At 70.9% G+C, this 82,358-nt stretch carries 82 protein-coding genes; 35 read left to right on the top strand and 47 right to left on the bottom strand.

All coding sequences use genetic code 11. The annotated features are described in order from the left end of the window. From DEJ05_RS10810 to DEJ05_RS10800, 3 genes are all read left to right on the top strand, one after another. A partial coding sequence (locus DEJ05_RS10810) for a class F sortase (protein ID WP_146245078.1) occupies positions 1–475 on the top strand: 475 nt, incomplete at its 5' end. Between the two features lie 68 nt (positions 476–543). After that, positions 544–1,089: an RNA polymerase sigma factor gene (locus DEJ05_RS10805; RefSeq protein WP_071244624.1), complete on the top strand. Its 546-nt coding sequence runs from the start codon at positions 544–546 to the stop codon at positions 1,087–1,089. Beyond that, the gene (locus DEJ05_RS10800) at positions 1,086–1,883 is read left to right on the top strand and encodes an anti-sigma factor domain-containing protein (protein ID WP_111103746.1); all 798 of its coding nucleotides are present in this window, start codon (positions 1,086–1,088) and stop codon (positions 1,881–1,883) included. Before DEJ05_RS10805 ends, DEJ05_RS10800 begins: the two co-directional genes overlap by 4 nt. 602 nt (positions 1,884–2,485) lie before the next feature. Here the strand turns inward: DEJ05_RS10800 and DEJ05_RS10795 are convergent. The 3 genes from DEJ05_RS10795 to DEJ05_RS10785 form a co-directional block, all read right to left on the bottom strand. Continuing rightward, positions 2,486–3,313 (bottom strand): oxidoreductase, encoded by an 828-nt coding sequence (locus DEJ05_RS10795; RefSeq protein WP_111110407.1) that lies wholly within the window; start codon positions 3,311–3,313, stop codon positions 2,486–2,488. Between the two features lie 62 nt (positions 3,314–3,375). Then, entirely contained in the window at positions 3,376–3,933 is a 558-nt protein-coding gene (locus DEJ05_RS10790) for a CGNR zinc finger domain-containing protein (protein WP_111110406.1), read from the bottom strand. Continuing rightward, a complete protein-coding gene (locus DEJ05_RS10785) occupies positions 3,933–4,781 on the bottom strand; it encodes an MBL fold metallo-hydrolase (protein WP_111110405.1) in 849 nt (282 codons plus the stop codon). The genes DEJ05_RS10790 and DEJ05_RS10785 overlap by 1 nt, the downstream gene beginning before the upstream one ends. Before the next feature lie 289 nt (positions 4,782–5,070). Here DEJ05_RS10785 and DEJ05_RS10780 point away from each other — a divergent pair, with 289 nt between their 5' ends. Next, a complete protein-coding gene (locus DEJ05_RS10780; RefSeq protein WP_258376134.1) occupies positions 5,071–5,598 on the top strand; it encodes a thioesterase family protein in 528 nt (175 codons plus the stop codon). 45 nt (positions 5,599–5,643) lie between these two features. Here DEJ05_RS10780 and DEJ05_RS10775 read toward each other — a convergent pair whose 3' ends face one another. After that, positions 5,644–6,036, bottom strand: a complete 393-nt coding sequence (locus tag DEJ05_RS10775; RefSeq protein ID WP_111110403.1) for a helix-turn-helix domain-containing protein — start codon at positions 6,034–6,036, stop codon at positions 5,644–5,646. Between the two features lie 91 nt (positions 6,037–6,127). Between DEJ05_RS10775 and DEJ05_RS10770 the strand changes: the two genes are divergently transcribed. After that, a complete protein-coding gene (locus DEJ05_RS10770; protein ID WP_111030032.1) occupies positions 6,128–6,988 on the top strand; it encodes an SDR family oxidoreductase in 861 nt (286 codons plus the stop codon). Between the two features lie 44 nt (positions 6,989–7,032). Further along, positions 7,033–7,986, top strand: a complete 954-nt coding sequence (locus DEJ05_RS10765; protein ID WP_111110402.1) for a nuclear transport factor 2 family protein — start codon at positions 7,033–7,035, stop codon at positions 7,984–7,986. 270 nt (positions 7,987–8,256) lie between these two features. Here DEJ05_RS10765 and DEJ05_RS10760 read toward each other — a convergent pair whose 3' ends face one another. Next, positions 8,257–8,877: a response regulator transcription factor gene (locus DEJ05_RS10760; RefSeq protein WP_111088054.1), complete on the bottom strand. Its 621-nt coding sequence runs from the start codon at positions 8,875–8,877 to the stop codon at positions 8,257–8,259. Beyond that, on the bottom strand, positions 8,874–10,052 hold the full coding sequence (locus tag DEJ05_RS10755) for a sensor histidine kinase (RefSeq protein ID WP_111110401.1): 1,179 nt from the start codon (positions 10,050–10,052) through the stop codon (positions 8,874–8,876). The genes DEJ05_RS10760 and DEJ05_RS10755 overlap by 4 nt, the downstream gene beginning before the upstream one ends. Positions 10,053–10,203: 151 nt before the next feature. Between DEJ05_RS10755 and DEJ05_RS10750 the strand changes: the two genes are divergently transcribed. From DEJ05_RS10750 to DEJ05_RS10725, 6 genes are all read left to right on the top strand, one after another. Continuing rightward, positions 10,204–11,289, top strand: coding sequence for an ABC transporter permease (locus DEJ05_RS10750; RefSeq protein ID WP_111110400.1), 1,086 nt, complete (start codon positions 10,204–10,206; stop codon positions 11,287–11,289). After that, the gene (locus DEJ05_RS10745) at positions 11,286–11,960 is read left to right on the top strand and encodes an ABC transporter ATP-binding protein (protein ID WP_111110399.1); all 675 of its coding nucleotides are present in this window, start codon (positions 11,286–11,288) and stop codon (positions 11,958–11,960) included. The genes DEJ05_RS10750 and DEJ05_RS10745 overlap by 4 nt, the downstream gene beginning before the upstream one ends. 108 nt (positions 11,961–12,068) lie before the next feature. Beyond that, positions 12,069–13,637 (top strand): UDP-N-acetylglucosamine 1-carboxyvinyltransferase, encoded by a 1,569-nt coding sequence (locus tag DEJ05_RS10740; RefSeq protein WP_171907747.1) that lies wholly within the window; start codon positions 12,069–12,071, stop codon positions 13,635–13,637. Positions 13,638–13,851: 214 nt separating this feature from the next. Next, positions 13,852–14,985, top strand: coding sequence for a DUF475 domain-containing protein (locus DEJ05_RS10735; protein ID WP_111110398.1), 1,134 nt, complete (start codon positions 13,852–13,854; stop codon positions 14,983–14,985). Between the two features lie 157 nt (positions 14,986–15,142). Further along, complete coding sequence (locus tag DEJ05_RS10730) at positions 15,143–16,744, top strand: Na+/H+ antiporter (protein WP_111110412.1); 1,602 nt, start codon at positions 15,143–15,145, stop codon at positions 16,742–16,744. 265 nt (positions 16,745–17,009) lie between these two features. Further along, positions 17,010–17,876 (top strand): pentapeptide repeat-containing protein, encoded by an 867-nt coding sequence (locus tag DEJ05_RS10725; RefSeq protein ID WP_111110397.1) that lies wholly within the window; start codon positions 17,010–17,012, stop codon positions 17,874–17,876. Between the two features lie 17 nt (positions 17,877–17,893). Here the strand turns inward: DEJ05_RS10725 and DEJ05_RS10720 are convergent, their stop codons facing one another. Beyond that, the gene (locus DEJ05_RS10720; RefSeq protein ID WP_111110396.1) at positions 17,894–18,841 is read right to left on the bottom strand and encodes a GlxA family transcriptional regulator; all 948 of its coding nucleotides are present in this window, start codon (positions 18,839–18,841) and stop codon (positions 17,894–17,896) included. Positions 18,842–18,956: 115 nt separating this feature from the next. On the opposite strand from DEJ05_RS10720, the gene DEJ05_RS10715 reads away from it, so the two are divergent. The 3 genes from DEJ05_RS10715 (at position 18,957) to DEJ05_RS10705 (ending at position 20,248) form a co-directional block, all read left to right on the top strand. Beyond that, positions 18,957–19,592, top strand: coding sequence for an isochorismatase family protein (locus DEJ05_RS10715; protein WP_111110395.1), 636 nt, complete (start codon positions 18,957–18,959; stop codon positions 19,590–19,592). Between the two features lie 89 nt (positions 19,593–19,681). Further along, a complete protein-coding gene (locus DEJ05_RS10710; RefSeq protein ID WP_017887460.1) occupies positions 19,682–19,837 on the top strand; it encodes a hypothetical protein in 156 nt (51 codons plus the stop codon). A gap of 120 nt (positions 19,838–19,957) precedes the next feature. Continuing rightward, positions 19,958–20,248, top strand: coding sequence for a helix-turn-helix transcriptional regulator (locus DEJ05_RS10705; protein ID WP_111030022.1), 291 nt, complete (start codon positions 19,958–19,960; stop codon positions 20,246–20,248). A gap of 25 nt (positions 20,249–20,273) precedes the next feature. Here DEJ05_RS10705 and DEJ05_RS10700 read toward each other — a convergent pair whose 3' ends face one another. The 20 genes from DEJ05_RS10700 to DEJ05_RS10610 all read right to left on the bottom strand — a co-directional run bounded on the left by DEJ05_RS10700 (position 20,274) and on the right by DEJ05_RS10610 (position 36,368). Further along, a complete protein-coding gene (locus DEJ05_RS10700; RefSeq protein ID WP_111110394.1) occupies positions 20,274–20,963 on the bottom strand; it encodes a cation diffusion facilitator family transporter in 690 nt (229 codons plus the stop codon). After that, positions 20,945–21,271 (bottom strand): helix-turn-helix transcriptional regulator, encoded by a 327-nt coding sequence (locus DEJ05_RS10695; RefSeq protein ID WP_111110393.1) that lies wholly within the window; start codon positions 21,269–21,271, stop codon positions 20,945–20,947. Before DEJ05_RS10695 ends, DEJ05_RS10700 begins: the two co-directional genes overlap by 19 nt. Positions 21,272–21,349: 78 nt before the next feature. Beyond that, positions 21,350–21,523: a hypothetical protein gene (locus DEJ05_RS18105; RefSeq protein WP_163343662.1), complete on the bottom strand. Its 174-nt coding sequence runs from the start codon at positions 21,521–21,523 to the stop codon at positions 21,350–21,352. Positions 21,524–21,708: 185 nt separating this feature from the next. Next, entirely contained in the window at positions 21,709–22,884 is a 1,176-nt protein-coding gene (locus DEJ05_RS10690) for a flagellar hook protein FlgE (RefSeq protein ID WP_110863826.1), read from the bottom strand. An 80-nt stretch (positions 22,885–22,964) separates the two neighbouring features. Then, positions 22,965–23,408, bottom strand: a complete 444-nt coding sequence (locus DEJ05_RS10685) for a flagellar hook assembly protein FlgD (RefSeq protein WP_071403921.1) — start codon at positions 23,406–23,408, stop codon at positions 22,965–22,967. 25 nt (positions 23,409–23,433) lie between these two features. Continuing rightward, on the bottom strand, positions 23,434–24,834 hold the full coding sequence (locus DEJ05_RS18395) for a flagellar hook-length control protein FliK (protein WP_111110392.1): 1,401 nt from the start codon (positions 24,832–24,834) through the stop codon (positions 23,434–23,436). After that, on the bottom strand, positions 24,831–25,568 hold the full coding sequence (locus DEJ05_RS10675) for a C40 family peptidase (protein WP_111110391.1): 738 nt from the start codon (positions 25,566–25,568) through the stop codon (positions 24,831–24,833). The genes DEJ05_RS18395 and DEJ05_RS10675 overlap by 4 nt, the downstream gene beginning before the upstream one ends. Then, positions 25,565–25,996 (bottom strand): flagellar FliJ family protein, encoded by a 432-nt coding sequence (locus tag DEJ05_RS10670; protein WP_071403924.1) that lies wholly within the window; start codon positions 25,994–25,996, stop codon positions 25,565–25,567. Before DEJ05_RS10670 ends, DEJ05_RS10675 begins: the two co-directional genes overlap by 4 nt. Next, positions 25,996–27,339, bottom strand: a complete 1,344-nt coding sequence (locus tag DEJ05_RS10665; RefSeq protein WP_111110390.1) for a FliI/YscN family ATPase — start codon at positions 27,337–27,339, stop codon at positions 25,996–25,998. The genes DEJ05_RS10670 and DEJ05_RS10665 overlap by 1 nt, the downstream gene beginning before the upstream one ends. Next, the gene (locus DEJ05_RS10660; RefSeq protein WP_111110389.1) at positions 27,336–28,010 is read right to left on the bottom strand and encodes a hypothetical protein; all 675 of its coding nucleotides are present in this window, start codon (positions 28,008–28,010) and stop codon (positions 27,336–27,338) included. Before DEJ05_RS10660 ends, DEJ05_RS10665 begins: the two co-directional genes overlap by 4 nt. Continuing rightward, entirely contained in the window at positions 28,003–29,043 is a 1,041-nt protein-coding gene (fliG, locus tag DEJ05_RS10655; RefSeq protein ID WP_071244891.1) for a flagellar motor switch protein FliG, read from the bottom strand. Before fliG ends, DEJ05_RS10660 begins: the two co-directional genes overlap by 8 nt. 8 nt (positions 29,044–29,051) lie before the next feature. Beyond that, positions 29,052–30,722: a flagellar basal-body MS-ring/collar protein FliF gene (fliF, locus tag DEJ05_RS10650; RefSeq protein ID WP_111110388.1), complete on the bottom strand. Its 1,671-nt coding sequence runs from the start codon at positions 30,720–30,722 to the stop codon at positions 29,052–29,054. Next, on the bottom strand, positions 30,722–31,063 hold the full coding sequence (fliE, locus tag DEJ05_RS10645; protein WP_027465513.1) for a flagellar hook-basal body complex protein FliE: 342 nt from the start codon (positions 31,061–31,063) through the stop codon (positions 30,722–30,724). Before fliE ends, fliF begins: the two co-directional genes overlap by 1 nt. Next, positions 31,063–31,458: a flagellar basal body rod protein FlgC gene (locus DEJ05_RS10640; RefSeq protein WP_017886136.1), complete on the bottom strand. Its 396-nt coding sequence runs from the start codon at positions 31,456–31,458 to the stop codon at positions 31,063–31,065. Before DEJ05_RS10640 ends, fliE begins: the two co-directional genes overlap by 1 nt. Beyond that, on the bottom strand, positions 31,455–31,799 hold the full coding sequence (locus DEJ05_RS10635; protein ID WP_017886135.1) for a flagellar basal body protein: 345 nt from the start codon (positions 31,797–31,799) through the stop codon (positions 31,455–31,457). Before DEJ05_RS10635 ends, DEJ05_RS10640 begins: the two co-directional genes overlap by 4 nt. Positions 31,800–32,301: 502 nt before the next feature. After that, positions 32,302–32,628: a hypothetical protein gene (locus DEJ05_RS10630; protein ID WP_111110387.1), complete on the bottom strand. Its 327-nt coding sequence runs from the start codon at positions 32,626–32,628 to the stop codon at positions 32,302–32,304. Next, positions 32,618–33,091, bottom strand: a complete 474-nt coding sequence (fliS, locus tag DEJ05_RS10625; protein WP_111039524.1) for a flagellar export chaperone FliS — start codon at positions 33,089–33,091, stop codon at positions 32,618–32,620. The genes DEJ05_RS10630 and fliS overlap by 11 nt, the downstream gene beginning before the upstream one ends. 11 nt (positions 33,092–33,102) lie before the next feature. After that, positions 33,103–34,491 carry a flagellar filament capping protein FliD gene (gene fliD / locus DEJ05_RS10620; protein ID WP_258376133.1) on the bottom strand — a complete coding sequence of 463 codons (1,389 nt, stop codon included), beginning with the start codon at positions 34,489–34,491 and terminating at the stop codon, positions 33,103–33,105. A gap of 103 nt (positions 34,492–34,594) precedes the next feature. Then, positions 34,595–35,434, bottom strand: coding sequence for a flagellin (locus tag DEJ05_RS10615; protein WP_071403929.1), 840 nt, complete (start codon positions 35,432–35,434; stop codon positions 34,595–34,597). 118 nt (positions 35,435–35,552) lie between these two features. Further along, positions 35,553–36,368 carry a sigma-70 family RNA polymerase sigma factor gene (locus DEJ05_RS10610; protein ID WP_111088081.1) on the bottom strand — a complete coding sequence of 272 codons (816 nt, stop codon included), beginning with the start codon at positions 36,366–36,368 and terminating at the stop codon, positions 35,553–35,555. A gap of 443 nt (positions 36,369–36,811) precedes the next feature. Between DEJ05_RS10610 and DEJ05_RS10605 the strand changes: the two genes are divergently transcribed. From DEJ05_RS10605 to DEJ05_RS10585, 5 genes are all read left to right on the top strand, one after another. Further along, positions 36,812–37,297, top strand: a complete 486-nt coding sequence (locus DEJ05_RS10605) for a flagellar protein FlgN (RefSeq protein WP_071403931.1) — start codon at positions 36,812–36,814, stop codon at positions 37,295–37,297. 4 nt (positions 37,298–37,301) lie between these two features. After that, on the top strand, positions 37,302–38,723 hold the full coding sequence (gene flgK, locus DEJ05_RS10600) for a flagellar hook-associated protein FlgK (RefSeq protein WP_111110386.1): 1,422 nt from the start codon (positions 37,302–37,304) through the stop codon (positions 38,721–38,723). A 2-nt stretch (positions 38,724–38,725) separates the two neighbouring features. Then, positions 38,726–39,607, top strand: a complete 882-nt coding sequence (locus DEJ05_RS10595) for a flagellin (protein ID WP_111110385.1) — start codon at positions 38,726–38,728, stop codon at positions 39,605–39,607. Beyond that, positions 39,604–39,972, top strand: a complete 369-nt coding sequence (gene fliW / locus DEJ05_RS10590; protein ID WP_027465503.1) for a flagellar assembly protein FliW — start codon at positions 39,604–39,606, stop codon at positions 39,970–39,972. Before DEJ05_RS10595 ends, fliW begins: the two co-directional genes overlap by 4 nt. Before the next feature lie 255 nt (positions 39,973–40,227). Further along, complete coding sequence (locus tag DEJ05_RS10585) at positions 40,228–41,190, top strand: hypothetical protein (RefSeq protein WP_111110384.1); 963 nt, start codon at positions 40,228–40,230, stop codon at positions 41,188–41,190. Positions 41,191–41,207: 17 nt separating this feature from the next. On the opposite strand, the gene DEJ05_RS10580 is transcribed toward DEJ05_RS10585, so the two are convergent. Then, complete coding sequence (locus tag DEJ05_RS10580; RefSeq protein ID WP_111110383.1) at positions 41,208–41,855, bottom strand: hypothetical protein; 648 nt, start codon at positions 41,853–41,855, stop codon at positions 41,208–41,210. 38 nt (positions 41,856–41,893) lie between these two features. Here DEJ05_RS10580 and DEJ05_RS10575 point away from each other — a divergent pair, with 38 nt between their 5' ends. Then, the gene (locus tag DEJ05_RS10575) at positions 41,894–42,766 is read left to right on the top strand and encodes a hypothetical protein (RefSeq protein ID WP_181440704.1); all 873 of its coding nucleotides are present in this window, start codon (positions 41,894–41,896) and stop codon (positions 42,764–42,766) included. Positions 42,767–42,866: 100 nt separating this feature from the next. Here the strand turns inward: DEJ05_RS10575 and DEJ05_RS10570 are convergent, their stop codons facing one another. Together DEJ05_RS10570 and DEJ05_RS10565 are read right to left on the bottom strand one after the other, a co-directional pair. Continuing rightward, on the bottom strand, positions 42,867–43,835 hold the full coding sequence (locus DEJ05_RS10570) for a beta-ketoacyl-ACP synthase III (protein ID WP_111110382.1): 969 nt from the start codon (positions 43,833–43,835) through the stop codon (positions 42,867–42,869). Between the two features lie 67 nt (positions 43,836–43,902). Beyond that, positions 43,903–44,310, bottom strand: a complete 408-nt coding sequence (locus DEJ05_RS10565) for a ChaB family protein (protein ID WP_111110381.1) — start codon at positions 44,308–44,310, stop codon at positions 43,903–43,905. A gap of 99 nt (positions 44,311–44,409) precedes the next feature. Between DEJ05_RS10565 and DEJ05_RS10560 the strand changes: the two genes are divergently transcribed. Continuing rightward, positions 44,410–45,381, top strand: a complete 972-nt coding sequence (locus DEJ05_RS10560) for an aldo/keto reductase (RefSeq protein ID WP_071403939.1) — start codon at positions 44,410–44,412, stop codon at positions 45,379–45,381. A 163-nt stretch (positions 45,382–45,544) separates the two neighbouring features. Here DEJ05_RS10560 and DEJ05_RS10555 read toward each other — a convergent pair whose 3' ends face one another. After that, the gene (locus DEJ05_RS10555) at positions 45,545–46,819 is read right to left on the bottom strand and encodes an ammonium transporter (RefSeq protein WP_111030006.1); all 1,275 of its coding nucleotides are present in this window, start codon (positions 46,817–46,819) and stop codon (positions 45,545–45,547) included. A 210-nt stretch (positions 46,820–47,029) separates the two neighbouring features. After that, entirely contained in the window at positions 47,030–48,052 is a 1,023-nt protein-coding gene (zapE, locus tag DEJ05_RS10550) for a cell division protein ZapE (RefSeq protein WP_111030005.1), read from the bottom strand. Positions 48,053–48,223: 171 nt separating this feature from the next. Between zapE and DEJ05_RS10545 the strand changes: the two genes are divergently transcribed. Both DEJ05_RS10545 and DEJ05_RS10540 read left to right on the top strand, forming a co-directional pair. Next, the gene (locus DEJ05_RS10545; RefSeq protein ID WP_111057222.1) at positions 48,224–49,135 is read left to right on the top strand and encodes a sulfurtransferase; all 912 of its coding nucleotides are present in this window, start codon (positions 48,224–48,226) and stop codon (positions 49,133–49,135) included. Then, positions 49,132–49,590, top strand: a complete 459-nt coding sequence (locus tag DEJ05_RS10540) for a SufE family protein (protein WP_111110380.1) — start codon at positions 49,132–49,134, stop codon at positions 49,588–49,590. The genes DEJ05_RS10545 and DEJ05_RS10540 overlap by 4 nt, the downstream gene beginning before the upstream one ends. Before the next feature lie 72 nt (positions 49,591–49,662). On the opposite strand, the gene DEJ05_RS10535 is transcribed toward DEJ05_RS10540, so the two are convergent. After that, complete coding sequence (locus DEJ05_RS10535) at positions 49,663–50,886, bottom strand: alpha/beta fold hydrolase (protein ID WP_181433183.1); 1,224 nt, start codon at positions 50,884–50,886, stop codon at positions 49,663–49,665. Positions 50,887–50,909: 23 nt separating this feature from the next. Between DEJ05_RS10535 and DEJ05_RS10530 the strand changes: the two genes are divergently transcribed. The 4 genes from DEJ05_RS10530 to DEJ05_RS10515 all read left to right on the top strand — a co-directional run bounded on the left by DEJ05_RS10530 (position 50,910) and on the right by DEJ05_RS10515 (position 56,321). Next, positions 50,910–51,491 carry a DUF3000 domain-containing protein gene (locus tag DEJ05_RS10530; protein ID WP_017886108.1) on the top strand — a complete coding sequence of 194 codons (582 nt, stop codon included), beginning with the start codon at positions 50,910–50,912 and terminating at the stop codon, positions 51,489–51,491. Next, positions 51,488–52,834 carry a ribonuclease D gene (locus DEJ05_RS10525; RefSeq protein ID WP_375334590.1) on the top strand — a complete coding sequence of 449 codons (1,347 nt, stop codon included), beginning with the start codon at positions 51,488–51,490 and terminating at the stop codon, positions 52,832–52,834. The genes DEJ05_RS10530 and DEJ05_RS10525 overlap by 4 nt, the downstream gene beginning before the upstream one ends. A 128-nt stretch (positions 52,835–52,962) precedes the next feature. Next, a complete protein-coding gene (locus tag DEJ05_RS10520) occupies positions 52,963–54,180 on the top strand; it encodes a thiolase family protein (RefSeq protein ID WP_111030148.1) in 1,218 nt (405 codons plus the stop codon). Between the two features lie 2 nt (positions 54,181–54,182). After that, positions 54,183–56,321, top strand: a complete 2,139-nt coding sequence (locus tag DEJ05_RS10515) for a 3-hydroxyacyl-CoA dehydrogenase NAD-binding domain-containing protein (RefSeq protein ID WP_111110379.1) — start codon at positions 54,183–54,185, stop codon at positions 56,319–56,321. A gap of 116 nt (positions 56,322–56,437) precedes the next feature. Here the strand turns inward: DEJ05_RS10515 and dxs are convergent, their stop codons facing one another. From dxs to dut, 5 genes are all read right to left on the bottom strand, one after another. Then, a complete protein-coding gene (gene dxs / locus DEJ05_RS10510; protein WP_111110378.1) occupies positions 56,438–58,375 on the bottom strand; it encodes a 1-deoxy-D-xylulose-5-phosphate synthase in 1,938 nt (645 codons plus the stop codon). A 150-nt stretch (positions 58,376–58,525) separates the two neighbouring features. Then, complete coding sequence (gene acnA, locus DEJ05_RS10505) at positions 58,526–61,342, bottom strand: aconitate hydratase AcnA (protein WP_111110377.1); 2,817 nt, start codon at positions 61,340–61,342, stop codon at positions 58,526–58,528. Positions 61,343–61,470: 128 nt separating this feature from the next. Then, positions 61,471–62,250, bottom strand: coding sequence for a DUF3159 domain-containing protein (locus DEJ05_RS10500; protein ID WP_111110376.1), 780 nt, complete (start codon positions 62,248–62,250; stop codon positions 61,471–61,473). Positions 62,251–62,282: 32 nt separating this feature from the next. Then, positions 62,283–63,005 (bottom strand): DUF3710 domain-containing protein, encoded by a 723-nt coding sequence (locus tag DEJ05_RS10495; RefSeq protein ID WP_258376132.1) that lies wholly within the window; start codon positions 63,003–63,005, stop codon positions 62,283–62,285. Beyond that, complete coding sequence (gene dut / locus DEJ05_RS10490; protein ID WP_071403948.1) at positions 63,002–63,493, bottom strand: dUTP diphosphatase; 492 nt, start codon at positions 63,491–63,493, stop codon at positions 63,002–63,004. The genes DEJ05_RS10495 and dut overlap by 4 nt, the downstream gene beginning before the upstream one ends. A 63-nt stretch (positions 63,494–63,556) precedes the next feature. Between dut and DEJ05_RS10485 the strand changes: the two genes are divergently transcribed. After that, positions 63,557–63,988, top strand: a complete 432-nt coding sequence (locus tag DEJ05_RS10485) for a DUF3093 domain-containing protein (protein WP_110859581.1) — start codon at positions 63,557–63,559, stop codon at positions 63,986–63,988. 128 nt (positions 63,989–64,116) lie between these two features. Here DEJ05_RS10485 and DEJ05_RS10480 read toward each other — a convergent pair whose 3' ends face one another. Next, on the bottom strand, positions 64,117–64,416 hold the full coding sequence (locus DEJ05_RS10480) for a DUF4193 domain-containing protein (RefSeq protein ID WP_017886098.1): 300 nt from the start codon (positions 64,414–64,416) through the stop codon (positions 64,117–64,119). A gap of 298 nt (positions 64,417–64,714) precedes the next feature. Between DEJ05_RS10480 and sepH the strand changes: the two genes are divergently transcribed. Next, positions 64,715–65,743: a septation protein SepH gene (sepH, locus tag DEJ05_RS10475; protein WP_181440703.1), complete on the top strand. Its 1,029-nt coding sequence runs from the start codon at positions 64,715–64,717 to the stop codon at positions 65,741–65,743. Positions 65,744–65,777: 34 nt separating this feature from the next. On the opposite strand, the gene DEJ05_RS10470 is transcribed toward sepH, so the two are convergent. Next, complete coding sequence (locus DEJ05_RS10470) at positions 65,778–66,944, bottom strand: alkaline phosphatase family protein (protein ID WP_181440702.1); 1,167 nt, start codon at positions 66,942–66,944, stop codon at positions 65,778–65,780. 43 nt (positions 66,945–66,987) lie between these two features. Between DEJ05_RS10470 and DEJ05_RS10465 the strand changes: the two genes are divergently transcribed. Beyond that, positions 66,988–69,474, top strand: coding sequence for a DNA topoisomerase (ATP-hydrolyzing) subunit A (locus DEJ05_RS10465; protein WP_111110374.1), 2,487 nt, complete (start codon positions 66,988–66,990; stop codon positions 69,472–69,474). Positions 69,475–69,718: 244 nt separating this feature from the next. Here the strand turns inward: DEJ05_RS10465 and DEJ05_RS10460 are convergent, their stop codons facing one another. Then, positions 69,719–71,845, bottom strand: coding sequence for a type IIA DNA topoisomerase subunit B (locus tag DEJ05_RS10460; RefSeq protein ID WP_071244557.1), 2,127 nt, complete (start codon positions 71,843–71,845; stop codon positions 69,719–69,721). A gap of 167 nt (positions 71,846–72,012) precedes the next feature. Here DEJ05_RS10460 and DEJ05_RS10455 point away from each other — a divergent pair, with 167 nt between their 5' ends. Further along, positions 72,013–72,237: a hypothetical protein gene (locus DEJ05_RS10455; RefSeq protein ID WP_017886093.1), complete on the top strand. Its 225-nt coding sequence runs from the start codon at positions 72,013–72,015 to the stop codon at positions 72,235–72,237. A 71-nt stretch (positions 72,238–72,308) separates the two neighbouring features. Here the strand turns inward: DEJ05_RS10455 and DEJ05_RS10450 are convergent, their stop codons facing one another. From DEJ05_RS10450 to DEJ05_RS10425, 6 genes are all read right to left on the bottom strand, one after another. Next, positions 72,309–72,767, bottom strand: coding sequence for a peptidoglycan-binding protein (locus DEJ05_RS10450; RefSeq protein WP_111046153.1), 459 nt, complete (start codon positions 72,765–72,767; stop codon positions 72,309–72,311). Between the two features lie 128 nt (positions 72,768–72,895). Beyond that, positions 72,896–73,669 (bottom strand): type 1 glutamine amidotransferase, encoded by a 774-nt coding sequence (locus tag DEJ05_RS10445; RefSeq protein WP_111110373.1) that lies wholly within the window; start codon positions 73,667–73,669, stop codon positions 72,896–72,898. Next, the gene (locus tag DEJ05_RS10440) at positions 73,666–74,925 is read right to left on the bottom strand and encodes a MurT ligase domain-containing protein (protein WP_017886091.1); all 1,260 of its coding nucleotides are present in this window, start codon (positions 74,923–74,925) and stop codon (positions 73,666–73,668) included. Before DEJ05_RS10440 ends, DEJ05_RS10445 begins: the two co-directional genes overlap by 4 nt. Positions 74,926–74,931: 6 nt before the next feature. Next, positions 74,932–76,191: an RNA polymerase sigma factor gene (locus tag DEJ05_RS10435; RefSeq protein WP_027465462.1), complete on the bottom strand. Its 1,260-nt coding sequence runs from the start codon at positions 76,189–76,191 to the stop codon at positions 74,932–74,934. 193 nt (positions 76,192–76,384) lie between these two features. Further along, positions 76,385–77,704: a nitrate/nitrite transporter gene (locus DEJ05_RS10430; RefSeq protein WP_071403956.1), complete on the bottom strand. Its 1,320-nt coding sequence runs from the start codon at positions 77,702–77,704 to the stop codon at positions 76,385–76,387. A gap of 157 nt (positions 77,705–77,861) precedes the next feature. Further along, complete coding sequence (locus DEJ05_RS10425) at positions 77,862–78,791, bottom strand: proteasome assembly chaperone family protein (RefSeq protein ID WP_027465460.1); 930 nt, start codon at positions 78,789–78,791, stop codon at positions 77,862–77,864. A gap of 76 nt (positions 78,792–78,867) precedes the next feature. Here DEJ05_RS10425 and DEJ05_RS10420 point away from each other — a divergent pair, with 76 nt between their 5' ends. From DEJ05_RS10420 to DEJ05_RS10410, 3 genes are all read left to right on the top strand, one after another. After that, positions 78,868–80,358 (top strand): leucyl aminopeptidase, encoded by a 1,491-nt coding sequence (locus DEJ05_RS10420; protein WP_111110372.1) that lies wholly within the window; start codon positions 78,868–78,870, stop codon positions 80,356–80,358. A gap of 153 nt (positions 80,359–80,511) precedes the next feature. After that, on the top strand, positions 80,512–81,885 hold the full coding sequence (gene lpdA / locus DEJ05_RS10415; RefSeq protein WP_111046157.1) for a dihydrolipoyl dehydrogenase: 1,374 nt from the start codon (positions 80,512–80,514) through the stop codon (positions 81,883–81,885). Positions 81,886–81,955: 70 nt separating this feature from the next. Next, on the top strand, positions 81,956–82,358 hold a 403-nt coding region (locus tag DEJ05_RS10410; protein WP_309146949.1), incomplete at its 3' end, for a biotin/lipoyl-containing protein.

Here is an 82,358-nt window from a genome sequence, read left to right as displayed (position 1 = left end):
GGCCGCCACGATCCCCCCGGTCCGGGACGCCCCCGCCCCCACCACCATCACGGTCGACCACGCCGGCATCCGCGCGCCGATCCGCCCCGAGGGGGTCGACGAGGACGGCGCCATGGCGCTCCCGCCCGACCCGGCCACCGCGGGTTGGTACCGGTTCGGTGCCGCACCGTCGTCCACCGAGGGCACCGTCGTCATCGCGGCCCACGTCGACGCGGTCGGCTACGGCATCGGCCCGTTCTCCCGGCTCGGCGACGCCCCGACCGGCACCCGGGTCACCCTGACCGACGCGGACGGTGCCGAGACCGCGTGGCGCATCGACTCCGTCAGCATGCTCGAGAAGCAGGGACTCCCCTGGGGCGAGGTGTTCCGTGACGACGGACCACGACGGCTCGTCCTGGTGACCTGCGGCGGGACGTTCGACGCAGCCACCGGACACTACGAGAGCAACCTCGTCGTCACCGCGGTCCCGGCCTGACCGTGGCGACGATCCGCCCCCTACGATCGGATCGTGGTCGACGACGACCGCGCCAGCGACAGGAAGACGTGACGACCATCCTCCCGGACGACAGCGAGCTCTCGGACGCGTTCCGCGCCGGGGGCGAGCACGCCCTGCGAGCCGTCTACGAACGGTGGTCGTCGCTCGTGTACTCGCTGGCCCTGCGCGCCCTGGCCGACCCGGCCGCCGCGGAGGACGTCACGCAGCAGGTCTTCGTGAAGGCCTGGCAGCGCAGCACGAGCTACGACCCCGGCCGCGCCCCGCTCGGCGCGTGGCTGGTCGGCATCACCCGGAACTGCATCGCCGACGCGCAGAACGAGCGCCGACGGCACGCCAGCGCCGCCGACCCGGACGTGGTCGAGGAGACCACCCCGGCGCCGGAACCGGCCTTCGACCTGGCCGAACGCGCCCTGGTCGCCGGCGAGCTCGAGCGGCTCGACGAGGTCCCACGGCGCGTGATGCGACTGGCGTTCTACGACGACCTCAGCCATCGTGAGATCGCCGAACGGCTCGAACTGCCGCTGGGCACCGTCAAGAGCCACATCCACCGAAGTCTGGCTCGGCTCCGAACACGTCTGGAGGTGATCGAATGAAGCACGTCGACGACGAGACGCTGGCGATGCTCGCGGTCTCCGACCAGGTCGCCGCGGACGACGTCGCCGAGCACCTGGCGTCCTGTGACCGGTGCCGCGACGAGGTGGCCGCGCTGCAGCGGGTCGCCGCGGTGACCCGGGCGTCCGAGGACGTCACGCTGGCCGCGCCCCCGGAGCACGTGTGGGACCGGATCGCGGCCGAGATCGCCCGGACGCCGCAGCAGAGTGCGGCGCCGGCGACCGACCCCGGACGAGCGGCCGAACGCGCATCCGTCGCCACGCCGTCCGACGCGCAGCACCTCGCCGTGGCCCGCCGACCCCGATCCCGTCCGCGTCGTCGCCGTGTCCTGGCGCTGGTGATCGCCGGCGTCGGCGTGCTCGCCGTCGTCCTCGGCATCGGTGTGGCGTCGGGGGTCGTCCCCGGACTCCCCCGCGGCGACACCGAGACCGTCCTGGCGAACACCGAGCTCGCAGCGCTGCCCGGTTGGTCGGGGACGACCGGCCGCGCCGAACTCGAACGTGACCAGGACGGCCGGGTGACCCTGCTCGTCGACCTGCACGGAGAGCGCGGTCGCTCCGGCACCGGTCCGCTGCGCGAGGTCTGGATGATGCGGTCGGACCTCGGCGGACTGGTGAGCGTCGGCTACCTCGACGGCGACCAGGGCCGCTTCACGGTGCCCGACGGCGTCGACACCGCGGAGTTCCCGGTCGTGGACGTCTCGGCCGAGGCCGACGACGGTGATCCGGCGCACTCCGGTGACTCGATCGTCCGGGGCACCCTGACCGATCCCTGAGCAGTGCGGGGCACTGGTGTCCGCGAGCGGGACAACGGTGCGCGCGGCCACGCGGAATCGTACGAGTGGGACTGCTCAACAGACGGCGTTGATTGGTGCCCCGCCTGTCGTGCAGCGCAGGCAGCACTCGACTCCTAGACCGCCGGCTCGGTCAATCGTGCCGTCGCTCGTCCTGCACCAGCCCGATCAGCGCGAGGGTACGCTGCAGCGCAGCCTCGGCTCAGAACCCGCCCGCGGAGTGATCGAGGAGGTCCTGGATGGGGACAGCGCACTCCTCTGGCCCCGGCGGATCGAGCCGGGACTAGGGAGAAAGGGAGAAACACCTCCCCGGCTCGACCCGTACCTGCGTGCCGACGACGTGTCGATAGGCGATCTGCTAGCGCATGTGCTGTCGGCGCCTCAGAGTGCACGTACCGCGGTGCCGGCAGCGGAAAGCCCGTCCGCGATCACCCTGCCGACCCGCCCCGTCGCGCCGGCGATGGCAACGAGTCCCGGTCCTGATGCTTCGGTCATGTCGATGTCTGCCTTCTCTTGGTGACTGCGGCTCGGGCGGGCGCTTCGCGCTCCTTGACGACCGGGATGAGCGGTGGTCGTGGTGCGGCTCAGCCGTTGGCTCGGACGGAGAACTCCTTCCAGGACTCCCACTCCGCCAGTCGGGCGGCGTAGACCTGGGGGACGACAACGGTCGGTGCGGCGCCGAAGAAGACGCGGAGCGGCGGGGTCGGGTTGTCGACGAGCTCCAACATGGCTGCGCCGACGGCCTCGGGCTTGCCCAGCCACTCGACCGGTCGGTTCCTTTCGGCCGCCTCGGCTGCGCGGTGAGCTTCCTCGTACGCCGAGTTCGGGGTGGCGTTGACAGCGCTCGATCCTGCCCAGTCGGTGCCGTACTGCCCCGGTTCGACCAGGGTGACGTTGATCCCGAACGGGGCTACTTCCTGGGCGAGGGCGTCCGAGAGGCCCTCGAGTGCCCACTTGGAGGCGTTGTACCCGCCGAGGCCGGGGAACGCGATGACCCCGCCGATGGTGGAGATCTGCACGATGTGGCCGCTTCCCTGAGCGCGCAGGACGGGCAGCGCCGCCTGCGTGACGTTGAACGCGCCGAAGAAGTTGACGTCGAACTGCTGGCGGAGTTCGGTTTCGCTGAGTTCCTCGACCATCCCGAACAGGCCGTACCCGGCGTTGTTCACGACGACGTCGAGCGTGCCGAAGCGTTCGGCCGCCGCGTCGACCGCCGCGTGGACGGCGGCGGCGTCGGTGACGTCGAGTGCGATGGCGAAGAGGCGGTCGCCGTGGGTGGCGGCGAGGTCGTTGAGTGCGGCGAGGTCCCGAGCGGTCGCTGCGACGCGGTCGCCGCGTTCGAGGGCGGCAACCGTGAACTGCCGGCCGAAGCCGCGGCCGGCGCCAGTGATGAACCAGGTCTTGGAGGTCATGCGTTTGTTCCGATCTGCTGTGTCTGCGGAGTTGTGTTGCGGGGTGTCAAGTTGGAGCGGACTCAACTGGTTGACGAGTTCGTGTCGGTTCGGCTGATGGCCCTGTCTCGGTGTGCACGGACGCGGGCCGCGTTGCCGCAGCGGGCCGACGAGTGCCACTTGCCGGCCCCGTTCTTGGACTGATCGAAGAACGCGACCTGGCAGTCCGGGTTCGCGCACAACTTGAGCCGCGAGAGTGCACCCGTGGCGCGCCCTTCGAGCAGCGCGACTGCGACTTTCGCCTCGATGAAGTCACCGCCGTCGTGCGGCACGGTGATGCCGTTGTCGTCGAGGCGCAGGCGGAGGGCGAGATCCACTGGCTGATGGTGTTCCGCGGGCCCGTCACCGAGCAGTCGCCTGAGGGCTGTCCGTAGGCGACGCAGGCGTTCGAGGGAGTCAACGTCGACGCCGGCCCCGGTGCCGGTGCCGATCGACGCCAGCCAGGTCGTCGCGCTGTCGGTGGATCCCAGGAGGTCAGCCCCGGGGCCGACGCTGACGGTGTTGACGAGGTCCTGCAGGAGCGCGAGGTCACCCGGTGCGGGGTTCGCCTCGTACCGGGTCGTCGCGGTGCCCTCGAGCATCAAGCCGCTCCCCCCAGGAGGGTGAGACCACCGAACCAGACAGGGCTGAGATTGAGGTGGTGAGGGTAGCGGGTGGTCATCTCCTGCAGGAACCGCTCCGGGGTGACACCGTCATCGAGCAGCGCCATGACGTCGCGCAGGTACATCCGGGTTTCGGCGATGGTTTCGGGGCTGTCCGCCAGTGCCCGGTTCTTGTGGCCTGCCACGACGTGATGGGCTCCGAGTGCTTCGATGACGTCGAGCGCTGCGAGCCAGTGCTCGAAGCCGCCACCAGGCCCCTCCAGGAGGTACTGGTGCACCCCGTTGTAGACGCTGTCGCCAGCGACGACGAGGTGCAAGTCCGGGACGTGGAGCACTGTGGTGCCGTCGGTGTCGGTGTGTCCGACCTCGATGGGGAGCAGCCGATGACCTTCGAGGTCGAACCCGTCGGGGCCAACCTCTTCCGCGATGACAGGTGCCTCCGGGATCAGCCCCGGGAAGATCTGGTCCCACAGCTGTTCGCGGCCCGTTGTCGCCTCCTGGTGCATCATCGCGATCGTCTGCTTCGTCGCGACCACCGTCGCCGACGGGAACCGCTCCACCAGGGCGTGCCCACCGAACCAATGGTCACCGTGGCCGTGGGTTGCGTAGATGGACGTCAGTGTCTTGCCGGACGCTTCGACCCAATCACCGACCGCCTTGATCTGCTCGTGGGTGAACGGTGCGTCAACGAGCACCGCGTGCTCCGCCCCGGAGATCAGGACCGTGCTGCCTGGGTTCCACACCAGAGGGCGGCCGTCAGGCAGCCGTGCGTCACCAGCCCACTCCGGTCCGTCGGTCACGAGAACGTCGTAGCTCAATTCACTCATGCGACTCACTGTAACGTACAAAACGGTTTTGCTCGTTACAGAACCTCAAGGAGTTCAATGCTGCCGTTCGGCTCGGCTCGGCACGCACCCGCCCGCGCACCCCCATCGGTCAGGCTGATCGCGGGGCTGCCACAACAGGCCTCACTCACTGAGCATGCCCTCATCGAGCAGGACCCACTTTTCGACATACGGTCGTATGGCGTGATGCGACCGCAGGACCGCGGTCATGCGACCGCGGGCGCTTCGGAACCGAGCGCCGTCAAGACACGACTCGCCGGCGAGGAGCCCCGTGAACCTGTACTTCCGACTTCTTCTGGTGCTTTTCGGACAGCGCTTCCGACGAGGCTTCGACATCCACGGAACCGACAACGCAATCTTCCGTGTGACGGTCGGTGACATCGATGTGTACGGCCACATGAACAACGGCCGCTACCTCACGATCATGGATCTCGGAAGACTGCGGTGGCTTCGACGCACCGGGATCTTCGATCGGACCCGAGCCGAAGGCTGGGCAGCGGTCGTGGCGCAGCAAACGGTGACCTACCGGAGGCCCCTCCGAGTCGGCCAGCGCTTCGAACTCCGCACGAGGTACCTCGGTTCCGACGATCACGGCAGCTACACCGAGCAGATCTTCGTTCGACGCGGAAACCTGCACGCGCACGCCGTCGTGCGGACGAAGTTCTTGACGCGACACGACGGCCCCGTCGTGACCGACGATCTCCGCGCTCTCCTCGACGGGGACGATCTCGTTGTGCCCGGCTGGGTCGCTGACTGGTCCGCTTCCGCTCGCAGCGCCGCGGCCGATTCGCCGTCGTGAGCCCGGCGGCCGCGTGACACAGATCCCGCTCAGGACCGCGGGGTGTCAGTCGCCGGAAGGCCGATCGACGATGGCGTCGGCGTGATCGACTATCCAGTCCATGAGGGGAACGAGTCGAGCTGCCAGTTCGCTACCGCTGTCGGTGAGCGAGTAGTCCACTCGAGGCGGGATCGTGGGCTGCGCGACCCGGTTCACGATCCCGTCGTGTTCCAGTGTCCGCAGGGTCGAGGCGAGCATCTTCTCGCTGATCCCCTCGATGGTGCGTCGAAGTTCCCCCCAGCGCATGCTGCCCGGCTCGAGCGCGAGGAGCACGAGGACACCCCACCGACTCGTGACGTGGGTGAGCACAACTCGCGTAGGACACGCCGCTGGGAAGCGCGCGAACGCATCCGGATTCTGCACGGGCGGTGCAAGGGCCTCCACGATTCCGACATCCATGTAAGTACCTTACAAAAAGGTGCGTACCTCCGTACAGGAGAGTTTCCTGCGATGCTGCGATCACCCGCTGAAGATCGCAGAAGGAGACCTCGTGTCCATCATCGTCACCGCCGCTTCCGGCCAGCTCGGCCGCCTCGTCGTCGAAGCTCTCATCGAACGCGGGGCCGACCCCGAGTCGGTCATCGCGACCTCACGCAACATCACTCGCCTCGCAGACCTCGCGACACTGGGCGTCCGGACCGCCGTGCTCGACTACACCCGTCCGAGCACGATCGCTGACGTCATCGGTGCCGGCGACGTCGTCGTCCTGATCTCGAGCGATGCCGTCGGGCAGCGCGTCGCCCAGCACACTGCGGTGATCGACGCCTCCGCAGCGGCCGGCGCCAGCAGGATCATCTACACGAGCGTCCTGGACGCTGGTCGCTCGGAGTTGATCCTCGCTCCCGAGCACAAGGCCACGGAGGAGGCCATCGCCGCATCCGGCGTCCCCGCCACCATCCTCCGCAACGGTTGGTACACCGAGAACTACGCGACCACGCTCGACATCGCACGGCAGTCGGGTGTGATCACGGCGAGTGTCGGAGACGGCCGCGTCGCCAGCGCCAGCCGACGCGACTTCGCTGAAGCAGCCGCGGTCGTCGCGCTCGATGACGAGACCGCCGGGCGTGTGTTCGAACTCTCCGGCGATTACGCATGGACCCATGCCGAGCTCGCCGATGCCCTCACCGACGTGATCGGTTCACCGGTGCACTACCAGGCCCTCAGCACGGACGAACACGCTGTCTCCCTCCGGGGAGCGGGGCTCGACGAGGGCACAGTCGCGTTCTTGGTGGCCCTCGACGCGGGCATCCGCGACGGTCTCCTCGCCCACACCAGCGGGGAGCTCAAGGCTCTCATCGGCCGACCGACCACCCCGCTCGCCGAGGGCCTCGCAGCCATCGCGGCGCAGTGACCCGCATCCAGTCCCGTCAACCACACACGAGCAGGAGCACAACCATGACCAACGACCTGATCACGCGCACACGAAGCAGCCGCATCGCCCGCGGCGCGGCGGCCGTCGCCGGAGCCGCCCTCCTCACCGGTCTCGTCGTGTCCACGCCGGCAGCGGCCGCTCCCGCAACCCAACCGAAGCCGACCGTGACGGTCGCCGGGAACCGGCAGAACACCAACACGGAACACCGCAACGCCTGCATCGTCCGGACGCTCATCACCCGGACCTTCACCGATCCTGACAGCAGATCCTCCCGGCAGGTCGCGGCACGGTTCGTGTCCCCGAGCGCAGTCACGCACGGCGCAGCAACCACTGCCGGACCGAAGGGTGTCCTTGCCCAGTTCTCGGCGGACCGTACCCGCATCCCTGGTGCTCGAGCAGTGATCAAGCGCACCGCAGCAGACGGCAACCTCGTCGCCGTGCACTGGCAGATCGCACCAGACCCGCGCAACGAACGACGCGGTGATGCCGCCGTCGACCTGTTCCGCCTCCAGCACGGACGGATCGTCGAGCACTGGTCGCTCGAGCAGCCCATCCCGACGGGCACCCCCGCAAGCGGGAACACGAACACCATGTTCAGCGACCTGTACCGGCCGGCACGTCCGACCACCGCGCCGTCGGAACGTCAGGAAGAACGCAACCGCGTCCTCGCGGTGTCGGCGTACAACACACTCTTCCGAGACCACGATGCGTCCGTCCTCGACCGCGCCTTCGACCCCGCGTACTTGCAGCACAACACCGTCGCTCCGAACGGGACAGCAGCCCTCAAGCAACTGTTCGGGAGCGGCGCCCAGTTCCCGGCGCAGCAGTCCGTCATCTCGCTCTCCGACGGTGACATCGTCTGGACCTTCTCCCGCGCGGTCGGGGCGAAGCCCGGCGACCCGCTCCTCGCTGCCGACCTGTTCCGCGTCGACGCCGGCCTCATCCGAGAGCACTGGGATGTCGTCCCCACCAGCTGACCACCGCCCGGGAGGCAGAACCTGCCACCGCGACGAGTTGTCTATGACGACTGCAACCAGTCGGCAAGACGGGGTCTCATCAGCCGATCGCCTACCGGGACAGCGGAGCTAAGGGTGATTCGCTGAGTGCCGTGACGGCCCCCGAAGTGATCCTCGTTCACGGCTTCTACCACCAGCCGCAGCACATGCAGCCACTCCGGGCAGCTCTCGAAGAGCAGGGCGCGATCGTGCACATTCCTCGCCTGCACCGAGGGTCTCTCATCAGCTCCGTCAGCGCAGGATGCCGAGCGCCCGGGCCTCGGACACCGCGGCGGTCCGGGAGCCGACGCCGAGCTTGGAGAACACGTGGACCAGGTGTGACTTCACGGTGGCATCGGTGATGTGCAGGCGTGCCGCAACATCGACGTTCGAGGCACCCTCGGCGACGAGCCGGAGGACCTCGATCTCACGAGCGGACAGGCTGACCCGTGGCGCACGCATCCGCGCCATCAGGCGGCTCGCGACCGCCGGCGCGAGGGCGCTTTCACCGGCGGCTGCGGCGCGCACCGCGGCGAGCAGTTCGTCGGGCGGCGTGTCCTTGAGCAGGTACCCGCTGGCCCCCGCTTCGACAGCGCCCAGGATGTCGCCGTCGCTGTCGTAGTTGGTGAGAACGAGGACGTACGGCGCGGCGTCGGTCGACCGGATCTGCCGGGTGGCGTCGGCACCGGTGCGGTCCTGCCCGAACTGCAGGTCCATCAGCACGAGGTCGGGGTCCAGGGACGCTACGAGCGCTGCGGCTTCGTCGGGTGTCGCGGCCTCCCCGACGACGTCGATGTCGACGGCCCCGTCGAGGAGTGCGCGCAGGCCGGCGCGGACGACGGGGTGGTCATCCGCGATGACGAGTCGGATCACGGGCGACTGACCTCCACTGTGGCGGTGATGGTCGTGCCGTTCCCGGGTGCGCTGTCGATGGTGAGACGGCCACCCAGCTGGTCGACACGTTCACCCATCGCGCGGAGCCCGAACGCGTCGGACGTGCCGGAGCCGGTGCCGACACGGTCGGGGTCGAAGCCGGAGCCGTCGTCCTGCACCCGCAGGGACGCGTGCGTCGCGCTGACGTCGAGGGCGATGTCGACGGTCGTGGCGCCGGCGTGTTGGGCGACGTTCGCGAGGGCCCCCTGGGCGATGCGCAGCAGAGCGGTCTGCACGTCCATCGTCAACTCCGACGCTTCGGCTGCGGCGGTCACGGTGATGCCGAGTCCCTCCCGGTGCCACTGGTCACTGAGGCGGCGTAGTGCCGCGGGGAGTCCGGCGTCGAGGGACGGCGGTGCGAGCTCCCGGATGAACCGCCGGGTATCGGCGAGGCCGTCGGCCGCGGTGGCGCGTGCGAGGCGGATGTGCTCGATGCCCGGCCGGTCGCGGTCGGCTGCTTCGGCGGCGTGGAGGAGCATCTGGATGCTCGAGAGGTCCTGCGCGACGGTGTCGTGGATCTCGCGCGCCAGGCGGGCGCGTTCGGTGAGGACCCCCTGCTGCCGTTCGGTCGCGGCGAGTCGGTCGCGGGTGGCGAGGAGTTCCGCCAGCAGCGCCTCCCGCTCGACGGACTCGCGGGCGAGCGCCCGGTAGCCGAGGCCGATGAGCAACGCGACCCCGGCACCGACGAGGGGCCCGATCACCCCGCCCACGGTGAAGCCGCCGTGCAGGCCCAGGGCGACGACCGCGATCAGGGTCGCTGCGACCACGGCGGCCGGCCCGACGATCCGGGGCAGGACGTGCAGGTAGAGGAAGAACAACGGGAACACCAGGTACGCCGCTTCCGGCACCAGGACGAGCAACGCCACCCACACGACGGTCAAGGCGGTGATCCAGGCCGCTCCCACCACGGCTCGGCGTGCCTCCGGCGCGGCGGCGACACCGGCGCCGAGCAGGTACAGGGCGGCGAACCCGACCACCAGGGCGATCGCCGCCCACATGGTCGGGTCACGGACGACGAGGACCCGGACGACGACGAGTGCCACGAGCGCGGCGAACAGCACGTGCAGTCCGGTGCGGAGCCCGACGAACACGGGCGTGAGGGTGCTGTGTGCCATGTCCGTTGCAGCGTACGGCGGCCACGACCCACCGGACATCAACCAGAAGTCGGACGACAGCAGTCAACCTCCCGGCGATGGCACCGGGACCCGCGACGGCGAGGCTCGTCTGGACGGCAGGGAGCGTCCCCGCCGTCGGGAAGGAACCATCGTGTTCGTCGCTTGGCGCGACCTCCGATCCGCCCGTGGCAGGTTCGTGCTCATCGGGTCCGTCGTGTCGTTGATCACCCTCCTGGTCGGCTTCCTCGCTGGCCTGACCGGCGGCCTCGCCGCGCAGAACGTGTCCGCGGTCCTCGGCCTCCCCGGGAACCGGCTCGTCCTGCAGGAGTCCTCGACCGGGCAACCATCGTTCTCGCAGTCGACGATCGACGCGGCGACGGTGTCCGCGTGGCGGGAGTCCTCCGGCGTCGAGCACGTCACGCCGATCGGGATCGCACAGGGGCGCGCCGCCGTGCACGCCGAAGCCGCACCAGCGGTCGCCGTCGCCCTGTTCGGCGTCCCACGGGGTGCCCCCACATCGACGGTCACCGACCTGGCTCCGAGGTCCGACGACACGGTGGGCCTGTCCGCCGGCGCAGCGAAGGACCTCGACGTCGCCGTCGGGGACGCCGTCACGATCACCGGGACGACCTACCGGGTCGCCACCGTCGGCGGAGACGCCTGGTACAGCCACACCCCCGTCGTCGCGCTCTCCCCGACGGCGTGGGCGTCGACCGACCGGCGCCTCGGCGGGGACGGCGAAGCGACCGTGCTCGCCGTCTCCGGTTCGCCGGACTGGGGCAGCACGGCGGACCGCACGCGCACCGTCGCCGTGTCGCCGCTCGCCAGCCTCACCGCGCTCGAGACGTTCAAGTCGGAGGTCGGGTCCCTCGGACTCATGATCGTGATGCTCTTCGGAGTCTCCGCGCTCGTCGTCGGGGCGTTCTTCACCGTGTGGACGCTGCAGCGTGCCGACGACATCGCCGTCCTGAAGGCCCTCGGCGCCTCCGACGCGTCGCTCGTCCTCGATGCCCTCGGCCAGGCACTCGTCGTCCTGGCCGCGGGCGTCGGGGTCGGGATCGGTCTCGTGGCGGTCCTGGGGGCGCTCGCGAACGGTGTCCTGCCGTTCCTGCTCAGCCCGCTCACCACCCTGCTGCCGGCCGCCGTGATGGTCGTCCTCGGCCTCGCCGGTGCCGCCGTCGCACTCCGCACCGTCACCAGGGCCGACCCCCTCACCGCACTCGGGAGCAACCGATGATCACCCTCGACGACGTCACCCTCACCTTCCCCGACGGCGACTCCCGCATCACGGCGGTGGACCGCGTGTCCCTGACCGCTCCGAGCGGGGTCGTCACGGGCATCACCGGGCCCTCCGGCTCCGGGAAGTCCTCACTGCTCGCGGTCGCGGCGACCCTGATCCGCCCGGACTCCGGGCACGTGTGGATCAACGACGTCGACGCAGCGACCCTGAGCCGGAACGAGGCGACGACGCTCCGCCGCGGACAGATCGGCATCGTGTTCCAGCAGTCGAACCTCATCGAGTCGCTCACCGCTCGGGAGCAGCTGCTCGTCATGGCGGAGCTCGGCGGCGGCCACCGTGACCGGACCGCGGTGCGCACCCGTGCCGATGCGCTGCTGGCAGCGGTCGGTCTCGCCGAGCACCGCGGCAAGCGACCCGCGCAGCTCTCCGGCGGCCAGCGGCAACGGGTCGCCATCGCCCGCGCCCTGGTGAACACCCCGTCCGTCCTGCTCGTCGACGAACCCACCAGCGCGCTCGACCAGGAGCGAGGCGCCGAGATCATGGCGCTGATCGCGCGCCTCACGCACGAGCAGGGCACGGCGACGATGCTCGTCACGCACGATCTCGTCCACCGCGACGCGCTCGACCGCCTGGTCACCGTCGTCGACGGCCGCCTGACCGATGCCTGAGCGTTCGTCCCCCGAAATTCCCAACTGTGACGTATTCGAGACCTCAGGACACGCAACGGGTGTCGATCTTCCACTGGTTTATCTCATGAGCGTGTTAGCGTGGCGCGCATGACCGACACCACCACCGTCGTCTCGCCGGCATCTCCGGCGACCGCAGCACCCCTCCGTGAGGTCGGCGCCCTGATCCGGGGCGCCCGCAAGGGCCGCAGCATGACGCAGGCCCAGCTCGCCGAACGCGTCGGCACCAGCCAGAGCGCCATCAACCGCATCGAGCAGGGCGGGCAGAACCTGTCCCTCGAGATGCTCACCCGCATCAGCGACGCCCTCGACCAGCAGATCGTCTCGATCGGCGGCGCCCCGCAGCGCGCCCACCTGCGCGTGCAGGGCGGCCGGAAGCTCAGCGGCTCCATCGCGGTGAACTCGAGCAAGAACGCCGCCGTGGCACTGCTCTGCGCCTCGCTGCTCAACCGCGGCGTGACCCGGCTGCACAAGGTCGCCCGGATCGTCGAGGTCGACCGCATCATCGACGTGCTCCGCAGCCTCGGCGCGAGCGTCACCTGGTCGGAGGACGGCGAGACCCTCGAGATCGTCGCCCCCGACGACCTGCACCTCGACGCGATCGACGCCGACGCCGCCCGCCGCACCCGCAGCGTGCTCATGTTCCTCGGCCCGCTCAGCGGCCGGTACGAGTCCTTCCGCCTGCCCTACGCCGGCGGCTGCGACCTCGGCACCCGCACGGTCGAGCCGCACCTGATCGCGCTCCGTCCGTTCGGCGTGGACGTCGAGGCGACCTCCGGTTGGTACGAGGTCGACGTCGCGAACCAGGCCGTCCCCACCAAGTCGGTCGTGCTCACCGAGCGCGGCGACACCGTGACCGAGAACGCGATCCTGGCCGCCGCGGCCCGCGACGGCGAGACCGTCATCCGGAACGCCAGCCCCAACTACATGGTGCAGGACCTCTGCTTCTTCCTCGAGCTGCTCGGGGTGCAGATCGAGGGCATCGGCACCACCACGCTCCGCATCACCGGCAAGAGCAAGATCGACGAGGTCGTGGACTACTGGCCGAGCGAGGACCCGGTCGAGGCGATGAGCCTGCTGACCGCGGGCATCGTCACCGCGTCGACCCTCACCGTGACCCGTGCACCGATCGAGTTCCTCGAGATCGAGCTCGCGACCCTGGCCGAGATGGGCCTGCGCTTCGACGTCACCGAGGAGTACGCCGCCGCCAACGGCCGCACCCGCCTCGTCGACATCACGGTGTACCCGTCCGAGTTGCACGCGCCGATCGACAAGATCCACGCGATGCCGTTCCCCGGCCTGAACATCGACAACCTGCCGTTCTTCGTCGTCATCGCGGCCATGGCCGAGGGCACCACGCTCGTGCACGACTGGGTCTACGAGGGCCGGGCGATCCACCTGCTCGACCTCACCCGCCTGGGCGCGAGCGTCACCCTGCGTGACCCGCACCGCCTCGACGTGACCGGTCCGACGCACTTCTCCGGTGCCGAGATCAGCTGCCCGCCGGCGCTGCGGCCCGCCGTGGTGATCCTGCTGGCGATGCTCGCGGCGAAGGGCGAGAGCGTCCTGCGCAACGTCGGCATCATCGCCCGTGGCTACGAGCAGCTGCAGGAGCGCCTCAACTCGCTCGGCGCGTCCATCGAGACGTTCCACGACTGACGCTGAACCCCCGCAAGACACCGGTGTTCGCCGGTTGAACACGCGCAGACCGCGGTTCAGCACGCGAACACCGGTGTTTTGCGTTTCCCCCTGACGGCCCGTCCCCGCAAGTGGGGACGGGCCGTCACCCGTCTGACGGGGTCCCCACGGGCCTCCAGGCCGATGCCCAGGAGCGCTCCATGCGCCGCCCAGCCCGACCGTGCTGGATGGGCAGATGGCCACGAGATCACTCCTGACCGTCCCCCTGCTCATCACCGTCGCGGCCGCCGCGGCGGCCTGGCTGGTGCTCGGCCCCGCCGCAGCGCTCGCCTTCGTCGCCCTCGCGTTCCTCGAGATCGCGATGGCCGCGGACTCGTCCGTGCCGATGGCCGGCATCGCCGGCCGGCTGCACTCCCCCGCCCGGCGGCTGTTCCTGTCGCTCGGGATCGTCGCGGGCGTACTCGCGATGCGCCTGCTCCTGCCGCCGGCCGCCGTCGCGGTCGGTGACGCGACCGATCCGGCCAGCTCGGTGGAGGAAGCCGTCTTCGCGCCCGGTTCGTTCTCCGCGCACCTGGCCGAGGTGCGTCCGGCCCTCGCCGCCTTCGGCGCCGCGTTCATTTGGCAGGTCTTCGCCGAGTACCTGTTCAACACCGACCGCGCGTCCCGCAGGTCGTGGTTGGGCAGCCTGGAGGCGCGACTCGCCTCCGTCGCGCGACCGCGCGTCTGGTCGCTGGTCACCGCTGCGACGGGGGTCGTCGTGACCTCCGTGCTCGTCGGGTCGCGTTCCGGCTGGGCCGCCGGTGCGCTGTTGCCGGTCGCGCTCGGTGGCGTGGCCGGCATCGCCGCGTACCTCGTGTCGAAGCGGACCGCGGCGTGGGCGCTGCGCAGCGGCCCCGGCGGCGGCGGGTCGGACACGGCGTCGATCGGGGTCGGCCGCGGAGCCTGGCGCATCCACCTGTACGCGTCGACGGTCGTGTTCGAGCGGGGGCTCGTCGTGTTCATGCTGTTCGAGATCCTCGACGGCGTGTACAGCCTGTCGGGGTCTGGGCCGCTCGGGTCGGACGGGCTCGGGGCGCTGGAGCAGGCCGCGGTCGCCATCGGGGCGATCGGGGTGGGCGCGGTGTTCCTGGCCCGCCTGACCTCGCGGGTCGACCAGGCTGCTGGGCTGAAGCGGCTTCGGTACCTGAAGGCCGGGGCGGCGTACGTCCTCGGGGTGCTGTCGGTGCTGCTGTGGGCGAGTCTGCTCGTGCCGATCCCGGGCGTCGTCGTGGGGTGGTTCGGGACCGTCGTGATCGGGTCGGCGCTGGTGAGCTCCCTGCCGTGGCGTGCGTGGTGGCGGCGGGTGGTGCGGCGGCCGCGGGCGGTGTGAGCGGCGGGTCGTGACGCGTCGTGCGGTGTGGTGCGGCGCGTCGTTCGGCTGTGCGCGGCGCGTCGTCCGGCTGTGTGCGGCGCGTCGTCCGGCTGTTCTGGAAGGATCCACCGTGGATCGGCGTTGACTGGCGGGTCGGACGACGATCGGAGTGCACGTGCTGGGACCGGAACTGGTGGTCGTGCTCGGCCTTGCCATCGCACTGACGGCGGCCGTGGCCGACCGGATCCGGATCGCACCACCCGTGCTGCTCCTGGTCTTCGGCGCGCTGCTCGGGCTCGTGCCGGAGTTCGCGGACGTCGAGCTCCCCGCCGAGGCCGTGCTGCTGCTGTTCCTGCCGGCGCTGCTCTACTGGGAGAGCCTGACGACGTCGCTCCGCGAGATCCGGAAGAACCTGCGCGGCATCGTCCTGATGGGAACCCTGCTCGTCGTGGTGACCGCCGGTGCCGTCGCCGTCCTGCTGCACCTGCTCGGGATGCCGTGGGGGCCGGCCTGGGTGCTCGGCGCCGCGGTCGCCCCGACCGACGCGACGGCGGTCGGCGTGCTCACGAAGATGCTGCCCCGGCGGAACGTCACCGTGCTCCGCGCCGAGAGCCTGGTGAACGACGGCACCACCCTCGTCGTCTACGGCATCGCGGTGGCCGTCACCGTCGGGACGCAGGAACTCACGTTCTGGGGCGTGTCCGGCATGCTCGTCCTGTCGTACATCGGCGGGGTCGCCGCCGGGCTCGCCGCCGCCTGGATCGGGACGATGTTGCTGCGGCGCGTCGACACCGTCGTGCTCGAGAACCTCGTCACCCTGCTCGTGCCCTTCGCAGCCTTCCTGGCCGCCGAGGCCATCGGTGCCTCCGGCGTGCTCGCCGTCGTGGCGGCCGGCATCGTCGTCAGCCAGGTCGGCCCCAAGCTCGACCGTGCCGAGACCCGCCAGCAGGTGCGCGCGTTCTGGTCGTTCCTGACCTTCCTGCTCAACGGCGCGCTGTTCGTCCTGGTCGGCATCGAGGCGATGGTCGCCGCACGTGCACTCGACCCCGCCGACCTGCTGCGCGGGACCGGCATCGTCTTCGCGGTCGCGGTGCTGCTCGTCATCGTGCGGTTCGCGTTCCTGAACGCCGCGGGCGGGACCATCTGGCTCGTCACCCGACGCACCGGCGGAGAACCCCGCGAGGGCCACCGCGACCGGCTCGTCAGCGGGTTCGCCGGGTTCCGGGGCGCGGTGTCGCTCGCCATGGCCGTCGCCGTGCCGCGCACCCTCGAGTCCGGCGGTGACTTCCCCGAGCGGGACCTCATCGTCTTCGTCACTGCCGGCGTGGTCATCGTCACGATCGTCGGGCAGGCCCTCGTGCTGCCGGCCGTCCTGCGCCGCGCCGCGCTCCCCGAGGACGAGTCCGTCAGCGAGGAACGTCGCTACGCCGAACGCACCGCCATCGAGGAGGCGCTCGATGCACTCCCCCGTCTCGCACGGTCGACCGGAGCCGATCGTGCCACCGTCGATCGCCTGCGGAAGGAGTACGAGGCGCACCTCGACGTGATCGAGGCCCGCGAAGGGGACGACGACGACCACCCCGCGCTGCAGCGGCACGACAACGCGGTCGCCCTCGAGCTCGCACTCGTCCAGCACAAGGCGAACACCCTGTTGCGCCTGCGGGACGCCGACGAGATCGACGACCTGGTGCTGCGTCAGGTGCGCGCCGGGTACGACGCGGAAGAGGCGCGGCTGGACGGCATCGAATCGGTGGCGTCACCGCCCACGTCGTCGTAGGGCGGCCCCGGGCACACCTGGTCGAATCGGGCGTACCCGGTCGGTCGTTCCGATCAGGTATGCCCGTTCCGCGTTCCCATCGCACCGGGAACGCTAGCCTGGCCGCAGTGATCCTCCGTCTCTCTCGGTGACCCACCGGTCACCCAGCACCACCGGTTCGCCCCGCCGACGCGCGGGGGTGGTCTCGTGCGCCCGGACGGGGAACTCCACCAGGAGTTCCCCCGCACCCGGCACACCATCCAGACCACCAGAGGAAGACCACTCCATGACGACCACCGACCGGTCCGCCCTGCGCGCGGACTGCGGCAACTGCTTCGCGCTCTGCTGCACCGCCTTCGGGTTCCAGCGCTCCGCCGACTTCCCGATCGACAAACCCGCCGGCACCCCCTGCGGCAACCTCGCTGACGACTTCTCCTGCACCATCCACCAGGCGCTGCGGCCGCGCGGGTTCCGGGGCTGCACCGTCTTCGACTGCTCCGGTGCTGGCCAGTACGTGTCCCAGACCCTCTACGACGGGGTCAGTTGGCGTGACCACCCGGACTCCCGCGCGGAGATGTTCCGGGTGTTCCCGATCGTCCGCAGGTTGCACGAGATGCTCTGGCACCTCGCCGAGGCACAGGACCGTGCGGTGACCCCGGACTCAGCAGACGACGCTGCCCTGCTCGCGCAGGAGATCCACCGCAGCCTCGACGCCGGTCGGCCGACGCTCCTCGCGCTGGACGTCGAGCCGCTGCACGCTCGAGTACGCGACGTCCTGATCGAGGTGAGCGCCGAGGTCCGAGGCCGGTACAACGCCGGTGCGGACGACGCTCCGGACGGCCTGTTGCGACCGGGGGCGGACCTCGCCGGGCGCGACCTCCGCGCACGGTCGCTGCGCGGGGCCGACCTGCGGGGAGCCACGCTGATCGCGGCAGATCTGCGCGGTGTCGACCTGTCCGGTGTCGACCTTCTCGGCGCGGACCTCCGGGATGCGCGGGTCGACGGAGCCGACCTGTCCACAGCGGTGTTCCTCACACAGGCGCAGGTGAACGCGGCGCGCGGAGACGGCACCACGGCGCTGCCCCGTGGTGTCGATCGACCGACACACTGGCCGTCCCCGGCCGCCCCGGTTTCTCCCGCGGCGCCGCGCTGAGACCGCGGATCGGCCGGTCAGGGCCTCGCGTCGAACCGTCGGCGGTAGCTCGAGGGTGTGCTGCCGAACGCCACGGCGAAGTTCTGCCGCAGCGTGACCGGGTTGCCGAACCCGCACGCTGCGGCGATCCGATCGACGGGCAGGTCGGTGGTCTCGAGCAGCCGACGAGCCTCGTCCAGACGGCGACTCCGTACCCAGGCCGCCGGGGTGGTGCCGGTCGACGCCTTGAAGGCCCGGACGAAGCTGCGGCGGCTCATGTGGGCCGCCGCAGCGAGTCGGTCGACGCTGAGCTCCTCGTCCAGGTGCTCCACCGCCCAGGCCGATGCCGTCGCCACCGGGTCGTCGCCCCGATGCTGCACGACCGGCCGCTCGATGTACTGGGCCTGCCCGCCTTCGCGGTGCGGCGCGACGACCAGGCTCCGCGCGACCCGGTTCGCTGCCTCGGCACCGAGCCGCGTCCGCACGACGTGCAGGCACGCGTCCAGCCCGGACGCCGTGCCCGCCGAGGTCAGCACGTCACCGTGGTCGACGTAGAGCACGTCGGCGTCCACGGTGACGTCGGGGTGTGCGGCGGCGAGCCGGTCGACCTCGCGCCAGTGCGTGACGGCGCTGCGTCCCGCGAGGAGCCCGGCACCGGCGACCGCGATCGACCCGAGGCACAGACCGACCACGACCGATCCCCGCGCGTGCGCGTCGACGACCGCCCGTTCCGTCGGTGCCGGCAGTCGGGTGCCGTCGTCGGTCCAGGACGGCACCACGACCAGGTCGGCGTGCGCCGTGGCGTCGAGCCCCTGCACGGGACCGAGCGTCAGCCCCTCGGCGGTCCGGACCGAACCGTGCCGGTCGGAGAAGACGACGGTCTCCCAGTCGGCGAGCCCGAGCCGGGTGACCTCGTCGAACACCATCTGTGGGACCGACAGGTGGAACATCGTGATGCCGTCGAAGGCGTAGATGGCGATCCGCACGCGGGACTCCTCCGGTTTGGCCTGGATCCATCGTACCGACGCACGCGTGCCAATCGCACCGAGCGCATCGACGGACGAGGATCGTCGAGTACGCCCACCAACCCAAGGAGCTCTCGTGTCCGATCCCCAGCGCGCCCTCGTCCTCGTCGACATCCAGCTGGAGTACTTCAGCGGTCCACTCGAGGTCCGGTTCCCGCCCGTCCGCGACGCGCTCGCGCAGATCACGACCGCGATCGACGCCGCGACCGCTGCCGGCACGCCGATCGTCGTCGTCCAGCACACCGCCGGTGACGCTGCGCCGGTGTTCAACCCGACGACGGAGGCGTTCGCCCTGCACCCCGAGATCGAGCGACGACGGACACCCGAGTGGCATCAGGTCACGAAGCAGTTCAGCTCCGTCTTCGCCCACACGGACCTGCTCGCCTGGCTGCAGGAGCGGTCGATCGACACGGTCACCCTGGTCGGCTTCATGACGAACAACTGCATCATCGCCTCGGCAGCCGAGGCGGAGGCACTCGGCGTCTCGGTCGAGGTGCTGTCCGACGCGACCGGCGCGATCAACATCGTCAACGCCGGCGGGGCCGTGTCCGCCGAGACGGTGCACCGCACGCTGATGGCGTTGTTGCAGTCGAACCTCGCCGCGGTCGCACCGACCGCGGAGTGGACGTCGGCACTCACCGCCGGAGTCGCGATCCCCGGGGACGCGCTGCCGACGTCGGCCGTCGCGGGAACCCAGCGGTTCCCGGGCTGACATCCGTTCTCATCTATAAATGTATTGCTACTTCTGCATACGTGATCTACGCTGAGGGCATCCCAACCGACGATCAGCAGGAGGTCACCATGGCCGAGCACGAGAACAGCGCAGAGCACACCGTCGCCGAGCACACCCACCAGGACGGCTGCGGCCACGAGACGGTCCAGCACGAGGACCACGTCGACTTCGTCCACGACGGACACAAGCACGCCCAGCACGGCGACCACTACGACGAGCACTGATCTCCTGATCAGAGCAGGCCCGTGATCAGCACCGATCGACGGACCTGCACGACGGCCCCGACGCACCGCGCCGGGGCCGTCGTGTTGCATGCACGTATGCGCGTGCGCTTACATGAGTCCATGTCAGACGGGATCGAAGCAGCAGCCGAACTCTTCAAGGCACTGTCCTCGCCCGCCCGACTCCGGATCCTGTCGGCGTTGATCTCCCAGCCTTCCGACGTCGGCTCCCTCGCCGAAGCGACCGAGCTGTCGCAGCCCCTGGTGTCCCAGCACCTCCGCACGCTGCGGCTCGCGGGCATCGTGCAGGTCGAGCGCATCGGGCGGAACGCGGTCTACTCGCTGCACGACGAGCACATCGCGCACATCGTCGGCGATGCGGTCAGCCACGTCCGCGAGACCGAAGCCGACTGAACCGCCGGCCGCGGGCAGACTTCGCTCAACAGCAGTCGCAGCCGTCGCCCTCGCGCTCCCCCGTCAGCGCCGACACCGGCTGCTTGCACGCGTCACCGCGCCAGGCTTCAAGTCCCTCGCGCACGGCGAACACCACCACGACGAGTCCGGCGAGCGGATCGGCCCACCACCAGCCGAACAGGCTGTTCGCCAGCAGGCCGAGCAGCACCGCCGCCGACAGGTAGCTGCAGATCAAAGTCTGCTTCGAGTCGGCGATCGCCGACGCCGAACCGAGTTCGCGTCCGGTCCGCCGTTCGAGGAGGCTCAGGAACGGCATGACGGCCAGGCTCACCGCGGCCAGGACGATGCCGACCGGACTGTGCTCCGGCGACCGGACACCCGTGAAGGTCAGGACGGCATCGACACTGACCACGACGGCGAGCCCGAAGAACGAGACCGCGATCACCCGCAGTGCCGTTCGTTCCCGGGCCTCCGGGTCGCGCCCGGCGAACTGCCACGCGACGGCCGCTGCCGACAGGACCTCGACGATCGAGTCGAGCCCGAAGCCGATCAACGCGGTGGACGAGGCAACCGAACCGGCGGCGATCGCCACGCCGACCTCGATCACGTTGTAGGCGATGGTCGCCGCGACGATCCACCGGATCCGTCGCCGGAGCACGCCGACACGAGCCGGTGCGAGCGACACCGCGGCCGTGGTCACCGCTCGACCTCGCATCCGTCGTCGTCGGCAACGTCCACCGCGAGCACCACGTCGACCAGGGACTCGAGCGCGCGGGTGAGGTTGCGGTCCGCGATCTCGTAGCGGGTCCGACGCCCCTCGGGCACGGCGACGACGATCCCGCAGCCGCGCAGGCACGCCAGGTGGTTCGACACGTTCGTCCGCGTCAGCTCGAGTTCCTCGGCGAGCCGCGCCGGGTAGCCGGGTTCGTCGAGCAACCGGAGCAGGAGGCGCGCGCGGGTCGGGTCGGAGAGCGCGCGCCCGAGACGGTTCAACACGTCGTGCCGCGAGGCAATGGTCAGCATGCGCTGACCATACATCGGGCCACGCCCAGACCGCCACCGATCGGGACGACGCGTCGCGCTCCCGGGCAGCGTTCGATCTCAGACGTCCCCGAGCCGCCGCCCGGTCAGCGCGTCGTTCCAGCTCGTGCGGCCGCCGGGAGCACGCGACTCGTGCACGCCGTCGTGGCCGCGTGGTCGATCACACCGCCAGCGGTCGAAGACGCTGCAGCATCGGTGGTCGGACTGGTGGTCGGTGTCGTGGTTCTCGCGCATCGCACCGATGAGACGTCACGACGCAGCGTTTCGTCACGAACGGTCGCCGAACTCCCTGCACCACCAACGATGGTGAGCAGGAACGGTCGAGTCCCCCTTCAGCACCCGACCGTTCCTGCTCACCAAGCGACCGCGACGCGACGCGAGACGCGAGCGCAGCGCCCGCGACGCGACGAGCCCCGCGCCTAGCGCTTCAGGTTCGTGAGCTCCTGCAGCACCTCGTCCGAGGTGGTGATGATGCGGGCGTTCGCCTGGAACCCGCGCTGCGCCACGATCAGGTTCGTGAACTCCTGCGACAGGTCGACGTTCGACATCTCGAGCGTCCCCGCCGCGAGCGAACCGACGCCCGCCGAGCCGGGGCCGCCGACCGTCGCGCCGCCCGAGTTCGCGGTGGCGCGGTAGCCCGATGCACCGGTCTTCTCGAGGCCGGCCGGGTTGGCGAACGTGGCGAGGGCGATGCGGCCGAGCGCGAGCGACGCGCCGTTCGAGAACGTGCCGGTGACGGTGCCGTCCTTCGAGATCGAGTAGCCCTGCAGCGCGCCGGCCTCGCGGCCGTTCTGCGAGCCGATCGCCGCGGTGTTGAGCGAGGCGAACCCGGTCAGGTCGCCCATGTCGACCCGGATGCCCCCGACGGCGAGGGTGCCGCCGGCGGTCAGCTTGCCGTCGGTGCCGAAGGTCAGCGAGGTCGTCGCCGTGGTGCCCTGGCCGTTGCGCCCGGTGACGTCCCAGCCGTCGGCGGTGCGCGTGTAGGCGAGGGACATCGTGTGCTTGGCACCCGAGGCGTCGTACACGGTGGCCTCGCGGGTGATGGTCTGGCCGACGGCGGTCTCGGACGGCAGGTTGCCGGCGACGGTGGCGGCGGTGGTGCGGACCGCCGGGGCCGCTGCTTCGAGGGGCAGCGTGATGTCGGACAGCTGGCCGTTCTCGTTGACGACGCCGTTCGTGGCCGGGTAGCCCTGCACGATCTTGCCGTCGGCGGTGACCAGGCGGCCGTTGGCGTCGAAGTCGAACGCACCGGCGCGGGTGTAGACGGTGTCGTTGCCCAGGCGGGTGACGAAGAACCCGTCGCCCGAGATCATCAGGTCGGTGGCCTTGCCGGTGGCCTGCGCCGAGCCCTGCGAGAAGTTCGTGGAGACCCCGGCGACCTGCACGCCCAGGCCGATCTGGGCCGGGTTCGTGCCGCCGATGCCGGTCTGCGGTCCGCCGGCACCCTGGGTCATCTGCGACAGGGTGTCCTGGAACACGGTCGTCGACGACTTGAAGCCGACGGTGTTGACGTTGGCGATGTTGTTGCCGGTGACGTCGAGCATCTGCTGGTGGGAGCGGAGGCCGGAGATCCCGGAGTAGAGCGAGCGGAGCATGGTGCGTCCTTTCGGAGAGGCAGGAAGAGCGAGGAAGAACGAGGGAGTACGAGGAAGAACGAAGAAGGAAAGAGCAGGCGTCAGGATGCCGGAGCGGTGGTGGTGATGCCGGAGATCACGTCGAGAGCGACCTCCTTCCCGTTCACGGTGACCGTGGGCACGCTGTTCGCGTACGACACGGCCGAGGCGGTCCCGGTGACGGACTTGCCCGAGTCGGCGTCGGTGTAGCTGACCTGCTTGCCGACGAGGTTCGCTGCGGCGATGCGCATCTGGAGCGAGAAGTTCTCGTTCCCCGTCGTGGTCTGGTTGGTGATCTGCTCCATCATCGCGAGCTGCGTCTGCTGGCCGATCATCTGGTTGGTGTCCATCGGCGACGACGGATCCTGGTTGCGCAGCTGCGTGACGAGCAGCTTCATGAAGACCTCGGAGTCCATCGTCTGGGACTTCTGGGCGGTGGAGTTCGCGGCGAGGGCCGCGGCCTGCGCGGTCGGGTCGACGCTGCCGGTGATGCCGTCGATGGGCATGGTGCGTTCCTGTTCGTGAGCCGGATCAGGCGAGGACGTCGAGTCCCGCGGTGCGGATGGAGGGCGTGTGGGCGGTGGGCTGCGGACGCGGGGTGACCCGCGCCTCCAGGCCGGGGTCGCCAGGCAGCGCACGCGCGGCCGGGCGCTCGTCCCGACCCGGCGCGTCCTGCGGCTGGTTCTGCGACGACAGGTCGAGCGTGGTGCTCACACCGGTGCCGGCGGCATCGCGACGCAGGTCCGGCAGGACCTGGCGGACGGCCTCGCGGCCGGCGTCCGACGCGGCGAACAGCTCGACGTGCATGCCGTGGGCGGTGACGTGCGCGCGGACCGTGACCGGGCCGAGGCTGTCCGGCACGACCTGCACCGTGACGACGTGCTCGCCGGGGCCGGCCTGCGCGAGTGAGAACACCGGTCGCGCGAGCTGCTGGGCGAGCGGTGCCGGGGCCGGGGCGGTCGCCGCGGCGGGCGCGGCGGTGGACGTCGTCGACATGACGAACGGCGTCTCGCCACCGCGCGTCGGGGCGACGGCCGGGAGGCCCGGATCACCCGGCGTCGACGCCTGCTGCTCCGTCCCGTGGTCGGCTCGGGAGCCGGTGCCGGCTGCCGGGGCGGCGGCCGCCACGACCGGCGCCTGAGGAGGGGTCACGGTGGCGGTGTCGCCGTCGGCGGTGCGGGAGGCGGCGGGGGCCGCGATCGCGGGAGCGGCCGTCGGGGCGGCGGTCGCCGGGGCGGTCGTGGCCGTGGTCGTCGACGCAGCGGTCGTCGCGGGGGTGGCGTCGGCGACGGTCGTCGCGGCAGCGGCCGGAGACACGGTGCCGGCGGGCGTCGCCGCGACGGGCGTCGCGGCGGTGGTCGCCGGGCCCGTCGTCGCTGCGGCAGCGGTTCCCCGTGCCGTGCCCGATGCCGGTGCCTGCTGCGGGGTCGCCGTGGCGGGCGCGGTGGTCGGCGCCGGGGTCGACGGGACCTGCATCGAGGCGTCCCCCTCCCCCGACGGCGGTGTCGTGGTCGTGGTGTCGATTGCTCCGGCGGTCGCCCCTGCGGCCACGACGGCGTGAGGGTCGTCGTCGGGGGTCTCGGCGGCGCGGCTGGCCAGAGCGATCGGTGCGGCCACGGTCACGAGTCCGGCGGCGAGCAGCGCCTGCGCGTCGACGGGCGCTGCGTCGCTCGGCACCGCCTGGTCCGACGCGGACGTGGCCGCAGACGTAGACGGCGTAACGGCGGTGCTCGGCGTCGCAGCCGAGGCGTCCGCCGTGCGGCCGTCGGTGTCGTCCCGCCCGGCACCACCGTCGCCGGCTCGCCGCTCGGTCGCGACGGCGGCGGTCAGTGCCGCATCGAAGGACCCGGCAGCAGCGGGGTCGGACGATGCACCCCGGGTGGAGCCCGGTGCGGTGGGCACGGACGGCTGGGTGGCGATGGTCAGGCTCATGCGGCGCTCCCGGACTGCATCATGGACAGCAGCGCGGCGGTCTGCAGGTCGGTCGCGGAACGCGCTGCCGAGGCGGTCGGCGCGGCGACGGCCGCCGGAGCCGCCTGTGCGGGGACGATCCGGCGGATGGTCGCGATGTCGGCGTCGGAGTACCAGTTGTCGACGATCCGGACGTCCTTGCCGGGGCGCGGCGCGTGCAGCACCTTGCCGTCGCCGACGTAGATGACGACGTGGCCCTCGCCCTTCGGGATGATCAGGTCGCCGGGCTGCGCGTCCTTCAGGGACCCGACCTCGACGCCCATCTTCGCCTGGTCCGGCACGACCCGGGGCATCGTGACCCCGAGGTCCTTGAAGACCGTCTGCACCAGGCCCGAGCAGTCCATGCCCGCGGTCGTCTCCCCGCCGAACACGTACGGCACGCCGAGGTACTTCTTCGCGTCGGCCACCACATCGGCGCCGGTCGCACCGCTGCCGGTGGCGAGGGTGCCGGCACCGGCGTCGACCGAGGTCGCCGGGGCACGGGTGGCCGTCGGGGTCGCTGCGGCGGTCGCCCCGGCAGCGCTCGCGGCGCCGGTCGCGCCGTCGGCGGTCGCGAGGGCATCGGCGAAGGCCGACGATCCCGCGGCACCGCCGGTGGCGGAGGCGCTCGGGGCAGCCGTGGCCGTCCCGCCGCGCAGCGTGTCGATCTGGGACCGGATCTCCGAGATCCGGGAGAGCACCGCTTCGACGCTCATCGTGCACCACCTTCCGTGCGGCGTCGTGCCGCGATCTCGTCGAGGGCGTTCTGTTCGGTCCGGAGTTCCTCGGCCGCCTGCTGCTCGGTGTGCTTGCCCTCGAGCTTCTCGAGGCCGACGGCGGCGCGACGCGCGGCGGTGTAGTCCTGCTGCGCCCGGTCGGCGTCGGCACGGCGGTTCTGCACCACGGCGTCGAGCTCCTCGAGCATCCCGCGGGTCGCGGCACGGGCTGCGGCGACGGCGCTCAGGGTGGCGGCGTCCTGGATGGGCTGGGCGTCCTCGCTGTCGGCGAGGCTGCGGCGTGCGGCGATCCGGGCGTCGGCGGCGTCACGGACGCGCTCGTTCGCGGTGGCCAGCGTCGCGGCGGCACGGTCCTGTTCGGTGTGGCGCAGGCGCAGGAGCCCGGCGAGCGGGAAACGGCGGGCCATCACGACACCCCCAGCTGCTGCACGAGGCCGCCGAGGCGCTGCCAGGACGCGTCGGCCGTGGCCCGCTCGTCCATGCCCTGGCGCAGGAACGCGTCGATCGGTCCCTGGTGGTCGACGGCGGCGTCCACGAGCGGGTTCGACCCGCGCTGGTACGCACCGACGTCGAGCAGGTCCTGGGCACTGGCTCGGGCGGCCATCACCTTCCGCAGCACGGTGGCGGCGGCACGCTGCTCGGGTCGGGTGACCTTCGAGGCGACGCGGGACACCGAGCCGAGGGCGTCGACCGACGGGAAGTGCCCGGTGATCGCGAGCTTGCGGTCGAGCACGACGTGGCCGTCCAGGATGCTGCGGGCGGCGTCGGCGATCGGCTCGTTGTGGTCGTCGCCGTCGACGAGCACGGTGTACATGCCCGTGATGCTGCCGACGCGGTCGGTCCCCGCACGCTCGAGCAGTCCGGCGAGCACCGAGAACGTCGACGGCGGGTAGCCCCGGGTGGCCGGCGGTTCCCCCACCGACAGGCCGATCTCACGCTGCGCCATCGCGACGCGGGTGAGCGAGTCCATCATGAGCACGACGTCCTGCCCGGCATCGCGGAACGACTCGGCGATGCGGGTGGCGACGAACGCGGCACGCAGGCGCATGAGCGCCGGCTCGTCGGAGGTCGACACGACGACGATCGAGCGGGCGAGCCCCTCGGGTCCCAGGTCGTCCTCCAGGAACTCGCGCACCTCACGGCCGCGCTCCCCCACCAGGGCGATGACGTTGACGGCCGCGTCGCTCCCGCGCGCGATCATCGACAGCAGCGACGACTTGCCCACACCGGACCCGGCGAACAGGCCCATGCGCTGCCCGCGGCCGACGGTGGTCAGGGTGTCGAGCACGCGGACGCCGAGCTGCATCGGCGTGTCGATGCGGGTCCGGGCCATCGCGCTCGGGGTGTCGTGGTCGAGCGGGACCCAGGTGACCGCTTCGCCGCCGGGACCCTCGAGCGGGCCGCGGTCGTCGATCGGTCGGCCGAGTCCGTCGAGTACGCGGCCGAACAGACCGGATCCGGTCGGCACGAGCACCGGGCGGCCGGTCGGACGCGCCGGGGTGCCCGCGGTCACGCCGGTCAGGCGGCCGAGCGGCATGCAGCGGACGCCCGAGGCATCGGTGGCCACGACCTCGACCGCGGTCTGTTCGCCGTCCTCGGCGCCGACCGTGACGACCTCGCCCACGCGGGCGTCGAGTCCGGCGATCGTGAGTCCCAGGCCGACGGCGCTCGTGACGACACCGACCCGCTGGGGTGCGGCCCGCAGCAGCGCCTCGTCGAGGCCGCGCGGACGGAGCAGCGTGGCGGTCACCGGTCGGCTCCCGTTGCGTCGACACCGAGGGCGGTGCGGGCGCGGTCGAGCGCCGTGGCGATGCGGGCGTCGAGCATGCCGTCCGGCAGGTCGACGACGGCGTCGCCGTCGCGCAGGGCACCGTCGGCGACGACCGGCACCGGCAGGTCGAGGCCGGCGACGCGCGCGGCGTCCGCCGGGCTGAGCCGGACGGCCACCGGGACCGTGCGGTCGACGGACGCGAGCGCCCGCCGGACGGTGGCCTCGGCGCCGGACGCGATCCGGGCCTCCCGGCTGCCCGGTCCGTCCGGACCGTCGGCGACGGTCGCGTCGTGTGCGGGCCTGGAGGCGCGGACCACGTTGCCGACGATCGCCTCGGCCAGGTCGACTGCTGCACTCGCGACCGACGCCTCGGCGTCCGCCAGGACGGGTGCGACCGTGGACAGCATGGCGTTCGTGGCGGCGTCGAGGACCGCGATCCGGCGTGCCGTGTCGGCCTGCAGCGCGGTGACCCGCGCGGCGTGCTCTGCCACGAGCCGGGCGCGCAGGGCGTCGGTCTCGGCCTGCGCGGCCCGCAGGCCGGCGGTGTACCCGGCCGCGTGCCCGCGGACGTCCGCGCTCGACGCGCGCTCGCGTCCGGCGGGGTCCGCGAGCACCGGGAAGGCGACGCGGTGCACGACGGTGTCAGTCAACGAGCTCGTCCTCCTCGGCGCGGTGCACGGTGACGACGCCCTGGGCCTCGAGTTCGCGCACGGAGCGGACGACCTCGGCGCGGGCTTCCTCGACCTGCGAGACGCGGACCGGGCCCATGGCCTGCAGTTCGTCGTCGAGCAGTTCGCGGTTGCGCTCGGACACGTTCGCGCGGATGGTCTCGACGACCGGCCCGGCTGCGCCCTTCATGGCGGTCGCGAGGATCTTCGAGTCGATGCCGCGCAGCACCTGCTGGATGTCGCGGGACTCGAGCTTCACGATGTCCTCGAAGGTCAGCATGCGGGAGCGGATGTCCTCGGCGAGCTCCGGGTCGCGGGCTTCGAGTCCCTCGAGCACGGCCTTCTCGGTGGCGACGTCCGAGCGGTTGATGATGTCGACCAGGGGCGCGATGCCACCGACGACCTCGACGCTCTCACGCGGCGACACGACGGCCCCGGCGCGCTGGCGCAGCACACCGGCGACGATGCCGACGGCCTCGGGGGTCGCGCTGCCCATGGTGGCGAAGGCCTGGGCGACGTCGGTGCGGACACGCTCGTCGATCCCGGCGAGCACGGCACTGGCCTGCCCGGGGCCCAGGTGGGCGAGCACGAGGGCGATCGTCTGCGGCAGCTCGCCCTCGAGCAGGGAGATGACCTGGCCGGGTTCGGCGTCGTCGAGGAAGTCGAACGACTGGCCGGCGAGGTTCGAGGCCAGACGGTCCATCACGCCGGCGGCCCGCTCAGCGCCGAACGACGCCTCGAGCAGCCCGAGGGCGGTCTCCTTGCCACCGCGCTTCTGCAGCCGGCCGCTCATCGTGATCCGGTGGAACTCCGACAGCGTCTGGTCGACGACGGTGTCCTCGACGCGGCGCATCCGGACGATCTCGGCGGAGATCTCCTCGGCCTCCATCTCGGTGAACTGCTTCATCACCTCGGCGGCGCGGTCGGTCTCCATCTGCATGAGGATGAGCGCGACCTTCTGCGCACCGGTCAGGGCACGGTCACTCGGACCGGAACCGCCGCCGGGGCTCGGCATCAGCGCGCTCACACCGGTGCCCGGTCGTCCAGGAGCCCGCGCAGGAGCTCGGCGGTGCGCTTCGGGTCGCGCTCGGCCAGGGCGGAGATGTCCTGACGGCGGCGCTCTGCGGTGATCTCCTCGGTCGTCAGCACCTCGGTGGGGGCGTCGCCGCCGGGCATCGCCGACAGCACGGCGGTCGGGGCGTCACCGGCACCGAGCGTCGCCCGGTCGTCGACGCCGTCCATTGCCAGGGGCAGCTGGAACGTCTCGCCGGCGAAGGCGTCGAGCTCGCCGAGGTCGACGGCCTCGCGCTCCTGCTTCCGGTTGCGGCGGGCGACGAAGAACATGATCGCGATGACGGCGAGGACGATGCCGATCACGATGCCGGCGGTGCGGATCGACGACCACAGTGCTTCCTGCTGGTCGGCCTTCTGTTGGGCTTCCAGGGCCTTGGCGGCCTGGTCGGAGGCGCTCGTGTCGAAGTCCATCATCGCGACCTTGACCTGGTCGCCACGGTCCTGGTCGACACCCGCGGCGGCGGACACCAGGTCGTTGATGCTCTGCAGGTTCGCGTTCTGCACGGCGTCGGCCTTCGAGTTCAGCGCGACCGAGATGGTCTGCCGGTCGAGCCCGCCCGAGGGGATCTGCGTGGTCTCCGTGGTGTGGTCGACGGCGTTGTTCTTCGTCGCCGACTCGTTCTTGTACCCGTCGTCGCCGGTGCCGCTCGTCGCGGTGCCGTTCGGGACGGCGATGTTGTCCGGACCGAGGACCCCCGTCGCGCCGCTCCCCGCGCCGGAGCCGGCGCCGTACTCCTCGGTGGTGCTCGACTCGTTCAGTGCGACCGGACCCGAGGTCGGGCTCGTGTAGCTCTCGGACGTCCGGGTGCCGGACTCCTGGTTCATCGTCCCGGAGACCACGACGGTCGCGTTGCCGACGCCGAGCGTGGTGTCGAGCAGGTCCTGGATCTTCTTGCTCGTCGCCGCGTCGTAGTCGGCGGCCTGGTCCGCGCCGCTCCCGGTCGCACCGGTGCCGACGGCGGACAGGGTCTGGCCCTTCGCGTCGACGACCGAGACGTCGGTGGGCTGCATGCCCTCGACCGAGGCGCTCGTCAGGTGCACGATGGCCTGCACCTGGTCGGTGCTCAGCTGCGTGCCGTTGTCGGTCGCGATGAACACCGACGCGGTCGGGTCCTTCTCCTCGGAGACGAACACCGACTTCTCCGGGATCGCGAGCTGCACGGTGGCGGTCTGCACGCCGTCCATCGCACCGATGGTCTTGGCGAGCTCGCCCTCCATCGCGCGCTTGTAGGTGACGTCCTGCTGGAACTCCGAGCTCGTCACGCCCATCTTGTCGAGCAGCGAGTAGCCGCCCTCGTTCGACGACGGCAGGCCGTTCGACGCCGCCTTGAGCCGCTCCGAGTACACCTGCGCCTGCGGCACGAGGATCGTCGCGCCGCCGTCGGTGAGCTGGAACGGCACACCGTCGGTCTGCAGCTGGTCCGTGATGGAGCTCGCGTCGGCCGCGGCGAGTCCGGTGAAGAGCGGGGCGTAGGACGCCTTGCCGAGCCAGGACGCGAGGGCGATCCCACCGAGCACGAGCGCCGCGATCGCCAGGATCGCGATGGTGCGCTGGGCGGCGGAGAAGCCCTTCACGTAGGCGCTGAGGCGCGCGAAGACGTTCTTGACGGCGACGGGCATCAGGCCTGCATCCTCATGATCTCGTTGAAGGCGTCGACGCCCTTGTTGCGGACGGCGGAGACGAGCTCGAGCGTGACCTGCGCGCGGGTGGCGGCGATCGTGGCGTCGTGGATGTCGTCGAGGTTGCCGGTCACGGCCTTGAGGGCGAGGGTCTTCGAGTCGCTCTGCAGCGACTGCAGCCCGTCGACGGCGTTGCCGAGGCTCGCGGCGAACCCGCTGCCGTCGGTCGTCGCCCCGGCGGCACCGGTCGCGTTCGTGCTGTCGCTGGACGTCCCCGAGACACTCGTCAGGGCGTTCGTCATCGCGTTGGTGGTCACACCGTTCACGGCGTCGATGGGCATCAGTTCTTCCCGATCTGCAGTGCCGCCTCGTAGGCGGTCTTGGCACGGTCGACCACGGCGGCGTTCGCCTGGTAGCCGCGCTGGGCCATGATGAGGTCCGCCATCTGCGTGCCGAGGTCGATGTCGGGCATGCGGACGTAGCCCTCCTCGTTCGCGAGCGGGTTGTCCGGGTCGTAGGTCACACGGCCGGCGGCGCTGCCGAACGCAGCGCCCTTGACGTAGGCGCCGGAGACGCCGGCACCCTCCTGCACCTCGACGTAGCGCGCCTGGAACGCGGTGTCGTCCATGGACTTCACGGTGTTCGCGTTGGCGATGTTGTCCGAGACGGCGTCGAGCCACTTCCGGTGCACGGTCAGGCCGGTGCTCGCGATGCCGATCGCGTCGAAGGTCGTCACGAGTTCGTCCGCATCGCCGCACGGACGCTGGTGAGCTCGGAGTTCATCGCCTGCGTGGCGAACTGGTACCGCAGCACGGTGTCGATGTTCGACAGCGTCTCCTCGTCGAGGTTGACGTTGTTGCCGTTCGTGTTCGTCGGCTCGAGGCTGCGCGCCATCGTCGGCGTGGTGGCGCCGTCGCCGTCCACGATCGACTTCGCCAGGGCGTCCTCGAACTGGACCTTCTCGGCGTGGTAGTTCGTCGTGTTGATGTTCGCGATGTTGTTCGCGATCACCTTCTGGCGCATCGACAGGCCGTCGAGTGCGCTCTGCAGCGCGACGCTCGTCACGGAATCGAACACGGGGGTCCCCTCGTCAGGCGTCGTCGGTGCGACGTCGCCGTGCGGTGGTGGCCGATCCCTGGCCGAACTGGTGAGCGATCCGTGCTCGTGTGGCGCTATCGGAGCCCGTCGTCCGCCGCGTTAGGCGTCGCCCCGAACGGGGGGCGGTGGGCGCGCGAGTGCGGGTGCGGGCCGGTGTCGCTCGTTGCGCGCGCGGTCGGTTGCACGCGCGCGGGAGCGACACAGTCGACGTCGTACGACGACGACATCGTCGCCCCGTGCACGCGCCACCAGTTGCCCGCGCGCGGAAGCGACGAAGCCGAGGTCGTACGACAACGACGACGTCGCCCGTGACGCGCGCCGGCAGTTGCACCCGCGCACGAACGACAGGGTCGCCGTCGTACGACGACGACATCGTCGCTTCGTGCAGACGCTGCAGGTTGCGGACGCGGACAGTTGCACGCGCGAGAGAGCGGCAGGGTCGCCGTCGTACGACGACGACATCGTCGCTCGGGGGCGCAGGTCAGGCGGAAGCGTCGAGGTACACGGAGCCGCGGGGCTCGCGCGTGGCGTCGACGGCGCGCAGGGCACCGAGGTGCTCCAGCGTCGAGCGGCGGTCCGCCTCGAGCACCGTCATGCGGTCCCGCTGCGCGGCGAGCAGCCGGGAGGCCCGTCCCACCAGGTCACGCGGCAGCGGTCCCAGCCCGGCCGGCTCCGACCACCCGGCCACGGCCGTGGAGTCGGCCGCCTGCCCGGCGGCGTCGTGCTCCAGGGACGTGAGCAGGGCCTCCCATGCGGCTCGTCCGTCGGGCGGCTCAGGCGACAGCTCTGCGGACGGCTCAGGCGACACCGAGGGCTCCCCCGGTCGGCTGCTGTGTGGCGGGCGTCGCGGGCAGCGACGCGGCTGCCTCGTGCCACGACTGCCGCAGCGGCTCGAGGATCCGGATGCAGTCGCGGGTGGCCTGCACGTCGCGGTGCACGTTCGCCGTGATGAGCGACGTGGAGGCGTAGTTGTAGACGGCGAGCAGGCCCTCGCCGCCGTCCCAGACGTCGATCCGGAGGGTGCTCGAGAGCTCGCCGACGATCGCCTGGGCGTGCAGGAGCTGCTCGCGGGCCGTCTCCCAGTCGGCGGCGACCTGCGCAGCCTCGGCACGGTGCAGGTCGAGCAGCAGCCGGTCGTAGAGCATCGTCACGAGCTGGGCCGGGGTCGCCGACAGCACGGCCTCGTTCGTGTACTGGGCACGACGCTGGTCGGTGACGGTGCGCGGCTGGGCGGCCTGGCGGAAGGCGGCTGCCTGGAAGTCGAAGGTCATGGTCGTTCCCGTCAGCTCGACGTCGATGCGAGCTGGCTGGCGAGCCAGCTCGACTGCGACTGGAGCTTGCTGAGGCTGGTCTCGAGGGATGAGTAGAGGGTCTGCAGCGAGGCCCGGCGCATCGCCAGCCGGTCGGTCCAGCTGTCGATCTGGGTGGTGAGGTCCTTGGCGACGGCCTGCTGCCCGGTGATGGACGTGGTGACCGAGCCGTCGTACTTGTCGGACGCGGCGGTGGCCGCGGCGCCGACGTTCGCGGCGACCCCGGAGAGCATCGCCTGGGTGGCCTTCGGGTCGGTCGCGAGGGCCTTCTGGAAGACCTCGGGGTCGAAGGTGAACGTGCCGTCCTTCGTGATCACGATGCCGATCGTCGACGGGGACTTGCCGTCGACCGGGGCGGACATCGTGCTCGTGAGCCGCTGCACGGCGTCGCGGGACGCACCGTCGCCGAGCAGGACGCCGGCCTTCGTGGTCGTGGTGCCGGACGTCGCGCTGGTCGAGCTCGACACCGCGGTGTTCGTCTTGTAGTAGGCCGCGATCGCGTTCATCGCGTCGACGAGCCCGGAGGCGACGGACTGCGCCTTGGTGGTGTCCTGCGCGACCGTCACGGTGACGGGGTCGGTGGTGGCCTTCGAGACGGTGACGTCGAGCCCGGGGACGAGCCCGGTGAAGGTGTTCGTGGCGCTCGTGACCGTCTGCGCGGCGGCGGTGCCGGCCCAGAGAGTGACGCTGGCGTCGGTCGCCGCGGTGACGACGGCGGCACCGGTCTCGGTGAGGACGTTCGTCGCGGTGCCCGCTGCCACGTCGTCGGCGCCGCCCCGGTACACCTGGAACCCGCCGGCCGCTCCGGTCTTGGCGGACGTGAGCTGCAGGCGGTAGAGCTTGGTGCCGTCGGCGTCGGTGCCGGCGGAGACCTTCGTCGCGGTGACGCCCGCACCGGACTTGTTCAGGGCGGACACGGCGTCGTCGAGCGAGCCGGACGCCGGCGTCACGGTTGTCGACTTGCCGTCCGCGCCGACGATCGTGATCGGCTGCGCACCGGTCGACCACGTCGACATCGCGGCTGTGACGCCGACCTGGGCCGAGGCGGTCGAACCGACGGTGAAGCTGATGGAGCCCGCGGTCGCTCCGGTACCGGTGACGGCGGTGACGCTCGGCGCGGTGCTCGTCGCGGCGAAGAGGTCGAGCGACGAGGCCGTCGCGGCGTCCGCGGCCTTCGTGGCGAGCCCCTGGATCAACCCGTTGAGCGTCTGCAGTGACGAGATGAACGAGTTGGTGGTGGTGAGCTTGTTCTTGAGCAGGGTCTGCGGGACCCCCTCGACGCTCATCAGCGAGTTGATGAGGTCGGTCGTCTTGAGACCGCTGACCAGACCGTCGATCGCGAGGCTGGTGCTCGATGACACGGACGAGGACATCGTCGACACTCCCTGGCGTCGTGGAGGTGGTCAGGACGGCGAGGTTCGCCCTCCGCGCCCGAAGGGGCCCGGAGGGCGGACCACGTGATGGCTAGCGCAGGAGCGAGAGCACGCCCTGGGTGCTCTGGTTCGCCTGCGCGAGCATCGAGGTGCCGGCCTGGCTGAGGATGTTGTCGCGCGTGTACTTGACCATCTCCTCCGCCATGTCGACGTCGGTGATGCGCGAGGAGGCAGCGGTGAGGTTCTCCTTGGCCACGTTCGTCACGTTGATGGCGTGGTCGAAGCGGTTCTGGACTGCACCGATGCTCGAACGAGCCGCGGAGACGTACTTGATCTGCTCGTCGATCGCGGTGATGGCAGCCTGAGCGTTCGTCGCCGAGTCGAAGGTGAGCGCGCCGACCGCGGTCGACACGGACTCCACGTTCGACTTCGACAGGTCCACGTCGATCTGGCTCGCCGCGTCGCCGTTCGCGCCGACCTGGAACTTCAGGACGCCTGCGGCGCCGGCGGAGCCGTCGAGCAGGTTGATGCCGTTGAAGTTGGTCGACGCCGAGATGCGGGTGAGCTCCTTGGTGAGCTCGCCGACCTCGGTGGTGATCGCCGTGCGGGAGTCCGCGTTGTTCGAGTCGTTGCCGGCCTGGACGGCCAGGTCGCGCATGCGCTGGAGGATCGAGTGGGTCTCGGTGAGGCCACCTTCAGCGGTCTGCACGACGGAGATGCCGTCCTGCGCGTTGCGGGCGGCGACCGTGAGGCCACCGACCTGGGACTTCAGCCCCTCGGAGATCGTCAGACCGGACGCGTCGTCGGCAGCACGGTTGATGCGGAGGCCGCTCGAGAGCTTCTCGAGGGACTTCGACAGGTCGTTCTGCGTCGAGTTCAGGTTCCGGTACGTGTTGAGTGCCGAGAGGTTGGTGTTGATGGACATACCCATGGTGGTTTCCTCCGTGAATGTGGGTCGTGCGTCGGCCCGTCCGTGGGCTGACATGGATGACTCTCGACCGGTTGCCGGGAGTCGTTAGGGGATCGGCGGAGAAGTTTCCGCCGACGTCTCAACTCGCCGCGACGGCCGGTGCTGCTGCGGCGTCGTGCACCGCACGGGCGACACCGGCGGCGGCGTTCGTGGCGACACGGGCGAGGTAGGCGCTGCGGCGGGCCGCGGTGGTGCGGCTCGCCGGCTCGACGGTCGTGCCGTCGCCGTAGTGGGCGGCGAGACCGTCGTGGAGCAGGCGCATCGCCTCGGAGCGCTGCTGCGAGACGGCCGAGTGCGTGATGCCGAGCTCGGCGGCGACGTCGGTGACCGAGCGGTCGCCGAAGTAGACGGCCTCGACGATGAAGCGCATCCGCTCCGGCAGGGCCTCGACCGCGGCGCGAAGGTACCGGCGCTTCTCGGTCTCGAGCAGGTCGTCCCCGGGGAGCGGCAGGTCCGCGGCGACGAGGTCGTGCACGGTCTCGTCGAGCGGCGCGACGGTGCGGGCGGCGTCGCTCATCGCGTCGACGGCGGTCTGCTTGTCGACGCCCATGGCATCGGCGATCTCCTGCGCACCGACGCTCCGGCCGAGGCGCGCGGACAGGGCCTCCTGCGTGGCGAGGGTCTCGCGGATCCGCTTCCGGGTGCCGCGGGACGCCCAGTCGGCCGAGCGCATGTCGTCCGCCAGCGCGCCGGCGATCCGGGTGCGGGCGTAGGCGCCGAACGGCACGCCGAGGGTCGGGTCGAACGCCTCGGCGGCTGCGACGAGTGCGAGGGACCCGACGGCGGCGAGGTCGTCGCGGTCCAGGTGCGTCGCCCGGGAGCGGACGTCGGCCACGATGTAGCCCACGAGCGGGAGGTGCTCCACGATCATCGCGTTGCGTTCGGTGCGGTCCATGCTGTTCCCCTGGTCGACCTGACGTGTGTCGGCTCACCCGTCCGTGGGCGCGACGGACGCCGGCCTCGGATGGCCGGTGCGTACGCCGAAGACCCGCCCGGGTCCCTCCGAGCGGTGCACCCCGCATCGTTCCCGAGCGGTTCCGGGTGTCCCCCGGGGTGCGTTCTGAATGTATCGGCTGGCAATGCGCTGAACAGGTGCACAACCGTCCCCAGTGCGGGGGTGTCAGGCCCCGTTTCCGGTCGGCATTTGGGGGGACTCGGGGTCGGGAACGCTCGTTCTTGTCCCCCGACGGGGGTCATCGGGTCACAGCGTCGACGAGTACGGGTGACGGCACTCGGCCGCCGGGGCTTACGGTCGCGGTCACCGAGTCGATAGGTCCCGGTGTCCGCAGGATGACGGACCGGGGGCCACCCCGACGAACCACCACCTGGGAGGAGCTGATGAGCGTGAACGACCTGTCCGCCGTGCTCTGGCGCGAACGCGAGCTGCTCGAACTGCTCACCTTCAAGCTCGAGGAGGAGCAGCTCCTGCTCACCGCGGGCCGCTCCCGCTGGGTGTCGCACGCCAGCCGCGAGGTCGAGCAGGTCCTCGACCGGCTCCGCAGCACCGGTCTCGAACGCGCCGCACAGAGCGCCGAGGTCGCCGAGGAGTGGGGCGTCCCCGCCGACGCTCCCCTGCGGGACGTCGTCGCCGCGGCACCGAACGGGCCGTGGGGCGAGATCCTGTCGTCGCACCTCACCGCGATGGTCGAACTGACCACCCAGATCGGCGCCCTGCGCGACGAGAACGACCGGTTCCTCCGTGCCGCCGCCCAGGCCACCGAGGAGACCCTGGCGGGGACCGTCACCGGTGCCGCCACCTACGACGCCAGTGGCACGTCCGGCGCAGGCCAGGACGGCGCCCGCCTGTTCGAGGGGACGCTGTAGCACCGTGGTCAGCACCTTCGGATCCCTCGCGACCGCGTACTCGGGCCTCGCCGCCGCCCGTGCCGGCATCGACGTCACCGGCCAGAACATCGCGAACGCCGGCACCGCCGGGTACACGCGGCAGCGCGTCACGCAGAACTCGGTCCCCGCGACCCAGACCGGGTTCATGCGGGGCACCGCGGCCCTCGCCGGCCAGGGTGTCTCGGTCGACGGCATCGCCCGCCTGGCGTCCCTGACGCTCGACGCCGGCGTCCGCGTCGCCGCCGGTTCGTCCGCCTACGCCGATGCCCGCGCCACGGCGCTGTCCGCCCTCGAGACCGGGTTGCACGAGCCCGGCAAGGACGGCCTGAGCGCCAAGCTCGACGCGTTCTGGTCGTCCTGGAGCGAGCTCGCCAGCCACCCCGACGACCCGGGTGCCGCCAGCGCGGTGCTCGGGGCCGCCGGCACCGTCGTCTCCGCGCTGGCCGCCGGCTCGAAGGCCGTCGACGCGCAGTGGTCCTCGGTGCGCGGCACCCTGACCGGGCAGGTCGCCCAGCTGAACGGCGCCGCGGAGCAGGTCGCCGACCTGAACGGCCGGATCCGCACCGCGCTCGCCTCGGGCGGCACCGCCAACGAGCTGCTCGACCAGCGCGACCAGCTCACGCAGCAGATCGCCACGCTCGCCGGCGGCACCACCCGGACGAACGCCGACGGCACGGTCGACGTGCTCCTCGGCGGCAACCCGCTCGTGCAGGGCACCGACGCCCGCTCGGTCGCCCTCGGCGGCGGCGAGCGTCTCGCCGACGGCACCGCCGTCACCCTGACCTGGACCACCGGAACGGCCGGGGCGGTCGGGCTGAGCGGCGGCTCCATCGGCGGCGCCCTCGCGGTCCTCGCGCCGGCGTCCGGCACCGGTACCGGCGGCGCACTCGCCGAGGCCTCCGCGTCCTACGACGCCGTGGCCACGCGACTCGCCACCACCGTGAACGCCCTGCACTCCGCCGGGACCACCCCGGCCGGCACCACCGGCGCACCCTTCTTCTCCCTGGCGGCCGGCGTCCCGGCCGCCCAGGCGCTCGGCGTCGTCCCCACGGACGCCAGTGGGCTGGCGACGCGGAACGCGGCGGGGGAACTCGACGACTCGTTCGCCGACGCGCTCGCGCGACTCGGGGCGTCGTCGGACGGTGCCGACCAGGTCTGGGCGACGTTCGTGGCGGGGGTGGGCACCGCCTCCAGGTCGGCGACGTCGGAATCCACGATGACCGGACTCGCGCTCACCAACGCACGCACCCAGCAGCAGTCGAGCGCCGGAGTCGACCTCGACGAGGAGAACGTCAACCTGCTGAGCTACCAGCACGCGTACCAGGGCGCGGCGCGCGTCCTGACCGCGGTCGACGAGATGCTCGACACCATCATCAACCGCGTCGGACTCGTCGGGAGGGGCTGATCGTGATCACCCGTGTGACCACCCAGATGTCGATGGCGGCCGCGTCGGCCCGGCTGCAGGCCGGGGCCGCGCGGGTCGCCGAGCTCACCGACCAGGCCACGACGCTGCGTGCGATCCAGAAGCCCTCGGACGACCCGGTCGGCACCGCTTCGTCGATGCAGGTGCGCAAGGAGCAGGCCGCTGCAGCGCAGTACTCGCGGAACGCGAACGACGCCGCGGCCTGGCTCGCGACCACCGACAGTGCGCTGTCGAGCGTCTACTCGGTGCTCAACAACGTCCGCGACCTCACCGTGCAGGCCGCGAACTCCGGCACCATGAGCGACACGAACCGCGACGCCTTCGTCACGCAGTTCCGGTCGCTCAAGGCAGACCTCGAGGCGCGTGCCAACACGACCTACGGCACCCGCTCGGTGTTCGCGGGATCGTCGACCGCCGCTGCTGCCTACGACCCCGCCACGGGCTGGGCGGCCGCCGGCACCGACGTGTCCCGGCGGATCGGTGACGGCACGACCGTGCGCGTCGACACCGCCGGCACCGCGGTCTTCGGCTCCGGCGACGACTCGGTGTTCGCGGTGATCGACTCCATCGTCAACGACCTGCAGAACGGGGTGAACGTGAACGCTCGGATCAACGACGTGGACGGCGCACTCGGGACCGTCCGCGGCGCCCAGGCCGACGTCGGCATCCGGCACGCCGCCGCGCTCACGGCGCAGGACTCGCTGAAGTCCGCGACCGTCTCGCTCGAGAGCCGTCGCGCCGACATCGAGGACGTCGACCTCGCCAAGGCCGTCCTCGACCTGCAGGTGCAGCAGACCAACTACCAGGCAGCCCTCGCCGTCACCGCGAAGGTCCTGCAGCCGACCCTGATGGACTACCTCCGATGAGCATCTCCCTGACCTTCGCCGTCCCGCCGTTCGGGCTCGCTCCCGCCGCGGCCTTCGAGCTCTCGCCGGTCGACGGCGCCGAGGGGCTGTTCACGCTCGTCGGCGACGACGCGCGGCTGTTCCTGCTCGACGCCGCGGTGCACCTGCCGTCGTACGCGCCGGAGCTCACCGACGAGCAGGCTGCCGGGCTCGGGCTGACCGACCCCGCGGACGCGATGCTGCTCGTCGTCGCGAACCCCGGTGCGTCCGGCACCACGGTCAACCTGCTCGCGCCGATCGTCGTGAACGCCCGGACGGCCGTGGGCGCGCAGGTCATCCTCGAGGAGCAGGACCTGCCGCTGCGGGCGGAGCTCGCGCGGGTGTAGCGCGGGCGGGCGCTCGGGCTTCGGGCTGGTCGACGCGGAACGACACTGCCGACGTCGTACGACATCGGTGCTGTCGCAACTCCGCGCCTGCAACTGTTCCGCACGCGTGACAGCGACAGAGTCGCCGTCGTACGACATCGACATCGTCGCAAGTTGCGTCCGCCTCATCCCTCCACAGCCTGGAGGCCCGGCTCGTCATCCACAGATCGGCCCACCGCCGCCCCGTGGTCGGGCCCGGCAATCGATGGTTGATCCATGGACGACCGCGCACGCACCATCCCCCTCATCCGCACGACCGGCAAGCCCAGCGCCGAACGCCGGGCCCTGCAACGCCGGGTCCGTCGGGGGGAGTTGCTCGCGGTCCGTCCCGGGGTCCTGGTCTCCCCGTCGTCAGTCGTCGGACTCCGGCCCGAGGACCACCTGTTGCTCCTGGTGCGCGCGACCGCGCCGATGATCCACGCACCGAGGGCGTTCGCGCGCTCCGCAGCGGCCGCCGTGCACGGACTGCCCTTCGTCCATGCCCCGCCGTCGAAACTCGACGTCGTCGATCCGCGCCGCGAACGCTCCGACACGTCCGCACACCTCCGGCTCCACCCCGGACCGCTCGTCCATGCGCCGACGACGGACTCACGGTGGACTGACTTGCCCGCGACCACGCCCGCCGACATCGACGGAGCGCCCGTCACGTCGTTGGCACGGACCCTCGTCGACATCGCGGGGTCGTCCACCCTCGAGTTCGCGTTGCCGATGATCGACCAGGCACTCCACGACCGGCGTCTCCTGCCCGAGATCCTGCTCGACGAACTCGCCACGACGGCACCCGCGGGTCACGACAAGGCGGGGATCGCGGTGGGGATGGGGTCGGCGCTGTCGGGGTCACCGGCGGAGTCGGTGTGCCGCGTGCGCTTCCGGGAGCTCGGTGTGCCGGAGCCGGTGCAGCAGCACGTGTTCGCCCGGGCCGGATCGGCCACGGCGATCGTGGACTTCTGGTTCCCCGACCAAGGCGTCGTGGTCGAGGTCGACGGCCGCGCGAAGTACGAGGACCCGGTGCTGCTCGACGGGCGCTCCACCGCGGACGCGCACTGGCGCGAGAAGCGGCGTGAGGACTTCATCCGGTCGTTCCCCGAGGTCCGGGCGGTCGTGCGGCTCTCGTGGGCCGACCTGATGCAGCCCGACCGGGTGCGGGCTGCCCTCCGGCGTGCAGGTGTCCCGTGCTGAGGCTGCGTGCCGGACGATCAGTGCGGGCGCCGTGGCGCATCCGGGTGGTACGTGCGCTGACGCTCGATCCGCGGCCGACCGGAGGATGCCCCGATGTCCATTGCCCCACCGACCACGACCTCGCCGAGCCCCACGCGCACCCCACGGACCGGCCCGGTGCCCTTGACCACGCCGCCGCGGTGGTCCGGGTCGGGTTCGCGGTGGTCGCCGCCGTCCTCGAGCTCGACGTCACGCACGGACACCTGACCGAGCACCTGCGCGCCCGCGCCGATCCGCGCCGGCCCCTCGACGAGACACCCGGCCGTCAGGCGAGCTCGACCACCGATCACAACGTCGGCCCCGTCCGCGACGACGGTGACGGGGCCCGGGCCGAGTTCGGCGCCCTCCCCGATGTGCACCGTCGCCGCAGACGCGACGACGGTCACGGGTCCGGGGCCCAGGCGGGCACCGGCAGCCAGCGTGATCGCCCCACCGTGCCGGGTCTCGAGCGTCGTGGACGGGTACAGCTGCACTCCGGGCAGGATCGACACGCCAACCCCGATCAGGACGGACGCCGGATCGAGGACCCGGACCTCGGGCGAGAGAGCGGCCACCTGCCGGACGGTCAGGAATCCGGCCGCACGACGGGCGTCGTTGAGTGCTCGCTGCGCGGGGTCGGTGTCCATCCAGCGAGCCTCTCACGTGTGCGGCGTACGGTGATCGCATGGCCCGCGCCCCGAAGGACCAGTCGATCGTGCCCCTGCCGACCGCACCGGTCTCCCCCACCACGTCCGACCCCCGAACGCAGCAGGTCCAGCCCACGGGCTGGGCGAAGTGGCTCGATCGGGTCATCAGTGTGCAGCGTCCCGTCGTGGTCGCGCACGTCAACGCGATCCGTCGCCGCAAGCCCGACGCGACCCCCGCCGAGGTGATCCAGATCCTCGAGCGGCAGTACCTGGCAGCGGTGACGACCGGCGGTGCCGCGGTCGGTGCGAGCGCGGTGATCCCCGGCGTCGGGATGGCCGCTGCGCTCGGACTGAGCGGCGCCGAGACGGTCGGGTTCCTGGAGACCACCGCACTGTTCGCACAGTCGGTGACCGAGGTGCACGGCATCGCGCTGGACGACCCGGAGCGCGCCCGCACGCTGGTGATGGCCATGATCCTCGGCGCACCGGGCACCCAGCTCATCAAGCAGCTCGCCGGCCAGGCTGTCGGCGGGCAGGCCCGGACGGCGTTCTGGGGCGAGATGGTGACGTCCTCGCTGCCGAAGCAGGTCGTCAACGGCATCGGCGGACAGGTCCGCGACCAGTTCATCAAGCGCTTCGCCATCCGGCAGGGCGGTTCGGTCCTCGGCCGCGCGCTCCCGTTCGGCATCGGAGCGGCCGTCGGCGGTCTGGGGAACCACGCCCTGGGCCGCAAGGTGATCCAGGCGTCGCGGACGGGGTTCGGCATGCCGCCGGCGGAGTTCCCGATCGTGCTGACGGTCACACCGACTGCCGAGAAGACCCGGCGTGCCCTGCCGTGGAAGCGCGGCGCGGGCAAGGACCAGGACCTCTGGACCGAGCCGGGGCAGGACGACCCCCGCTCGAAGCGATGAACCCTTGCGCGAAGCGCTGAACCAGCGTCCGAAGCGCTGACGCAGAACGGCCCGGGCACGCTGCCCGGGCCGTCCCTGTGTCTGTGTCGAATTCCGTGTCCTAGAAGGACCGCACCGGCGTCGTCACGACCTGCCCGGCGTGGGCGAACCCGCCGCCGAACCCGAACAGCAGGGCCGGTACCCCCTCCGGGAGGTCGCCACGCTCCCACGCCTTCGAGAGCCCGAGCGGCACGCTGGCGGCCGAGGTGTTCCCGGACTCGACGACGTCCCGGATGACGAACTTGGACTCCCCGCCGAGCGCGGTGACGAGCGGCTCGATGATCCGCAGGTTCGCCTGGTGGAACGCGAACACCTCGATGTCGTCCATCGTGAGTCCGGCGGCCTCGACGACCTTGCGGGCGTGCCCCTCGGCCTCGGTGATGGCCCACCGGTAGATCGAGCGACCCTCCTGGTTGAAGCGCCCCGGCGACCCTTCGACACGCACGGCGTCGAGCAGGTGCGGCACGCTCCCCCACGACACCGGGCCGATCTCGGGCGTCTCGGCGACCCCGAGCACGGCGGCACCGGCCCCGTCACCGACGAGCACGCACGTCGACCGGTCGGTCCAGTCGGCGATGCCGGACAGCACCTCGGACCCGATGACGAGCGCGATGTCGGCCGAACCGGTGCGGATGGACTGGTCGGCGAGCCCGAGCGCGTACTCGAACCCGCTGCACGCGGTGTTGATGTCGATCGGCGCCGGTCCGTTCGTCATGCCCAGTGCAGCGGCAACGCGGCCTGCCGTGTACGGGGCGCGGTCCTGGTGGGTGGTGGAGGCGACGATGACGAGTCCGACGGCCGAGGGCGACACCCCGGCGTCGGCGAGGGCACGGCGTCCGGCCTCGATGGCCAACGACGTGACGGTGTCGTCGGGACCGGCGATCCGACGGGTCTGGATCCCGGTGCGGGTGCGGATCCACTCGTCGTTCGTGTCGACCATCGTCGAGAGCTCGTCGTTGGTCAGGACGCGTTCGGGCTGGTGGTGTCCGAACCCGAGGATCCGGCTGCCGCGGAGTGCTGGGATGTTCATCGTCGGCACGTTACCCCCTCACCCCACCGCCGCATGCCGAGCGGGGCATGCACGGCACGCCCCACGGTCACTTCCGCGCGGCAGCGGTCGCGCGGTCGTTCGCCTTGCCGATCGCCTCGACCAGCTCGTCCTTCGTCATCTTGGAGCGGCCGCTGACGTCGAGCCGCTTCGCGACGTCCATGAGGTGCGCCTTCGAGGCATTCGCGTCGACACCGCCCTCGGTCTTCCCGGATGAGCCCGAGCCAGCACCACGCGAACCGGCGGCACCGGAGTCGGACGGCCCGGAGGACTCCTTCTCCTCCCAGTGGTCGCCGACCTTCTCGTACTCGTGCTTCACGGCGGCGAAGGCCGTGCGGTGCGCCCGCTCACCCGGGCCGTACGTCTCGTTCGCCGAGTCCAGTGTCTTCTCGAAGATCTCCTGCGCGTGCTCCGGGGACCGCTGCAGGGTGCTGGGGATCTCGTCATTGGCTGGCATGGCTGCTCCTCTCGAGTGGTCCCTCCTGACTACTCCCCACCACTCGACCGGTACTCCCAGGGCCTGGCGCCACCAGGGCGTCACGAGTAGACCCGTCTCATGGACTACACACACCTCGGTCGCACCGGTCTGTCCGTCTCCCGCGCCGTGCTCGGCACGATGAACTTCGGCCCGGAGACCAGCGAGGACGACTCGCACGCGATCATGGACCGGGCCCACGAGCTCGGCGTCAACTTCTTCGACACCGCCAACGGCTACGGCGGCTCGGTGGGCAAGGGTGCCACCGAGGAGATCATCGGACGGTGGTTCGCCAAGGGTGGCGGTCGCCGCGAGAAGACGGTCCTCGCCACGAAGGTCTACGGCGAGATGACCGACTGGCCGAACGGCGGCAAGCTCAGCGCCCTGAACATCCGGCAGTCGCTCGACGCGAGCCTGCAGCGGCTGCAGACCGACCACATCGACCTGTACCAGTTCCACCACGTCGACCGTGCGACGCCGTGGGACGAGATCTGGCAGGCGATCGACGTCGCCGTGCAGCAGGGCAAGGTCCTGTACGTCGGCTCGTCGAACTTCGCCGGGTGGCACATCGCCCAGGCGCAGGAGGCAGCGAAGCGCCGGAACACCTTCGGCCTGGTCAGCGAGCAGTCGATCTACAACCTCGTGGTCCGCGACGTCGAGCGCGAGGTCCTGCCCGCCGCCCGCGCGTACGGCCTCGGCGTGATCCCCTGGTCGCCGCTGCAGGGCGGTCTGCTCGGCGGCGTCATCGAGAAGACCGAGAACGGCTCCCGCCGTCTGTCCGGCCGCAGCGCCGAGTACGTCGACGCGCACCGTGACCAGCTGCAGTCGTACGAGTCGTTCGCGAAGGAGCTCGGCCACACGCCCGGCGAGCTGGCCCTCGCCTGGCTGCTGCACCAGCCCGGCGTCACCGCGCCGATCACCGGTCCGCGCACGATGGAGCAGTGGGAGTCCGCGGTCCGCGCCGTCGACATCCGCCTCGACCAGCGTGCGCTGGACCGTCTCGACGAGATCTTCCCGGGGCACGAGACCTCGCCGGAGGACTACGCGTGGTGAGCTGAGCCCGGAAAGCAGGGCACAGCCGGGAGGCGCGGTGCGGGTCGGACCCGCACCGCGCCTCCTGTCCGTGGTCACGTCGAGAACGCGACCAGCGCAACGACGACGGGCCCCGCGCTGCTGTGTGCGCGGGGCCCGTCGTCGTGCGGGTGCTGCCTGGTGACTAGCGGACGCTGACCGGGCTGTCGTCGGTCTGCTCGTAGAGGACGTAGCCCTCTTCGCCGTGGACCGCCGTGTCGATGCCGGCGACCTCGTCCTCGGTCTTGACGCGGAAGCCCATCGTCTTCTCGATGATCCAGCCGATGACGAAGGCCAGGACGAACGAGTACGCGCCGACGGCGCCCGCGGCGGCCGCCTGCTTGCCGAGCTGCTCGAACGAGCCCGAGTAGATCAGGCCGGTGTCGTTGGCGAAGAAGCCGAGGAACAGCGTGCCGAAGATGCCGCCGACCAGGTGGACGCCGACCACGTCGAGCGAGTCGTCGAAGCCGAGACGGTACTTCCAGTCGATCGCGAAGCAGCAGACGATGCCGGCGAGGAAGCCGAGGAGGATGCCCCAGCCCGGGGTCAGCGCGGCACAGGCCGGGGTGATCGCGACGAGGCCGGTGACGGCGCCCGAGGCGGCTCCGACGGAGGTGGCCTTGCCGTCCTTGAGCTTCTCGATGAGCAGCCAGCCGAGGATGGCGGCGGCCGGGGCGGCGAGGGTGTTCACCCAGGCGATCGCGGCGATGCCGTCAGCAGCGCCCTCGGAGCCGGCGTTGAAGCCGAACCAGCCGAACCACAGGATGGCGGCACCGAGCAGGACGAAGGGCGGGTTGTGCGGCTTGTGCGCACCCTTGGCGAAGCCGACGCGCTTGCCGAGCACGATAGCCAGGGCGAGACCCGCTGCACCGGCGTTGATGTGCACCGCGGTGCCACCGGCGAAGTCGATGACGCCCCACGTGGCGGCCCAGCCCGAGGTCAGGTTGAAGACCCACGAGGCGACCGGGAAGTAGACGACCGTGACCCAGACGCCGGCGAAGACCATCCAGGCGCCGAACTTGGCGCGGTCGGCGATGGCGCCGGAGATGAGCGCGACGGTGATGATCGCGAACGTCGCCTGGAAGCCGACGAAGGCCATGGACGGGTACGCCGCCTGGATGTTCGAGGACTGCGCTTCCTCGAAGGCCTGGCCGAGGCCGATCTGGTTCCAGTCGATGCTGAAGAACCCGACCACACCGGAGACCGCCGTGCCGTCGCCGTGGTTGGCGAAGGCGATCGCGTAGCCGTAGACCACCCAGAGCACGCTCACGAGCGCGATCGCACCGAACGACATCATCATCATGGAGATGACGGACTTGGCCTTCACCAAGCCGCCGTAGAAGAAGGCCAGGCCGGGTGTCATGAACAACACCAGCGCAGCCATCACCAACACGAACGTCGTGTTGCCCTGATCAAGCATCTGCTCACCTCTCGATTGCACGAGCGGCTCTTGGACCGCCTCGGGTGTCACAGAGTCTGGCGAGGCGAGGTTTCACGAGGGAGCACGAACTGTTTCGCGGATGTAACGCCACCGCGCCGTTTGTAAACGTCGTGTTTCCGAAGGCCCGATGTCCCCTGCACGAGGGGCAGGAGACCGCCGTGGACAGATCGGTCTGACGGCGAGCGACGCTCAGGCGCGGGTGAGCGCCACCACGCGGGACGCCGCGCGCAGGTACTTCTTGCGGTACCCGCCCTCGAGCATCACGTCGGGGTACACCTGGTCGAGCGGGGTGCCCGACGCGACGATGCGCACCTGCGCGTCGTACAGACGGTCCACCAGGGCGACCCAGCGCAGCGCATCGGTCTGGTCGGTGAACGCCCGGACGTCGGTGAGCCCGACGGCGTCGAGGTCCTCGACCAGCGCGACGTACTTCGACGGGTGCACGGAACCCAGGTGCGCGACCACCGCACCGAAGTCGTCGAGCGTCACGGAGCCGGACGGCAGCGCGGCGGGCACGTCGGACACCACCTGCGCCGACTCGTCCACGGCACGTCGGCGGTAGTCGAGGCCGTCGATGCGCATGGTGTCGAAGCGGTCCGACATCGCCTGGATCTCGCGCAGGAAGTCCTGCGCGGCGAAGCGTCCCTCGCCCAGGGCTCCCGGGGGCGTGTTCGACGTCGCGGCGAAGCGGGTGCCGGTCTCGGTCAGTTCCTTGATGAGCCGGGTCATCACCATCGTGTCGCCCGGGTCGTCGAGCTCGAACTCGTCGATGCACACCAGTGCGGTGCCGCGGAGCAGGTCGACCGTGCCCTGGAACCCCAGGGCGCCCACGAGCGCGGTGTACTCGATGAAGGTGCCGAAGGTCTTCCGGCCGGTGGCCGCGTGGTAGGCGGCTGCGAGCAGGTGGGTCTTGCCGACACCGAACCCGCCGTCCAGGTACACACCGGACTTCGCCGCGGGTTCCGCCGCCTGCTTCCGGCGCCCGAACAGCCCGCGCCGCGGGGCCTCCGTCGGACCGGCGGCCACGAACGCGGCGACGGCATCGCGGACCGAGGCCTGCGAGTCGTAGTCCGGGTCCGGCCGGTACGAGTCGAACGACGCGTCCGTGAACTGCGGCGGGGGCACGAGCGCTGCAGCCATCTGCTGCGGCGTCACCTGGGGATCACGGTCGACGAGGTGAGCGGGCAATCGGGGAACCCTTCCGGGAAGCATGTCGTGGGGTGTCACGTTGCGTCAGGAGCACGGTACGTCCGCGTACCGTTGCCCACAGGCACCGACGCCCGATCCTAGTCCGGCACCGGCAGCACGCACCCGGGCACCAAGCCCGCCCCGCACCACGCTCGCCCCGCACCACGCTCCCCCGCACCCCTGGAGGTACCCCCGATGACCGCACCGGTCGACCCGTCCGAGAAGTTCGCCGCCTACGCGCACCCGGAGCGCCTCGTCTCCACCGAGTGGCTGCAGGAGCAACTCGACGCCGGGGCCGGCGCCCCCGACCTGGTGGTCGTCGAGTCCGACGAGGACGTCCTGCTCTACGAGACGGGCCACATCCCGGGCGCCGTGAAGATCGACTGGCACACCGACCTCAACGACCCGGTGCAGCGCGACTACATCGACGGCGCGGCCTTCGCCGAGCTCCTCGGCGGCAAGGGCATCGGCCGCGACACCACCGTCGTGATCTACGGCGACAAGAACAACTGGTGGGCGGCGTACGCCCTCTGGGTGTTCACCCTGTTCGGCCACGAGGACGTCCGCCTGCTCGACGGCGGTCGCGGCAAGTGGATCGCCGAGGACCGCGCCCTGACCACCGACGAGACCCCGGTCACGCCCGTCGAGTACCCCGTCGTCGAGCGGCACGACGAGCCCGTCCGCGCCTTCAAGGACGACGTCCTCGCGCACCTCGGCAAGCCGCTCATCGACGTCCGCAGCGCCCCGGAGTACAGCGGGGAGCGCACGACCGCGCCCGACTACCCGGAAGAGGGTGCGCTGCGCGGCGGCCACGTCCCCACCGCCGTGAACATCCCCTGGGCGACGGCCGCCGCTCCCGACGGCACCTTCAAGTCGCGCGACGAGCTCGACGCCGTCTACCGTGATGGCGCCGGCATCGGTGACGCCGACGAGGTGATCGCCTACTGCCGCATCGGTGAGCGCTCGAGCCACACCTGGTTCGTCCTGCAGCACCTGCTCGGCTACGACAACGTCCGCAACTACGACGGCTCGTGGACCGAGTGGGGCAGCGCCGTCCGCGTCCCCATCGTGCAGGGATCCGAGCCGGGTACTGTTCCGAACCGATGAACGCCAGCACCGACGAACCACTCCCCGCCACCCTCGCCGAGATCCGCGACGACTTCCTCGCCCTGGGCCAGAAGGACCGCCTGCAGCTCCTGCTCGAGTTCTCGAACGAGCTGCCTGCGCTGCCCGAACGCCTGCAGGGGCACGAGGACGAGCTCGAACGGGTCGAGGAGTGCCAGTCCCCCGTCTTCATCACCGTGACGGTGGGCGAGGACGGCGACGCCCCGGACGTGGTCCGGATGCACGCCACCGCCCCGCGCGAGGCACCGACCACCCGCGGCTTCGCCTCGATCCTGGCGCAGGGCCTCTCCGGCCTCACCGTCGAGCAGGTGCTCGCCGTCCCGACGGACTACCCACTGACCATCGGCCTGTCCGAGGCGGTCAGCCCGCTGCGTATCCGCGGCATGGTGGGCATGCTCGGACGCGTGCAGCGGCAGGTGCAGGCGGCGGTCGCGTAGACGCGACCCACTGACGGACGGGAGGCGCGGTGCCAGCTGGCACCGCGCCTCCCGTCCGTCCTCCGGTTGCGACTACCGCGCGCTGGCCGCCCCGCGCCGCTGGACCACCTCGGTGAGCCAGGCGAGGATCCGGGCGTCGAACCAGTCGGCGTCGTGGTTCCAGAGTTTGGTGTGCCGGGCCGTGGTCTGGATCTCGAGCCGCACCAGGTCGGGCCGCGCGCGGGCCAGGTCGTGCGAGGCCGAGGACGGAACGAACCCGTCGTCGTCGCTGTGCAGCAGCAGGATCGGCACCGTGAGCTCGTCGGAGCGCGTGACCATGTCGAGCTCGCGCAGGTCCACAGGAGCCTGGAGCCCGGCGAGCCGGTGCAGCACCGGCGTGCGGAGCAGCCGCTGCGCGACCTTGCGGACTGGACGTGGCAGACGCAGGAGCTGGCTCTGCGACTTCAGCACCGCGTGCCAGTCGACGACCGGGGACTCGAGCACCACCCCGTCGACCAGGCCGGCGAAGCGCGAGCGGAGCAGGGTCTGCAGCACGACGGCGCCGCCCATCGACCAGCCCATGAGCACGACGCTCTGGGCGTCCTGCGCGGTGAGCCAGCGGAGGACGGAGTCGATGTCCTCCCACTCGGTGCTGCCGAGGCCGTAGCGGCCGTCGACGCTCGGTGGGGCGACGCCGTCGTTCCGCCACGAGGCGAGCACGACCGAGTACCCGGCGGCGCGGAAGACGGGGACGGCGCGGATCGTCTCGGCACGCGTGACGCCACGGCCGTGCACGAGGACGGCCCAGGGCGCTGCCGGGTCGTCGGCGCGGACGACCCAGGCGGGGGCAGGGCCGTTCGGGGTGGGGATGTCGACGTCCTCGACGGGCACGTCGAGCTCGCCCGGGGTCAGGTAGAACCAGCCGCCCCAGCGACCGCGACGGGCGGCGGTGGGGTCGCCGGCGTCGATCGCGATGATGCGGCGCGTGACGGTGGTGTCGGTCGTGCCGAGGACCTCGCCGACGCGCATGTGGCCGGTGCCGCCGCCGAACCAGAGCGAGTAGCGGCCCTGCAGCTCGGTGTCGGCCGTGCGCTCGATCGTGACGGTCTTCCGGACCGGGTCGACGGCGTGGATCGGGACGCGTTCGTTGCGCTTGCGGTCGGGGGTGACGACCGCACGGGCGACGGCGGCGACGAAGCCACCGATGACGGCCGTCCCCACCGCGGCAGCTGCCAGACCGGCGCCGAGTGCGATGAACCCGGCCGATCGAGCGGTCTCCTGGACGACGTCCTCGGCGGGTCGCGCGGATCGAGACATGGCCCGGAGCCTAGTCTGCATGTGTGTCCGAAACCCGAGAGCCCGACGCCTTCGCGCGGCTCCGCGCGTTCGTGTCCGGCGGCAGCGGCCGTGCCGAGACCACCGTCACCGAGATCCCCTCGCCGACCCGGATCGCACCGTTCTCGATCGCCCTGGCGGCGGACGTGTCCGGCACCGCGCACGGCGTCGAGTCGGACCTGGGAACCGGCCGGTTCATCGCCCTGTACGACCCGGAAGAACCCGAGGGCTGGGGCGGCGCGTTCCGTGTCGTCTCGTTCGCGCAGGCGCCGCTCGAGCCGGAGATCGGCGTCGACGAGTTCGTCGCCGACGTCACGTGGAGCTGGCTCGTCGACGCGCTCGAGTCGCACGGCGCGACGTACGACCACGCCTCGGGCACGGCCACCAAGATCATCTCGCGCGGGTACGGCGACCTCGCCGCACAGGGCGACGGCGCCCAGCTGGAACTCCGCGCGTCGTGGACACCACGCGGCGACGACCTCACCGCACACGTCCGGGCCTGGCAGGACATCGTCGCCATGCTCGCCGGTCTGCCTCCCGCATCGGACGGCGTGACCCTGCTGGCCCCGAGGAGGCTCGCCAAGTGACCGACCCCGCTCCCCAGGACGCCGCTGGATCGACCGGCCCGGCTGCGTCCGCAGCCACGGCTGCCGGATCGACTGCTGCCGCTGCCGCTGCCGCTGCCGGCCCGACTGCCGCCGCCGCTGCCAGCCCTGCCTTCGAGGCATCGCACGACGCCGTCAAGGTCATCGACACGCGCGAGGACTACCTCGAGGCGGTCGCCGCCATCGCCGCCGGCCACGGCCCCGTCGCGGTCGACGCCGAGCGCGCCAGCGGCTACCGCTACTCGCAGCGCGCCTACCTGATCCAGGTCTTCCGCCGCGGTTCCGGTGCGTTCCTGTTCGACCCGATCCCGATCGGCGACTTCTCGGAGCTGCAGACCGCCATCGTCGACGAGGAGTGGCTGTTCCACGCCGCCTCGCAGGACCTGCCGTGCCTGCAGGAGGTCGGCCTCGTCCCGACGCGCATCTTCGACACCGAGCTCGGCGCCCGCATCGCCGGGTTCCCCCGCGTCGGCCTCGGCGCCGTCGTCGAGCAGCTGCTCGGCATCACCCTGGCCAAGGCGCACTCGGCCGCCGACTGGTCGACCCGTCCCCTGCCGCAGTCGTGGCTCGTCTACGCGTCGCTCGACGTCGAGCTGCTGCCCGACCTCCGCGACGCCCTCGCCGAGAAGCTCGACGAGGCCGGCAAGACCCGGATCGCCCAGGAGGAGTTCGACGCGGTCCTGCACCGTGCGCCGAAGCCCGCCCGTGCCGAGCCCTGGCGTCGCCTGTCCGGCATGCACGCGCTCCGTGGTGCGCGAGCACTGGCGATCGCCCGGTCGCTCTGGCTCGCTCGCGACGAGTACGCCCGACAGGCGGACATCGCCCCCGGGCGCACGATCCCCGACTCGGCGATCGTCGCCGCCGCGGCCGCTGCACCCGAGTCCCGCGCCGAACTCGGTGCGCTGAAGACGTTCACGGGCCGCGCCAGCCGTTCCGAGCTCGACCGCTGGTGGGCCGCCGTCGAGGAAGGCCGCACCACCGAGGACCTCCCCCGTCTGCGCGGTGGCGGCGAGGCGACGCTGCCCCCGCCCCGCGCCTGGGCGGACCGCAACCCGGCCGCCGACCGCCGGTACAAGGCCGCGCGCGCCGCGGTGACGAAGCGTGCCGAGGAACTCGACATCCCGCTCGAGAACCTGCTCACGCCGGAGACGCTCCGGCTCGTGTCGTGGGCCCCGCCGTCGCCGCCGTCGACCGAACTGGTCGGCGCCGCCCTCGCCGAGCACGACGCCCGCCCGTGGCAGGTCGAGGAACTCGCGTCGATCATCGCCTCGGCCTTTGTGGCTGCTGCACAGCGGCCCGCGGCGACGGACGACGACGAGTCGTAGGAACTGCCCAACCGGCATGCGGCCGCCCAGGCTGGGGGCATAGCGTCGGGAGGGTCGCCGGGCGAGGCCCGGCCAGGCCGGAGCGACCTGCGTTCCGGCCCGATCGATGAGGATCTGGGAGGCCCGGATTGCCAAAGGCATCAGACGTCGTGTTCGTGGACGGCGTTCGCACACCGTTCGGACGAGCCGGCGAGAAGGGGGTGTTCTGGAAGACCCGGTCCGACGACCTCGCGGTGCACGCGATGCGCGGACTGCTCGACCGGAACGCCTTCGACACCGCAGCGGTGGACGACGTCGCCGTCGCGGCCACCACGCAGCAGGGTGACCAGGGGCTGACGCTCGGGCGCACCGTCGGCATGCTCGCTGGTCTGCCGAAGTCGGTGCCCGGCTACGCGATCGACCGCATGTGCGCCGGTGCCATGACGAGCGTCACGACGCTCGCCGGCGCCATCGCCTTCGGCGCCGCCGACATCGCGATCGCCGGTGGTGTCGAGCACATGGGCCGGCACCCGATGGGCTTCAACGCCGACCCGAACCCGCGCTTCGTCGCGGAGCGCATGGTCTCGAGCGACGCCCTCGTCATGGGCGCCACCGCCGAGCGCCTGCACGACCGCTTCCCCGCGATCACGAAGGACCGCACGGACGCCTACGCCGTCCAGTCCCAGCAGCGCTACGCCGCCGCCTGGGCGAACGGCAAGCTCCAGCCGGACGTCATCCCGGTCGAGGTCAACAAGGGCGACGGCTGGGACGTCGTCAGCACCGACGAGCCGCCGCGGCCGGGGACCACCCTGGAGGCGCTGGCCGCGTTGAAGACGCCGTTCCGGCCCCACGGACGGGTCACCGCCGGCAACGCCGCCGGTCTGAACGACGGTGCCACCATGAGCCTGCTCGCGTCCGAGGACGGCGCGAAGCAGCACGGGCTGTCGACGAAGATGCGCATGGTCTCGTTCGCCTTCGCCGGCGTCGAGCCCGAGGTCATGGGCGTCGGGCCGGTCCCCGCGACCGACAAGGCCCTGGCGAAGGCCGGGCTGTCGATCGACGACATCGGCCTGTTCGAGATCAACGAGGCGTTCGCCGTCCAGGTGCTCGCGTTCCTCGACAACTACGGCATCGCCCAGGACTCCCCGAACGTGAACGCCTGGGGCGGCGCGATCGCCGTCGGCCACCCGCTCGCGTCGAGTGGTGTCCGGCTGATGAACCAGCTCGCCGCACAGTTCGCCGAGCGACCGGACGTCAAGTACGGCATCACCACGATGTGCATCGGGCTCGGCCAGGGCGGCACCGTCATCTGGGAGAACCCGAACCACAGCAAGTCGGCCGAGCGTTCGGCTCGGAAGGGGGCGTGACCATGACCATCGTCGACAACGACCGACTGGCCGAACTCAGCGAGGACGAGGTCGTCACGCACTCGTTCGTCAAGCACGTCACGATGCCCTCGGGTGGCACGCTGGCGCTCATCACGCTCGACAACGGCAAGGACTACAAGCGGCCGAACACCCTCGGGCCCCGCACGCTCCGTGAGCTGTCCGGCGTGCTCGACACCCTGAAGACCGAGGCCGCCGCGGGCACGATCCATGGCGTCGCGATCACCGGCAAGGAGTACTGCTTCGCCGCCGGCGCCGACCTGTCGCAGGCAGCGGCGGTCCCGTCGCGCGAGGCCGCCCACGACCTGGCCGCCCTCGGGCACGCCACGCTCCGCAAGTTCGCCGACCTCGGGGTGCCGTCGTTCGCGTTCGTGAACACCCTGGCGCTCGGCGGTGGGCTCGAGATCGCCCTGCACTGCACCTACCGGGCGTTCTCGTCCGCGGCGCAGGGCATCGGCCTGCCCGAGGTGTTCCTCGGCATCATCCCCGGCTGGGGCGGCGCGACGCTGCTCCCCCGCCTGATCGGTCCGGAGCGCGCGCTCCGCGTCATCGTCGAGAACCCGCTCAAGAACAACCGTCTGATGGACGGCCCGGCCGCGGTCGAGATCGGCATCGGCGACGTGCTCGTCCCGTCCGTCACGTTCCTGCCCTCGGCCGTGGCCTGGGCGGACGGCGTCATCACCGGCACGACCAAGGTGGTGCGGAAGAACGAACCAGGCATGCTCGAGAAGGCTGCCTGGGGCACCGTCGTCAAGGTCGCCCGCGGACAGGTCGCCTCGAAGATCGGCACCGTGCCGAAGTCGCCGTTCCGGGCGCTCGACCTCGTGGCCGCCGCCAAGTCGGGCTCGCTCGACGAACGGTTCGCCGACGAGGACGAGGCCCTCGCCGACCTCATCTCGGGCGACCAGTTCGCCGCGTCGATGTACGCCTTCGACCTCGTGCAGAAGCGTGCGAAGAAGCCCGTCGGCGCTCCCGAGGGCGTCGAGCCGAAGAAGATCACGAAGGTCGGCGTCCTCGGCGCCGGGCTGATGGCGTCGCAGTTCGCGCTGCTGTTCGCCCGACGTCTGGGCGTCCCCGTCGTCATCACCGACGTCGACCAGTCCCGTGTGGACGCCGGCGTCGAGCGGATCCGCGGCGAGGTCGCGAAGCTGCTCGACAAGGGCCGGATCTCCCCCGACGACGCGAACCGCATCACCGCACTCGTCAGCGGCTCGGTGTCCTACGACGCCTTCGCCGACGCCGACTGGGTGATCGAGGCCGTCTTCGAGGAGATGACCGTCAAGCAGGAGGTCCTCCGGAAGATCGAGCAGGTCATCGCGCCGGACGCCATCCTCGCCACGAACACGTCGTCGCTCTCCGTCGACGAGATGGCGTCGGTGCTCACCAACCCGGAGCGGCTCGTCGGCTTCCACTTCTTCAACCCGGTCGCGGTCATGCCGCTGCTCGAGGTGGTGCGCGCGGCGAAGACCTCGGACGAGGCCCTCGTCACCGCTCTCGCCGTCGCGAAGACCCTGAAGAAGACCGCGATCATCACCGCGGACCAGCCGGGCTTCGTCGTCAACAGGGTGCTCGCGCGGGTGCTCGGCGAGGCGATGCGTGGCGTCGAGGAAGGGACCTCGTTCGACACCGTCGCCCAGGGTGCCGCGCCCCTCGGCCTGCCGATGTCGCCGTTCGAGCTGCTCGAGCTCGTCGGGCTTCCGGTCGGCGCGCACGTGCTCGACTCGCACCACGCGGCCTGGCCGGAGCGCTTCTACCCCGGTGACGGGCTGAAGAAGATCGCCGAGCACGGGACGATCCTGACCCGCGACAAGAAGGGCAACGCGACCGGGTACGACCCCGCCGCCGTGAAGCTCGTCGCGCCGTCCAAGAAGGACGCGAAGCCCGTCGACGCCGCCGAGATGCAACGCCGGTTCGAGGACGCCCTGGCCGACGAGCTGCACCGCATGCTCGAGGACCGGGTCGTCGAGCACGTCGAGGAGATCGACCTCGGGCTCATCCTCGGTGCGGGGTACCCGTTCCAGGCCGGTGGCATCAGCCCGTACCTCGACCGCTCCGGTGCGTCCGAGCGGGTCTTCAGCGGCACGTTCCACGACCCACGGATCGTCGGCCCCGCTTCCCGCTAGGGCCCAGCACGAAAAACACCGGTGTTCGCGCACCGAACACCCGCAAACCGCGGCGTGGAGCGCGAACACCGGTGTTTTGCTGACCGGACCCGAACCAGCCGGCCGCGGCCGAGCGGTCAGCGGTCGGACGCCGCCGACTCACGGGACCGCGCGGGCTTCGCCTGCGGCAACTTCGTCCCGACGACCTGGTCGATGACGTCGCGGGCGATGGCCTGCGCCGTCAGCCCTGCGTCGGCGAGGATCTGCGACCGGGTCGCGTGGTCGATGAACGCGTCGGGCAGCCCGAGCTCGTTGACCCCGGTGTCGACCCCGGCGGCACGGAGGTCCTGCCGCAGCCGGGTCCCGACGCCGCCGACCCGCACGCCGTCCTCGATGGTGATGACGAGCCGGTGCGTCCGCGAGAGCTCCATCAGGGACGTCGGGATCGGCACCACCCAACGCGGGTCCACGACGGTGACGCCGATGCCCTGCGCCTCGAGCAGCGCCGCGGCCTCGAGCGCCACCGGCACCATCGACCCGACGGCGACGAAGAGCACGTCCTCGACGTCGTCCGCGGCTGCGTGCAGGACGTCCACACCATCCGAGAGACGACGGACCGCGGGAATGTCCGGCCCCACCTGCCCCTTCGACCACCGCAGCACGGTGGGGGCGTCGTCGACGGCGATCGCCTCGCGGAACTCCTCGCGGAGGGTCGCAGCATCGCGGGGTGCGGCGATCCGGATCCCCGGCACGACCTGCAGCAGCGCGAGGTCCCACATGCCGTGGTGGGAGGGGCCGTCCGGGCCGGTGATCCCGGCACGGTCGAGCACGAACGTCACGCCGGCCTTGTGCAGGGCGACGTCCATCAGCACCTGGTCGAACGCGCGGTTCAGGAACGTCGCGTAGAGCGCCACCACGGGGTGGAGTCCCCCGTAGGCCAGGCCCGCGGCGGTCGTCACGGCGTGCTGCTCGGCGATGCCGACGTCGTAGACCCGGTCGGGGTGCTGCTCCTGGAACAGGTGGAGCCCGGTCGGCCGGAGCATCGCCGCCGTGATCGCGACGATCCGAGGATCCGAGGCGCCGGCATCGGCCAAGGAGGACGCGAACACCGAGGTCCACGACGGGCCCGATGCGGCGTCGAGCGACTCCCCCGTCTCCGGGTCGATGTGTCCGACGGCGTGGAACTGGTCGGCCTGGTCGCGCAGGGCGGGCTCGAAGCCGTGGCCCTTCTCGGTGATCGCGTGCACGATCACGGGAGCGCCGTACTCCTTCGCCTGCCGGAGTGCTGCCTCCATCGCCTGCTGGTCGTGCCCGTTCACCGGGCCGATGTACTTGATGTCGAGGTTCGAGTACAGCGCCTCGTTGTTCGTCAGCCGCGACAGGAAGCCGTGCAGGCCCCCGCGCATGCCTCGGTACACCGCACGACCCGGAGCGCCGAACCGCGCCGCCACGGCCTGCGTGCCCTCGTACAGGGCCCGGTACTCGCGGCGGGTGCGCACGGAGCTCAGGAACCGCGCCATGCCACCGATCGTCGGGGCGTACGAGCGGCCGTTGTCGTTGACGACGATGACCAGTCGACGGTCGTTGTCGTCGGAGATGTTGTTGAGCGCCTCCCACGTCATCCCGCCGGTGAGGGCGCCGTCCCCGACCACCGCGACGACGGTGCGGTCGGTCTGCCCGGTCTGCCCGAACGCGCGGGAGATGCCGTCCGCCCACGACAGCGAGGACGACGCGTGCGAGGACTCGACGATGTCGTGCTCGGACTCGCTCCGCTGCGGGTAGCCGGCGATGCCGCCGCGTTCGCGCAGCTTGGAGAAGTCCTGGCGCCCCGTGACGAGCTTGTGCACGTACGACTGGTGCCCGGTGTCGAAGACGAACGGGTCGTTCGGCGAGTCGAACACGCGGTGCATCGCGAGCGTCAGCTCCACGACGCCCAGGTTCGGACCGAGGTGCCCACCGGTCTTCGCGACCTCGGCGACCAGGAAGCGCCGGATCTCGGCGGCGAGGTCGGTCATCTGCGCGTCGGAGAGACGCTTCAGGTCGCGCGGCGACGTGATGCTGGCGAGCAGGCTCACGGGCGCTCCTTTCGTGGGGCTGTCGGCCCACTCTATTCTCGGGACCCGACAACGGACGGGAGGCCCGTGGCGGTGTCGCCACGGGCCTCCCGTCCGTCCTGTGGTCGCGTCAGCAACCCGTGCGCACGTCGCTCCTGTCGTTCAACGGACTCAGACGAGCGAGCGGAGCACGTACTGCAGGATGCCGCCGTTGCGGTAGTAGTCGGCCTCTCCGGGGGTGTCGATGCGGACGACCGCGTCGAACTCGATCGGCTGCTTGCCGGCCGGCGAGTGCTCGCTCGGCGTCGCGGTGACGTGCACCGTCTTCGGGGTGCGGCCCTCGTTCAGCTCGGTCAGCCCGGAGATCGAGACGACCTCGGTGCCGTCGAGCCCGAGGGACTCGACAGTCTCACCCGCCGGGAACTGCAGCGGGACGACGCCCATGCCGATGAGGTTGGAGCGGTGGATCCGCTCGAAGCTCTCGGTGATGACCGCACGGACACCGAGCAGGTTCGTGCCCTTGGCCGCCCAGTCACGGGACGAGCCGGAGCCGTACTCCTTGCCACCGAAGATGACGAGCGGGATGCCCTGCTCCTGGTAGTGCTGCGAGGCGTCGTAGATGAACGACTGCGCACCGTCCGGCGTCGTGAAGTCGCGGGTGTAGCCGCCCTCCACGCCGTCGAGCAGCTGGTTGCGCAGACGGATGTTCGCGAACGTGCCGCGGATCATGACCTCGTGGTTGCCGCGACGCGAGCCGTAGGAGTTGAAGTCCTTGCGGTCGACGCCGTGCTCGGCGAGGTACTGGCCGGCGGGGCTGTCGGCCTTGATCGAACCGGCCGGCGAGATGTGGTCGGTCGTGACCGAGTCGCCGAGCTTCGCGAGCACCCGGGCGCCGGAGATGTCCGACACCGCGTCGGGCTGCATCGTCATGCCCTCGAAGTACGGGGGCTTCCGGACGTAGGTCGACTCCTGGTCCCACTCGAAGGTGTCGCCGGTCGGGGTCGGCAGGTTCTTCCAGCGGTCGTCGCCCTCGAACACGGAGCCGTACTCGTGGGTGAACATCTCGGTGTCGATCGACTCGTCGATGACCTGCTGCACCTCGGCCGCGTCGGGCCAGATGTCGGTCAGGTAGACGTCGTTGCCGTCCTGGTCGGTGCCGAGGGCGTCCTTGTCGAAGTCGAAGTGCATCGACCCGGCGAGGGCGTAGGCGATGACCAGCGGCGGGGACGCCAGGTAGTTCATCTTGACGTCGGGGTTGATCCGGCCCTCGAAGTTGCGGTTGCCCGAGAGCACCGCGGTGACGGCGAGGTCGTTGTCCTGCACGGCCTGCGAGATCTCCTCGGGCAGCGGGCCCGAGTTGCCGATGCAGGTGGTGCAGCCGTAGCCGACCGTGTAGAAGCCGAGCTGCTCGAGGTAGGTGGTGAGACCGGCCTTCTCGTAGTAGTCGGTGACGACCTTCGACCCGGGCGCGAGGGTGGTCTTCACCCAGGGCTTCGCGGTGAGGCCCTTCTTCGCGGCGTTCCGGGCGAGGATGCCGGCGGCCATCATGACCGACGGGTTCGACGTGTTCGTGCACGACGTGATCGCAGCGATCGCGACGGCACCGTGGTCGATCGTGAACGGGTCGGCCCCGTCCATCGCGACCTTCGTCGGCGCCGAGGCGGTCGACGGTGCGCTCGACACGTGCACGTGCTCGTGCAGTGCCGTGTCCTCGTTGGTCGAACCGGCGGCGATCGGGTCGGAGGCCGGGAACGTCTCCTCGACCGCGTCGTCGAGGTCAGTCTGCTCGGACGGCGTCGTGTAGTTGTTCAGGTCGAGCTCGAACTGGGTCTTCGCGTTCGTGAGCTCGATGCGGTCCTGCGGACGCTTCGGGCCGGAGATGGAGGGCACGACCGTGGAGAGGTCGAGCTCCATGTACTCGGAGTAGTTCGGCTCGACCGACGCGTCGTGCCACAGGCCCTGGGCCTTGGAGTACGCCTCGACCAGGGCGATCTGTGCCTCGTCGCGACCGGTCAGCCGCAGGTAGTCCAGCGTGACGTCGTCGACCGGGAAGATCGCCGCCGTCGAACCGAACTCGGGCGACATGTTGCCGATGGTGGCGCGGTTGGCGAGCGGGACGGCGCCGACGCCCTCGCCGTAGAACTCGACGAACTTGCCGACGACGCCGTGCTTGCGGAGCTCCTGCGTGATGGTGAGCACCACGTCGGTCGCGGTCACGCCGGCCGGGATCTCACCGGAGAGCTTGAAGCCGACGACCTTCGGGATGAGCATCGACACGGGCTGGCCGAGCATCGCGGCCTCGGCCTCGATACCGCCGACGCCCCAGCCGAGCACGCCGAGGCCGTTCACCATCGTGGTGTGCGAGTCGGTGCCGACCAGGGTGTCCGGGTACGCGTAGGTCTCGCCGTCGAAGTCACGCGTGTAAGTGACCTTCGCCAGGTACTCGATGTTCACCTGGTGGACGATGCCGGTGCCCGGCGGGACGACCTTGAAGTCCTCGAACGCGGTCTGGCCCCAGCGGAGGAACTGGTAGCGCTCACCGTTCCGCTCGTACTCCAGGTCGGTGTTGCGCTGCAGGGCGTCCGTGCTGCCGAACAGGTCGGCGATGACGGAGTGGTCGATGACCATCTCGGCCGGGGACAGCGGGTTGATCTTGTTCGGGTCGCCGCCGATGTCCGCCATGGCCTCGCGCATGGTGGCGAGGTCGACGATGCACGGCACACCCGTGAAGTCCTGCATGACGACGCGTGCCGGCGAGAACTGGATCTCGGTGTCGGGTTCCGCGTCGGGCCGCCAGGAGCCGAGCGCCCGGATCTGTCCCTCGGTGACGTTCTTGCCGTCCTCGGTGCGGAGGAGGTTCTCGAGCAGCACCTTCAGGCTGTAGGGCAACTTCTCGTGCCCGGGAACCGAGTCGATCCGGTGGATCGCGTAGTCGACACCCCCAACCGACAGTGTGTCCTTCGAGCCGAAGCTATTGACTGCAGCCACCGTGCCGCCTCCCTACTGATCGGTTTGCCCTCATCCTCGCGGGCCGTGGACCGTCCCACCAGCAAGGCAAACCTAATCCCGAGGACGCGTGCGCGCCCTGCGAGAACTATCTTGATGTCGAGAGAACTCTACACCGGGGCGACGTCGTCGCGTCGGACGAACACGGTGCGGACCAGCAACCAGGTCACCCAGAGCACCGCCGCGTAGAGCGGCACACCGAGGATGAGCTTCAGCCCGGCGAGCAGTTCGACCTGCGCCGTCAGGTACAGCGGGACCTCCACCGCGAGCCGGACCGCGAACAGCCCGACCCAGATCCAGGTGGCGACCGTCAGCACGCGGCGCTTGACGGGGTCGGCGCGCCAGTCGACGTGCGAGCCGTCCTCGTTCGCGGGCAGCAGGAACCCGACGACGAGCCCGATGAGCGGCCAGCGGATCGCCAGTGTGATCAGCAGTCCGACGAGCCAGACGGCGTTGATGATGATCCCGGGGATGAAGTTGCTCTCCGCGCGGCCGGTGATGAGCGCCAGGCCGGCTGAGACCGCGACGCCGAGGATGCCCGCGAACGACATCGTCACCGACTGCCGCTGCAGCAGCCGGAGCACCACGAACACCAGGCCGACCGCCACCGGGATCACGACGCTCGGCACGAGCTCCTTCGTGATCGCGTAGACGACCAGGAACGCGAACCCGGGCAGCACCGACTCGGCGAGCCCACGCACCCCGCCGACCGCGCCGAGGAGCGCCCGGCCGGACGGTGCCTCACCGGGCGCGACGCGGGCGATGCCGGCGTTCTGCACGGCGTCGCGGAACTGCGCGGAGAACGACGGCACCACCGAGGGCTCAGCCGACGGTGCAGCGGGTTCGGAGCCAGCCGTCTCGGGTCGTGGGGTGTCGTCGTGGTCCGGCACCGTGCCTCCAGGCGGGGTTGGTCGTCTGTCGGTCAGATCGCGGTCTGCGTCGACTTGGGCATGTGCAGCGGGATGAGGTCGCGCGGCGGCATCGGTGTCGTGCCGCGCACGACGACGACGCTGCGGAACAGCTCCTCGATCTCGCTCGCGTCGTCGGGCTGCTCGGCGGCCTTGCCGGCGATCACGCCGCGCAGGAACCAGCGCGGGCCGTCGACGCCGACGAACCGGGCCGGGCGGGAGCCGGCGGTGCCACCGTCGCCGTCCACGGCGACCGGGACCGACGCGCGGAGTTCGGGGCCGAACGGGCCGTCGACCTCGGTCACGACACCGCCCTGGCGCTCGATCTGCTCGGCGATCTGGGCGCGGATCTCGTGCCACAGGCCGGTGGACCGGGGTGCCGCGAACGGCTGGACCTGCAGCGTGGAATCGTCGTAGTCGAGCCCGACCGCGACGACGCGCTGCGAGCCCTCCTCGACCTCGAGGCGCAGGTGCAGGCCCTCGCGCGGGAGCACCTTCACCCCGCCCAGGTCGACGTACGGGCGGACCAGGTTCGCCTCGGTCTCGTCGTGGGGGCCGTTCTCGGCCCGGTCCTCCGGAGCGGACTTGTCCGTCGGGGCGACCGCGTCGACCTCGTCGAGGTCCGCGTCGGCATCCGTCGCGATGTCGACCTCGGGGGACGTGTCCGCGACCTCGATGTCGTCGGCGACGGCGTCCGCCACCTCGACCTCGTCCCGCTTGCGTCGGCCGAACTTCATGCGCGCGTTCCTTCCTGAGCGTCTGCGGCGGCACCGGTCACGGCGTCGCTCCGGTCACCGTAGCCCGACGAGCCGAACCCGCCCTGTCCGCGGACACTGTCCGGCAGGTCGTCGACCCGGGTGTAGGTCACCTGCGGCACCGGCATCACGATCAACTGGGCGATGCGGTCGCCGACGTGCACCTCGTACGGTTCCGTCTGGTCGGTGTTGAGCAGGGCGACCTTGATCTCCCCGCGGTAGCCGGAGTCGACGGTGCCGGGGCTGTTCACGATCGTGATGCCGTGCTTCGCCGCCAGGCCGCTCCGCGGGACCACGAACGCGGCGTAGCCCTCGGGTAGCGCGATGCGCAGCCCCGTGGCGGCCAGGTGTCGCTCCCCCGGCTGCAGCACGAAGGCCTCGGTGGAGACGAGATCGGCACCCGCGTCGCCGGGGTGGGCGTGGCCGGGAGCGTGCTCCCCGGTCCAGAGGACGTCGACTGGTTCGGTCACGTGACGAGGGTAGTGCAGCCGTGACCGTTCCGTGACCTCGCTCGCTCGTGATCGAATGGACCCGTGACCCTGTACCGCGAACGACTCTGGGCCCCGCCCGCCCTCTACCTGGCGACGGCGCTCGTCATCCCCGCCACCCTGCTCGTCTTCCTCCCCATCAGCGTCCTGGCCGGCGTCCTCGTGGCGATCGGGATGGAGCTCGGGGTCCTGGTCCTCCTGTGGGCACTCGCACCCACCATCGAGGTCACCGACACCGAGTTCCGCGCGGGCAAGGCACACCTCCCCCGCACGCTCGTCGGCACGACCGAGGCGTTCGAGGGCGCAGCGGCCACCGAGCAGCGCGGGCCGGCACTCGACGCCCGCGCCTGGACCCTCTTCCGCGGCTACGTCCGCGGGGTCGTCAAGGTCGAGGTGCGCGACGACGCGGACCCGACGCCCTACTGGCTGGTCAGCGTCCGGCACCCGGGCAAGGTCGTCGAGGCGCTGCGGTCCTGACGGATCACGGCCCACGGCCTGGAGGCGCGGCTCGGCTCCGCCTCGCAGCACACGACGAAGGCCCCGCATCCCTGGAGGATGCGGGGCCTTCGCTGATCGTTGCGTCGAGAGCGACGCGGCTGCGCCCGCTAGAGCGAAGCGCACTCCGCGCAGACCGGTCCGAGCTTCGACTCGTGGTCGAGCTGGGAGCGGTGCTTCACGAGGAAGCACTCGACGCAGGTGAACTCATCGACCTGCGGGGGCAGCACCACGACGTCGAGGTCGACGTCGCTGAGGTCCTGCCCGGCGAGTTCGAAGCTGCCGGGGTTGTCGGAATCATCGTCGACGACCCCCGACATCTTGTCGGGAACGCGCTCCTTGAGGGCCTCGATCGACTCTGAGTCAGAGTTGTCGTCGGTCTTCCGGGGGGCGTCGTAATCGGTGGCCATGCCCATCCATTTCTCGTATCGAGAGGTCGTCGCCGGGTGATCGGCGGCGACAGTTTGCACCACGCCCCGCCAGAGCGCAAACCGAGTGCTGCGGCGGGTCGTGCTGGCTGTGCAACCCACGACCGGAACCGGACATTCCCGACACCCGTTGCCGGAGCGCCGCCCGCCCGGGATCGGCCGTGCGGATGTCCGCGGCACGCCCGTGCGCCTCCCCGGAAACCGCCCGTCGTCCCTGCATACTCACGGGGTACGACAGCAGCACCGTACGCGACGCTGGGAAGGCGGAACCATGCAAGACGTGAGAGTCATCGGAGTCGAGTCCGGCGCACTCCTCCTGGCGACCGACGGCGGCACCGAGTTCCGGTTGCCCGTCACGTCGTCGCTGGCAGGCCAGGTGCGCCAGGCGAACCCCGACGCCGGTCCGCAGAAGCGGGTCTCCCCCAAGGACGTCCAGGCGCGCATCCGTGGTGGCGCCGACGCCGCCGACGTGGCCGCCGCGCTCGACGTCGACGTCGAGTACGTCCGCCGCTTCGAGGGCCCGGTCCTCGCCGAGCGTGCCTTCATCCTCGACGCCTCGCACCGCGTGCCGGTCACCCCGGTCGACGACGAGGCCCCCGACACCTTCGGCCCCGCGATCACCGCGAAGCTCGAGGCCGGCGAGGCCACCGCGATCACCTGGGGCTCCTGGAAGCACCCGGAGAGCGGCTGGCAGGTCCGCGTCCGCTACACCGCTGGCGAGGTCGAGCACGACGCCCAGTGGCACTTCGACCCCAAGACCTCGACCCTCGTACCGGACAACGGCGACGCGCACCGGCTGTCGCACACCGACGACGAGGGCATCGCCCCGCGTCTGCGTGCGGTCGAGTTCGAGCAGCAGGACGACGACGGCACCCGCTTCGACTCGGGCGCCTTCCGCGTCGACGAGCCGGAGCAGCCGGCCGCCGAGCCCGAGCCGTCCCAGCACGCGCCGCTCCGTGCGCCGCTGCCCCGCATCGGCCAGGCCGCCGTGGAAGAGCGTGCTCCCGGCAACGAGACCGCGGACCTGCTCGAGGCGCTCCGGCGTCGCCGCGGTGAGCGCGAAGCAGCGTCCTTCGGCGAGCAGCGCGACGAGTCCGCCCGCGGCACGTCCATCAGCGTCGTCGACATCCCGCTGCAGGGCTTCGAGGACGGCGGCGCGCACGACACCGCACCGCAGTCGGCCGACACCCGCCCGGCATCGGCGCCGGAGCCCGAGAGCCGTGGCGAACGCAAGAAGCGCAACCGCCGCTCGATGCCGAGCTGGGACGAGATCGTCTTCGGCACCCGCCCGGACGACGACCCCGCCTGATCGGCATGCTCACCGGCCGTCGGCGCTGACGCCCCTAGTGAGCGAACGCGCCGGCGAGCCGGAGCGGCACGATCGTCTCCTCGTCGGTCATCGCCCCGTGCTGGCCGATCATGCGCTTCGGCGTCTCGTCCTCGCGCAGGGCACGGTCGTCGTTGAACGCCCACGAGCCGCGTGCCACGACGAGCACGTCGCCGATGCGCGGCAGCACCTCGTCGGACACCCGCCCGAACCACCCAGCCTCGATCGCCTCGGCACGGCTGGCGACGGACGCCTTCTTGCCGTAGCGGGCCCGGAACGCGCCGACCAGGGCGCGGACGTCGGTACCGGGTGCGACGGTGAGCTGGCGGCAGCGCGGGTCACCCGCGACGCCGACGACGTCGGTGAGCAGCAGCGGGTCGATGGCGATGTTCGCGTGGTCCGGCACGTCGAGCACCCCGTGGTCCGCCGTCACCAGGACCCCCACGTCGTCGGCGGTCCGTGCATCGAGGCGGGCGAGTTCCCCGTCGAGCAGCTCGAGGGCGGCCGTCCACCGGTCGGACTGCCAGCCGTACTTGTGCCCGATCGAGTCGAGCTCCGGCACGTACAGGTAGACGAGCGATCGGCCGGTGGCGGTCTCGGCCAGTGCGGCGTCGACACGCTGCGGGATGGTGTCCGCCGACACGTACCGGGCGCCGCCGAGCACGTTCGCGGTCATCCCGGACGAGCGGTACCGGTCCGGCCCGACGACGACGGGGTCGAGTCCGAGCTCCGCGGCCCGGGTGAACAGGGTCTGCGTCAGGAACCAGTCGGCGGGCACCTCGGTGTCCCAGCCGCCCAGCAGGTTCATCACGGCACCGGTGTCCGGGTTCCAGCCGCTGTACCCGACGACGCCGTGGGTGCCGGGCGAGCGGCCCGTGGTCAGGGTGCTCAGCGCCGCCGCGGTCGTCGTCGGGAACCCGCTCCGGAGCTTCTTCGCGGTGCCGGTGCCCTTCGCACCGGTCAACCAGCGGGCATGCCCGGCGCGCGCCGCCAGCGCGGCGGAACCGAGGCCGTCGACCAGCCCGACGATCGCCGAGCGGGCGGGGCGGAGGGCGATACGGGCCTCCAGGCCGTCGTTCCGCAACCACGCGTCGTCCGCAGCGCCGAGCGCCACGAGGCAACTCGGGAAGACGTCGGCGAGGTTCGCGACGGCGTCGGGGGCCGTCGGTACGCTTGTTCCCATCCCACGAGTCTCCCAGACGACTCCGGTTCTCCAGAAAGGTGCCATGGCACGCACGGACGTAGTCGGCCTGCCCGACGGTGAGCGCATCGAGGACGTCGACGTCTCCGAGGAGATGCAGGGCTCCTTCCTCGAGTACGCGTACTCCGTCATCTACTCGCGGGCGCTGCCCGACGCCCGCGACGGCCTGAAGCCGGTGCAGCGTCGCATCCTGTACCAGATGGCCGAGATGGGGCTGCGGCCCGACCGCGGACACGTCAAGAGCGCCCGCGTCACCGGCGAGGTGATGGGCAAGCTGCACCCGCACGGCGACGGTGCGATCTACGACGCGCTGGTCCGCATGGCCCAACCGTTCACGATGCGCGTGCCGCTCGTCGACGGTCACGGCAACTTCGGCTCGCTCGACGACGGCCCCGCTGCCGCCCGGTACACCGAGGCCAGGCTCGCCGAACCGTCGATGGCGATGACCGAGGGCCTGGGCGAGGACGTCGTCGACTTCGTCCCGAACTACGACAACCAGATCATGCAGCCGGGCGTGCTGCCGGCGGCGTTCCCGAACCTGCTCGTCAACGGCGCCTCCGGCATCGCGGTTGGCATGGCCACCAACATGGCGCCGCACAACCTCGGCGAAGTCGTCGAGGCCGCGAAGCACCTGCTCATGAACCCGCAGGCCAGCCTCGAAGAGCTCATGGAGTTCGTCCCCGGCCCCGACCTGCCCTCCGGCGGCACCATCGTCGGGCTCTCCGGGGTCCGCGACGCCTACGCCACCGGCCGTGGATCGTTCCGCACCCGCGCGAAGGTGAGCGTCGAGAACCTCACCCCGCGCAAGGTGGGGCTCGTCGTCACCGAGCTGCCGTACCTGGTCGGCCCCGAACGCGTCATCGAGAAGATCAAGGACGCCGTCCAGTCCAAGAAGCTCGTCGGCATCTCGGACGTCAACGACCTGACCGACCGCAACCACGGACTCCGGCTCGTCATCGGCATCAAGAGCGGCTTCAACCCCACCGCCGTGCTCGAGCAGCTCTACAAGCACACCCCGCTCGAGGACGGCTTCGGCATCAACAACGTCGCCCTGGTCGGCGGGTCACCGCGGACCCTCGGGCTCCGCGAGCTGCTCGACGTCTACGTGCAGCACCGGCTCGACGTCGTCACCCGCCGGTCGCAGTACCGGCTGGCACGACGCAAGGAACGGCTGCACCTGGTCGAGGGCCTGCTCATCGCGATCCTCGACATCGACGAGGTCATCCAGGTCATCCGCACCTCCGACGACTCCGAGGCGGCGCGCAACCGCCTGCGCGACGTCTTCGACCTGTCCGAGGTGCAGGCCGAATACATCCTCGAGCTGCGCCTGCGCCGCCTGACGAAGTTCTCGCGGATGGAGCTCGAGGCCGAGCGCGACCAGCTGCTCGCCGACATCGCCGCCCTCGAAGAACTGCTGGCGTCCGACGAACGGCTCCGCGCGCAGGTCGCCCTCGAGCTGACCGAGGTGTCCGACAAGTTCGCGACCCCGCGGCGCACGCTGCTCACCGAGGCGGACGCCCCGGTGAAGGGCGGTCGGAAGGCCGCGGTCGACCCGGAGTCGCTGCAGATCGCCGACTCCCCCTGCCGCGTGCTGCTCTCCACCACCGGGCGGCTCATCCGCGTCGACATCCCGACGTCGGAGCTCGGCATCGTCCGCGTGCCGAAGCGCTCGAAGCACGACGCCGTCCGCTCCGCCGTGGTGAGCACGGTGCGGGGGCAGATCGGCGCGATCACCTCGACCGGTCGTGTCCTCCGGCTCTCCCCCGTCGACGTCCCCGCCGTACCGCCCGCCGCGGTCCGGCTCGACGCCGGCGTCCGGGTCACCGACTTCCTGGCGCTCACCAAGGGCGAGACCGTCGTGGCGATCGTCGACCTGTCCGGCGCGTCGTCGGACTCGCTGGCGATCGGCACCGCACACGGCGTCGTGAAGCGCGTCGTGGCGGGTGCGTGGCCCGACAAGCCGGAGTTCGTCGCGATCGGCCTGAAGCCCGGCGACCACGTGGTCGGCGCTGCCCAGGCCCCGGAGTCCGACGACCTCGTGTTCATCAGCTCGAACGCGCAGCTGCTGCGGTTCCCGGCGTCCGTCGTCCGGGCGCAGGGGTTGCCCGCGGGTGGAGTGGCCGGCATGGCCCTCGCTGACGGCGCCTCCGTGATCTGGTTCGGCTCGGTCGCACGCTCCGACGACGCCGTGGTCGCCACGGTGTCCACCACCTCGACCGCCCTGCCCGGCACGGACGCCGGCCGCGCCAAGGTCTCCGCCCTGTCGGAGTTCCCGGCGAAGGGCCGTGCCACCCAGGGTGTCCGGGCGCACGCGTTCCTGAAGGGCGAGGACGGGCTCACCGTGGGCTGGGCCGGCATCGCGCCGCCGCACGCCGCCGGCACGGACGGCGCCGCGCGGACCCTGCCCGACTGGCTGTCGAAGCGTGACGGGTCGGGTGCCCCGCTCGAGGCCGTCATCGGCTCGATCGGCGGCAGCGCCGCGACGCTCGACGGCACCGCCGGCGAGGCGTAGGCGCGCGCTCGCGTCCGCCGCGTTTCGCGCCTGACGACACCTCACGCCCTGCGGACCCCGTGAGGTGTCGCCCAGCGCGTGAGAACGCAGGGCGCACCGGTCTGGAGGCGCGGGGCGGCCCCGCCACGGGCCTCCCGTCCGCCATCGCGGAAGCGACAGAACCCCGCCGACTGTCGGCGGGGTTCTGTCGCTCTTGCGCCATGGACCGTGCGCGTCGGCCGAGCGGTGTCGCTTTCGCGACGCGCTACGCGTCGATGCGGTCGCGGTCCAGGCCCTCGCCGGCCAGGATGAACTCCTTGCGCGGCGCGACGTCGTTGCCCATGAGCAGCTCGAAGACCTTCGCGGCGCCCTCGGCATGGGTCACGTTCACCCGGCGCAGGGTGCGGTGCGCGCGGTCCATCGTGGTCTCCGCGAGCTGGTCGGCGTCCATCTCGCCGAGGCCCTTGTACCGCTGGATCGGCTCCTGGTACTTCTTGCCCGTCTTCTCGAGCTTCTTCAGCACCGTCTGCAGCTCCTGTTCGGAGTACGTGTAGAGCGTGTCGTTCGGCTTGCCGCGGTTCACCACGACGACCCGGTGCAGCGGCGGCACGGCGGCGAAGACCCGGCCCTGTTCGATCATCGGCCGCATGTAGCGGAAGAACAGCGTCAGCAGCAGCGTACGGATGTGAGCGCCGTCGACGTCGGCGTCCGACATGATGATGATCTTGCCGTAGCGGGCCTGGTCGATGTCGAACGTGCGGCCCGAACCGGCGCCGATGACCTGGATGATCGACGCGCACTCGACGTTCGAGAGCATGTCCGACACGGACGCCTTCTGCACGTTGAGGATCTTGCCGCGGATCGGCAGCAGCGCCTGGTACTCGCTGTTGCGGGCGAGCTTCGCGGTGCCCAGCGCCGAGTCACCCTCGACGATGAAGAGCTCGGTGCCCTCGGTCTCCTGCGAGCGGCAGTCGGCGAGCTTCGTCGGCAGCGAGGAGTTCTCGAGCGCGTTCTTGCGGCGCTGCGTCTCCTTGTGTGCCCGCGCAGAGATGCGGGTCTTCATCTCGGACACGACCTTCTCGAGCAGGGCGGCCGACTGTGCCTTCTCGGTGCGCTGCGTCGAGGTGAGGATCTCGGTGATGCGCTTCGACACGACCTGGTCGACGATCTTGCGGACCGCCGGGGTGCCGAGGATCTCCTTCGTCTGTCCTTCGAACTGCGGCTCGGGCAGGCGCACGGTCAGCACGGCGGTCATGCCGGCGAGCACGTCGTCCTTGTCGAGCTTGTCCTGCCCGACCTTGAGCTTGCGGGCGTTCGCCTCGACCTGGGCACGAACGGCCTTGACGACGCCCGACTCGAACCCGGCCTGGTGCGTGCCGCCCTTCGGCGTCGCGATGATGTTGACGAAGCTGCGGAACACGGTCTCGTAGCCACTGCCCCAGCGGAGCGCCAGGTCGACCTCGCACTCACGCTCGACCGAGGTGGAGACCATGTGGCCCTTGTCGTCGAGCATCGGCACGGTCTCGGTGAAGGTGCCGGTCCCCTGCACGCGCCAGACGTCGGTGAGGGGGCTGTCGACGGCGAGGTGCTCGACGAACTCACCGATCCCGCCCTCGTACCGGAAGCGCTCCACCACCGGCCCCGCGGCCACGGTGGTGCCCGTCGCCTCGGCCCGGGCGGCAGCGGCGTCGATCGACGCCGCGCGCTCGTCGGTGATGGTGATGCCGAGCCCAGGCACGAGGAACGCGGTCTGCCGTGCACGGGTGACCAGGTCGTCGGTGCTGAACCGGGCGTCGGCGGTGAAGATCTGGCGGTCCGCCCAGTACCGGATCCGGGAGCCGGTGACGCCCTTCTTGACCTTGCCCACCACACGCAGTTCGCTGCCGGAGGTGAAGGGCGCGAACGGAGCGTCCGGCCCGATGCCCTTGCTGTCGTCGAAGATGCCGGGCTCGCCGCGGTGGAACGACATGGCGTAGGTCTTGCCGCCACGGTCGACCTCGACGTCGAGGCGCTCCGACAGCGCGTTCACGACCGAGGCGCCGACCCCGTGCAGGCCGCCCGAGGCCGCGTAGGACCCCGAGCCGAACTTGCCGCCGGCGTGCAGCTTGGTGAACACGACCTCGACCCCGGTCAGGCCGGTCTTCGGTTCGACGTCGACGGGGATGCCCCGGGCGGTGTCCCGGACCTCGACCGAGCCGTCGGCGTGCAGCACGACACCGATCTCGTCACCGTGTCCCGCGAGGGCTTCGTCGACCGAGTTGTCGATGATCTCCCACAGGCAGTGCATGAGGCCCCGGGAGTCCGTCGAGCCGATGTACATGCCCGGCCGCTTCCGGACCGCCTCGAGCCCTTCGAGGACGGAGAGATGGCGTGCGGAGTAGTCGGAGCTCACCGTCGGAGTTTACCGAGCGGCACCGACAGCACCGTGTGGACACTCGCACTGGGGCCAAGCGATCCGCGCTGAGCGAAACAGGCCCCGACAATGCGTCGCTCTCAGGCATCACGTGTTGAAATGGTGCAACCACCCGGCACCACCTGCGATCCGTGAGGAGCACAGCAATGACCCAGACCGTGCAGGACCCCTCCATCGACGAAGTCAGCAACCACCAGCTGACCGCCGCCGACCGTTGCGACAGCTGCGGGGCGCAGGCCTACATCCGAGCCACGATGTCGAGCGGCGAGCTTTACTTCTGCGCCCACCACGGCGCCGAGTTCAAGGACAAGCTCGCGGCGACCGCCATCGAGTGGCACGACGAGAGCAGCCGACTCTACGAGTCGAAGTAGTCGCGACCGACACAAAGACAGGAGGCGCGGTGCCAGCTGGCACCGCGCCTCCTGTCTGTCTGCAGCCCGGTTCAGAACTCGCGGTTCAGCGACCAGGCCACCCCGCGGTAGCTGTTCGGCCCCCAGATGCCGTCGATCGGCCCGCTGTACCTGCCGTGGGCGGCCGCCCATCGCTGCAGTGCCCGGATGATCTCGGGGCTCTGCCAGTTGTGGAGGTCGCCTGCACGGAAGTACCCGCCCTTCGCGAGCTGCTCGGAGACACCCGTCCAGGAGTTCGGACCCATGATCCCGTCGATCGGTCCCTTGTAGCCGTAGTACCCCGCCATGCTGCCGAGGCACTGCAGCCGCTTGTAGAAGATCGGCCCCGGGACGCCGTCCGACTCGGTCGTGGTCGTCGGCACCGAACTGCAGGCCGAACTGATGCGGGGCGTCGCGGCCTCAGCCGGAGCTGTCTGGACGACGGCAGCGGCAGTGGTGATCGCCACGACGAGTGCGCCGACCAGGGCGAGGACGGATTTGTTGGTGAGCATGAAGCCTCCTTTGTCGGCTTCCAACATTTCACATCTCGCACACGAGCGGACCGACTTGGCAATTGTTGCCACTCATCAGAGACGACGAAGGCCGGGCCCCCTCGGGACCCGGCCTTCGTTTTCGTGCGTCAGGCGATGCGCTTGAACGCCTTGTCGACGTAGCGGTCGACCGTAGCGCGCGCTTCGCGTGCGTAGCGGTCGATGGTCGCCGTGCGCTCGGCGTCCGGTGCGTACTCGCGGCCCAGCCGTGCGGTGGCCGCGGCGAGGACACCGTCGGTCAGCTGCGGGTTGAGCGGCAGGACCGGACCCTGGGTGTGCGTGCCGAAGGAGTTCCCGACGATCGCGCCCTCGACCGGGGAGCCGGCCTGGTTGCCGCCGCCGGAGACGACGTCGGCGAAGGGTGTGACCCCGGCTGCGAGCTCGATGCGGGTGGCGTGGTCCTCGAAGCCCGCGAGACGCTTCGGTGCTCCGGGGAGCAGCGGGTACCGGGTCTCGAGGACGAAGTAGTTCACGCGGCGCTCGGCACCGCGGACGGCACGGGCGTCGAACACGCCGAAGCCGGCGACCGGCGCGCCCTCGGTCGGCACGACCTCGTTCGTCGCGAGGTCGAACCCGCCGCCGACGGCGAGCACCGGCACACCATCGGTCGCGAACGCACGGAGCGCCCCGCCAATTCGTGTGACGTCGTCGCCCAGGGAACGCATCGCGCTGAGCGGACCGTTGCCGATGACGACGACGTCCGCCGTGGTCGGCAGGTCGTCACCGGGCGCGTACTCGAGGACCTGGGTCTCGATGTCCGCGGCGGCCGCACGGCGGACCAGGGCCGCGACGTTGCCACGGTCGCCCGAGACGCCCATCTGCCGCGGGTAGACGTGCAGGATGGTCAGCCGCTCGGCCGTCATGCGGTCTTCTCCATGTCCGGGTGGCCGAGGGCCTTGCGGGCGATCATCATGATCTCGTAGTTGACGATGAAGTTCTTCGTCCCGCGGGTCGTCGAGCCGAGCTGCTCCATGTGCTTGATGGCCGCTTCGACGTCGGGCTCGACCCGGCCGATGCGGACACCGGCGTGCTCGAGCGCGATCGCGATCTGCCACGCCTTGTCACCGGAGACGACGTCCACGTGGTCGAGCTTCGAGAAGTCGATGTCGTAGATCCAGGAGATGTCGGGCGTGCCCTCGTCGATCGCCATGAGGACCTGCTCGGGCTGGTCCGGCAGGGCGTCGAGGTTGAGCTGGAGGCTCGCGGCGTTCTTGAACATCGTGAACTCGGCGGACTCGCCCGCGATGGGCAGTCGCTCGCCGCGGCCGTACGCGGGCTTCATCGTGCCGAAGGCCTTGGTCACGGCGTCCGCGCGGAACTGCGCGCCGAGGGCCGCACTCGCCGTGGCGGTGGCAGCAGCGGCGTCGACCGCGTAGTGCAGGCCGCGTGCGGGGAGACGGACCGGGATCTCGGCGCCGTCGAAACGGATCGTCGCGCCGTCGCCCGTGTGGGCCACGACCTCGGCGTCGGCGGTGTGCTGGGCACGGTCACCGGCGTCGAACGAGTCGGCGTTCTGCAGACCGTTCGGCGCTGCGGCGATGACCTCGTCGCTCGCACCGAACCGCAGGACGCGCTGCCCGGGGGTACCGGAGTAGCCGTCGAGGAACTGGTCGTCGTGGTTCGTGATGACGTTCGCCGTCGACAGTGCGGCGGTGTCGAGCATCATTGTCGCCACGCGCTCGGTCTCGAAGAACCGGTACAGCTGGTCGACCTGCACGTTGAGCATCGTCACCGTCGAGGGCGACAGGATGCCGGCGAGCTCGACCGCGAAGGCCTCGTCGACCTCGAGGATGCCGATGTCCGCCTTCAGGCGACCGGTCAGCGAGACCTCGGACAGCAGGGCCGACGCGATGCCCTGCGGCAGGTTCGCGCCGGACGGGTTCGTGAAGACCCGCAGCCCGTGGGCCCGCACGATGTCGGAGATCATGTGCGTGGTCGTCGACTTGCCGTTCGAGCCGAGCACGAAGACGACGCCGTTCGGGAACTGCTTCGTCACGTGCTGCAGGAAGTCCGGCACGAGCTTCAGGACGATGAACCCCGGGTAGGCGGACCCGCCGCCCCGCGCACGAGCGAGGGCACGGAGGATCCGCCCGATCAGGATCGGGATGAAGAAGCGCATGCCGGCTTACTCGAGGTAGTCGCGCAGCGACTGCGACCGCGACGGGTGGCGGAGCTTCGCCATCGTCTTGGACTCGATCTGACGGATGCGCTCACGCGTCACGCCGAACGTGTCACCGATCTGGTCGAGGGTCTTCGGCTGGCCGTCACCGAGGCCGAAGCGCATGCGGATCACGCCCGCCTCGCGCTCGGACAGGGAGTCGAGCAGGCTCTCGAGCTGCTTCTGCAGCATCGTGAAGCCCACCGCGTCGGCCGGCACGACCGCCTCGGTGTCCTCGATGAGGTCACCGAACTCCGAGTCGCCGTCCTCGCCCAGGGGCGTGTGCAGCGAGATCGGCTCGCGGCCGTACTTCTGGACTTCGACGACCTTCTCCGGGGTCATGTCGAGCTCGCGGGCGAGCTCTTCCGGAGTGGGTTCGCGACCGAGGTCCTGCAGCATCTGCCGCTGGACGCGGGCGAGCTTGTTGATGACCTCGACCATGTGCACCGGGATGCGGATGGTGCGGGCCTGGTCGGCCATGGCGCGGGTGATGGCCTGACGGATCCACCACGTCGCGTAGGTCGAGAACTTGAAGCCCTTGGTGTAGTCGAACTTCTCGACCGCACGGATCAGGCCCAGGTTGCCCTCCTGGATGAGGTCCAGGAACTGCATGCCACGACCGGTGTAGCGCTTCGCGAGCGAGACGACCAGGCGGAGGTTCGCACCGAGCAGGTGCGACTTCGCACGCTGACCGTCACGGGCGACCCAGCGCAGTTCACGCTCGGCGGGCTTCGAGAGCCCCGTCGCGTGCTGCAGCTTGTCCTCGGCGAACAGGCCGGCCTCGATGCGCATCGCGAGCTCGACCTCCTGCTCGGCGTTGAGCAGGGCGACCTTGCCGATCTGCTTCAGGTAGTCCTTCACCGGGTCGGCGGTGGCACCCGTGATGGTCGTCGAGTAGACCGGCGCCTCGTCGTCGTCGGTCTGCGAGATGACGAGCGCACCGGCGGCGACCGCGGCAGCGGCGTCCGGCTTGGCCGTCTTGTCGTCGGTGTCGTCGGCCTCGTCGGTCGGCTCCTCGACGGGCTCGTCGGAGGCGATCGCCTCGTCGACGGCGTCGGTCTTCTTCGCCTTGGGCGCCGCCTTCTTGGCGGGCGCCTTCTTGGCGGGGGCCTTCGTGGCGCGCTTCTTCGGCGCTGCGGTGCCCTCGGTGTCCGTGGCGTCCTCTGCCACAGCGCCCTCGGGCTCGGTGTCCTTCGTGGGATCGATCGTCGTGCTCCGGGCAGCCATGCGATCACCTCTCTCGTCGTGCCACGTTCGTGGGGTCGTGGCCTCCCTCGCCGCCCAGGTCCCGCGCCGCAGTCCCCCGCGTCGTACGAGTCCTACCGTTCCGGGCAGCACTAGGACCCATGTCAAGTCCCCCGAGTTCACCGGCGCACCGAAGTGCTCCGACAGACAGGGGTCCCGAACGGGTCCGTGATCATTATTGCACGTGCCGCTTCCGCAGGCGTGCAACGAGTGCAACCCAGAGTGGCCCGACGCGTATTCCCTCTTCCGAGTGCAGCACGCGGCGGGTCCGACGGCGGGCGTGCAGGAGCATCCCGACGCCGAAACCGACCACGACGTACTGCACGGTGAGGGCGATCCGGAAGTTCTCCCAGGCGAACACCTCGGTGCCCGAAGCCCGCGCAGCGACGTCGAGGACGACGCCGATCAGGTACATCATCACGAAGGCCGCCAGGAACCCGCCGACGTTCACCACGCCGTTCGCCGAGCCGAGCGATCCGACCGGGTTGAAGGTCCGGGCGAAGTCGAAGCCGATCAGGGAACCGGGCCCACCGATCCCCATCGCGACGACGAGCAGCACGAGCAACCACGTCGGCGGGTGCCCGGGCCAGAGCAGGATCGCCGTCCAGAGCACCGCGAGCAGGACGACCACGCCGAGCACCAGGTTCGACCGGCGCATCGGGAACCGCGCACAGAGCACGCCGAGCACCGGACCGGCGACGAACCCGACGACCACGATGATCGTGAGGAACCCGGCAGCCTCACCCGGGGAGTACCCGAGCCCTCGGAGCATCGGCACGCCCCACAGCAGCGAGAACACCGTGCCCGACGACTGCGTGACGTAGTGCGACCAGAACCCGAGCTGTGTGCCCGGGCGCCGGAGCGCATGCCCGAAGGTGCTGAAGGCGGCACCCCACGAGTGCGGCAGCGGGATGGTGTCCGTCCGCACCGGCACGGGACCGTTCCGCACGAAGACCGCGGCGAGCACCAGGCCGACCGCGCTGGCCGCGGCCGCCACACCGAACGCCGGGGTCCAGCCCACCGTGTGCAGGAGCACGGCGAACGGGAACGCCGAAAGGATCTGGCCGATCTGCCCGAGGTTGCCCGTCCACTGCGAGATCTGCGGCAGGATCCGGCCGCTGAACCACATCGGCACCAGGCGGATCACCGAGATGAAGGTCATGGCATCACCGGCGCCGACGAGCACCCGCCCCGCGATGGCCGGCCCGATCGACGGGGACACCGCGACGATCGCCTGTCCGACGACCAGCAGCGCGGCGCCGAGGAGCACCAGCCGCCGCGGGCCCACACGGTCGAGCGCGATCCCCACCGGGATCTGCAGCCCCGCGTAGACGGCGATCTGCACCACGGCGAGGGTGGACAGGACCGCGGCGGAGACGGCGAACCGGTCCTGCGCGTCGACACCGGAGACCCCGAGCGAGGACCGCTGCACCACGGCGAGGACGTACGCGAGGACCGCGACGCCCCAGATCAGGAAGGCACGACGGGAGTTCACCGGTCCAGGCTACCGACGCGTCCCAGCGTCGATGCGCGACGAGCGTCGTCGACGCGCGTCACGTCGTGCGGGTGACCGGAGGACGGCCTGGAGGCGCGGTGCGGGGCCGCCACGGGCCTCCAGGCCGCCCTGTGGGGACGTCCGGATCCCGCGACGGTCAATCGGTCGCGTCGCCCTGGGTGCGCCGGTCGGCGAGGAAGCGCTCGAGCTCGGCCGCGATCGCGTCGGCGGTCGGCACCTCGCCGTCCACGCCGGTGAGCGGCGACGCGACGGGGTTGCCCTCCATGTACGTGTCGTGCCGCTCCTCGAGCACGGAGACCAGGCGCTGCAGCTCGGGGTTGCCGGCCACCTGCTCCTCGACGCGGGTGAGGAACTCGCGACCCGACTCGCGCAGGGCGTCCGTCGGGAAGATGAGCCCGGTCGCGGCGGCGATGCCGGACAGCGCCGCGACGGCGGCGTCGGGGAACTCGGTGTCGGACAGGTAGTGCGGCACGAGCAGCACGAGCCCGGTGACCTGCGCGCCGGTCTCGGCGAGGCGGTGCTCGACCAGGTGCAGGACGTTCGCCGGCGCCTGGGTCTCGGGCTTCCAGACGCTCATCTGCTCGACGAGGTCGGCCCGGGTGCCGGAGACGGTCAGGCTGATCGGACGGGTGTGCGGGACCGGCATCGGGATGGACTGCACCCACGTGGTGTCGGCGACCTGCAGGTCGGCGGCGAGCCCGGTGACGGCGCGGACGAAGCGGTTCCACTGGAAGTCCGGCTCGTAGCCCGACAGGAACAGGAACGGCTGGCCGATCTCGTCGCGCACCAGGTGCAGGGCCAGACGGGGCGGCTCGACGGCGCTGATGTGGTCGTGCTCGAAGGTGATGACCGGGCGACGGGCCCGCCAGTCGAGCAGCACGTCCGGGTCGAACTCGGCGACGAGTTCGGTGTCGAGGTCCTCGAGGATCGAGTTCGTCACCTGCGCGACGGCCGATCCGGCATCGGCGAAGCCGGTCAGCCCGGCGATCAGGTGCAACCCTGCTGGCACGGTCGGGGCGTCCGCGTCGAACGTGTAGAGCTCCTCGGGGTGGTTCACCGTCCCCATGCTAGGCGGGGCCTCCGACGTCCCCGGTGCGCGACGACCACGCCGACAGCGAACAGGCCGTCGGTAGGGTTGGAACATGGTCCGACCGACGCTCTCCACCACCAGTTCACCCCCCGAGACCACCACCGCCGACGTGCTCGTCGTCGGGGTCCGCCCGGGCTCGTCCGGCGAGGCCGACAGCACCGCCGTGCTCGCTCCCACCGCCCTCGGCACGCTCGATGCCCTCGCCGGCCTCGACCTCGCCGCGATCGGGGTCACCGGCGCGAAGGACCAGCTCGTCCGCCTGCCCGCCAGCGGCGTCGGTGCGAAGTCGGTCGCGCTGATCGGGCTCGGCTCCGCCACGGGTGCCGCGGCGATCCGCGCTGCGGCCGGCAGCGCCGTGCGACAGCTCCCCCGCGTCGACTCGATCACGCTCGCCCTGCCCACCGACTCGGCCGAGCTCGTCGACGCCGCCCTCGAGGGCGCGGCGCTCGGCGCGTACGCCTTCACCCGGCACAAGGGCACCGGCACCAAGGCCCCGGCCCGCGGTGACCAGCACATCGAGGTCGTCGCCCCGGCCGAGGTCGCAGCCGACGCCGCCGTGCGCCCCGCGATCGTCGCCGACGCCGCGTCGCTCGTGCGGGACCTCGTGAACACCGCCGCGGGCGACCTCGGGCCGCAGGACGTCGCCGACGTCGCGACCGGGTTCGCCTCGGACCTGCCGCTCACCGTCGAGGTCCTCGACGAGCAGGCGCTCGAGGAGCAGGGCTTCGGCGGCATCCTCGGTGTCGGCCGCGGTTCGGCGCGTCCCCCGCGCCTGGTCGTCGTCCGGTACGCGCCGGAGTCCGCCACGAAGCACCTCGCCCTCGTGGGCAAGGGCATCACGTTCGACTCGGGCGGCCTCTCGCTCAAGCCCGCGGCGTCGATGCTCGGCATGAAGACCGACATGACCGGTGCCGCCACGGTGCTCGCCGCGACCGTCGCCGCCGCCCGCCTGGGGCTGAACGTGCGCGTGACCGCGTGGCTCGCCCTCGCCGAGAACATGCCCTCCGGCACCGCGACCCGCCCGGGCGACGTCCTGACGCTGAAGAACGGCACCACGGTCGAGGTCACGAACACCGACGCCGAGGGCCGCCTGGTGCTCGGCGACGGGATGGCCGCCGCGTCGCTCGAGCAGCCCGACGCGCTCGTCGACGTCGCCACGCTGACCGGTGCCCAGGTCGTCGCGCTCGGCGACCGCACCACCGGCCTGATGGGCAGCGACGACCTCGTCGCGAAGGTCCGTGCCGTCGCCGAGGGCGTCGCGGAGCCGATCTGGCCGATGCCACTGCCCGAGGAGCTCGAGGCCCGGCTGTCCAGCGACGTCGCCGACATCGTCAACGCCACGGTCGGCAACCCGGCCGGCGGCATGCTGCTCGCGGGCAAGTTCCTCGAGCGCTTCGCCGGCGACGGTGTCCCCTGGGCGCACCTCGACATCGCTGGGCCGTCGGAGAACAAGGGCGGCGGGTACGCCTGGTTGGGCAAGGGTGCGACGGGTGTGATGGTCCGGACGCTCATCGCTCTCGCAGAAGACCTCCAGTCCGAGTAGGTTTGGTACCGGTGGGAACGGCGCACCGACGCGCCTCCCACCGGTACTGCACGGGACGGGACCGGAACCACGCGGTCCGACCGTCGGACGCCGCCCTCCGCGGTGTCCACGTAGGGCCCGATCGGCCCGACACGCACGAGGGAGTTGCACCAGGTGACGGAACAGACTTACGACGTCGTTGTCCTCGGTGGCGGGAGTGGTGGGTACGCCGCTGCGCTCCGGGCCGCCGAACTCGGCATGAGCGTCGCGCTCATCGAGGGCGACAAGCTCGGAGGGACGTGCCTGCACCGCGGCTGCATCCCGACGAAGGCACTGCTGCACGCGGCCGAGGTCGCCGACGCGACGCGCGACGCCGATAAGTACGGCGTGGTCGCGGAGTTCGCCGGTGTCGACGTGCCCAAGGTCATCGACTACCAGCAGGGCATCATCAACTCCAAGTACAAGGGCCTGCAGGGTCTGATCAAGGCCCGCGGCATCACCGTGGTCGAGGGCTGGGGTCGTCTGACCTCGCAGAACACCGTGCAGGTCGGCGACCAGACCGTCACCGGCAAGAACATCGTGCTCGCGACCGGCTCCTACTCGAAGTCCCTGCCCGGGCTCGAGATCGGCGGCCGCGTGATCACCTCCGAGACCGCACTCCGCATGGACTACGTCCCGAACAAGGTCGTCATCCTGGGCGGCGGCGTCATCGGCGTCGAGTTCGCCAGCGTCTGGAAGTCCTTCGGGGCCGAGGTCACCATCGTCGAGGGCCTGCCGCACCTGGTCCCCGCCGAGGACGAGTCGATGTCGAAGCAGCTCGAGCGTGCGTTCCGCAAGCGCGGCATCGAGTTCTCGCTCGGTGTCCGGTTCCAGGGCGTCGAGCAGCACGAGAACGGCGTCGTCGTCACGCTGGAGGACGGCAAGACCTTCGACGGTGACGTCCTGCTCGTCGCCGTCGGCCGTGGCCCGGTCACGCAGAACGTCGGCTACGACGAGGTCGGCGTGGCGATGGACCGCGGGTTCGTCACCACGAACGAGCGTCTCGCCACGAACATCCCGAACGTCTACGCCGTCGGCGACATCGTCCCCGGTCTGCAGCTCGCGCACCGCGGCTTCCAGCAGGGCATCTTCGTCGCCGAGGAGATCGCCGGCCTCAACCCGGTGGTCATCGAGGACAAGAACATCCCGAAGATCACCTACTCCGACCCCGAGGTCGCGTCGGTCGGGCTCTCGCAGGCCAAGGCCGAGGAGCAGTACGGCGCCGACAAGGTCGACTCGTACGAGTACAACCTGGCCGGCAACGGCAAGAGCCACATCATCGGGACTTCCGGCTCCGTCAAGGTCGTGCGCGTCGTGGACGGCCCCGTCGTCGGCGTCAGCATGATCGGTGCCCGCGTCGGCGAGCTCATCGGCGAAGCCCAGCTCGCCGTGAACTGGGAGGCCTACCCGGAGGACATCGCTCCCCTGGTGCACGGTCACCCGACCCAGAACGAAGCCCTCGGCGAGGCGTTCCTGCACCTCGCGGGCAAGCCGCTGCACGCGCTGTGACCGGCACCGGCCGCACTGTGACAATGACATCAACAACCACTGCAATCCCCCGCGAAGAGGAGTCCACCCGATGAGCGAATCCGTCAACCTCCCGGCGCTCGGCGAGAGCGTCACCGAGGGCACGGTGACCCGATGGCTGAAGAACGTCGGTGACCGGGTCGAGGTCGACGAGCCGCTGCTCGAGGTCTCGACCGACAAGGTCGACACCGAGATCCCGTCGCCGATCGCCGGCGTCGTCGAGGAGATCCTCGTTCCCGAGGACGAGACCGTCGAGGTCGGCACCGCCCTCGTGAAGATCGGTGACGGCTCCGGCTCGTCCGACGGCGGTTCGGACTCGTCCGACTCCGGCGCCGACGACGCGAACGCCGCCGCTGCCGACGCCGAGGAGCCCGAGGCCGCTCCGAGCACGGAGCAGGAGGCCGAGACCCCCGCACCCGAGCCCACCGAGCCCGAGCCGGCCCCCGCCGGACAGA

It is taken from the genome of Curtobacterium sp. MCLR17_045 (assembly GCF_003234405.1).
Lineage (GTDB): Bacteria > Actinomycetota > Actinomycetes > Actinomycetales > Microbacteriaceae > Curtobacterium > Curtobacterium flaccumfaciens.
This window is presented reverse-complemented; position numbering and strand designations above follow the sequence as displayed.

Bases quoted from the DNA above. Each gene is read 5' to 3' on its own strand.
- DEJ05_RS10565 (WP_111110381.1), bottom strand. From the start codon at position 44,310: ATGCCAGCCAATGACGAGATCCCCAGCACCCTGCAGCGGTCCCCGGAG.
- DEJ05_RS10470 (WP_181440702.1), bottom strand. From the start codon at position 66,944: ATGGGAACAAGCGTACCGACGGCCCCCGACGCCGTCGCGAACCTCGCC.
- DEJ05_RS10795 (WP_111110407.1), bottom strand. From the start codon at position 3,313: ATGACCTCCAAGACCTGGTTCATCACTGGCGCCGGCCGCGGCTTCGGC.
- DEJ05_RS10480 (WP_017886098.1), bottom strand. From the start codon at position 64,416: ATGGCCACCGATTACGACGCCCCCCGGAAGACCGACGACAACTCTGAC.
- DEJ05_RS10445 (WP_111110373.1), bottom strand. From the start codon at position 73,669: ATGACGGCCGAGCGGCTGACCATCCTGCACGTCTACCCGCGGCAGATG.
- DEJ05_RS10425 (WP_027465460.1), bottom strand. From the start codon at position 78,791: ATGGGGACGGTGAACCACCCCGAGGAGCTCTACACGTTCGACGCGGAC.
- DEJ05_RS10420 (WP_111110372.1), top strand. From the start codon at position 78,868: ATGGTCCGACCGACGCTCTCCACCACCAGTTCACCCCCCGAGACCACC.
- DEJ05_RS10560 (WP_071403939.1), top strand. From the start codon at position 44,410: ATGGACTACACACACCTCGGTCGCACCGGTCTGTCCGTCTCCCGCGCC.
- DEJ05_RS10790 (WP_111110406.1), bottom strand. From the start codon at position 3,933: ATGCTCGAGGGCACCGCGACGACCCGGTACGAGGCGAACCCCGCACCG.
- fliF (WP_111110388.1), bottom strand. From the start codon at position 30,722: ATGCCCGTCGCCGTCAAGAACGTCTTCGCGCGCCTCAGCGCCTACGTG.
- DEJ05_RS10615 (WP_071403929.1), bottom strand. From the start codon at position 35,434: ATGGGTATGTCCATCAACACCAACCTCTCGGCACTCAACACGTACCGG.
- DEJ05_RS10555 (WP_111030006.1), bottom strand. From the start codon at position 46,819: ATGCTTGATCAGGGCAACACGACGTTCGTGTTGGTGATGGCTGCGCTG.
- DEJ05_RS18395 (WP_111110392.1), bottom strand. From the start codon at position 24,834: ATGAGCCTGACCATCGCCACCCAGCCGTCCGTGCCCACCGCACCGGGC.
- DEJ05_RS10755 (WP_111110401.1), bottom strand. From the start codon at position 10,052: ATGGCACACAGCACCCTCACGCCCGTGTTCGTCGGGCTCCGCACCGGA.
- DEJ05_RS10435 (WP_027465462.1), bottom strand. From the start codon at position 76,191: ATGGCTGCCCGGAGCACGACGATCGATCCCACGAAGGACACCGAGCCC.
- DEJ05_RS10465 (WP_111110374.1), top strand. From the start codon at position 66,988: ATGGCACGCACGGACGTAGTCGGCCTGCCCGACGGTGAGCGCATCGAG.
- DEJ05_RS10700 (WP_111110394.1), bottom strand. From the start codon at position 20,963: ATGCGAGGTCGAGCGGTGACCACGGCCGCGGTGTCGCTCGCACCGGCT.
- DEJ05_RS10785 (WP_111110405.1), bottom strand. From the start codon at position 4,781: ATGAGTGAATTGAGCTACGACGTTCTCGTGACCGACGGACCGGAGTGG.
- DEJ05_RS10800 (WP_111103746.1), top strand. From the start codon at position 1,086: ATGAAGCACGTCGACGACGAGACGCTGGCGATGCTCGCGGTCTCCGAC.
- fliS (WP_111039524.1), bottom strand. From the start codon at position 33,091: ATGACCTTCGACTTCCAGGCAGCCGCCTTCCGCCAGGCCGCCCAGCCG.
- DEJ05_RS10515 (WP_111110379.1), top strand. From the start codon at position 54,183: ATGACCATCGTCGACAACGACCGACTGGCCGAACTCAGCGAGGACGAG.
- DEJ05_RS10495 (WP_258376132.1), bottom strand. From the start codon at position 63,005: ATGAAGTTCGGCCGACGCAAGCGGGACGAGGTCGAGGTGGCGGACGCC.
- DEJ05_RS10585 (WP_111110384.1), top strand. From the start codon at position 40,228: ATGGACGACCGCGCACGCACCATCCCCCTCATCCGCACGACCGGCAAG.
- DEJ05_RS10670 (WP_071403924.1), bottom strand. From the start codon at position 25,996: ATGGCCCGCCGTTTCCCGCTCGCCGGGCTCCTGCGCCTGCGCCACACC.
- DEJ05_RS10545 (WP_111057222.1), top strand. From the start codon at position 48,224: ATGACCGCACCGGTCGACCCGTCCGAGAAGTTCGCCGCCTACGCGCAC.
- DEJ05_RS10695 (WP_111110393.1), bottom strand. From the start codon at position 21,271: ATGCTGACCATTGCCTCGCGGCACGACGTGTTGAACCGTCTCGGGCGC.
- DEJ05_RS10685 (WP_071403921.1), bottom strand. From the start codon at position 23,408: ATGCCCATCGACGGCATCACCGGCAGCGTCGACCCGACCGCGCAGGCC.
- DEJ05_RS10610 (WP_111088081.1), bottom strand. From the start codon at position 36,368: ATGGACCGCACCGAACGCAACGCGATGATCGTGGAGCACCTCCCGCTC.
- DEJ05_RS10710 (WP_017887460.1), top strand. From the start codon at position 19,682: ATGGCCGAGCACGAGAACAGCGCAGAGCACACCGTCGCCGAGCACACC.
- DEJ05_RS10745 (WP_111110399.1), top strand. From the start codon at position 11,286: ATGATCACCCTCGACGACGTCACCCTCACCTTCCCCGACGGCGACTCC.
- DEJ05_RS10580 (WP_111110383.1), bottom strand. From the start codon at position 41,855: ATGGACACCGACCCCGCGCAGCGAGCACTCAACGACGCCCGTCGTGCG.
- DEJ05_RS10540 (WP_111110380.1), top strand. From the start codon at position 49,132: ATGAACGCCAGCACCGACGAACCACTCCCCGCCACCCTCGCCGAGATC.
- DEJ05_RS10705 (WP_111030022.1), top strand. From the start codon at position 19,958: ATGTCAGACGGGATCGAAGCAGCAGCCGAACTCTTCAAGGCACTGTCC.
- fliE (WP_027465513.1), bottom strand. From the start codon at position 31,063: ATGCCCATCGACGCCGTGAACGGTGTGACCACCAACGCGATGACGAAC.
- DEJ05_RS10570 (WP_111110382.1), bottom strand. From the start codon at position 43,835: ATGAACATCCCAGCACTCCGCGGCAGCCGGATCCTCGGGTTCGGACAC.
- DEJ05_RS10740 (WP_171907747.1), top strand. From the start codon at position 12,069: ATGACCGACACCACCACCGTCGTCTCGCCGGCATCTCCGGCGACCGCA.
- DEJ05_RS10535 (WP_181433183.1), bottom strand. From the start codon at position 50,886: ATGTCTCGATCCGCGCGACCCGCCGAGGACGTCGTCCAGGAGACCGCT.
- fliW (WP_027465503.1), top strand. From the start codon at position 39,604: ATGAGCATCTCCCTGACCTTCGCCGTCCCGCCGTTCGGGCTCGCTCCC.
- DEJ05_RS10765 (WP_111110402.1), top strand. From the start codon at position 7,033: ATGACCAACGACCTGATCACGCGCACACGAAGCAGCCGCATCGCCCGC.
- DEJ05_RS10690 (WP_110863826.1), bottom strand. From the start codon at position 22,884: ATGCTCCGCTCGCTCTACTCCGGGATCTCCGGCCTCCGCTCCCACCAG.
- DEJ05_RS10575 (WP_181440704.1), top strand. From the start codon at position 41,894: ATGGCCCGCGCCCCGAAGGACCAGTCGATCGTGCCCCTGCCGACCGCA.
- DEJ05_RS10605 (WP_071403931.1), top strand. From the start codon at position 36,812: ATGAGCGTGAACGACCTGTCCGCCGTGCTCTGGCGCGAACGCGAGCTG.
- DEJ05_RS10440 (WP_017886091.1), bottom strand. From the start codon at position 74,925: ATGCGCTTCTTCATCCCGATCCTGATCGGGCGGATCCTCCGTGCCCTC.
- DEJ05_RS10455 (WP_017886093.1), top strand. From the start codon at position 72,013: ATGACCCAGACCGTGCAGGACCCCTCCATCGACGAAGTCAGCAACCAC.
- DEJ05_RS10675 (WP_111110391.1), bottom strand. From the start codon at position 25,568: ATGAGCGTCGAAGCGGTGCTCTCCCGGATCTCGGAGATCCGGTCCCAG.
- DEJ05_RS10450 (WP_111046153.1), bottom strand. From the start codon at position 72,767: ATGCTCACCAACAAATCCGTCCTCGCCCTGGTCGGCGCACTCGTCGTG.
- DEJ05_RS10735 (WP_111110398.1), top strand. From the start codon at position 13,852: ATGGCCACGAGATCACTCCTGACCGTCCCCCTGCTCATCACCGTCGCG.
- DEJ05_RS10725 (WP_111110397.1), top strand. From the start codon at position 17,010: ATGACGACCACCGACCGGTCCGCCCTGCGCGCGGACTGCGGCAACTGC.
- fliG (WP_071244891.1), bottom strand. From the start codon at position 29,043: ATGCCGAGCCCCGGCGGCGGTTCCGGTCCGAGTGACCGTGCCCTGACC.
- DEJ05_RS10775 (WP_111110403.1), bottom strand. From the start codon at position 6,036: ATGGATGTCGGAATCGTGGAGGCCCTTGCACCGCCCGTGCAGAATCCG.
- DEJ05_RS18105 (WP_163343662.1), bottom strand. From the start codon at position 21,523: ATGCGCGAGAACCACGACACCGACCACCAGTCCGACCACCGATGCTGC.
- zapE (WP_111030005.1), bottom strand. From the start codon at position 48,052: ATGCTTCCCGGAAGGGTTCCCCGATTGCCCGCTCACCTCGTCGACCGT.